This window comes from Nocardia canadensis, from assembly GCF_032656385.1.
Taxonomy (GTDB): domain Bacteria; phylum Actinomycetota; class Actinomycetes; order Mycobacteriales; family Mycobacteriaceae; genus Nocardia; species Nocardia canadensis.
Window position 1 is genome coordinate 1 of sequence record NZ_JAVCWB010000009.1, and the last position, 90,819, is coordinate 90,819.

Consider the following 90,819-nt stretch of genomic DNA (forward strand, 5'->3'; position numbering starts at 1 on the left):
CATCGAGCCGGGGTGGGCATGTTCGTAGCGGCGCAGCGGTTCACCGGTGACACGGTCGATGCGCGACAAACGGTTGATTCGGCAGCGAACCAGTACTGCGTGCACGGTCGAGGCCGGCATCGCGAGTCGGCCCGCGATCTAGATCGGACCCAACCGGTGCCGCCAACGCAATGCCACGATGCGTCGCACCAGGTGTGGTGGTGTTTTGTTCGGTTGTGTGGTTGGTCGTGAGCTGCGGTCGACCATCCCGGTCGGGCCTTCGACGCGGTAGCGGTCGGCCCATTTCCCGGCCGTCCGCGCAGACACCATGAACAGCTTGCCTGCTGCTGTGTATGTCCAGCCGCGGTCGACGATCAGTTGGGCCAGGCGTAGTCGTGCTCGTGGAGTCAGGGCTGCGTTAGCGTGGGACACGAAGGCCTCCGGGTTGTGGTGAAGCGGTTCCTAGACAGCTCCACTTCACTACCGGGGGCCTTCGCCTGTCACATCGACTTACCCGCGGGGAGCGGGACAACCTCCCTGGACATCACACCTAGTCCGAGGAAGATCCCAGCGGCCAAGCCGTACTTCGACAACCCTGCGCGACGGATGAGATCGGCGACCATCACCAACCCGATCACCACCGCGAAGAACCCGAACGCGTGGAATAATCCGTCTGAGACCAGCCCTATCGAGGTGGTCGATTTGTCGTAGAAGTGGTGCCAATGCAGCAGCTGGTGGAACACGGTTTCGTCGATGAAGGACGCGGTGCCGATACCGACCAGCACACCCGACCACACCGAGCGTGCAACCAAAGGGGTACTCACCTGCAGACCGTGCGGCGGGGTCGGGGCATCTCTGGGCATCATCGGCACCTCTCCTGATTGCGGCTCAATGCGTGTATACCCCCGGCACCGGGTTGTCCGACGAACTCATCAACGTGTCCTTCCATCCCGCCACTGACGAGCCCGAACCGCCCGTACACCCGCCTTACCCTGCGAGATACCGGCAATCACCGCGGGCGCGTAGTAACCCGCCCCCGGCGTCGCCGCCACGACTGCCGTCGAACCCGGCACACGGCGTCCGTCACCCGCTCAACCAGGGCAGGAACAGCGACCCCGGCGGCGGCGCGCGGCCGGGTCGCTGTCGGCCTGGAACCGACGCAGCCCTTCATCGAAGACCCGCGCGTACTTGCAGGCTGCGCACCAATGTGTGCCCGGACAGCTTCATCAACACCGGCGTTAAGGCCCGCCCTCCGCGGCGTGGGTCGTATCCGTCTGTCCCGCGATCAGCTCACGCGCAATCCTTTGCGGATCACCACCGCGACGGATCACCACCGCGCACCGATTCGCGGCATCGAGATCCGGCACGTCCAGATTCAGCACCTCCTCAGCACGCGCCGAGGACTCATAGAGCATGGCCACAGCGCCCGTTCGCGCAGCGCACATCCGATCCCACGATGAACGCCGCTCGCTCGCGGCTCAATGCTTGCTCGTGTCCGGCGGCGCACGTCGGGCCCGCAGCCGGATAAGCGATCACCGGCCAGCCAGCCCTGCTCACGCCAATACTCCGACGCCGAGCCCAGCGCGGTCAGCCGGATGTTGAAGGTCTTGGCCGACTTGGCACCCCGCACATAGGTGAACCAGCCGCTGACCCGGTCCGGTTCCGGATCCAGCAGCGCCACAGCGGTATCGGGCCCGAAATCGGCGACGAGGCGATCCAGCGCCACCGCGTACGTCGCACGGGTATTCGCGAGCGTGATCGTGTCCAGATGGCGGTAACTGCTTTGCGTGGCTTTATCTCGTGAGTGTTCCCGGACCCCTGCTCGGAAACACCGGCGGCGCCGAGCCTACACCAGATTTCCGGTAAAGGCGCGCACGATCGTTTGAGCGCTCATCGAGCGGGTATCGCCGTTGGGGTTCGGCCGGTGACGGGTGAGGAGTGGAAATGGTGCAGGTCCCAGCTCAACAGGCTCCATCGTCGAGGCCTCGCGCCCGTTCCCTGCCCGCGGCGGACCCAAGGGCTCAGCGGTGTGGAGCATCGTCACCACCACCGACCCCAAGCTGCTGGGGATCATGTACCTGGTCACCACCACCGCGTTCTTCCTCATCGGCGGGCTGATGGCGCTGTTGATGCGCGGCGAACTCGCCCGCCCGGGCATGCAGTTCCTGTCTCCCGAGCAGTACAACCAGCTGTTCACCATGCACGGCACGATCATGCTGCTGTTCTATGCGACCCCGACGGTGTTCGGGTTCGCCAACGCGATCCTGCCCTTGCAGATCGGCGCCCCCGACGTGGCCTTCCCCCGCCTGAACGCCTTGAGCTACTGGCTGTTCCTATTCGGCGCGACGATGGCGGTCTCGGGATTCCTCACCCCCGGCGGCGCCGCCGATTTCGGATGGACCGCCTATCAGCCCCTGTCCGACATCGTACACTCCCCGGGCCTGGCCGGCATCGCCTTCGACCGCCGCCTGGGCGGGCACATCTTCGACCCCGCCACGGGCGGGACGGTCCTGTGGCAGCATTTGTTCTGGTTCTTCGGCCACCCCGAGGTCTACATCGTCGCGTTGCCGTTCTTCGGGGTCATCAGCGAAATCCTGCCGGTGTTCAGCCGCAAACCCATCTTCGGCTACACCGCGCTGGTCTATGCCACCCTCGGGATCGCCGGGCTGTCGATGGCAGTATGGGCCCACCACATGTACGCCACCGGCGCGGTGTTGCTGCCGTTCTTCTCGCTGATGTCGTTTCTGATCGCGGTCCCGACCGGGGTCAAGTTCTTCAACTGGATCGGCACCATGTGGAAAGGCCAGCTCACCTTCGAAACCCCGATGGTGTGGGCGCTGGGCTTCATTGTCACCTTCCTGTTCGGCGGCCTGTCCGGGGTGATCCTGGCCAGCCCACCGCTGGACTTCCATGTCCACGACACCTACTTCGTGGTCGCCCACTTCCACTACGTGCTCTTCGGCACCATCGTGTTCGCCACCTTCGCCGGCATCTACTTCTGGTTCCCGAAAATGACCGGCCGTCTACTCGACTAGCGCCTCGGCAAACTGCACTTCTGGACCACCTTCATCGGCTTCCACGCCACCTTCCTGGTCCAGCACTGGCTCGGCAACGAAGGCATGCCCCGCCGCTACGCCGACTACCTGCCCACCGACGGCTTCACCACGCTGAACACCATCTCCACCCTCGGATCGTTCCTGCTCGGGGCGTCGATGACGACATTCGTGTGGAACGTGTTAAAAACTACCGATACGGCCAAGTCGTGGCCGTGGACGACCCATGGGGCACGGCAACTCCCTGGAATGGGCCACCACCTGCTCACCCCCGCGACACAACTTCTATGAACTCCCCATAATCCGCTCCGAACGACCCGCCTTCGAACTGCACTACCCACACATGATCGAACGCATGCGCAGCGAATCCCACATCGGCTGGGGCACCAAAACCGTCCACGCCGACACCGACGACACCACCAAATCAGTCGACGCTGCACCCTGAAACCACTCCCGACGCCACCCAGCTCGTACGTCGATCTGCTACGGAAAGCCTGCTATCACGGGCCGGGCCTCCGCATTCGGCCCAGAAGGCCAGCCATAGTGGTTCTATCGATGATCTCTGACGTCACCGATAGGTAGATCCTGACGTCGCCCCAGATCCGAAGATGTTTGTATCGGCGAAAACTGACGTCGCGATCTTGGTTGCGAGTGATCAGTCCGCATTGCCTGGGTTCTCAGCACGTCGACCTTGCAGCCTGGCGAGGCCGGATCGAAACCGTGCTCAACCACCCAGCGGGCCCCAGGAGGCTAGGCAACGACCACCAGGCGCGGATCACCTTGAGGTCGATGTCGGCACCGTAACCGGCGACGACGTCACTGAGGTGTTCCGGGTGTTCGAGCGTCAGGATGGCGAGGTCATACAGGGGATCGCCCTGGGCCGCCTCGGACCGGTTAACGCCAGTGACCTCATCGCCTTCGACGAACACGTGGGAGATCCGGAGGTCGCCGTGGGTGAATGCCGGCGTTCACGGCCGAAGCGCGATCTCGGCTATCCGGCGGTTGTGTGCGACTACGTTGGTGGGGCCACCCCGCTCCTGGTAAGCGCTGCACATTTGCGGTTGCGCTCCGATGCGTGCGCGTCGAGGCCCCGGCCGGGCCATGGCGGTAGCGGCGCGTCGTGCAGCTTCCGTATGGTGGCGCCCGCTGCGGCCCACGCCGCTGGCGATGCGGTCGACTGCTCACCGAGGCGCCGAGTGCCAATCCTGGCAGAGCGGCGAGCGCGAGCACTGGTGGCTTACGCCACAGAACATCCGGAGTCGGGAACGGTGCCGGCCATCGCCTCGACCTTGGTGTCGGTGTTCGACTGTTCAGCGTCGATCTTCAGGAACACCCCGCCGACGTGCAGAGTCGCGCGCTCGTACTGGACGACGACCTCGACTTCTTTCACGTCGGAGATTATGGCTGGGGTGACCATCGACGTCGCCGGGATTATCGCTGGCCAGTGGCCCGTCGCTGGCTTAGCTGAGCGTTGTCTCAACGGATCTTCGCCCGGAACTCTGCTGGTCGCCGCCGTCACTGTTGCGTGCTGCGAACTGGCGACAATCCCGCCCTGCCACACCCGGCGACGTCAGAATTCACCAATCGGATCGGTGAGATCCGACACTGAGCAACGCTACAGCCGATGTCCGTTGCCAGTGAAAATAGGCTATTGCCAACCCACCTGAGCCATCGACGCAGCCTTGCCACTGAACCTGGACCATCGAGAGCCCGACCAGCCAGTTCGCCGTGGCCGATGGAGAGAGTTGGCTCACTTTGAATGGCAAATCGGGTCGGGGAGCCTGCCACTCAAAATGGGCCACCGCAGGTCAGCGAGGTTGGCGTGGCTCATCTTCACTGTCACCGGACAGCCGATGCGATCCCTCAGCACAGATGCTGGCTGAACTCGACACTACCCACGACACGGAGATGATCCATCATCGGCATCTCCCGCAGCGGCATGCAGTCTCATGACTTGCCTGTAATGGGGCCGGCGGTGGCTTCATCCCCGCTCGGGCGGGGAGCACTATAGGCCGGACAGCTGCACCTCCCCCACCCTGGCTTCATTCCGCGCGCCCGGGGAGCACGCATACGCAAAGGTGCCGCAGCTCGCTCGGGAGCCTTCATCCTCGCTCGCGAGGCGGCCGTCGACGCGCACACCGAGCAGTCGTCGGCGCGGTGACAGGTCTGGCAGTCGTGGTCGCTCTCGCCGAGATGGACTTACTCGACGCCGCCGAATCAGGGGTTCAGGGCCCGGTGCGCTAGTGAGGGCCAGGTAGACGGTCATGGCGCCTCTCGCGCGACATAGCAATCCTCCACACGGTCAACCGCCGCCGACGCCGTGATGGTCGGAGCAGCCGCTAGAGCTGCGCATTCAGTGAAGTCGCCTTCCCGGGCATCGGTCAAGTGGACCGACGCCGCGTGGTCGACGCGCACTGCGCGAGGTTGAACCCCGAACTCCACCCGCAGACGACGCCGGCCTCCCCCAACTCACCGAGCGGAAAGGGATTTCGTTGCCACACCACACTAAGACAGCCGCCACCCACAACCGACTCGATCGGTGTACCCATGACCCGCGGTAGACCACCCCGGCCCCTCGGGGTCCCCGGCAAACCGATGCTCACCGAACTCGCTCCCGGGTACTGGAAAGCGCGTGTCCGGGTCCGTGACTCCTCCGGAAAACGACGCGACCTCATCCGTGTCTCCCCTACCAAACTCGACTCCCGCAACCGCCCGATCCCCGACCGCACCGGCCAACGAGCACTCGACGCCGTCATGGCCGCTGCTGCCGTCATCACCGTCGGCCTCAGCGGCGAACTGTCCACATCCATGACCGTGCGCGACCTGTGGGTCCGGTACCGGGCAAGCCTCATCGCACAAGACCGCACCGAATCCACCATCGCCCGCTACGACGAAGTCGCCAAAATGTTCAACACCGCCTTCGGTGACCGGCGCCTGTTCGAAGTCACCACTTCCGCGGTCGAAACCTTCCTCACCGACGTCGGAAAAGCCAGGGGGCCTTCGAACATGCGCACCGGGCGCATCGTGCTCTCGGGCATGTTCCGCTACGCAGTCCGCACCAGCCCCCTCGAGATCAACCCCGTCCGCGAAGTCCAGATGCCGAAAAACATCGAAGCCAAGGGCCGCACCGGCGGCGCCGGCGACCTCACCACCGACGAACTGCGCTACATCCTCTCCGCCGTCCGGACCTCCCAGATCCTGTGCCCGCGACAACTCGCCAAAGCCGAACGAGAACGCGGCACACCCGTCAAGGCATACACCCCACCCACCGTCGCCGCCTACTGCGAAAGCGCCGACCTCGCCGACATAATCACCCTCTACGCCGCCACCGGCCTGCGCCGCTCCCAGATGCTCGCACTGTTGTGGACCGACATCGACCTCGACGCAGCGACCCTGCGTCCCACCGGAAAACTCGTCCGCGTCGCGGGCAAAGGACTGGTCCGTGTGACCAGGAAAGATGACCCGAAGAACCGGACCGGCACCATCGCACTGCCCGAGTTCGCGGTGGAAATGCTCAAACGCCGCAAAGCCGCGGTGGCGAACCGGCGACCGGCTTCTCCTCCGGACCCCGGAATCGAGGTCCTGGATCTGGTGTTCCCCTCGGCCGTGGGGACATTGCGTGACCCGCAAAACGTCGGACACGGCTGGCAGCGTGTCCGTGAAGCCCTGGGGTTCGCCGAGGACATCACCCCACACAGTTTCCGCCACGCCGTGGCCACCATCCTCGACGACGCCGGCCTGTCGGCCCGTGTCACTGCCGATGTCCTCGGCCACGTCGACCCCGCGATGACCCAACGCCACTACATGGCACGCGGACGCCCACACAAGGCCGCCGCCGATGTACTCAACCGAGCGGTGACCGGATAGCGGAATCAGACCGCTCGCGAATCCATTCGAAATACGCTGCCCAACTCGAACCCCGCCGGACACTCGCCATTTGAATTAGTGGGGACTTACTGGTGACCACATAGCCCGCAAATCAGACGAAAAATATGGTCTGACCTGCACATATGTGGAGCTAAGGGGAATCGATCCCCTGACCTTCTCGGTGCAGATGGAACGGACTACCACAGACAACGGCAAACAACAAATCGGACATCGGATCATCGTTCTGACCTGGTGAAACAGGATCGTGACGACAATCCTGGACAACTATCGACAACGGTGGACAACGGCGTGTTCGGCCGAATTAGTGGGGACAAAGTGGGGAGTGCCCTGCGGCCCTCCCGACAGGAACCCATCACGCGGAGCACTCCGTCATCGGTCGAGAATCCTCCCGTGCCCGCCGCGGCCATCCCCTGTATTGGTTTCCAGTTCCAGCCCGAGTGACCTCAGCAGCGACGCGGCCGCACCCGATCTCCACCCTCGCAATTCACCACAGACTGCGGCGATCCACTGCGGGGCGAGCCGGCACCTCGACGCACGGGCACGACCCGAGGCGACCGGGTATCGGTCCGTCTCGGCTCGTCACCGTGGTCGGCGTGGCGGCGGCTTCGCCAGCGTGACCGTCTCGATCGGCGGTGCCGCGACGGCTTCGTGTACTGCCGGGGTGCGGCCGTTGGCGACGCACAACAGAACCTGCTCCACCGTTCGATACACCGTCGCCGGTTCCTCACGCCTCGTCATGGAGGTTCCAGCCTCACCGTGCTCGGCCACGATTTCGGCCTTGATCGACGCCGAGGTTCGCCGATAGGCGGTGCCGATGTTGAACCTCACGGCCTCGACGGTCTCGGCTCGTCGGACCTCCGCGGGTGAAGCAATGCCTCTGACCGCGACTTCTGACCACCAATGCCCCCAAGCAAGGGGATCAGCCTATGCAACCGACATCGCCATCATCCGCCTGTAACCAGCCCCCGACGACCGACGACGTGCGCACCGAACGTGCGCACGTCTTCTTCTGGACCGAGCTCTGTATCGCCGCCGGAGTCAGCGTGATCGGCAACGCGACCCAAGCCGTCCTGCACACCACGGCCCTGCCCTTGCTCGCGGCCACTGTCGCGGTCATTCCGCCCCTGGCGTTGCTGGCAGCCGTTCATGGTGTTGCGCTGCTCGCACGCGCCGACACCGTATCCCTCACTGCGCGTCGCGCTGCGACCGCCCTGACCGTGGTGATCGCCGGCGGGGCGTTCTGGCTGTCGTTCACCGCGCTACGCGCCCTCGCGATCACCGCGGGCGTGCCCGCTGGCGAAGCGTGGCTGTGGCCGCTCATCGTCGAGGGAAGCATGACGCAAAGTTCGCTGGCCCTGCTAATTCTGGCGCACGCACACCACCCCAACACCGACATCGACGCGACATCCCAGACGCCAGCACGGATACCCGCCCTCGAACCACTCCCGACCGAGACTGTCCGAGCAGCACTGCCTGCCTCGCCACCGGAACCTTGCGAACCCGTCGAGGAACCACTCGACGATCGGATCAGCTCAGACATCGACCTGGAGGCGCTGGCGATGTCGATCTGCGACCAAGACCCCGGCGGGCGTCGCGATCGTGCGACCGTCTTTGCGGTGTTGTCACATCGCTACCTCGATGGTTGGAGCGCCGCACACATTGCACGTGAACTCGGACGCAGCCGGTCCGCCGTCAGCCGGATCCTGCGAGATGCCGAACGACTGCATGCAAGTGCTGCCACCGACCGTGCGCACGCCGACAACGCCCCACCCGCCGACCGTGCGCACACCGGTCCAACCGTGCGCACGTAGGGCGCGACCACCCGGCAGGGTGTGCGCACGCTGCGTTCGACCGTGCGCACGCCCACTACCTATGACTGGGTGGGGCAGACACTGTTTCGACCCGTGCGCACGGGGGCTGAACATTTGCCGGATGTGGTTCACACCACATCGACAGTGGCTGCGGTCCAAGGTTTGATCGATGCACGGTTCGTTGCCAGGTACCACTCTTCTCGTGCTCTTCTCCAGCGAAACCATGTCCTTGGGGGACCTGTGAACTTCGATATGTCCTGTCCGCAGTGCGATCGTGTCGACTGGGTTCAGAACGTGCCCGCGGTCATGTCCGACGGCACCCACAGCGGCTACAGCACCGGCGTGCATGCCGGGTTCGGTGTCGCACCGGGCGGAGTTGTCCCGGTCATTGGGACCTCCACCAGCGAGTTCAGCCACAGCTCTGCGTTGGCGAGAAGTCTGGCGTGGCAGCCGATTCTCCCGTCGGCCGGTCCTCTGTCGGTCCTCGGCTCGGTGTTGATGTTCTTCCCGCTGATCGCGTTCGGCCTGAGCACTGTCGGATTGACGATGGAGCCGTTGCCCTCGCATCCGATTCGGATGATGGTGTCGGTGCTGGGCCTCTACTTGTTTCCGATCTTGCTGTCCATTCCAGTTGTCGCGATCTTCACTACCGCGTTCAAGCGTGCACGCCGCAACAGCAAGGTCGACGCCGGGCGGCACCGAGCACGCGGTGTTTGGAGCCACGGCTACTACTGCCACCGATGCGGCGTGGCCTACTGGCCGTACCCGACAGAACCCGGTATCCCTTACCGAGTCGCCCTCGCTCCCAGCCAGTTTCGTTGGCACGTCTGGAACACCGGCGGTTACGCCAAACTCTGACCGGCCTGTTCTTCGGCACTCAGCCCGGCCCTCGATTCCCTCTGTATGCCTGGCCGCTCAGGTTCGTGGTGGTCGGGACGTGTTCGTCCCTGCGAATCGGGATCGTTCTGTGCAGCCACGGATACTCGCGCCACAGCGATCAGTTGTCGCACCTGTCTGTTGGTCAACTCGAGGAGTTCACTGATGTCGTCATCGGACTCCCCTAAGTCGCGCATCGTCGACACTGCGCCCGCTTGCTGAGCTCGCCAACGCGTGACTTCCGTCTCGTGCTCGCCTTCCAACTGCTCGATCCTCTTGCGCAACTCGCTGACGCGCTGGTCGCGTATCGCGGTGCACTGTCGGATCGATCCTGCCGCACGTAGATAGATCTGGACTGCGTCCATCATCTCGGACTCGCGGCGCGTGGCTGCCTCACGCCGAGCTTTCATCAATTTCTGGACTTCGTCCAAACGGCGACTCGATTCGGGGTCGCGCTTGGATCGTCGTTGTCTGCCAGCAGGCATCTCGATCTCCTGAGAGTGGCCCGACCAGCGGCTCTTCCGCCTGCCAGCCTACGCCGCCAACTCGGGCCCTCGCCAGCATCGCGACGGCAACACCCTGGCGCTACAGGTTCTTTCACCAGCCCTTACGTATCCGCTTGCCGCTCGCTGTGCCCCGCGACGCGTCCTGCCCTGCGGTCCGGCTCGGTGACCGGGTGAGCCACTTCGCGTTCCCCCCGGCCCCTCTCACCCGCACAGTTTCTCGAAGTAGGGAGACCGATGACCACCTCGCACACCATGTTCGAACCGATCCTCCGCGAGCTAGCCGGATCGGAGTTCACCAAGACCCTCCTTGCAACGTTCAGGCAGCTGGAGTGGGCCGAGGAGGAGATCCAGCGAGCCCAAACCCGCCACCCTGATGTCGCTGACGTGTTGCACCACAGCTTTTCGCTGTTGAGCGCGACCGAAGATCGGATGTCCACCGAGTTCGTCTACCGGGCGCATGCCCGGGAGCTGCTCGAGCGGGTCGCGACCGGTGTGTCGACAAAGCCGGGGACCTCGGTCGAGGTCGTGTTGTCGCTGATGCGCGCGAGCTTGGTGACTCCGTTGAACACCACCGCGTTCGGCCTGTACGTGCGGATGTGGCGTCAGGCCGGACTGCCCACCGTCGATGGTCTGGGCGGGGATCTGGGCGAGCACCACGAAGCCATCAACGCTAGCCGGATCGATGAGTTCGAGGCGATCGCCCGGCGCCAGCTCGCCCAGCCCTCCCGTGTGCTGACGCTGGTTTCCTGCGAGGGCCGCCATCTCGGCGAACCGGTCGACTGCCGCCTGGCAACTGCGCGCGCCGCCTGACCTGTCCCTGTCCTGGGTCACGTTTTTCGTCCTGTCTTTCACGCCGCATCCGGTTTTCGGGTGCGGCGTTCGTCGTCTTTCGGAAGGGGTTTGCTGTGCCCGATCTCGATCTGCCCGATCCGTGCGGGGTCTGCCGATCCCGCGAACCCGGTGTACGTGTCCCGGTCGACGCCGGGATCGTCTGCCACGCATGCGCCCGAACCTGCGCCCAGTGTTACCGCTGCGGCGTGCGTTCGCTCGCCCTCACCGACACCGCCGCCGGGCGGCGCCTGTGTTCGGACTGTGCGACCGGATTGAACGCGTGCGTGTCGTGTGCGGAGGTGACCTTCACCGGTCTGCGCACCGACACCGGCGGTTTCGTCTGCGGGATCTGCGCGCACCAGTTGTTCGATCAGTGCTTCCGGTGCGAACGGTTCACCCGCCACAGCCGCTACGTCGTCGGCAACCACCGCACCTGCCCTACGTGCGCTCAGGAGCTGTGCGCGTGTCCGGACTGCGGCACGTTGCTGGCGGGGCGGCGCGGGTGTGATCGGTGCGCTGACCGGCACACGTTGTGGAACTACACCTACCGTCCCGACCCGATCTTCCACGGCACCGGCCCGTTGTTCCTCGGGCTGGAACTGGAAGTCGTTGTACCCGAAGACTGTTTCGACGATGCGATCGCGACCGCCACCGACACACTCGGATCGCTCGGCTATCTCAAACGTGATTCCTCGATCCGCCCCATGGGTTTCGAGATCGTGTGCCACCCGATGACCTACCAGTACGCCCTCACCGAATTCCCGTGGCAGGTCCTGCACCAGCTCGCCCGGTTGGGCTGTGAGACCGGTGCCGGTGTTGGTTTGCACGTGCACGCCTCTAGGGCAGGGTTCACCGGGCCCGCACACATTTTCCGGTGGATGAAGCTGGTCTACCGCAACTCCGACCAGGTCTCGCGGTTGGCGCGACGCACCAGCCGCTACGCCCCGTTCGAGCCCGACACTCGCTCGCGTGCCAAAGACCTGGCCAAAGGCGCCCGCCACGCGGTCGGGTTGCCCCGGTACCAGGCGATCAACCCCCACCCCCGCGACACCCTCGAGCTGCGGGTCTTCGCCAGCGCGCTCGACCCCGGCCAGGTGCAGGCGGCGTTGGCGTTCACCGAGGCCTCCATCGCCTACACCGCCGACCTCACCGTCGCCCAGATCCACGCAGGCGGCTGGGACTGGGACCAGTTCACCGACTGGCTGTCGCGCCGCCTCGAATACGCGCCCTTGGTGGTCGAACTGGCCCACCTTGCCGACCTGATCGATGAACAGGAGGGCGTGCTGTGTGCCTCTTGACCTTCATCCCCGCCTCCGTCGCACCGGACCCGACCGCGTTGCGGCATGGCGCCGAGGCGAATCCGCACGGGCATGGGTTCGCTGTTATCGCCGGCCCCGTGATTGTGACCGGGCACGGCATGAACGCCGAGGAAGTGATCGACCTGTTCGCCCGGGTTCGTGCCCAGCATCCGCGGGGTCCGGCGTTGTTTCATTCCCGCTACGCAACCCACGGCATCCGCACCGTCGACAACTGTCACCCCTTCCGCCTCGGTGGTGACAAACGAACCGTGTTGGCGCACAACGGTGTCCTGCCCAAACGTGTGCATCCGGGCCCGTATGACTGGCGATCGGACACCCGCATCGCCGCCGAGGACTACCTCCCACGCCAGCCGTTCGGGTCGATCGACACCCACAAGGGGTTTCGGGGACTCGAGTCCTGGCTGGGGTCATCCAAGTTGCTGATCCTCACTGTCGACCCCGCCTTCGACCAGCAGGTGTATCTGCTCAACGAGTCGAAAGGCTTGTGGGACAGCGGGATCTGGTACTCCAACCGCAGCTACCTGCCCTGGTCGCAGCGGTACGCCACGCAACGCCGATTGGCATGCCGTAGCTGTGAGACCGTCGACGAGAACCGGGTCAGCCGCTACTGCACCACGTGCGGGTGGTGCTTCGCCTGCGAGAACCGGTTCCCGCACTGCGAATGCCGCCGACCGCGCACCCGCAGCCCGCGCCACCGCGCTCTCAACCGACCCCTGCCGTTGTCGGCGGTGAAACCACCGACCGCCCCGAGTCCCTGACGCGTCGGTCGCACCGCAAGTCACCAACGCTTTTCCCCTGAGCCTGCACCCGTCGTGCGGGCTTTCGTCGTTTCCAGGGAAGGAATTCCATGCCCACCGCTGTCCTGGTCGTCCTCGCCGAATGCGATGCCTGTTCAGCCCGACACCCTGCCGCGGACTTGGTCGAGACGGCCGAGAACCAACAACTCTGCTCGGACTGTGTCGCTGGCCTCGACCTGTGTGAGAGGTGTGATTTCCCCGCCCGCGATACCGCACTGACCACTGCGGACGACTACTGGTGTGCTGGTTGCCGAGCCCCCTGCACCGTGTGTGAGGACTGCGAGCGCTACGCGCCCTACGTCGTGGCGGTCCTCTCCGGCGGTGACGTGTGCGAATCGTGTGCCGAGTCCTACACCGCCTGCGACGACTGCGATCTGCGCACCGCCGACTCCTACACCGTCGACGGTGATCGGGCGGTGTGCGAGGACTGCCGCGACGACTACACCCGATGCCACAGGTGCCGCACCCTCGTCCGGGGACGTGAGTACTACTGCGACGACTGCGCCCGGCCCGACGATTCCCGTGTCCACGACTCCGACTACAGCCCGCGCCCGGTCTTTCACGGGCACGGGCCGCTGTTTCTGGGCATGGAACTCGAACTCCGCACCACCGTGCACGGCTATGAGGACTCGGTCGCGACCGCGAACAACCACCTCGACGGGGTCGGCTACCTCAAATACGACGGGTCGATCAGTTGCGGGTTCGAACTGGTCACCCACCCGATGAGTTTCGACTACGCGATGAGCGAGTTCCCCTGGGCGCTGTTGACGCGGCTGCGGTTGCTGGGTTGTCACACCGATGACGAGGTCGGCATCCACGTGCATGTGTCGCGGGCCGGGTTCGACTCCCCTGCCCATATCTACCGGTGGCTCAAACTCGTCTACCGCAACGAAACCCACGTCACCGCGCTGGCGCGGCGCCGCGACTCGCAATGGGCCAGCTTCGACCCCGACACCCGCGACATGGCCAAACACCTCGCCCACGGCGGACACGGGTGGGGCCGCTATCACGCCATCAACGCCCGACCCGCCCACACCTTCGAGCTGCGGGTCTTCGCCAGCTCGCTCGATCGCCGCGAGGTGCAAGCCGCGCTCGGTTTCGCCCATGCCTCCGTCGAATACACCCGCGCCCTGCGCGCCCACGACGTCGTCGCCGGCCAGGGCTGGGACTGGGCCACCTTCACCAGCTGGGTGGCAGCGCGACCGGAATACGCCGCTTTGACCGCTGAACTCGCCGCGCTGGCACCGGCCTCAATCGGTGTGCCCAGCCGGAACCTGGAGGACTTCGCATGTGCATCTTGACCGTCATCAAACCCGGCATCGCCCCCGATTTCCATGCTCTCGCCGCCGGTGCGGTCGCGAACCCGCACGGGCACGGGTGGGCTGTGCACGCCGGGGACCGGCTCATCGTCGGCCACGGCATGGACCCAGAGACCACCATCACCGAATTCGCCCACGCCCGAGCATCATTCCCGGACGGGCCGGCGTTGTTTCATTCCCGCTTCGCCACCCACGGTGACCACACCACCGCCAACTGTCACCCCTTCGCCATCGGCGGGGACAAGCGAAGCGTGCTGGCCCACAACGGGATCCTGCCCGAGCACGTCCACCCCCTCACCGGTGACGACCGTTCCGATACCCGGATCGCGGCCGAGGACTTCTTGCCGCAGAACCCGTTCGGGTCATTGGATTCCTGGGCCGGACGGGAACGGTTCGAACTCTGGTTGGGTACCGACAAGGCCGCCATCCTCACCGTCGACCCCGCCTACAAACATCCCGCCTACATCTTCAACGAACACCGCGGGCACTGGCGCGACGGGTCGTGGTACTCAAATCACAACTACGAGCTGGGCCGATACCCGGCCGGTGCCTTCGTCGACTACGAGTTCTGTGACAACTGCGGGGCAGAGTACGACAACCCCGACGGCCCGCACTGCCCGTACTGCGGCTTCTGCGAAGCGTGCCTGAATCCCTACCCGCGCTGCCGCTGCACCTGCCCCGATGAGGCCGACCGCTACTCCGACCTCCTGGCACTCGAAACCGCCTGACACCCATGTCTTTCGTGCTCCGTCTGGAGCCCTCTTGGAGAGGACACCCTCGATGACCTATCCGCTGACCGTACCGCCCTTGCGCCACAGGGTGCGCGCCGCCCTGAACCAGTTGCGTGGCGTCAGCCCTGTCGCTGACCCGGTGACCGGTTCGACCGAATCGACGATGGTGGTGGCCGCACTCCACGAGGCCCGCCACAACAACCTGACCGTCACCGTCCGCACCCGCGGCGGGCACTTGCATTTTCGGATGACCGTGGACACTGTCGGCGCCCGCCACGCCAACCTGACCACTGATGCCGGTGAGCAGGTGATCGTGCCGTTGCGGTTCATCGAGACTGTGCAGTACCTGGCACCCAGCAACGGTGACCAGGGGCTGCTGTGAACACCACCGTGGTCGGGGCGGCTGAGCCGTCGCGCTGGACCGCCCGCCTGCACCCCATCCCCCGGCCCGCGCGTGAGGTGTTGGTCATCGGCTGGCACGCCGCATTCGCCGACACCCCCGCTGCGGGAACCCCGATCGCGGTGTTCCCCCACACCGAGATCATCGCCGATCACTTGCCGGTGATGGCGTTGGTGCGCATCGAACACGCCACCGCGATCGACACCATCACAGCTGACGGCACACGCGAAACCCGCTGGGGTGCCGACCCGTTCGGTATCGCGAAGACCGGGATCAGTTGGCGGCTGGTGCCCGCACACCTCGCCGAGGACCGGTGGGTGATCGCGCCCGGGTGGTGGGCCGCCGGCGGCGAGGAAGCCGTGCTGCCGACCTCGATCACCTCACACGCCCTCGGCGCACCCACCGTGGTGCCCGTCTACGACCACGACCCACACACCGGGAAACGCTGGACATCGTGATCACCCACGTCGGAGAACTCACCGCCTGGCTGCAAGCCCAGATCCCCGACCCCGACGACAACCTCTACGAGCCGTGGAACACCGGCACCCCGACCACCACCAGCCTGGTGTCGCTGATCCACCTCCGAGTCCAGACACCCTTCGCCCCCGACCGGACCGTCACTGTCGTCCTCGTCGCCTACCGCTGTCCCGCCGAGGACACCGCACCCGACACCGAACCACCAGATTCGAGGCACCCATGCCCGCAACCCCCGGATCCCGACCGCCGGCGGCCGAGCGTGTTCCGATCCCCGCGCGCCTGGCGACGGCACCGCTCTCGTCAGGACTCGTAGTCCCCTACATCACCCTCGCCCACCGCGACCGCACCCGCCCGGTGTGGGGAAACATCGACCCACACCGGCTCGCAGAAGTCCTGCACCACAAGCGATGTCAGGTGTGCGGGGAAGGACTCGACGACACCCTGGTGTTGATGATCCGACCGTCGGACTACCTACGCGGCGTCGCCGTCGAACCCGGCTTGCACCCCGAGTGCGCCTGGTACAGCCGCCGTGCTTGCGTGATGTTGGCCGGGCATGTCGATCGCTACAACCCCGTCGGCAATGCCCCGATCAACCGATGCGGTGACCCGTTGTGCCGCTGCCGGTACTGGGCGCCCCCGGAGGACACCACCCCGGGTCGGGAGGGCAAGCCGGCCGAAGCCTGGTACGAGGCCTGGATCCGGCGCGACGACTACGACGTTTTCACCGTCCCGGCCGACGAATCCGGGCCAGCGGCCACCGGGATCGCGCTACGCGGCGTGCCGTTGCGGCGGTTGCGCAAGGTCCGCGACCCGGCACCGAATTCCGACGATTCCCAGCCGATGGACTTGCTCGCAGCAGTCATCGCCGCCCGCAAACTGTGGGAAACCCTCGGCCTCACCGAAGGACCTGAGAACGGCGACTAGCCGATGGCCCGGCGTGCTCGTCGAGCGCCGGACCCTCGGGCCGACCGCTCGCCGGTCCGGGAGGTGACCAGCCCTCACGATATCCACATGTTGTGGATACCTCTGTGGACAACCACAACAGGAGCCGTCCATCGACCCGGACCCGCATTGCGTTGCAGCGCCGTCCAGACCTTCGAAAGGCTTCCTCGACCATGGAGTCCACCCTTTCCGCCGAATACGCCCAGCAGTTGGCATGGGCAATCCTGGCCCGCGCCGCCCTCACCCGACGCGGCGCGGTCGCGGTCCTGCTCGCCGCTCACGGCGCCGACGGCGCTGCCGACATCCTCGCTCGCGCCACTCCCGGCCTGTCGGTGCGCGCTGAAGCCGACCTCGCCGACGCCCACCGCATCGGTGCCAGGCTGATCACCGGCGAGGACTCCGAGTGGCCGCGCCAGCTCACCGATCTCGACGACCCCGACACCAACCGGCACGGGCCTGTCGCGCTGTGGGCACGCGGCGCCGGACGCCTCAACGCCCTCGCAGAACACGGTGTGGCGGTCATCGGCGCGCGGGCCTGCACCGAGCACGGCGACACCGCCACACGAGACTTCACCACCGCGGCCGCCGGGAAGGGGTGGACGATCGTGACCGGCGGCGCCTACGGCATCGACACCGCCGCCCTCGACGCCACGCTCGCCGCCGACGGATCCGCAGTCGTGGTCACCGCCGGCGGACTGCGCCGCGCCTATCCCGCCGCCAACCACGGCCTGTTCGAGCAGGTCACCCGTCGCGGGCTGCTGGTCTCGGAATACCCGCCGTCCGAACGACCCGCGCGGGAGCGGTTCCTGCACCGCAACCGGATCATCGCCGCACTCGCCAGCACCGGGATGGTGGTGCCCGAGGCCGGGATCCGCAGCGGCACACTCAACGCCGTCGGCTGGGCCAACCGTCTCGACCGGCCCGTGTTCGCGCTGCCCGCCCCGACACCGACCGCGCCTGCGTGGGCCGGGTGCGCGGCCATGCTCGGCGACGGCCGCGCCCGCCTGGCCACCGACACCGCACAACTGCTGGCCGCACTCGCTACCACGCACTGACCCTTTCTCCAGCAGAAACGGAGTACGACGCCGCCACCGAACTCGATGGTCGCAAGCGGCTAGGTCCGCTGTCGCCGTGGACTGACCCTGGATCGATTCCTGGCCGCCACCAGCGCAGCCGATCGTCCAGCATCGCGCCTTCTGATTCCTCACCGGCCACTGAGCCCGCACCCACCGCGGTGCGGGCTCAGTGCATTTCACGGAAGGAAACCTCCCATGCCCACCCCGGTTCTCGCAGAACCTGCCTGCGGCCAGTTCCGCACGCCGACCCCGGCAGCCGACCTCGTCGACCTCCCAGACACCGACGGACTCTGCGGTGATTGCCGGGCCGACTGGCCCGAGTGCCCGCAGTGCCGAAGTTCGGTCCGCGACCTCGTCGAGGTCATCAGCGGCCACGACCTCTGCCCGAGCTGTGCCCAGGACTACCTGCGATGCGGTGATTGCCTGGCGCGCACCGCGCGTCCCTACCCCACCGATGACGGCATCGACGTGTGCGAGATGTGTGCCAGCGAATACCGCGAATGCGACACCTGCGTCACCCTGGTCCCGTTCGGCACCGACCAGTGCTCGGACTGCCGATCAGACCACCCCGCGATCTTCGACTACTTCTACAAGCCCACCCCCGTCTTCCACGGCGACGGACCCCTCTACCTGGGTCTGGAACTCGAAATCCGCGCCACCAGAGAAGGTTTCACCGACGCCGTCGACACCGCCGTGGCCGCCGTCGGCGATCTGGCCTACCTCAAACACGACGGATCGATCAGCTGCGGGTTCGAACTGGTCACCCACCCCATGACCTACCACTACGCGATCAGCGAGTTCCCCTGGTCACTACTGAACCGGCTGCGGCTACTCGGCTGCCACACCGACGACGAGGTCGGCATCCACATCCACCTGTCCCGCGACGGGTTCGACTCCCCCGCCCACATCTACCGGTGGATGAAATTCATCCACCGCAACCAACCCGAAGTCACCACCTTGGCCCGCCGCGACTCCACCTGGGCCCAGTTCACTCCCGCCGCCCGGCAACGGTGCCGAGAATTCGCCCGCGGCAGCCATCGCGGGTTAGGCCGACAACAAGCGATCAACGTCTACCCCGAAGACACCTTCGAACTGCGCGTGTTCGCCAGCTCGCTGAAACCCCAACAGGTCCAAGCGGCCCTCGGCTTCGCCCACGCCTCGGTCGAATACACCCGCAACCTCAGATCCCGCGACATCGCCCGCTACCACGGCTGGGAATGGTCGAGCTTCGCCACCTGGGTCAGCGCCCGCCCCGACTACGCCCCGCTCACCCTCGAACTCACCCAGCTCGGCATCGACGGGCACCAGGCCTGCGCGTCCTGACCACCCAGCCACTTCCCACCTAAAAGCTTGCGGACGGATCCTCAGGCGCCGAGTCGGCACCCAGCCGCGCCCGCGTGGGCCGGGTGCGCGCGGCCGTGGTCGAGAACCGCCGAGCCCACCTTGGCGCCGATGCCGGGCAACGGGTGGCCGCGCTCACCGCCGAGGACTGAACTATTCGCCAACAGAGAGGAATTCATCGATGCCGGTCCGGATGGGCACGTTCGAACTGTGGTTCCCGCTGCGTCAGGTCGCCGTGATCGCCGAGCACGCGATGGCCGCCACAGAGCACTCGTGGCCCGACTACGACAGCGACAAACCCGAACCGGTCCCACCGGCGTTGGTGTGGGCCAAGGACCAGGGCACCTACCTGCTGTCCAACGGCGTACCCCGCCTGCTGGCCGACCCCGCCAAACCCGAGGGCTCCTCGAAGGTCGTGTACGCGGTCGGCTACGAGCAGTACTTCGACTTCTCCTACACCGCGGTCGGGGGCGACGACTTCTCCGAATACATCTCCCTCACCGAGCAACAGGACGGAATCTCGTTGATCGAGATGATTCGCCACCACGCCGCCCGTGGCGGGATCATGATCTTCACTGTGCATCCCGGCGGCCGCTTCGACATCGAGTTCAGTACGGCCGCCGCATCATTGGATCGCTAGCGGCTCGGTACAGATGCCGAATCGACCTCGAATATCGGCGCTTGTCGGGTAGCCGGTCAGTGGCGAGATTCGGCATCAGGTGCGGCGCAGGTCTCTGGGGGGATACGTGCGCACACCCGTCGACACCCGGTGGTGAAAGTGCAGCGCGCTTCCCGAGACCGCGGTGAAGCCGAGCGCTTCGAAGAACTGTCGCCGCCCCCACCGCCCATGCGGGTCGGTATCAAGGACCACCGTCACCTCATCGGCGCCCGCCACGCAGGCTCGCTGGGTGAACGCGCGCACCAACGCAGACCCGACACCGCACCGCGGTCGCACGACACCGACCAGCGCCAGGTGGCCCGTCTGCGGGTTGCCGGCGAGAAACCCTTCGGCCGCGCCGTCGCGGCGAGCGAGGAGCCGAACCGCACCCGGGTCACCGACCCCGGTCAACCGTGATGGTGCGGCGAAGACGCTGTCGCGCAGGTGGTGGAGTTCGTCGAGGCGGACCAGCAGCGGCGCGAGCATCGCGTGCTCACCGTCGATCTGCTCGACCTCGATCCTGTTCACGCCGTCCACGCTGCCATACCGGTACGGCCGTGCAGAAATCTCCGGCGAGCACAGACGCCGTCCGCAGCACCTGCCGTCTCGCCTACTGCTCGACCGGGCTCAGTGCGTGCGCGGGACACCATTGGTGGAGTTGGAGTTGACCGTGCCCGTTGCCGGTGACCAGGGTGAAGGTGACCAGGCCCATCCAGGTTCCGTCGGCGAGCAGCACCCAGGCATGGAGCCAGCCGGGGACGTTGTCGGCCAGACGCAGGCCGCCGAGTTTCACCCGCATGGCCAGCTGGTCCTGGCGGAAGTACTTCGGTTTGGTGGCGATGGCCAGGTGGGCGGCGACGAGCACCTTCTGCGGCGGGTCGACGACTCGCCACGGTTCTGGCGTGAACTGCACCGGCCACTTCTCGAACACGCCGCCGAACTTACAGGTCTCGAATGTATGTTCGATAACGGGTAGAGTTCGGGTCATGCCCGAGACGCCTCGCCCCGCACGGAAGGCTGTAGCGCTCGCCACCGTCCGTCGCCAGCTCGAGGCCTGTGCCGCGTTCGGCATCGCGGTGGACCCGGATCACCTCGATGCGGTCGCGGTGCGGTTGACCCAGGTACTGCGTGATTACGCCGAATCCGATACCCGCAGGTATCCACGCCTGCGACGTCCACTGCGGCCGCGATCCGCTTCGACCGTGCACCCCTGGCGAGTCGACCGCGCTCACCGCGACCCCGAACACCCGTCCTCGTCATGACCGACCTGCGGCCATCGGCCGGACGACTGCAGCCCTGGCCCTGCTCGACTTACAACCGGGGGTCGTGCACGAGCCGGAAGTCGTGCAACGGCTCGTCTTGCCCGCCCGCTGCAGTGAACTCGCGGTCGATGACCTCTCCCGCCGGGATGTCGCAGTCACGGCCCATCACCGCAGCCGACAGGACCAGCGGAGCCGTGGCCGTGTGCCACGGCGTGACGCAGTGCGCGTCGTCGCCGACGGTGAGCATCACCCACAACGGAACCCGACCATCGGGCAGTACCTGGTAGTCCTCGCCGATCGAGGGCGCGTCGAAGTAGATCGGATAGTCGTCGTCACTCATCGGTTCCACTCCCGCCGGATCGTCATGGTGCACGCACCATAGTCGGAAAGCCGTCGCCCAACGGCTGAACGGATACCGGCGGTCGGACTGACGCGGTGGTGGGCTGCTGCATGATGACGATAGTGCGCGGAGCCGACAACACGTATCGGCAACGCCACCTGATCACAACCCCGGCTGCGGCGTCCAGGCCGGTCGGCGCGGAATCCGCAGCCGGCAGCCGTGTAGGGCGATAGGTCAACCCGCAGGCGCCCGGCACCGGCAACCGGATGTCGGCGCTCCTCGATCCTGGAGGGGTGATTTCGATGCCGAGACCTGGACCAGGGTGAAGTCGTCCGATTTGCCGGGAACCTGCAACGAAGCAGCGCCGTCCAAACTGGCATGACACCCGAAGACCGGGCCGCGCTGATCGAAGCGGGCTACGACCCGAACGACCCCGGCGTTCAGGCCCGCATGATCGCGGTCGAGCGCGGACTCGCACTACTGCGGGCACGCTGGCACGACAACTCCGGACCGGCCCACCAGCACTGGACGCACGCGACGACGCCGATGCGTCCGACACGACGGCCGCCGTGCGCTCCACGCTGATCCTGCTCCGCCACGCCGAGCCCGTCATCGGCCCCGACGACACCCGCCCGCTCACCACCCGAGGACGCCGGCAGGCCTGCGCCGTGGTCGACGAACTCGTTGCGCTGGCGCCACATGCGTTCGAGCGCGAACTCGGTCTCCCCCGCTCCAGAACCACCTACACCCTAGCTGTAGCACTCGCCCTCGACGGCGCCTTGCCCGATGAGGCGTATGACCAGTTCCTCGAGCGGGCCTTCCCACCGGACTCCGATTGATCCCACCGGACCATCGCACACGCCACAGCCGATCGTGTCGGAGCCTACTGCTCTAATCCTGTGTCAGGCTTGATCAATCGGATTGCCTTGCCGGAGAGGTTTTTCGGCGCGTCGACAAAGAGGGGTGCCCCATGTGGGAGATCGACAGACTGAACCGCGATGAGCTGCAGAAGGTGTTCGGTGCCGAGCGGCGCTGGTTGCGCGCACCGGGGTTCCCCGCAGGCGAGGCCGACGCCACCGGCGTTACGCGTTGGCCGGCCGATCAGGTGTGGGAGTGGCTCGCAACCCAGAACCCGCAGGCAGCTGCCACTGTGCCGCTGCGGTATTGGCCGCGCGGGGAAGCGATCCTGTCCCGCACACAGGCGATCGAGGGCGGGGTGATCCAGGACTGGACCGTGCACGGGATCATCCTGCGGTTGCTGTGGCCGACCGCGCCTGCCTACGAATCCGGGTGGGCCGGAGGCGAAGCGGCGAAAGTCACGCCCCCGGTGCCGCGGGTGGTCAAGGTTCGTCACGACTTCGGGCTGCGCGGGCCGTCGCTGTGGGTCCTGGACCAGCGCGGTGAACACCTCGACGCCGACGGGCCGGTCTGGCCCGAACTCGCACTGGTCCTGGGCGGTCGGGCACCGTACTGGCCCTACGGACTGCGCGACGCCGCGGCTATGAGCCGCTGGCGCCCAGGCGACGAACCGGTCGAGATCGCCAGTTCCCTGGTCACACCCGACCCGACGCCCCTACTACAGCTGGCGGCCACCCTGCCCGCCGATACCACCGCCCACGCCGTCCTAACACACCTCGCCGCCGACGCCCGCTACCGCGCCGGGCGCGATGTCGCGCAGACGATCAAGATCATCACCACCGAACTAGATATGGCGCACTGGACCGAACTCGCCGCGACCAGCCCGGCCGTCACCGAACCCGCCGACCTCGACGAGGTCGTACTGCGCGACGGGTGGCTCAATATCGCCGCGCGCACCGACACCCTCGCCCGCAACGCGATGCGCGCGGTCCTGGCCTCCGGACACAACGACGGATTCCCCTACACCGCCGCCGAACGCATCGACCCCAGCCAGGGACTCGGCGCCGAATGGGCCGCCCGCCTGCAACCCTGCACTGTCTCAGCAGGTTTCGAGATCCTCTTCGGGCACCTCACCCACAGCGACGACACGGTCACCGACTACCTAACCGATCCCGCCACCGACGCGCCCGCAGTACGCCTGTCCTCCGGACAGATCGTCGCCGCGGTCCCGCATCGGCTACCCACAACCAGCGCTCTGGCCGCACTCACACTCGACAAGCCGATCTGGATCCGACTCGCCGACGGAACCATCCACCTGGCCCCACGCCGCGACGCCCCCGGAATCAACTGGGGCTACCCAGGCAGCGGCACCAACTCCCTGGCCCGGCTCACCGCCTCCCTGCTCGACGACGTCACCGCACCAGCCACCACCCGCTACGACAGCGACAGCCCTGGCCTCCTGGAGCTGCTCACCACAGACTGGCCCCACGGCACTACCTTCGCCCGCGACCAACTCGAAACCGCCCGCCACCGCAGATAAACCGACCAGCCCCGGGCCCGGAGATTTCGCCGCCGGGCCCCGGGCAGCCAACGGAAGGCGCTGTGGTTCTTCGCCTTCGGGTCCACGGTGCCCGGGGTGCCCGCGCGGCTACTCGATCGGGTCCAGATCGGTACGGCGGTCTAGGCGCCGTGGCCGCAGGCGTTTCGGAACCGACATCACCGCGTCCCGCGCTGCGCCGGCGGGCCCGCAGACTGCCAGCAGCGATGCGCGGTCGGGGATCGGGAAGCTTCGGAACAGCGGGTCGTCGCGGCGGCCGACGATCACATCCAGGGAGTAGCGGGTGATGTTGTCGTTGACCCACGCGGCCAAGCGATCAGCGTCTTCGCCCTGCAACCGGTCCCGGTCCACCGCCCCGCGCCAGTCCTGCGTCGCCGGTCCGAACAACAGGATGGTGCGAGGGCTGATCGGCATCACGATTTCCAGCGCGGCCTCGATGTCGCGGGGCTGGGTCGTGTAGATGTGCAGCAGCCTGCGTACTTCGCGTCCGCGCTGACGACGTTTCTTGCCCCGCGCGCGCTCGAGCTTTCGCTGGAACTCCTCGTCGGTCATCGCGCAGTCCGGCTGGTGGTGAACGGGGTCACCGGCAGTGTTGAGGATGACCATTTCGTCTCCGGCCCAGAACAGCGGGCGGTCGATGCTCACCAGTGCGACGGGGCGCGTCATCAGCACCTCCGTCAGCGCGTCAGCCTTCACCCCGAGTTGTTCGAGGTGCTCGTTCTGATGTGGCAGGAACTCGAGGGTGCGCAGATCGTCCTCGGAGATCCTGCCCGGCATCGACCCAGCGGCGTAGGTCTTGGCATACCAGTCGACCATCAGCTCGTACTCACGTCGGCGCCGAGGGCTGCGCACGATCTGGAACGCGACGAACTGCGCCAGGTGCGCGTACTCCTGAGGGCTCAGGACGATGTCGGCGACGAACGGGCTGTTGATCCGTGTCAGCACCGTCGCGGCGCGGTCTTCGACCACGGTCAGGACTTCCTCGAAGGTGGCGTCGAGCTGTCCATCGGTCGCGAGGAAGGTGTAGAAGTCCTTGATCGCGAGATCGCGAATGCCGCGGATGCCCTCCTGGCGGTCGTGCTTGGACTTCACCCAAACCTGGTCGTTCGAGTCGGCCCACCGCTTCAACACCAACCTCGGGATCACGTGGTGCCGGGATCCGACCTTGCCGAAGCGATCCACCGTCTTGAGCCACGCGTCGTCGAGCTTTGCCATGGCGACCATTGCACCACCAGGCTCCGACGGAATTCGACTGATTTCCCCCTACCCCCGCGGCATCCCCCGGCCTTCCATCGCGCGGTCAGCTTGCCAAGTTCAGTGAAGGATCCCGCCGTGCTTGAGCTTGAAGGCCCATCGCCCGTCGTCCACCGGCAGAGCACCCGCCGCGGTCAGCATCGGCGCGTACCGCGGCAACCCACTCACCGGCTCCTCGCCATCACCACGCCCCTTCCACACCACGGCACCAGCAAACATCCAGCGTAACCCTCAACCGGGTGGTCGTCGGCCACCGCACCGCGCACACGACCCGATCACCCCCCGACCGACAGGAGCCCCGAATGAGCACAACACCCGCGATCGATGCCACCGCCGTGGAGTCGATCTCACGGACCGAGTTCGCCGGACGCGAGCACCTCGGCACCGCCGGACCCGTCACCGCACTCGCCGACAACCCGGTGACCGAGGCCTGGCGCGAGCAGTTCCGAGGTTGGCGAGGCCGGTACTGGACCTACCGCCCCGACGAGACCGGGGCGCTGCAGCTGTACTCGCTCAACGTCGCCCGCCGCTCCCGCACCACCAGCTGACCCCGTTCATTTCACGCGCACCCCCGGCTCCAGCTGGTGGTCGCGCCGTTGTCGTCTTCTACCGCAAGGAGTTTCCGTGTCCACGACCACCATCGAGCCCGACGCTTCGGCTGACCTGGAACAGGATCCCACGCCCGGCACCGACCAACCCATCGCCGTGCTCGCGCCGCTGCCTGCGGCCGCCGAGGCCGTCAGCATGGACCCGGCTGATCTGGTGATAGGCCACAACGTGCGTCCCGAAGACCAGATCGATCTCGACGCCCACCCGAAAGAGGTCGAGTCGATCCGCCGGTTCGGGGTGCGCGATCCGATCCTGGCCCAGCGCGGCCCCGACGGACACGTCGTGGTCATCGACGGCCAGGTCCGCGCCTTGATCGCCCGCACCCTCGGTCTTGCGAAGGTCCCCGTCTACATCGAGGCCACCGACCGGTCGATCGATGATCCGGAACGGTTGATCGAGCGGGCGTTGGATCAGATCAACCTCAACGACCGGCGCATCGAGTTGACCGATTCCGCGCGCGCGGCCGGGGTCGCCTACATGCTCGACCTCGGTGCCACCGCCACCCGCATTGCCGAGGGCTTGCAAACCGACACCGCGCGGGTTCGCAAGGCCGGAAAGATCGGTCGATCGAGCACCGCGCGGAACCTGTTGGACACCAGTCAGTTCAGTCTCGACCAGCTCACCGTGATCGCCGGATACGAACAGCTCGGCGATCACGCCGCGGTGGAGAAGCTGTCGTCGGTGCGGTGGAACTTCGACTACGAAGCCGAGCTGATCGCCGCCGACCGCGCCCGACGCCGCGACCGTCTCACGGCGGCCCTGCCCTTCGCGGCGGCCGGGCATCCGATCCTCGAGGTGGACTCCGTCGATGTCGACCACGACACCTATGTCCCCGTCGACGACCTCGTCGATGCCGCCGCCGGACCGGTCAGTGTCGAGATGATCGATGCCGACCCGCGGCGGTGGGCGGTGGCGATGGATCTGGTCGAGGACGCCGAACTCGTCGACCCCGACACCGGGGAGGTCATCGACCCCGACACCGTCGATTTCGACGCCGACCACCCGGGCATCGAACCCGCTGACGGGCTGCGCAGCGTCACCGGTCTGGTGTACCGGGACATGTGGATGCCCAGCTACTACCTGCCCGTCGACCAGCTCGACACCGCAAAGCTGCACCGGCGAGACCTCGAAACCAGCGATGACCGCCCCGATGACGACGACGGCGGCGGCGATCGTGCCCGGGTCGCGGCCGAACACGCGGCAGCCGAGAGCGCCCGTAAACGTGAGGAGCGGCGCCGGGTGATCGAGCTGAACAAACGCGGCGCCGCCGCGAAGACGCGGCGGCTGGAGTTCCTGACCCGGGTACTGGCGTTGCGGACTCCACCGCCGGGCAGCGCCGAGCTCGTCGCGACCTCACTGGCGCGCGACACCACCCTGCTCGGCGGAACCCGCGCCCGAACACTGGCCTTGACGCTGTTCAACGCCGACACCAGCACCGGTCTCACCGACACCGCAGCATCAGCCGTGGCAGGCAGGGCGTGGGTCATCACCCTCGGGCTCGTACTCGCCGCCCACGAATCAACCCTCGACAAGGACTGCTGGCGCACCCACGCCTGGCAGGGCAACACCGTCGCCGCCTACCTGCATTTCCTCGCCGCGGTCGGTGAACACCTGGCCGGTCGTGGGCGCGGCAGCGATCAGACTGAGCAGTTCCGGCTCGTCGACGTCGAGCTCGCTGCCGCTGGCGATCTCGACTACCGCACCATCCCTCTCGATCAGGATCGGACTGAGGTCGTGACCGGTGAGGAGGGCACCGTCGGCGAGCACGACGTCTCGGTGGACGAGCAGCTCGCGCCGGCGGCGTGATCGGTGGGGCGGTCCGGATCGAAGGGGACGACTCGGACCGCCCCGCTCACGATAGCGCCGCTGCTGTCGCGCCGTTGGGCTGTCGCGTGCCCGAACCCCGGCTCATCTCATCTGCCGTCCGGGTCGCTGTTGCGGGCCGGGTCGCGCCGGACACACGGATCCGGTGACTGCTCCTCGAGTTCACAGCACTTCATGGACGGGAGCACATGTTGGTGTCTTGTCGAGACGCCCGCGCATCCGAGCCATCCGGCCTGGCGCCGTCAGAGCGCGAATCCACCTCCGGACCAATCCGATCCGACATCGCTGAGGAACGCTCGCGTACCCGCGCCAGCGCTTGTCGATCAGTCCTACCCACCCCTCTACTTGTACGAAGGAGTTCGTCATGGCTGGTGACACAGTCATCACTGTCATCGGGAATCTGACCTCCGATGTCGAGCTGACTTTCATACCCGCTGGTGATGCAGTAGCGCACTTCACGGTCGCGTCGACCCCGCGGGTGTTCGACCGCAACACCAATCAGTGGCGTGACGGAGAGGCGATGTTCTTGCGCTGCAACATCTGGCGCGAGGCCGCGGAGAACGTCGCCGAGTCGCTGACCAAGGGCGCACGCGTCATCGTCGCCGGCCGGCTCAAGCAACGCAGCTACCAAACCCGAGACGGGGACAAACGCACCGTGTTCGAGCTCGAGGTCGACGAAGTCGGCCCGAGCTTGCGGTTCGCCCAGGCCCAAGTAACCCGCACCGGACGCAGACCGAACAACGGCAACGGCTTCGGCGCCGACACCACGACGACCCGCGCGACCCGCACCGCCGACTCCACCGCAGCTGCGCCCCGCGCGGATGCTTCTGATCCGTGGGTCTCCTCCGCCCCGGCGGCCAGGGGCAGTCAGGCGTGGGCCGAGCCGGCGCTGGCCGGTGTCGGTGTGAGTGCTTTCGGACAACCACCGTTGTGACTGACCCGTTGTGACCTGACCCGGTTCTGCCATACCGCTGCGGCGGCGAGCGGGGAGGTAGGTGGTGGGTCGGGGCACCGTGCTGGGATGGGCCCAGCCGCTCGAGGGCTACCAGGCCATCGTGCGCCACGCCGTCGGGCCCGCGCCCGGCGGAAACGAACCCCCCGCGCCCGACCCAGCGATGGCCGCGGTCCGGTGGTGTGCGCGGGGAATTCGCCCCCGCACGCAAATTGGCGCGTTCCCGCCGTCGTGTCGCCCGCTGTCCTGGTGAACAGCCCTCGGCTGGGCCCACCCCAGCCCGGCACCCCTATTTCGCGAAAAGCGTGACAGTTCCAGCGCGCCTGGGTGCCGCACTATCCTCGCCATCCACAGTCAGGAGAACAGCTGTGTCCGTTCACGCATCCACCGTCTCCCCCACGACCACGCTCGCCACATACAGTGTCGAGCCCGGGTTCGACTGGCACGATCTCACTCTGTCTGCCTCCGATGTCACCGGCGCCAAGCCGCCATCTGACGAGCCCGCCACCAAATCGGTGACGGCGGTGCCGGATACGAGGTCGTTCCTGGATGCGATCGAAGCGATCGAACTCACCTTCGACACCGACCGCAAAGCCGCGATCACCATGTTCCGGCCCGCGTTGGACTTGGCGACCGACGCCGACTGGGACCTGTTGGACTTCATGGTCGAGTGCTTCACCCTCTACCCACGTGAGTCCGCGCTGCTACGTCTGCGCGCCCGCTGGTCCGCCGGTGACGAAACCGAACGCGAACGGTTGGTGCGGTTGGTGCCCGACACCGACCCCGGCTTGCACTCCCACGACAACCACGCCCTGGCCCAGCTCATCGAAACCCGCGCCCGAACCAACAAAACCAGCGTGGCCGAGGAGTTCGCGAAGTTTCAGGTCCAGCTCGCCGCCGCCGAGATGCCCCGCCAATCCATCCGGACCTGGCGCAACCCGCTGCCGCGCCTGACCATGCCCGCTTCCCGCCGCATCGACGCCGCCCGCCTGGACCCCGAGCAGATCCGGGCCCGCGTCCTTGCACGGGGCAAGCGTCGCCCTGCCGAGCCGGAACCGGCCGAGGTCACCGCGTATATGCGGGAGAGCTTGTTCGTCGACACCGATGTAGTCGAGCAAGCCCGCCTGCGCCAACGATGGGCTGAGCTGATCGCGCGCGGAGTCACCTTCACCGCCGGTGCGCCGCGGGGGTGGACTCCGCGACGCCCCGGTGACCGTGCGCCGCTGCCCGCGGAGTTGTCCGAGGCGATGTGGGATCACCAATACTGCGTGCACGTCGCCGACCAACGCGACCACGACCGCGCCCTGGCCGGTGAAACGGTGAAGTCCCCCGAACACTCCCACGCCTGGGCCGCCGAACGCACTGGGCTGCGCTCACGCGCCGACCGACGCGAGGGGTTCGTGTTCCAGGGCAACGGTCTCGACGACTTCGCCACCGCGATGACCCCGGTCGCCGGATGGCGGTGCGTGTCGTGCTTCATCGAACGCCCCACCACCGACCAACGCCCCATCCACGTCCGCGACGGGGTGATGCGTAGCGACGACGGGCTCTGCGACTACTGCCGCAGCGACAACCGCACCGGCCTGCCCGCACTCCCCGACGGGTTCACCGTCACCAATCTCGCCGTCGCCTACTGCACCTACTTCGTCGAGCACTACCACGACGCCGCCTACAGGTTGATCACCGAGGTGTGCCGTCGGGCACCGGAATGGTTGATCGCAGTGATCGACAAGTTCCTGGCCGCCCACCCCGACCTGCCCGGCGCCCCGCCACAGGTCGAAGACGATGCTGATCCTGAGTACATCTCGGCACCCACCGCGTCGAAGCGTCGCCGCGGACCGGTGGTGCCGCCCGGCCAGCGGCCCGGCCGGTGTGAGGGCTGCACCCGCTACACCCCCGTTCACGACGACGGGTTCTGCACACAGTGCCGGGTCCACCTCGGCCTGCACATCCCCACACCGCGCGAGCGTCGACTCGTCGCCGCCTGACCCACCCCCCAGCACGTAGTCGGCTGGGGCACCGCCAGATCCGCGGTGCTCCAGCCACTGCGCTTCACCTCGAGGAGGCCCGCCCGTGTTTCACCGCGCCCGTCACACCCGCGCTCGCCGCCGGTTCCTCCGTCAACGTCGGCGCCGCCTCACTCAGGTGATGATCACCGTCCACCTGGCGGCCGATCCTCGCTCGATGATTTACGGTCACCGACCCGGTGACCCCTACCTGTTGGCTGATCGGTTCCTGCTCGACAATCCCAGCGACGCCGACGACTTCGCGGTCCTCGACCGCATCTTCGCCGCACTCAACGACCACCCCCACCCCGCCGACGTCGAGCACACGCGCCGCTGGTACCAACACCGCCACCGATCCCTCTCGGTCGGCGACATCGTCACCATCGACCACCGCCGCTACGCCTGCACACCCTGGTCATGGGACGCGCTCCCAGCCGACTGAACGAACGCGCCCTGCGGCTGCGGCCGCGCCCGGTCCCGTGGGCGGGCCCGCCGCGACGGTCGCGGGCCCGCCCTCGGCAATATGGCCGGTCACCTCCCCTCCGCTTCCATGTCCCGCGACCACCTATCGCTTACGCCACCCCACCTACGCACCCGCAACCTCACGCTCCGCGCACCGCACACTGACGATCGCCCCCCCGCTTTCACCCCCATCACCCCCACACATCCTCTTCTCCGCACCTTTTCAAAGGGCAGACATCTGGCATCTCGGATAACGATCCGATAACGCCCGTGTCGATAGTTGTCCATCGTTGCCCAGAGTTGTCGAACCGAATTAATTGTCGCTTGCGGCAACATAATTCATTGATGCTTCATGGAGGTATGGTCGCGACTATTCATCGAGTCGCCGCGGGAAACGGCTATCAATATTATCTGCGTCAAACCGCCGCCAACGACCGAACCGCTCGCGGGCGGTCATCGCTGTCGCAGTACTACTCCGATCATGGTGAAGCACCCGGACGCTGGCACGGCACCGGACTGGGCGCACTCGACCTCACGGCCGGGTCGGAAGTGACCGAGTCCCAGATGAAATCGCTGTTCGGGGAAGGTCTTCACCCGAACAGCGAGCAGATCAGGACCGAGGTCTACGCACGCCAGATCGCGCTCGGCGCAAGCGACCGTGACGCCACCCGAGCGGCCGAGAAGGCAACGAAACTGGGCAACAAGTTCGCCGCCTATGAGGTTCGTTCGGAGTATCGGAAGCGTTGTTCTCAGGCCTATCGTGCACATAATTCAGCACGGAATATGGAACCCACTGCCGCCATTTCCGACGACGAACGCGCACGCATTCGCACACACGTGGCGACCGAAATGTTCACCGACGAGTACGGTCGCGCACCCCTGAACGCGAGAGAGTTGTCGGGTTGGGTCGCCAAGAACTCGCGCGTCAACCAGACCGCGCTAGCCGGTCTCGAGATCACTTTCTCCCCCGTGAAGAGTGTGTCTGTGCTGTGGGCGTTGGGACCACCGGATATGGCGCGGCGGTTGGAGGCTGCCCACCAGCGCGCGATCAGTGATGCGTTGGCGTGGTTGGAGCGCAACGCCGTGATCACCCGGCTGGGCCGCAACGGCGTCCGCCACGCCGAAGTCGATGGCATCGTCGCGGCCTGTTTCACCCATCGCGACAGCCGCGCAGGCGATCCCGACCTGCACACCCACGTCCTAGTCGCCAACAAAGTCCGCACCCTGGACGGTAAATGGCGCACGATCGACTCACGTCTGTTCCATGAAGCGGCCGTCACGGTCTCGGAGATCTATGACTCCCGCCTCGAGCACTACCTCGAACTCGCCCTCGGTCTGCAGTTCGAAACCCGTGCCGACCGCGACGTCCACCAGGTCCCGATCCGCGAAGTCATCGGTGTCCCTCTAGAACTGATCCACGCCTGGTCGCAACGCGGTACCGCGATCAACGCGCGCCTGGACCAGCTCACCGCCGATTTCCAGGCAACCTTCGGCCGCGAACCCACCCCCGAAGAGGTCTACGGCCTGGCCGATCGGGCGACGCTGGAAACCCGCCCGGCCAAACACCTCCCGCAATCACACACCCAGCAACGGCAAACCTGGCGGGAACAAGCCACCACGGTGCTCGGTGGCCGTGAGCCAGTTGACGCGGTGATAGTGGCCGCGGTGTCGGTGCCACCGATACCGCGTCCGGATCCGGACGCCGCGTTCATCGCCGCCACCGCCGAACGTGCGCTGGCCGCCGTGTCGGAGAGGCGCTCGACGTGGCGTCCGTTCAACCTGCGGGCCGAGGTCGAACGCCAGCTCCGCGGCCGGATCAGCCCCGCCGACTGGGCCTGGGTTCCCGACAAAGTCGTCGCCGCCGCCCTCTCACCGCGGTCTACAGTCGCGCGCGGTGATCCCGACCTCACCGAAGAACCCGAGCTGCGAGCGGTGCCAGCCTGGTTGCACCACCGCGACGGCACCCCGGTACACGTTCGTCCGAACTCCCAGATCTACACCACCCAAACCACTCTCGACGTCGAAGCCGCACTCATCGAACTGTCCATCGAACCCGGCGCCCGCACCCTGGCCCCCGGACTGCTGGCCGACGCGGTCACCGAATACAACACCGCGCATCCTGATCGGCCGCTAAACGCCGGCCAGGTCGGTGTCATCTCGTCCTTCGCCACGTCGGGGTTGCGGGTGCATACCGCCAACGCTCCGGCCGGCACCGGTAAGACCACCGCGATGCAAGTTCTCACCAGCGCATGGCATTCCAGCGGCGGCACCGTCCTCGGGATGGCACCCACGGCCGCGGCGGCCGCTGTTCTGGGGGAGTCGATCGGTACTCGTGCCGAGACCGTCGACAAGCTGCTCGACGTCCTCAACCGCCACTCCCCCCGCCCGGATTCGCCCACGATGATGCGGGATCATCCGCCGTCGTTGCCGCAATGGGTCCTCGATATCGACAACACGACGCTGGTGATCGTCGACGAGCACGTCAAACTCGGCAACACCAAACGCCTGCAACTGCTGCGGTTCCTGTCCCGACGCGGGGCCACGGTGCGCTGCATCGGCGACGACAAGCAACTGCCCGCGATCGACGCCGGTGGCGCCGACGCCGACATGAACGCCGCCTCCCCCGAACACACCCTGACGCTGTCCCACGTCGTCCGGTTCGCCTCCACCGGCGAAGCAACCGCGTCGATCGGGCTGCGCGAGGGCGACCCAGCCGCATTGGCCTGGTATCTGGACAACGACCGCATCCACGCCGGGCACACCGGATCGGTCTACGACGACACCTACACAGCTTGGGCCGCCGACCATAACGCTGGTCGGTATGCGGTCATGTTGGCGCCCACCCACGAGGTCGTGACCGCGCTCAACGCCCGCGCCCGCGCCGACAGACTCACCCGAACCGGTACGAAACCAGAGACCGAAGTGGTCCTCGCGGACGGGCTTTGCGGCTCTGTCGGTGACACCGTGCGTACCCGACGCAACAACCCGAAGCTGCGTTTCGGCCAGACGGATTGGGTTCGCAACGGCTACTCCTGGACCATCACCGCCGTCCACGAAGACGGTTCACTGACGGTGGCGCATCGACGCGGCGGCACCGACAGCGACAACACCGTACGGCTCCCGGCCGAGTACGTGCGCGCCCAAGTGCACCTCGGATACGCCGCGACCATCGATTCCGCGCAGGGAATCACCGCCGAAACCTGCCATGTCGCGTTGTCCGGGCGCGAATCCCGCCAACAGTTCTACGTCGCGATGACCCGCGGAATCCACGCCAACCACGCGCACGTCGCGACCGCCCTCGACGGCGCCGAAGGCTCGATCTACACCGAACCCGCCGTCTACCCACGCACCGCGGTAGAAGTTCTACAGCGCGTTCTGGCGCGCGACGGGGCCCAGAAATCCGCACACACCGAACTTCGTGACGCCCTGGATCCGGCACTGCGCATCGGGCGGGCGGTCGATATCTACCTCGATACCCTCGGCCTGGCTGCCGAACAGGCCCTCGGCAGCGACCGTCTCACCGAACTCGACCATGCTGCCGACACCATCCACCCCGACCTCACCGACAGCCCCGCCTACCCGGTCCTGCGTCAGCACCTGGCCCTGATCGCACTCACCGGCGCCGACCCCATCGCCGCACTCCGAACCGCCGCAAGCAAACGGGAACTCGACACCGCCGATGATCCCGCTGCGGTGCTGGACTGGCGACTCGACCCGACAGGCGCCCATTCCGCCGGCACAGGACCACTGCCCTGGACACCGGGACTACCCCACGGCGTCACCGATGACTCTCTCACCGAACCTGTTCGGGCCCGCGAACGGATTGTGGCCGCTCTTGCCGAACAAATCCGTGACTCCGCGCGACGGTGGACGCCGGGCAATGTACCCGCGTGGACGCGGCCACTGCTCGGGACCGATCCCGCGTTGCTGGGTGAGCTCGCGGTGTGGCGGGCCGGACTCGGTGTCCCCGACACCGACACCCGACCCGCCGGACCCGACCGCTACACCGACCTCGAACGCCTGCACCAGAAACGCCTGCAACAACGCGTCATCGACACCTACGGCGACCCGACCCTGCCCCGCAATCGGTGGGCCGAGGTCGTCGACGACATCGATCCGCGAATCAGCACCGACACCTTGTGGCCGATCGTGGCCGACAAAATCGACCTCGCCGACCGCGCCGGACTCGACATCACCACCCTGCTCACCGAAGCCGCCGCACAACGACCACTACCTGACGAGATGCCCGCCGCGGCCTTGTGGGCGCGCCTGGAACTGGAACCATCCGCCCTCGACACCACCGGCACCGACCCCCTCCGACCCGACTGGCTACCCGACCTCGAAGCCGTCCTCGGCACCGACACCGCCGAACACCTCACCACCGAACCGGCCTGGCCTCGGGTCGTCGCCGCCGTCGAACGCGCCACCAACACCTGGTCCCCCCGCGACCTGCTCTTCACCGCCTACGAACTACTCCAAGGCGCCCAACCCGACGACGCCGCACCGCTGCGTCCTGATCAACTCGCTGCCGCTCTGGCCTGGCGGATCGACGCGCTGCACCACCACACGCCGACACCAACATCACCTGCCCAGCGCCCAGAACCGGCAACGCCTGAACCGATCGCACCGGACGTCGATAGCGCACCCACGCCCACCGTCGCTACAGCGGAGCCGACCCAGCCCGAAGCCGAAGATGCTCGTGTCGCCGCCGTTATCAGCGAACCCACCGATAGCGACCAGCCCACCGGCATCGACCGCATCGCCGAATTGTTCGCGACCGGGCGAGTCGCCGACGCTGTCGCTGAGTTCCGCAGTTTCAACACCGGACTGTCCGACGATGAACAGGCGATTCTCACCGCCGTCTCGGAAACTCTCTATCAGTACAGCTTCCCCGTCGCGCAAGCCCGACTCCGCTGGGCCGCCCAACAATTCCCGCAACACCAGGCGCTGATCCAGGCCTGCACACCCTCGACAGATCCGCGCACCTTCCGCCGTGACACCGAACCCGACCACGACCGCACCCGGCCCGTCTACGACCACCGCGAACGCGTCGACCCCACGATCACACCGGCTGTTCTCGACCCGATCCGGGCCGCGGGCAACGACGTGGTCGACACCTACCTTGCCGACCCCGACACGCACGACAACCGCAATCTGGCGGCGACGAACGGCGACCGAGCGGCAGCGGTTGGTTATCCGATCGACTACGACCTGGCCGCGATACCCGCCATCGTCGGTCTTCCGTGTGTCGATTGCAGCATCGAGCGTCCCGGCAGTGCGAGCTCTCCCGTGCCGCCCAGGATCTCTGACGACGGCCTATGCCACGACTGCCGCGACAACGAACGACCAGGCATCCCCGAACACAACCCCGCAGTGCACCTCACCGCACGCTGCGCACACATCGCCGAAACCCACCCTGCGCCGACGGCATTAGCGATGCTGCGCCGCGACTGGCGCTCACTCGATCAGGTCGGTCGCAGACTCATCGAGCAATGGCTGACCGACAACCCGATCCGCGAACAACCACTCCCAGTCCTGGATCCCCTGCAACGTCTCTCGGATCGCGAGCTCGCCGAGGCGATCGATGGGCTTACTCAGCGGCTGAGCAATATCGCTGCCGAAGCCGAGATCTTCGCCCCGATTCGCCGTGACGACGTGGCCACTATGCCTGATCCGGTCGTGGCCGAACTTCGGCGAACCGCCGAGGACGCACAACTGTCCGCGCACCGGCACGCCCATGAACTCGACACCGCTGTCCGAGCGCTTCACACCACCGCGAACGCGCTCGACACCGCACGAGAGGACCTCGACGCCCTGCCAGTGACGCGGCGCCGCCAGCGGAAGACCCTGCAGGCCCACATCAACACCCTGGTCCGCGAACACCGCGAGCGCAGCGAAACGCACGAGCGGATCCGAAACGCCGCACGGGCAGCGAACCGTCACGCCAACGACCTACTCGCCCGCGCCGAACACGCCGCCACCGAGGACGAACACCGCCGTCTCGCAGAACAAGCACGCGCAGCCAGCAGCGCTGCCACCGAACGCGAGCAAGCAGCCGTGGCGCTACACGACGGCCTCGGCTCCGCACTCGCTGACCACCGCGCAGAACTACAGAGACGACGAACCCTCTCACCACCGCAACGACAACGCGAGGACTACGCACGAGCTGGACTCAGCTCAACAGCCGAGGATTTCAGCCCAGACCGAAACACCGACCCCGACGGAAACAAGCCGAGACCGGGAACCGACCTCGGCCGGTGACCTACAACATACGACACGAGGTGTCGGATGTAGGTGACGGTGCCGGCGCAGCGCTGCGGACCGAGGTGGGCGGTGCGCCCTGCGGTGACGACGTCGTGCCAGGGCGGTGCGGTGGCGGTGGCTGGGGTCCGCCGTTGGCCAGCACGACCGCACTGGCCGGGGTGAGGCGCTGGTCGAGTTCGTCCAGCAGGGTGGTTCGGTCGGTCCAGTGGAAGCTGGCGCCCATGGTGACCAGATCGAGAGCCGGCAGGTCGAGGGTGTCGAGGTGGTAGGAGTCGCCCTCGCGCCAGCTAATGTTGTCGATCTCGGCGGTGGCGGCGAGCGCGGCTCCTTCGTCGAGCATGTGGGGATCGGGTCGACCGCGTACCGGTGGGCGACCAGCGGTGCCAGGCGCAGCGCGATCTGGCCGGTGCCGCACCCGAGGTCGAGCACGGACTGGGTGCCGTCGAGACAGATGCGCTCGCTCACGGTGGTGAACAGCGCGGTCGGGTAGCCGGGCCGGTAGCGGGGTGGGGGGCGGCGGTGAACAGGCCACGCAGGTCGTAGGCCAGGTGTAGCGGGGATCTGCGTGCGTGTCTCGGCCAGCACGCGGGTGGTTCCGTCTCGGTCTGCTCATCGCCGCCGGCAGCGTTGTTGTCTGGTTGTGCCAGTGAATTCCGGCGTCTTTTCGGCGGGTGCCGGCGTCACAGATCGCGGCCCCAGGTAGATCACGGGATGCCGGGACTGCACGAAGCATTTCGGGGCCTATTGACACAGCACAGACGACGCCGCGCCACCCCTGTGAGGTAGGAGCGGCGCGGCGTCGTCTGTGCTGTGGATCAGAGCAGGGTGTAGACGGTTATGAAGGCGAGGAACAAAGTGAGGCTAGCTCCGAAGCCGATCGCGGCTTCACGCATGCTCGCGAGCGCGGTGGCACCGTTGGCGTAGGCCAGTACCCCGGCGGCGAACCCGGCGATGACCGCGAGTAGAGCGATGCCTACCAGCAGCAGCACCTTGGTGGGGATGGTCATCGGAATGCTCCCGTTCGATCTCGTAGTGATTTCCCGGGTTCCAGTGCATCCGATCCGATGCCCCGCAACGCTTCCCGAGGAAGGGCTAAAGTGCCTCTATGCAGGCACGAACGAATTCGCGAGTCGCTGCGACTCGCCACCGTGGCGGTGAGCGCGGGCCGCAAGGAACCCGCTGTCGGTGACGGGGAAGAGAGACGACGCCGACCATCGCTTCTTCGCCGCGCTAGACCGGTTGCACGCCCGGGCGGGCAAACCGAGCGCTGAGCATTTGTCTGCGGTGACCACGCGAATCATCGGCCGGACGGTTCCAGCGAAGACGATCCAGGGGTGGCTGGGCGAGAAGGACACCGATCGCGTTGTCCCGCGCAAGGGGCGCGGCTACACCTGCGTGATCGGGTATCTGCTCGAAAGTTCAGACACACCGGACCGCGAGATGGTTCAGGCCAAGAACGAATGGGAGCGGCGCCGCGAGGCCGCTGCACGGGCCACAGCGGCCAACCGAAAGGCCGCCGCCATCGAAGTCCCGGCCACGAGCGAATCGGTCGGTGTGCCGATTGCTCAAGTAGAAGACCCATTCGCTCTCGAAGTGCACGCGCTGATCACCGCCGATCACGCGGGCAAGTTGCCGCCACTGCCGCCGTACGTGACTCGCCCACATGACGAGCGGCTGGCTGCGGTCGTGCAGCGCGCGATCGGCGGCGAGAGCGCGATCGCGGTGATGCTGGGCGGATCGTCGACGGGTAAGACGCGCGCACTGTGGGAGGCGCTGGCCATGCTGCCGCAGAGCGAGTGGAGGCTGTGGCACCCGCGCTATCCGACCCGCCGTCAGGAATTGGTTGCCTCGCTGAAGAACGTCGGCCCGCACACCGTGGTCTGGCTCAACGAAACCCAGCGATTCTTCTCGGTTAGCGCCGAGGAGCAGGAGGCCACCGCCAATATCCTCGACGCAACGCTCTCCGACCCACGTCGGGCACCGATCCTGGTCTTGGGCAGTCTCTGGCGCGAGCACTACGCCGCGCTGTGCGCCGATCCTGGCTCACCTGCCCGCCGCCTATTCAACCATGAGACGATCATCGAGGTGCCAGCGGCGTTTACAGGGGACGATCTGGCAGCGATGCGCCTAGCGGCCGAACAGGATCCCCGGCTGGCGCAGGCCTGTGACCGCGCCGTGAACGGAGAGGTAGCACAGTACCTCGCCGGCGGTCCGGAGCTTATCGACCGCTACAGGTATCAGGTTACGGATGCTTCGCGGGCGCTGATCGAAGTCGCAATGGACGCGGTACGGCTAGGACGGCTAGGGCACATCAACGCTATCCCGGCTGCGTTGCTGAGCGATGCCGCACGTGACTACCTCAGCGACGCCCAATGGGCCGAAAGGGCCGAGAACTGGTTCGAAGTTTCCGTGGCCGAGACCAGTCGTTCCTGCAAAGGCACACGAGGGCCACTCACCTCCGCCTACGACCGCCTACGAGATAGCCGAAAGACCTACGGCGGGGGTACGGCGGAGCCTGCGTATCAGCTAGCTGAATACCTCGATCAGTACGGTCGCCGTCGTCGCTCGCGCCTGATACCACCGCTCAGTTTCTGGGCCGCCGCCGCAGCGCACGCCTACCCCGACCAGCAATACGATCTCGGTGACGCAGCATGTGATCTCGGCCTGTATCGCGAGGCCGCGCAACTGTGGAAGAACGCCGCAGGCCGTGGTCACTCAGGTGCTGCTCACCACCTCGTCACCGAACTGCACGCGATTTTCCCTCGCGATCGGCGCCCCGCGAGTTGGGTGGTCACTCGTATGGGCTTCGACGACTTGGGGTGGGTGGCCAGGCTACTCGAGCACTTGCGCAGGACAGACGCGCGCGACCAGGCGAGGACCTTAGCTGAGCGAGCTACCGCTCACGCTCTACCTCCCTACATTCCGTCCGAAGACCTGGCTTCGCTGCTGCGAGTGTTGCGGAAACTAGGCGCCGGGTCAGTGTGGGCGCTCGCCGAGCGAGCCGCCAGACAGCCCGTGCTCGACAATGCACGGGGGGTCTGCTGGCTGCTGGAACAGCTACCGCAGGTCGGAGCCTACGAGGAGCAATTTGCCCTGGCTCGGCGTGCTGGCGCCGATGTCCTTCTCTACGACATTGACGCCAATGCTCATTGGGTTAGCGGCCTGGTGTTCCAGCTGCAGATGTTGGGTGCCCACGAACAAGCGGATGTACTGGCCAAGCGAGCTGCCCGCCAGGTCGACATCAACAACCTGTCGGCAGTGACCCTATTGTTGAAATGGATGCGGCGTTCACTAACCCCGTCTGACCATGTGTCGCCACTGTCCGAACGAATTGCCGAAGAATTCGTCCTCAACGACCCGGGGCAGGCATCGGCTCTACTGGAGGAACTGCTGTTCCGTACTGACAGGCACGTCGAGACTGACAGGCACGTCGAGGCGTTCGCGCAGCGGATCGCCGCCAAATTCGGACTCAGCAATTCGCACCGAGCTGCCGAGGTGTTGGCTCAGCTACGAGCCAAGACCAGCGAAGGGCCTGATCCGCAGATGGCGGAACCATCACCAATCAAGAAGGTGGAAGCCGCCACCGAGCGAGCTCCTCAGCTCGAATCATTCCGCCCGCGCCCTTCATATCTGAAAGTCTCGCCAGGCCAGGGAGATCGGTTCCGATTCGGCCGCAAACCCGAAGATGGAAGCCCTTGCCCTGCCGAGCCGTGGTCGTGGAGCGATCTGGCCTGATTCGAGATCCATCTCGGCTACGACAGCGAACGGGAGGCGTCAAACGTGCCAGGAGGCCCGCACGTTATCGCAGTGTCGGCCACGATTGCCATGACTCTCTAACGTCCGATACTCACGATTCGTGGCCAAGGGTGCGCGGAACCGGTGGAAACCGTCGTTGGAACAGCGGCGATTCGACGTGGCGCTCCCCGTGCGGTTCTGCGGTCGTGACACCGGGTGTCTTAGGGGCGGCCCGGTCTCCACATCGGGCCGCCCGAGGAGTTCGACACCGTGTCCAGTCGCGGATGGGCACCGGGGCTGAGTCGGTGCTCCCGACCGGTTTCCTGACGGATGGGGACGTGACATCAGTGCTGGTCGTAGGGGTGTGGTCACTATTTTGAGAAAGGCCTACGGCGCCGGGATACAGGTGGCAGTGAAATAGCATCCGCACATCTCGCTGGGCTGCGGCCGCCGCACTGTCGAGACAGATCCCTGGTCGGCCGATAGGCCCCCGATCATCGAGCCGGTGAACAACGTCCTGATCGACACGCAGCGCACAAGTCGAACTGGGAGGCCATCGGGTCGCGTGAGGTCGAGCAGAATCAGCGGCCTCCGCGGTCATACCAGAACTGTCCGCCGACACCCCTGGCCATGGTCGTTTACGCAGGTCACACCAGCCGGTAGCGTGAGCGGTGCCCCAAAGTGGGTTGGGGACCAGCGCAATCGAGGAAGGTTGGTCCCGGCCGGAGTTTCGGCCGGGACCGGCTTTGCCTGCCGCTGGTCAGCTGGGAACTGGTGATGGTGTAGTCGCGGCCGGACACCAGTCGTACTTCCTCTCTACGAGATGGCACCGACCTTTGGTGGTGCCCGGCTCAACGAGCTGCGGCTGCTCCAGGCTCGCGTCAGGCTTTGCCGACGCCGGGAGTCGGAGCGCGAGTCTATGACCGCGCGGCCGACGACAACCCAGTCATGCCCATCCGGCTGCCCGAGCGCCCGTCGCACGCCGGTGATGCCCGGAGCCGCCACCACATCGGAGGTACGCGATGAGTAAAGGATCGATGAGCCACGACGACGCCGACCGGATCTCGGCGGCAGCCGCAGCCGACCCGAGCAGTCCTACCGCCACGTCGGGCTTCGACGATCGGGCCCAGGCCGCCGCCGATCGCAACGACGACGGCTACGACGATGACGACTACGAGGATGAGGAGTAACCGACCCTGACGTTCTGCCGCCCCGCCGATTCGCGCCGGGGCGGCAGAACTTGCCGGTCAGGGCTGCCCAGTCAGCCGCGTCCACTCCGCGGCCACCTTCGCGCTGCGGGCCAGGCTGTACGCCATGGCTCGGCGCCCGACCGGTGTGGCCTCGGGGCCGGTGAACCATCGCGCGATCGGTTGGCAGTTCTTGTCCAGGTTGCAGTCCGCGCAGCAGGGTTCCAGGTTTTCCGGTGAGCTGTCGCCGCCGTAGGCGATCGGTCGAACATGGTCGATACACATCGCCTTGGCACCGCAGTACACGCACCGGGCACCGCGGGCGACCAGGGCGCTGCGCAGCGGCTTGGGGATGTAGCGTAGCCGCTCTCGACAGTCCTGGCACCGCCCACTGAACCCCTGGTCAAAGTTGATTTCACCGCCACACTGCACGCAGACCGCAGGTTCACCGGCAGCTCGCCTCTCCTCGCGGCGCGCCGACCGCTCGGCTTCACGTCGCCGACACGAAACGTGGAAATCCACGCCGGTCTTGCTGCGAACCGGTTGCCCGCAGTACACACATACGCGCTTGACGTACCCACCGTCGGCGGGACCGGGCGGTGCCGAACTGGTCAACGGCCGGGTCGCGGTCGATCAGGCCGACGTGGTGGTGCCGCTGGGCACGGCGCCGTAGACCGTCGGGTCCGGGCCGGTGCGAATGCCGGTGTCCAGGGTCGCGAGCAGGTCGTGGTCGTCGAGGGCCAGCTCGAAGTCGAAGACCTCCATGTTCGACCGGATTCGTTGCGGCGTAACCGATTTCGAGATCACGATGTTGCCGAGCTCAAGATTCCATCGCAGCAGGATCTGCGCCGCGGTCTTGCCGTGCCGTGCCGCGATCGCGTTGACCGTCGGGTCGTCGAGGAGCTGCCCGTGTCCGAGCGGGCTCCATGCCTGGGTGGCGATCCCGTGGCGGGCGTTGAAGTCGCGCAGTTCGGTCTGGGCGAAGCGGGGGTGCAGTTCGATCTGGTTGACCGCGGGCACGGTGTCGGTCTCGACAAGAAGCCGTTCGATCTGGGCCGGCGGGAAGTTCGAGACGCCGATCGAGCGGGCCAGGCCGTCGCTCTTGATCTTCTCCAGCGCGCGCCAGGTGTCGACGTAGAGCTCCCGCGACGGCACCGGCCAGTGGATCAGATACAGGTCGAGGTAGTCCAGGCCGAGGTTGGCCAGGCTCTTGTCCACCGCGGCGAGGGTGGTGTCGTAGCCGAGGTCGGTGTGCCAGACCTTGGTGGTGACGTGGAGTTGGTCGCGAGGGATCCCGGACGCGGCGATGCCCGCGCCGGTTCCGGGCTCGTTCTTGTAGTAGGCGGCGGTGTCGATCGCCCGGTACCCGGCTTCGAGCGCGGCCGCGACCGCTGGAGGTGCCTCGTCGTCGGGGACGCGGAAGACGCCGAAGCCGAGTTGTGGGATGGTGGTTCCGTCGTTGAGCACGACGTCGGGAATCTCGGATGCCGACATTTCTGGTCTCCTACCTGGGCGGTTCTCAGTCGGGGATCGGGAAGCGATAGCTCATACGGACGGTGTCGGCGGCGATCACGGCGAGCATGACCTCCACCGCGCGGCCTGTCGTGTCATAGACGACGCGGGTCAAATCCAGGACCGGGGTGCCGCCGGGCAGCTGCAACGCGACCGACTCCGGAGAGCTGGGCATGCGCGCGCTCCACTCCTCGCTGATCTCATCGAGCGGGTCACCGGCCTCGTCGAGGCGGGCGAAACCGCCGCCGGGGCCGGACTTCTCCTCGGTCAGCAGGGTGCCCAGCGCGAGATCGAGCGGGTAGTAGGAGTCGGCGAGCTGGTGCGGGCGGCCATCGACCACCGTGGTGCGTTTACGCACCCACACCGGGTCGCCTTCGGCGATGCCGAACGCGGCCGCCACGGTCGCGGGTGCGGGGGTTTCGCCGAGTTCGCGGTAGAGCTGTTTGACCGACAGCCCCTGCCCGCCGGCCTCGGCGTCGTGGATGGCGGTCCCGCCGGACTTCCATCGCGAGCGGGCATAGCGTTCGATGCCGTGGCGTTTGGGCTGGGCGCGCTCGCGCACGAACACGCCCTTGCCCTGGCGCGAGATGACCAGGCCCTGTTGGCGCAGCAAGTCAATGGCCTTGCGGGCCACGCCGGTGCTGCACAGGTAGGTGGTGCGCAGGTCCTCATAGGTCGGCAGCTGGTCGCCCGCGGCGTATTCGCCCAGTTCGATGCGTGCTCGGATGTCGTCGGCGATCCGGGTTTGGATTGTCCGCTCGTCGGTGATTTCGCTAGCCACGCAAGTCACGGTAGCAGGAGCACACCGCACAATCGGCACAGCACTTTGCTAGCAAAGTGGTTGACTGTTTGTGTGGCAGAGCTTACATTCGGTTGATCGTCATTCGCGGGCCCACCGCAACGCACGGTCGCCCCGCTCAATGCCGACTCGCACCCCGGACCGGGGGCGACCGCACGCGCATTTCAGGGGGCACGATGACTCGACTTCCCACCTCCCTACAGACCTCGCCGTATTTGACGCGCGTCGATCCCGGCGCCCCGCCACCGGTTCGGTATTTCTCAGACACGTCCGGGCCGACCGACCCGCACAGCGACCCGCCCGGCGAAGGGGCCGTGTTCGGGATCGTCGGGCTCGAACGGCGCGTCGACTGGCACACCGATGCCCGCATGCTCGACCTGCTCATCGCCTGCGCGCGCCGTCCCCGCGACCGCGCCGAGCTCGCGCACCGGTTCGGCGCCACCCTGGTGGACGAAGCCGTCACGCGGAGGTGGATCCAGGACCCGACCGAGTTGTGCCGGGACTACCACCTGGTCTCCGGCGAGATCGAGGTCACCGCCCACTGCAACTGGGGATGCCGAAGCTGCCCGGTCGCGGTCGACCCCAAGCCGCGCCAGACGATGTCGATGGCGGTGTTCGGCGAGATCATGGCCAAGCTGGTCGCCCACGGCGGCATCGACTACGTGACGTTCCAGTTCTTCAACGAACCCACCCTGGACCGGCACTTCGCCGAGCGCGTCGAGGTACTGGCCCGGTACGGGATGCCGTTGGCGCTCTACACCAACGCCTCCGCGCTCACCGCACCGAAGATCGAACTGCTGGCCCGGACCGGGGTGGTGCGCACGCTGGTGGTCAACCTCCCCAGTGACGACCCGGTCGAGTTCGCCGACCTGACCGGTTCCCGCAGCTATGCCGCGAGCACCCGCAATGTCGAGGCCGCGCTCGCGGCCGGCCTGCCGGTGCAGATCGGGGTCAACGGTGTCGGCGAGCGCGGCGCGGCCAACCTCGACGGGGTACGGCGCCGCTACGCCCCGCTCGGCGCGACGGTCACCGCGAACCTGATGTGCGATCGGGCCGGGGACGTCGGTGGGGAGTTCGCGCAGAACCTGCACATCACCGGCCCACTGACCGGGTGCGGGTACCCGGTCCATCACGCCAGCTTCAGCGTCGGCGGCGACCTGTTCTTGTGCTGCAACGACTACTACCAGCGCGAACGGTTCGGCAACATCGCCGACGGGTCGATCCGCGACCTGATGACCAGCGACGCCGCGGTCTTCGCACGCCGCAAGGTCTTCGGCGTCGATACCGCCGCCGACGACTTCGTGTGCCGGCGCTGCCACAACCAAACCCGCGACTTTCCCGCGCGCGACTTCGCGCCGATCGCCATCTTCGGATGAGGCACCAGATGATGAACATGCAACGGCCCGTGCGGATTTGGTACGTCGCCGCCCAGCGGCTGTGCAATTTCTCCTGTGACTACTGTGTCTCCACCGGCGAGTGGGCCAAAAGCAACCGCCAGGACTGGCGCACCGAGCAAGACCGCGACGACTTCGCCGCCATCGTCGACTGGATCGGCACCCGACCCTTCCCGGTCGATGTCCGGCTCGGCACGCTCGGCGAACCGTTCGCCTCCCCGGTGTTCCTCGACCGCGCCGCGTGGCTCACCCGCCAACCCGGCGTCCGGTTCGTCGAACTGCTATCGAACGCCTCCCTGCTGCAACGGCGTCTGCCAAAACTGGAGGCCACGGCCAATCTCGGCAAGTTGTCGCTGTGGCTGACCTGGCACGACGGACAGATGCCACTCGATAAGTTCATCGCCGCCGCCCGGTTCGCCCAAGACACCTACGGCTGCTTCGTCGTGGTCAACACCCTGCTGTTCGCCGACCACGACACCACCACCATCACCGCAGTCAAGGCCGCCGCCGACGCCGCGGGCCTGCGGTTCAACGTCGACCTCGGCTACGACCCCTCAGTGCCCTCCGACACAGAGACCGGCACCGACACCACGGCCGCGGTGCCGGTGCTGCGCACCGGTGGTGACGTGCTCGCCGCGGTCGCGGCCTGCGGTGGCGACCCCGAACTCACCCAGGCCGCGTTGGTCGGGTTGACCTCACCGCAGGATCGCGCGTGCCGCGCCGGCTCGGACTATGTGTTCATCGACATCCACGGCGACCTCTACCGGTGCTCGCGCTACGCCGCCCTCGGCCGCCACCGCTACGGCAACGTCCTCGACCCCAACTTCGACCTCCAACTGCGTGAAAACACCTGGGCACCGTGTGAAGCCGCTTCCGGCTGCGCCAACAAGGAGGACTTCCTCAACCTGCGCCTGGCCGAGCACCTGCGCCCCACCGTCGTGCCCAGCCTCGGCTGGGCCGACGCCTGAACCTACCGCCCACAACACCTGCCCGCATCATGAGGAGATCGACGATGCTGCTCACCGAGATGACCTGGCACGACTTCGATACCCGCAGACAGCGGGGCCTGGTGGTCCTGCCGATCGGGGCCGTCGAGCCCCACGGCCCGCACCTGCCCCTGGGCGCGGACACGATGATCAGCGACTACTTCGCCCAACGCTTGGCCGCCGACCTCGACGCAACGATCGCGCCGAGCATCGGCTACGGGGTGGCCACCCCGCCTCAACGCCTCGGCGGGGTCTTCCCCGGCGTCCTCGCCGTCACCGGATCGACCTTCACCCTACTGGTCACCGAGATCCTGACCGCCCTGGCCGAACACGGCGCGCGGCAGGTGGTGATCGTCAACTCCGCGATCGACAACCTCAGCTTCCTGTGCGAGGCCGCCCGGATCGTCACCACCGCGTTCGGCGATGCCCGGATCATGATCGTGGCTTGGTGGGACGTCGTAGGTGAGCCGTTCCGCAACGCCCTGGCGGCAGAAACCGGCGTCGCCCGCACCGACGACCACCACGCGGGCATGGTCGAATCCAGCCTCACCATGCATATTGCCCCGGCCGCGACCCGCGCCGGTCTCGCCGCCACCGATCCGGTGGTGTCGACGGCGCGCCGGTTCAGCTACGACGTGTTCCCCCTGCCCCCGGATGCCGCGACCGGCTCGGGGATCGTCTACACCGCGCACAAGGCCAGCGCCGAGATCGGTGCCCGCGTGGCCGATCAGGTCGCCCGCGAGATGGCGGCCGCGGTGCGGCTCGAGTCCGGCCTCGAGGCGATGGGGCGCTGATGGACACCGAGACAACGCATTTCCTGTTCTCGCCGTCGGCGACGTACCCGCGACCGGTCGCGTGCCTGATCGACCGCGACGCGCGCATCGTCCATGCCTGGAGCAGCGACCTCGACCAACCCGCGCCGCAGACCCGACCGCCGGGGTATCTGCGCGGCTGGAACCACGTCGAGCTCGGCGCCGACGGCGCCCTGTATGCGACCGTGCCGCTGCATTCTCTGCTGAAACTGGCACCGGACTCCACCCCGATCTGGCGCGTCGAGCTGCCCGTCCACCACGACCTGCACGTCACCGACACCGGCACCGTGTATGTCCTGACCGAGCAACCCAGACTCGTTGAGGGATCGGGCCGGGCGTTCGTTCTGCTCGACAACGCGATCACCGTCATCGACGACACCGGCGCACCCAAGGCGACCTTTTCGCTGTTCGACCTACTGACGAGCGACCGGGTGCTGTCCGCGCTGATCAGCAGCCACATCGAGCGCCGCCGCCGATCCCCCCACCACCCTGCCGCGCTGGCGACCTATCACGACCTGGCCGCCGCTGGCGCGTTGCGGGCGGGGCGCGCCGCGTCGCGGCTACTGCGGGACCTGCCTGATTCGCCAACGGATCTGTTGCACGCCAACACCATCGAGGTCCTTGGGGCCCACCCAGCCGGGCTTTGGGGTGCCGGGGACGTGCTGGTGTCGATGCGCGAGCTCGACACCATTGCCGTGCTCGACCTGGCCGCCGGTGCGGTGCGCTGGTGGTGGGGGCCGGGCGAGCTGTCCGGCCAGCACCAACCGACCCTGCTCCCGAACGCGAACCTCCTGGTGTTCGACAACGGTCAACGCCACGGCTACTCCCGTGTCCTCGAACTCGACCCCGTCGACCACACGATCGTGTGGCAGCACCGCGCTGACCCGCCGCAAAACCTGTTCTGCCCGTTGGCCGGCGGCGCCGAGCCACTACCGGGCGGCAACATCGTCATCAGTGACGCCCAGAACGGGCGGGCCCTCGAGGTGACTCGCGACGGTGACACGGTCTGGCAGGTAGTGACCCTCACCACCACCGGTGAGCGCGCCCAGTTCTACCGGATGGCGGCCGTCACCGGGCAGCGCGCCGCTGCTATGACCGGCCCGGCCGAGCACCCGGCCACCGCGGCGGCCCGAGATCTGCTCCGGTGCGAACTGCTCGACCCGGTTAGGACGAGCCGATGATCAGCATCATCATCCCGACCTTCAACCGGCCCGGACCCCTGCACCGGGCCCTGCGCAGCCTCACCCGCCAAGAACTCACCGACTTCGAGGTCATCGTGGTCGACGACGGCGGGCACCTGCCCGCCCGCCCTGTCGTCGACAGCTGGCGCACCGCACTGCCGATCCGGCTGATCGAGAGCGACCACTACGGGGTCTCGGCCGCCCGCAACACCGGATTGGCCGCGGCGACCGGTGAATTCGTTGCCTTCCTCGACGATGACGATGTCGTGTTCGCCCGGCACCTGCGCGCCGCGCACACCGTGCTCAACCGCGGCAGCGCCGACGCCGTCTACGGCGGGGCGCTGGTCAGCGACCGGTGGATCGAAGCGCCGCCGCGCGAGGTCCGCTGGCTGCCGCGCAAGGACTACGAGTTCGACGCCCGGTTCCTGCTGTGCGCCAACTACATCCACACCGGCTCGCTCGTGTGCCGCAACTTCACCGACACCGGCGCCCGGTTCACCGAGTCGATGGCCCACTGCGAGGACTGGGACCTGTGGCTGACCCTGCACCGGCGCCTGGGCTACCGCTTCGCCTACCTCGGGGAAACCACCAGCGTCTACCACCAGGTGCCCTCCTGCCGAGGCGCGGTCTCGACCGCCTACACCGCGAGTCCGACCCCGTTCACGCTGGCTCGCCGCCACCTGTTCGCCACCTGGCCCAGCACCGACGCCCAGATCGACGACTACCGCGCCTGGTTCACCGAGTTCGACGCCCGCCTCGACCAGCTCATCGGCTCCGGCCGCCGCGCCCCGGTCCACGTCTACGAGGCCGCGGTTCGGTCCCTGTACCCCGGCTTCGTTCGCGGCGAGCTCGCCGACTACGACGTGCTGGATGCGCTACTGCCCGAAAACCACTCCGTCCACCGTCAACCCGCGAAGGTCAGGTAGCCCATGCTCACCGCCGACACCGTCACCGCCTCCTACGACCAGCACGCGGCCGCGTTCGCCGCCGAAGCCGCAACCAGCGCCTACAACACCTACTACGACCGGCCCGCCGTGCTCGACCTGCTCGGTGATCTCACCGACCGCGTCGTCCTCGACGCCGGATGCGGACCCGGCCTCTACATCACCGAACTCCTCGCCCGCGGCGCGCACGTCATCGCCATCGACGCGGCCGCGAACATGATCGGCCTCGCCCGCCAGCACGCCGCCGGCCAGATCACCGTGCGCCAACACGACCTCACCCAACCCCTGTACTGGCTGGCCAACGGCTCCGTCGACGTGTGCCTGCTCGCCCTGGTCATCCACTACATCGACGACCGGATCGCGCTGCTGCGCGAACTGCGCCGCGTCCTGCGCCCCGGCGGGCACCTGATCATCTCGACCAGTCATCCCACCGCCGACTGGCTCACCACCGGCGGCGGCTACTTCGACACCGGCTGGGTCGAACAGAGATGGTCGTGCGGCATCACCCACCGCTTCTGGCACCAACCACTGCAAGCCTGGTGCGCGGAGTTCACCACGACCGGATTCACGATCGACGCGATCACCGAACACCGACCCAGCGCCGAGATGGCCCGCACCCACCCCGCCGAATACGACACCCTGACCCGGCAGCCGGGCTTCATCGCATTCCGCCTCACCTCGTCCATCGGGGTCACCGGGACCGGCGAGGGGGTCTGACATGCCAGAATGCGGCATGGCCACCATCGAACGCAATTCCCCGGAATTGCCCGTCCTCGCCGTCGTAAGCGGCCCGCCAGGGTCCGGCAAGTCCACATTGGCCCACGCGCTCGCCGCCGACATCGGCGTGCCCGCGATCATCCGCGACGAGATCAAACAGGGCATGGTCATGGCCACCGCCAACCCCGACGAGACCGGCTACGACGATCTCAACATCCCCGTCCTGCACGCCTTCTTCGAGGTCTTGACCTTGCTCGCCCGCGCCCGAGTCACCGTCATCGCCGAAGCGGCATTTCAAGATCGGCTCTGGCGGCCGAACTTGATGCCGCTCGGCACCATCGCCCAGATCCGCATCATCCACTGCACCGCACCACACCAGGTACTGCGCAAGCGGATCGCGCACCGTGCCGAGACCAACCCGCACCGCCGCGCACACAACGACGCCGGGCACCTGGCCACCATCACCACCGGCGACGACGCGGCTCCCACCTTCGTGCCGGTGAGTATGGACGTACCGGAACTGCGAGTCGACACCACCGACGGCTACGACCCCGGCCTCGAAACGATCGCGCGATTCATCACCCAACCCGATTAGCGTCGGGCCACGAACTCGGCCAGGAACCACGACCTGTGTCTAGCCGAGGGCACACCGTCGTACCCCATTCCACTGGCGCCACAATCCACGCGCCCGCCGCACCGCTCTCGTGGCGTCCGAGCCTGAGGTGAGGCCGCACGAGGAAGACGTTCAGCGATCTCGCGTTCCAGGCCTCCCGTTTTCGGCGATGGTGTAAGCCAAGTCGGTCAGCTCGTGCGGCCCCCGATCGCCTGCGCACTCGTCGCAGATATTGATCATCCGGCCGGCCAACGGGGCTGCGAAAGCCGGTAGGCCGGTGTCTTGCTCAAGCTCTTCATCCCACTCAACGGTGGTCTCCAATTGACATACGTCGCATGCCCAGGCTTGTTCATCCGTGTTGTTCGTCAATCCACAACGCTACGCCGTGCGATTGGGCAAATCGACCCGAAAGCTGCAGTGACGCACAGCAATCGAAATCCCGATCGGTTTCATTTTCTCGCGAGCAATACCTCCCACAGTGCCGCTGGACCAGACAAGGGCCGACTGCAGCCGACCAACGGGCCGATACTCTGAATCCACCGAACAGCACCGGGTGGGTGAATCTACCTCTGCCGCAGACATTCCCAACGATAGCGGCTGCGCAGTACGGCGGCTAAGAGCTGAATAATACTGGCGCAAACGATTCGGCAGCCAGCGCTGGTTCCGTCAACAGACGCTGGACCGTCGGCAACCAGCACCCAGGCCCGAAAGCAGTGATGTATCACCTCAGTATCCTGGCATGGCGGACGGCTGCTAGTTTACACCGCGCCAGGCTCTATGCACTGGAGACGTCGTCTACCATTTCCAGGTCAGAATCTCGGCGAGATCCGCGAGGCAGTGTCCCTGGGGCAACGCTCACCGAAGGCCTGGCAGGCGAGCCTCGATCGCGCGAACGCCGTTGTCGTGATGGACCTTCGCCGGGTCCATCACCCAGATGTCATTCCTGTACGGCCTGAATCCAATGGACGCCCACACTCTTCGCACCCGCTCAAGTTCCTCGCCGAAGCGAGGATGCTGTTCCAAGTCAAGACGAGCGCTTTCGTCGAAGAGGACGATCGGATAGGGAATCGTGGCCACCACGCCTGTGTCGGTGGAGGTGAACAGTCCCAAAATGCGGCTGATCAGCACCCGACCGACACCCCCCGCGCCTCGCCAGGCCGGAGCGAGGTTCACGCGGTCGATCAGCACCACGCGGTTGCCGAATCCCTCGACCATCTCGAGCAGATCCGGATGCAGTTCATTGCCCGCGAAGACCGGACTGAAGGCCTCATAGTCCGCGGAAATGCTGTCGAGCTGTTCGACCACGTCGCCGACTAGCGTCCCCAAATCGACCAGGACACCAGACATCTGCAACACCGACCAACACGCGTAGTCCTGCTGCTGTTCATGCAGGGACAACGCTCGCCCCTTCGCGATGGCCGTGTCCCACCTGGGGGCATCCTCCCCCTCGGGGAAGTCTTGCTCGTCATAGTCTTCAGCGCCGACCGTGTAGCGGGCCGAACCAGACCATTGGATGACCCCGGGATCGGAGTCAGCCCGAACGATAGAACCGTTCAGTTCGACATCGACAGAGAACAACGCCCAGGACACCTGGTCCAGATCGACTCGTTCCATCGCACACCTCAGCTCGGTTCGGACGCGACGCTGACAGCGCAACGTCTCTAGATTCACATCGTAGTTCCAGCACCGAACCACGCGGGGCCGGTTTCGCTGGCCCTCGATACCAGCCACGCCGTACTGTCGCCGTCACCGAAGCATTCGATATCCCTTTTACTGCAGGCAGATTCGTCCGTAGGCTCGGCGACCAGGGGCTGGCCCTTTGCGCCTCGTCCCTTGGATGGACGGCGCCTTCCGAGGAGAAGAAGCAGTGATGGAGATCGGTCCGTACCGAGTGTTTGGCATCCATTCCGACAAGGTGGTGACCCCAAAGCGGGTCATTCTGGACACCAATGTCGCAATCGACATCGAGAAGTTCTTTTTCGGCACCGGCAAAGTCGATCGCGACGCCCTGCGACAACTGCTCCACCAGTTCCCTCTCGCAGTGCACCGCTCTCAAACGGTCGATGTTGTCTACGGATTTGCAGTCAATGAATCCTCCTGGACACGCACCGGGAAGCACGATCCCCGTCGCGCTCAATCGCTCGCGGTCGCGTGCGATCGGATGTTCTCCTGGACCGCCGCTGAGATCGACCGCGCCTTCGCCAATCGCCACCCACCGGTGAACCGAGACAAAGCTTGGCCGCGGCAATCCAGCGTCGTCGGTAAACCTCTGCTGACAGATCACCCTCTGCGCGCTGTGCTCGTGAGCTACGCGACGGTGCTACACATCTGCCACCTCGATCGAACTCGCGCTAAGTGGAAGCACCGAGGCATGCCGTGGGCGATCGAGCGATTGACGAGCTGGGCCGAGAATGAATTCGGCGCGCTCGGGTCCTATGAGATTGCCGCCGCCGTCCGATTGTTCTGCGGCAACTCCGACGAGATAAGAGCCTGTCGTCGCGTACTCAAGATCGGTGGAAACGAGACCCCAGACGCCATCGCCGATAAGGCGTGGAACGCAGCATGGGACTTCGTCCATGTCCGGCTCACAGACGGCCTCGGCCTAGGATTGGCAGATCGTCAGACGCCACCCCTGCCGACCTGCCTGGTCACCAGAGACATCGATCCAGCCAACATCCGGCTGTCGACCCGGACCGGGATCATCATCGACGGCGGGGGCTCTGATCAGATGGTGGGAGTATTGGCGGACTACGTTCCTTCCAAGAGCTCGGAGAAGCAGCGGGTAGCCAGCAGTTTGAAGATGGATCCAATGACGGCCTATCGACGAGCTCAACGCGACCCGATGGCAGTGTTCGACCAAGCAATCACCGAACTGGAACGCCTCGAGTCGGAGATGGGAGTGACATGTTCGACCGTCGCAGGGTTCCGCGCTTCGCAACGCCGCTAAATCTGCCTGTCGGACAACCGGCTCCCCAACGAGCACAGGGCCGTGGACCGAACTGCTGCAGCCCGATCAACGGGAGCCACTGTTGATTCGGGCTGCGTGCAATGCGGCGGTAGTCGTCGCTTCTCCCCCGGCTACCACGCCGGCCGGGAGGCGGTGAGCGGCTCTCCATACTTCTCAGAACCGGGACATTCATCGCTGACCGCTGCCCGGGCCGGCATGGCGCGCTCGCGCGATCCGTGGCCCAACGAGGCGCTCGGCCTCGGCGAAGGGGTACCAAGCGGCATCGGTCACCTCGGACTCTTGAATCTGTCCGATATCAGCGTGGACTGCGACGAAGCAGTACCCGAAGTCCAAATGATAATGGACTGGTTCACGTTTGAGTGGCCGAGCCGGAACCCGGCCGTACTCGACGTAGACGGGGTTCGGTGACGCTGGGACAACCCCCTCGGGGTCGATCCCGGTTTCCTCCGCCAGCTCGCGCACAGCCGCATCGAGCAGTGTGACGTCCGTTTGCTCGAGGTGGCCTCCTGGTTGCAACAGAATTCCTCCGTACGCCTTGTGGCGCACCAAAAGGACCTCGGCATGCTGCCGGGCCAGCAGTGCGCCGACAGTCACATGCATGGGGAAGGTTCGTCGCGAGGCGAAGTCTTGTCCGTTGCGCAGCAACCCTATTGGCTCGGATAGGTGTTCGACCTCGGCCTGATGGTTCTCCAAATAGGCGGCGAGCGTGCCCGAGATGTCGGAGTCAGTGATCGCCATTGGAACCCTTCGCCGAGGTGCCTGGGGTACGCGAACGGCCACACTCTACCGACCCGACCGCATCGGTACGCGGCCGCAGCAAGCCGGATCGCCAACGGCGCCAACGCTGATGAGTGGAAGCGCATCGGCACGGTCGCTGGGAAATTAGTCGCGGCGCCCAACGCACTGCTGGGTGCCAAGACCGCCCGTCAGGTCGCCCAAGGCAGGGCACTGGGGCGGTCACCGTCACCCTGCGCTGGCTGATCACCAGTGGGCTACGCCACCGCAACAGACACAGACTTCCACACCCAACCCTCGTGTACCACTGACCGACCAGTGACACGCCACCCTCCGACGAATACGGGCCTCCTAGGCTGCCTGACCACAGTTGACAGCACACCCGGCCAGCACCTCGGCGAGTGAACTGATGCGGCGCCTTCTAGGTGTACGGCGACCAGCGCGCACCATCATTTCGCTGGAAGCTGGTGAAGCGGTGGCGCCATTGCTCATACAGCGAAGGATTGGCGGACAGCACTGGCAGAACGCTCGTGACCAGTTGAAACTCTCGTAGGCGCCGCAGAATCGGGAACCCGCTCCACGCGGTCACGTCAACACCGTAAGTGTCGACGACCTGCCGGTGGAAGTTGGTGGCGTAGTCCATCCGAAGATGCCCGACGGCGACGGGGGCAAGGTCCCATTCACGAGGACCATATGCTGCGCCGTCGAAGTCGCAGATGACTGCGCCCGCACCGCTTTTGATCAGGTTGCCGGTGAACGCGTCGCCATGAATCGGTCCCAGGGGGAGCGTCGGCTCGATGGATGCGAGGCCCTCGGAAAGCTCCTCGATAGTGTCGAGCAGGAACTGATGGTCGGCTGGGCTGAGGACTTGCTCCTCCCGGACGCGCTGGACTATCGCCTGCAGAGGGTCCCACAAGGGCAGCGGGTCGGCGGGTGGCGGCAGCGCGTGAACGCGACGCAGGATCTTGCCCAGGTCGACGCCGTTGGGAGGAGATGTGGATGCCGCGGCGGGGATGACGGTGTGCCAGAAGGTGATGGTGTGCTCGTCCAGGTGAAGAGGTTGTGGGAGGTCGTCGACGAGCCGAACCGCCGGGACGTCATGTCGGGCCAGCCAGCGAGCGACGCTGATGACCTTGTCCACTCGTTGCCGGATGGCGGTCGAGCCGGATATCCGGACGGTGATCGGGCTCGTGGCGAGGTTGTACACCGCGTTGTTGGTGAATTTCGCCAGCGCCGCGCCGCTGGCGTCGAGGCCGACTTTCGCGCACGCCGACTCCAAGACGGTGCGGGTCCAGTCCGCTGTTTCGCCAGCCTGTCGCGAGGAAGGAACAGTCATACCGACTCCTGCAACGTGCGGATGGACCGTGCCAGATCTTGCAGGCCCGGTTCCGGAGCGGCCTCGAGGGCGAGGTCGTGTAGTGGTTTGAGTCGGTGGATGGTGCGCACGGACCGCACTGTAGATGCCGCGGCGACGGCTTGTCGTCCTGCCTGTAGTCCGAGTTCGGTTGCCCCCACGCGCAGATACGCGCATCCCAGGGCGGTGGATTCGAAGCATCGGCTGCGGGTCATCTCGGGCCCTCGCATGCTGATGGCGCGCGTGAGGTGGGCGATGCCTGCCTGTATGTCCGCGCTTGTCGGCGAGGGTTGAGCGGTCAGGGCGACGCCGAACGAGGCGTTGAGGTCGGCCTCGCCGAAGAACTGGATCCAGGCTTGGACGTTGTCGGGGGTCGAGCGGGTGAATTCGTCCTCGGCGCGGCCGAGGGAGCGTTGCATCTGCGCGCGGTCGTCGAGCAGTGCGTAGGCCCAGGCCTCGTTGGCGCACAGCATCGCCACGGTGAGTGGGCAACCGGCGTTCTGCGCCTCCAGCTGGCCGAGCTGGAAGAACTTCAGCGCCACTCGATACATCTCGGGATCGGGCCTGTTGTGGTGGCTCGCCTCTCCTCCGCGGTGCAGGTGCAGGCGGCCGGCGCGGTAGAGCACGTTGGCCGCCAGGGAGTGGTCGCCGACCTTGTGCGCGATCGTGTGGGCGCGTTGGAAGTGTTTGCGGGCCGATCGGTAGAGCCCGAGGTCGAAGCTGGTCCACGCGGCGAGGTTGTGCATGTCGGCGAGGGCCGAACGCAACTGCTGGTGGGTGCGTTCGCTGCCGTCGGAGTTGAGTAGTTGCTGGGACCAACGCACCTGGGCTGCGATGGCGTCGCGACAAGCGCCGCCGCCGAACTGATAGTCCAGGGTGCGCATGGCCGCGGTGAGCGAGGTCATGCGGTCGATATCGGTTTGCCCGATGCTGTTGGGCGCGGGCGCAGGTTCGGCGTCGGCGTCGAGGGGTTGCCACCAGATGGCGGCGGTGCCCTCGTCGGTGCCCATCGTGACGTTGGCCGCGTGGGACAGCAGTTGTTTGATCTGTTCGCGCTCGGTGGGATCGGCGGTGCAGGCCGCGGCCGCCTGGTCGAGCCTGTGGGCGAGTGGATCGTCGAACGCCAGCCCCATGTAGCCGCGCGAGATGCCCATCCCGTCGGCGATGCGCACCAGGACGTCCCAAGCTTGGATGCGGCGACCCTTGCGAATCACCTCGTAGACCTCGGACTGGTGTAGGCCGGTCATCCGCGCGATCTGGCGTTGGCCGATTCCGGCGCGCTGCAGCAGGTCGAAAACGACCTTGAGATCGCGAGCAGCCAGCGCCCGCCGCATCTGCGGTGACTCCCAGATCTCCGGCGCGATTTCACTTCGCTGCGGACTCACGCAACAGCTCCATCCCATTCAGTGGCCATCTGTTGTCGACCACGTTCCCAGGTCCTCGGTCAGATCACTGGGAAACGGTCGGTGCCAACGAAATTGACTAGCGCTACCTGTCATCGAAGTGACGAGTCGAGCCGACCGGCTCCGCCGCTTACCTGCGTCGGGCCAGCAGGTGAATCCTCGATGAACTAGCGAAAGCCACGGCTGGTCCGGATCGCTTCGCAGAGCACACGGTTCGAGCCAGTGCCTGCGGAGACGACACGGCCACCCGCGTCCGGAAGGCGGCATCCATGGTTCAGATCGTCTCGTGCACCCCACCAGTCACCCACGAAGTCGAGCCCGATCACGGAAGTCCCACCGCGGCAGACCAGGACCTGATCGGCAGTCGAGAAGCATCCTCACGAGTCGGTGTGCGTCCCATGCGCGTCGCGGTGGTAGGGCAGGGCTACGTCGGGCTTCCGCTGGCCCTGCATGCGGCAGCGACCGGTCACCATGTCATCGGATTCGACACCGACCGCACCAAGGTCGAGGACCTGAAATCAGGCCGCTCGCCGATCGAGGATGTCGCCGACAACGCACTGCAGTCGGCCCTGAGCGGCGGCAGGTACAGGCCGTCGTCGCGGCCGCGCGACCTGGTCGGGTTCGACATCGCGGTGATCGCCGTGCCCACGCCGCTGGCCGACGGAGCACCTGATCTGGCGTTCATCCGGGCAGCCGGGCGGTTGGTGGGTGTCCACCTGCGCGCGGGCGCGCTGGTGGTGCTCGAGTCCACGAGCTACCCAGGCACCACCCAGATCCTGGGCGACGTGCTCGAATCTGCATCAGGGTTGAAGCGCGGCGCCGACTTCGGGCTCGGTTTCAGCCCAGAGCGCATCGACCCGGGCAACCAGCAGTGGACCGTCGCGACGACACCCAAGGTCGTCTCCGGGATCGATGCGGTGTCCCTGGCCCGGGTCGCGGAGTTCTACACCGGCCTGGTCGATCGAGTCGTCCTGGTGGACCGGTGCGAAGAAGCCGAGCTGGCCAAACTTCTCGAGAACACCTTCCGGGCGGTCAACATCGCCGTGGTCAACGAGCTGGCCGAGATCGCGCGCCGCGCCGGCGTCGACTTCCGTCAGGCGCTGGCCGCGGCGGCGACCAAACCGTTCGGGTTCATGGCCTTCGACCCCGGGCCCGGCATCGGCGGGCACTGTCTGCCGGTCGACCCGATCTACCTGTCCTGGTGGGCCGAACAGCACACCGGCGGGCGATCCGCGCTGATCGACCTGGCCGCCCAGATCAACAACAACCGACCGGCCCAGGTCGTCGAACGGCTCGCCCTCGCCCTACGCGCCCGCGACCGTGACCTCGCCGGCGCGCAGATCCTGCTGCTGGGATTGGCATACAAACCGGGCAGCGGCGATGTCCGCGAGTCCCCCGCCGTCGAGGTCGCCCAACTACTCACCGCGCGCGGCGCCCGCGTCGTGGCCTGCGACCCGTTCGTGCTCGCGTCCGCGGCCGCCGGGATCACCCTGGTCGACGACCTGGCTCTCGAGCTGGCCGCCGCCGACGCGGCCGTGGTGCTGACCGATCACGACTGCTTCGACTACGACCGGATCGCCGCCGAGGCCGCGTTCGTCTTCGACTGCCGCGGCCGCGTCGCCGCGAGCTCGACCGTGGAGCAGCTGTGAAGGCGGGCCTGCGTATCACGGTGACCGGCGGCGCCGGATTCATCGGCTCGAATCTGGTTCACCAGCTCTTGCGGAACCCTGCGATCGGCGCGGTCACCGTCATCGACGACTGCTCTACCGGCACCGTCGAGCGCTTGGCTGCTGACCGAGCCGCGATCGACTTCCGTCTTGCCAGCATCCTGGACCCTGACGCGGTCACCGATGCGGTCGCCGGTGCCGACGCGGTCGTCCACCTCGCCGCGCTCGGATCGGTGCCACGCTCGATTCAGCACCCGCTGGCCAGCCACCACGCCAACGCCACTGGCACCCTGCAGGTCCTGGAGGCCTGCCGCCACGCCAACGGCCCGCTGCTGATCGCAGCGTCCTCGTCGTCGGTGTATGGAGCGAACCCTCGGCTGCCACGTGTGGAGGACTCCGCGACGATGCCGGTGAGTCCGTACGCGGTGACCAAGCTGGCGACCGAGGCCTACCTGGGCGCCTACCACGCCAGCTTCGGGCTCCCGGTCCTGCCGCTGCGGTTGTTCAACGTCTTCGGGCCCGGCCAGCGCGCCGGACATCCCTACGCAGCGGTCATTCCCCGGTTCATCGCCGCCATGCTGGCCGGAGAACCGATCGTGGTTCACGGTGACGGCACCCAGACCCGGGACTGGACCTTCGTCGACACGGTGTGCCAGGTGATCGGCGCCGCGATCGTCAACCGGGTGAGCAGTCCGTGGCCGGTGAATCTGGCCTTCGGCACCCAGCACTCGGTCCTCGAGGTCGCCACCGAGATCGCCGATCTCCTGGGCCGCGAACTCACCATCGAGCACACCGCGCCGCGCCCCGGCGACGTCGCCCACTCCCACGCCGATCCGGCGCGACTGCGCGCGCTGTTTCCCGCCGTTACCACCTGCGGGTTGCGCGAAGGCCTGGCGCGCACCATCGCCTGGCATCACGACCTGAGCGAGGAGAGTCGATGCACATCCTGATGTATCACCTGGTCGACGACGCGGTCACCGACTCGATGTCGGTGCCCCTCAACCGGTTCCGCGCCCAGATGCAACTGCTCGCCGAGCACTACACGGTACTGACCGAGACCGACCTGCACCGGATGCTCGCCGCCGGCGCGCGCCCACCATCCCGGTCGGTTCTGCTCACCTTCGACGACGGCTACACCAACACGATCACCACAGTCCTGCCGATCCTCGAGCAGCATGGGCTGCCCGCAGTCATGGCCGTGTGCGGCGGCTACCTCACCCCCGACCGGCCGCGATTCACACCCCATGTCGTCGATCTGATGGCGGACTTGGCCGGTGTGCGCCGATGGGTCGCGAGCGGGCGCAGCGTCGCCGCACACGGCTACACCCACCAACGCCTCACCACCGCAACGGACCTCGGGCTCGCCTGGCAAGTCCTGGGGGAACGGGAAACGCTCGCCGATCTGCTCGGCGCTCCACCGGCGATGTTCGTCTACCCCTACGGCGCCTACGACCTGCGCGTGCAGCGTGCCGTGGCGCGCGTCTACCCGCTGGCGATGGCGACCGACGAGCACCACCGTGTCGACATCGGCCACCCCTACAGCCTGCCGCGCATCCAGGTCGACCCGAGCTGGAGCCTGTCCGCGTTCCAGGCCGCGCTCGATGCCGACACCGACCCGGCGACCGCCCAGTACAACGCCCGACGAGTCGACATCGCCGCCGGCCGATCCTCAGGAGTATCGCGATGACCCTCCACCCGCGCACTGTCGCGCTGTACTGGCACAACGGCAGGTCTCTCGGCCATACCTCCGGAGCGGCGAAAGTCGCACAGCACCTGCTGCGCTCGCCGCAGATGTACTCGATCGCCGGGATCACCGGCGCCTACCGCGGCCTGGACCTGCTGCCAGACCAGGTCGACCTGGTCAAGATCCCCTCGTTCGCCAACTTCGACGACCCGAGCGGATGGAACCTGCGCCCGCGCCTGGCCATCAGCGAAACGACCCTGCACCAGGCTCGCGCCGACCTGATCACCACGTTCCTGCGGCACTACCGGCCCGATGTCTTGATCAGCGACCACATCCCGCGCGGAACCGATGACGAGCTGGTGCCCGCACTCGAAGCGCGCTACCCCACCCATGCCGTGCTGAGCCTGCGCGGGGTGCTGTTCGACCGAGACAAGACCATGCGCAAGTACTTCGGCCCTCAGCACCGGGGCCCGTGGGTGCTCGATCACTACTGCCAGTTCAACGTCCACATCCACCCCGAGGTCTTCGACCTCGCCGAGTACTACCGGCTCACCGGCGAAGCCGCACAACGGCTGCATTACACCGGCTACCTGGCCGAACCGGTCCCCTACACCCGCGACCAGGCCCGCACCCGACTCGGCATCGACGCCGAGGAGCGGTTGGTGGTCGCGGCCATGGGCGGCGGCCAGGGCGCAGGCGAGCTGTGGCAAGCGCTCTCGCGGGCACTGACCACCCGCCGTCACGCGTTCGATCGGGCACTGCTGGTCACCGGCCCCTACCTGGAACCGGCGGATCTACGTGCACTGCAACAGTATTGGGCTGACGACGACACGGTCGAGGTCCGCGCCTACGAGCCGGATCTGAAGCCGTGGATGCGGGCCGCGGACCTGTTCATCGGCGCCGCGGGCGCGAACATGCTCGGCGAAGTCCTTGCCACGGCCGCGAACACGATCGCGATCCCGCGCCAGATCCGGGAGGTCGAACAGCAGGTCCACTCCCAGCGGCTGCACCAGCTCGGCATCCTGCGCAAAATCGGTCTCGCCGAGGCGCTGGCCGGGGCGCTCGACACCGAAGTCGCCCGCGCCCTGGCCGATCCGCTCATCGCCGACGGCACCCGTTACCTGTGGGACGGCGGCTCCTATGACCGTCACCTACCCGGCACCGAGACCGGGACGCGATGCGCCTGCGTGAGCGCGCCTCGGCACGCGCCGATGGTGCAGGCATGAAGCCGCCCGGCTGCCTGATCGTGCGGTCGACCAACCTGCTGCTGGCCGACCCCACACACGCCGCCCACGGACAGATCGCGATCTGCGAAGGGACCATCGCGGCCGACCCGACCGGGTGCGGCCACCGCCCGCGCGTGCTCGACACCGCCAGCGACCTGGTCGGGCCCGGCCTGGTCGACCTGCACCTGCACGGTGCCCGCGGGCACGACTTCACCGAATCCGACCCGGCCGCCTGGCACCACATCCTCGCCGCTCATCTGCGCGCCGGAACGACCACCGCGCTAGCGACTTTGGCCAGCACGTCTGCCGCGGCCACTGCCGCGGCGCTGGCCACAGCGACCGATCTGCTCACCGCTGAGCGAGCGCCGACCCTGGCCGGTGTGCACCTGGAAGGCCCCTGCCTGGCCGCCGACCAGCGCGGAGCCCACGATCCGGCTCACCTGCGGACTCCTGGCCAGCTACTCGCCGAGCTGACGCCGCTACCGCCGTTCCTGCAGATGGTGACCCTCGCACCCGAGCTACCCGGCGCCGACATGCTGATCTCCTACCTCGTCGACCACGGTGTGCGGGTCTCGGTCGGTCACAGCCAGGCCACCCCGGCTCAGCTGCAGACCGCCCGGAACCGGGGCGCGACGCACCTCGCGCACCTGTGGAGCGGGCAATCCGCGCTCACCAGGCCCGGCGTGCACCGGATCCCCGGCCTGCTCGAGGCCTCGCTGGCCTCCGACGAGTTCACCGCCGAACTCATCGCCGACGGCCACCACCTACCCGCCGAGCTGCTGACCATCGCCCTGCGCTGCCTCGGCCCGGACCGGCTGTGCCTGGTCTCGGACGCGACCGCCGGAATGGGGCTGCGGTCAGGACATACCTTCCACACCGGCGCCGCGACCGGACGCGTACACGACGGCTACGCCACCACAACCACGGCGAACAGCCTGTGCGGCAGCGTCGTCGCACTGTCGAGCACACTGCCGCGGATGCGGGCGCTGACCGGCGCCTCAGTCGGTGATGTCCTCACAATGGCCACCGCGACACCAGCCAAGGTCTTGGGCCGCTACCCACGGATCGGGACACTGCTGCCGGGTGCCCGCGCGAACCTCACCGTCTGGAATGCCGAGCTGACCTTGGCCTCGGTGGTGCTCGACGGCCGGCTCGTCCGCAACGATGCGGACTGCCCGCACGGAGAACACTGATGCGAGTCGTATTGATCGGCGCCGGAGCTCGCGCCCGAAAGCTGTACTTGCCGTGGCTCAACGGTGACCTCGGCCCGCAGGTCGCCGAAGCGGAACTGGTCGCCGTGATCGACCGGGACCGGCATGCCCTCCACCATGCCGCTCATCGATTCGCGGGCAGTATCGCCGCACCCGACGACCTCGACCGGGTCCTCGGCAACACCGACCCCGACCTGGTGGTCATCGCGACACCGGATGCCGAGCACCGCCACGTCGCCGAGCGAGCCCTCGCCGCACGGTGCGCGGTGCTGGTGGAGAAGCCGCTGGCGACCACCGCCGCCGACGCCTTCGCCCTCGTAAAGGCCGCCCAGCAGACCCGGACGACTCTGCTCGTCGCGCACAATCTGCGCTTCACCAACGTCCACACCCAGGTCCACCAGATGCTCGCCGACGGTCTGATCGGCACGGTCGCCGACGCCGAATTCCACTACCGGCTCAACGCTTCTCATTCGGCCAGCTACTTCCAGCGCTGGCACCGCCGCCGCGCCGCGTCGGGTGGCCTCGAGGTCACCAAGGCCTGCCACCACCTCGACCTGATCGCCTGGTGGCTGCACGCATACCCGTGCACCGTTACTGCGACCCTGCAACACCGCCACTACCAGCCAGGCAGCTCACAGTGGCTGCCCGGCACCGATATCCACGACACGATCGCCGCCGAGATCGCCTACGACACCGGCGTGCACGCGCGCTACACGCTCACCACCAACGCTGACGACGAGGGCTACACCTGCCACCTGTTCGGCACGACAGGCACCCTCACGATCCACTACGACGCCCACACCGGCCCCCACCTGGTCTACCTGCACCCTCGCACCGGCCCCAGCACCCGCTACGAGATCGCGCGCGAACCAGGCACCCACGCTGGCGCCGACACCGCGATGCTGGCCGCCCTGCCCGTCGCCCTGGCCGATCAGCACCGCACACCCTTCGCCACCGCGGCCGCCGCAGCGTGCGCAGTCGCCACCGGCGCCACCATCCACCCCGCCAGCCTCTCCCACCAGGCCCTGCCCATTCCAGATCCCACGACGTTCGGAGCATCGAGATGACCACCACGCTGGCTCGCACACCCAACGGCCTGACTCTGACACGACATCTGCTCACCGAGGCCGAGCAGCTCACCATCGAGGCCCGCCCCGACCAGGAGACCGCGCTGATCCTGATCGCCGGCCACCTCACCACCCGAAGCGGGGACGACACCCACACCGCCGAGCGCGCCGACCCCTTCACCGCGCCCGCCACCGGCTGGTACTTGCCCGCCGATACCGCGGCAACGATCACTGCCGGACCAGAGGGCGCCGACCTGGTCCAGGTCCAAGCCCCGCTCCGTGACAACCGCACCACCGGACCGGCCGCCTCCCGCGTCACCGCCGTGGCACCGGAGACGCGCGGACACGGCAGCTGGGAACGTGAGGTCACCACGCTGCTGGCGCCGCCCCGAACCTCCGGATTGCTGCTCGGCGAGACCATCGCCCGCGACGGCCGCTGGTCGACCTACCCGCCGCATCGCCACTCGATTAGCGACCCTCCCCGCGAAACCGCGCTGCAGGAGGCCTTCGCGTTCCGGGTCCGCCCCGCCACCGGCTTCGGTGTGGTGCTCACATACGACGACACCGTCGCCGACGCCCGCTGCACCGTCGTCACCGGCACCAGCCTCACCACGGTCACCCACGGCTACCACGCCATCGCCGCGGCCGGCGGTCACGACCTCTACTACCTGTGGGCCGCCCACGGCGAGATCGACGACCACTTCGCCCTTCACACCGACCCCGCCCACGCCTGGCTGCTCGACACCTGAACGCGATCGCGCGCGAGGCCACCCATGAACTCCGATCCGACCCCATCCGATACCTGAGGAAGGCACACCATGTCCACCACCGAATCGCGCGGCCTGGCCGTCGTCACCGGCGCGAGCGTCGGCATCGGCGCGGCCACCGCACACGCCCTCCACACCGCCGGCTACACCGTGCTGGCGGCATCACGCCGCCTGAGCACCGAGGCTCCCACTGCCACCGGCATCGCCCACCATCACCTCGATGTCACCGACGCCGAATCCGTCGCCGACCTCGCCCGCACCGTCGCCGAGCACCCGCTGCCGTTGACCTTGCTGGTCAACAACGCCGGGATCCCCACGCCCGCAGCCACCATCGCCGACAGCGACGTCGCAGACTGGCACGCCACCTACGACACCAACGTCGTCGGCAGCCTGCGAACCACCCAGGCCCTGCTCCCGCAGCTCATCGACAACCACGGCCACATCGTGTTCCTCGGCTCCACGGTCGGCCGCGTCGCCTACGAACGCGGCGCCGCCTACGCCGCCAGCAAGCACGCCCTCACCGCGATGGTGGGAACCCTGCGCTTGGAACTCAACGGCGAACCCGTCCGGATCACCGAAGTCGCCCCCGGCATGATGCGCGGCGACGAACGTGGCGGCGAGTTCATGCGCGCCCGATTCGACAACGACCAAGCCGCCATCGACGCCGTCTACCACGGCGTCGAGAACCCGCTGGTTCCCGCCGACATCGCCGAGATCATCGTCTGGTGCGCCACCCGGCCCCCGCACGTCGACATCGACCTGCTCGAGGTCCGCCCCCTGGCCCAGGCCGCCCAGCACAAGGTCCACCGCACCGCCTGATCACCCTGGCTGGGCCTGCCCGCGGCGGCGGGCCCAGCCCCTCATCAAGGAGAATCGCGATGTCCACCAACCGGATCGTCCTGATCCTGCGCCACTTCACCGTCGGCGGCCTGGAACGGGTCCTGCTCTCACACGCCCGCGTCCTGCTCGATGCCGGATATGAGGTCACCGTTTGCGTGCTCGACCCCGGCCGCGACAACGCCCTCGTCGCTGAACTCCCCGTCGCTGCCGAGCTGGTCGTCGCACCACGAAACCGGCTGCGCCGCAATCTGTTCCTTGCCGCGCTGGTCCGCGACAAGGTCGTGGTGCTCGAATTCGGCGACGGTCGGCTCTATCCGGCGATCCGGCCCGCCCTGCGCCGGGCGCGCACCGTCGTCCGGTTCTGCCACTCCGACTACTCCCACCTGCGCAGCCGCGGCAAGAACCTGCTCGACCGTGTCCTTTCCCTCGGCGAAGACCACATCGTCGCCGTCGGCGGCCGCTCGACCCGGTTCCTCCTCGACGACGTCGGCATCCCGGCCGCCAAGGTCACCACCTTGACCAACGCGACCGAGCCCCGCACCGGCGCTGTCACGCCGCCGAGCGCGGCCTGGGCGCAGGACCGCTATGTCGTTGCCGTGCAGAGCCTCTACCCACACAAGGGCCACGACAGCCTCCTGCGCGCCTTCGCCCGCGCGCTCGCCGACACCACGACCTCTGCCCGCCTGGTCATCATCGGCGACGGCGATCAGACCATCGCGCTACGCCAGCTCGCCGCGAAACTCGACATCGCCGATCGCGTCGTCTGGCTCGGTGCGGTCTGGCAGCGCGACCTCGTCGACAGCGTGCTCGCCGGCGCGGCTGGGTTCGTCTCGATGAGCCGCTTCGAAGGCGTGCCCATCTCAGTTCTCGAAGCCCGCCAGCACAGCCTGCCGCTCATCCTGACCGACATCCCCGGCCACCGTGACGGCGCGGGCGGCCGCGGGCCAGCCCAGTTCGTCCCCGTCGACGATATCGTCGCGTGCGCCTCCCACATCCGCGAACTGCTCACCGCCACCGACTCCGACGCGGCGGCCCATCGCCCGGATCGCGACGCGCTCGCTCTCGAATGGGACACCTACCGCGACCAGTTTCTGGGCCTCATCGAACAGGCCGCCGGAACGAAAATGCCTGTTCAAGTGCTGCAAGGTTCCGTATCCTTGTGACTCTGCCGCTACGCGCGCCCGCGCCATCGAAACCCCGAATCGATCCGCGCCCCAAGCTGTAATCTGCCCCCGCCCGGCCTGACCATGCCGGAACCCAACCCGTGAGGAAGCCGTGCCACCAACCACGTTCTCCGACCTCAGCCACAGCGACCAGCTCGGTGTTCTCGACGGTCTGACCCGCGCCGCCCTGCCGATCCACTACGGCATCCCGGCCACCGCCGAGCTCGAGCTCCAGCAGTACGAGGACAACGCCGTCTGGCGGGTCACCCCAATCAGGAGCGAGACCTCCTACGTCGCGCGCCTGTCCATCCGCGACGGTCGACCCGCCGACCAGCAACGCAGCGAAATGGCCTGGCTCGAAAGCCTCGCCGCATCCGGCGGCGTCGCAGTCCCCGGACCAGTGACCACGTCCAGCGGCGATCACGTCGTGCCAGTCACCGTTCCCGGCCACGACCAGCCCGCCACCCTCGCGCTGCTGCACTGGGTACCTGGCACCGCCGAACCGCCGTATCAGCAGCCCGGGGTCGCCGCGCAGATGGGCGCGGCCACCGCGCACCTGCACCGCAACGCCGCCACCGTCGACATCCCCGCCTTCGACCGGCCGACATGGGATTACGAAACCATCCTGCTCAAAGGCGCGGCGCTGACCGACCCCGACGCCACCGTGAACCTCGGAGACCACGGCCGCGAGACCCTGCGCGCCGTCGCTGACCGGGTAACCCAGGCGCTCGCGACCGACCCGTCAGAGCACACACGGATCCACGGTGACCTGCACCGCGAGAACATGATCGCGCTGCCGAACGGCGGCGTCGGGGTCATCGACTTCGACGACTGCGGATGGGGAAGCCCGATCCTCGACATCGCGACCGTGCTCTCCTCGATCCACCGGATCGCCCACACCACTCCCGGCGCCTACGAGAAGTTCACTCGGGACTTCCTCGACGGCTATGCCGGGATCTTCCCACTGCCCGACGAGCTCGACGACCTGCTTGAGCCCTACCTGGTCCTGCGGGACTGCTTCGTGCTGAACTTTGTCAGTGGCGCTCTGTCCAACGCGTCCGTCGCAGAGTGGGGACACGACCGGATCGCCGGAATCATCGCCAACATGGACGCCTATCTCGGTGGCCAGTCCTATCCCGGCACAACCAGCTGAAGGCTCAGAGATGACGACTGGCCGATCTTGGGACTCTAAGGAGTTGGCCCGGTATATCGAAACTCCCCCGCCGCGGCGGCCATGGTGGGGTGGTGGCTGGTCTCGGCGAGTTCGTCGCGTCGAGCAATCCAGTCGGTCATGGTAAGCACAGACCGCAACACCTCGGGTACATGCTCGATTTCGGCTGGAGCGCAGGTGGATTCACCGCTGAGTCGGCTCTCGAGCCGACTCAGCGGGATGTTGTGACGCTGGGCCTGTCTGGCCAGGGAACTCCAGGACGTACCGATCTCTTCGGCTAACTCGGACAGTGTGCGGCCTTGCGTGATGTATTGCTGGTGGAGCCAGGCACGGGACAACGTTGATAGATGGTCGCCGTCCAGGCGCGCGGAGGGGAACTCGTAGTCGCGGGCTAGTTGGGTCAGTGCGCCAGCATTGACACCGTCTCGCGCGGCGATGTCAGTGGTGCTGAAGAACTATCGGAGGTAGAGGTCGGCTCGCACTCGCGCGTCCACATCGTCGGATTCGATAGTCTGTGGAACCGGAACCGGGTGCGTCCAACAGGGTAAAGGGTAAGAGGACGGTTCGTCGGCGCTGGCTGGAGCACGAGGGGGAATCTTTGGTGTCGGGTGAGGGTGAGCTGCATGTCGACGTCGGCGCGCTGCGCAGCACCGCGGCGTTCGTTGCCGGCCAAGCAACTGCAATCCGGGACCGGGTGAAGAAGCTCGACGACACCATCGGCAAGGAACTCCTCGCCGATGGCTGGCAGGGCAAGGCCGCCTCCGCCTACGAGGAGAGCTGGCTGGAATGGAAAGCCGGCGCCGAAACCGTCGCCGCCGCGTTGACAGAGTCTGCCGACAAGCTCCTCGAGGCCGCCAACGCCTACGAAACCCAAGACCAGGCCAACGCCGCGGCCACCGAGCGCCTCCACGGACAGCTGCCGTGACCGGCGATGACCGGTTCCGGGTCGACCTCGAACAGCTCGACGCCGCGATCACGACCATGCAAGCGTTCGGGGCCGAGGTCGCGGGCTGGTTGACCGATGTCGAACGCCGCATCGCCGAGCTGCATTTGAGCTGGGCCAGCGAGGCCGCGACCGCCCAGCGCGCCGCCCACGACAAATGGGTCGCCGGCGTCGATGAGATGCAGGAAAACCTCGACGAACTACGTGAGGTCGCCCGCATCGCGCACACCAACTACACCCGAGCCATCACCCACAACACCCGGATGTGGCCGTAGATGGCGCCGGTGATCGTCACTCCCACCGAAATCCGCACCGCGGCAACCGTCTTCAAAAACGCCCACGGCCTGGCGTCGGCCAAGATCCGTGCCATGGCCGCCAACCTGCAGCAATACGGTGGCTGCGCGGGCAGTGACAAGCCCGGCCGGGACTGGTCGGCCAGCTTCGACCCCGCCGCCAAGGACGCGATGACCGCGGCCGCGGCCTGGGTGAGCGGGCTCGCCCAGATGCACGACCTGCTCGAGGTCACCGCGACCAACCACGCCAACGCCAACCAACTCTCGGTCATCGGTGGCGCCGACACCGACCTGGCCTTCGGCGCGGGCTCGCTGGCGTGGATGCAACCGATCACTTTGCCTGCCCTGTTCGGTGGCAGCTCGGAGGCGCCGTCGTGGTGGGACAAGATCGCCGAGTACACCCAGGGCGAGGTGTGGCCCAGCGGCAACCCCGAGAATCTGCGCAACGTCGCCACCCAGTGGAGCTTCTACGGCGACGAACTGCTGCCCTACCACAGCTTCCAAGCCGCCCGAGACGCGATCAGCGGACAGCAAACCCCCGAAGTCCAGCAGATCCTCGACCAGATCACCATCCTCGAGAACCAGGGCAAAACCCTCACCGCCCAGTTCAAGATCCTCGCGAAATCCTGCGCCGACTACGCCCTCGCGATCGAGAACACCCGCAAGGAGATCCTGACCCTCCTCGGCGAGTTTGCCGCGGTCTTCGTCATCGGCGAAGTCGTGTCCTGGGGCCTGGCCAGCTACAGCTTCGGCCTCACCGCCGCAGGCGGAACCGCGGCCTTGGCCGCGCGAGCGGCGGTCGTGGGCAGCAGAATCGCCACCCTGTGCCGCAACCTCGCGACCACCGCGCAGATGACCGGCTTGCCGGTCGTCGCGGCCTCAGGCGCGTTCGCCCGCTCGGTCGCCGAACTGTCCCCGCTGCTGGCCGCCCAAGCCGGGCTCGCCACCGCCGAGGCGACCGGCGCGATCAACCCCCTGACACTGGACGACCTGCGACTGTTGTCGCGGACCCGGCCGTACCTGCGAGTGACCACGACCAGACCGGTGCAGGAGGCGGCACCGAAAGTGACCGTCAACGGTCAAGAGTTCTACCTCAGCGCCACCGACCCCACCGTGCTCATCCCAGTGAGCGGCAAGTACGCCGACCCAGCGATCCGTCAACTCCCGATGGACGCACGCAATGAGTACTATCTCGGCGCCAACGGCATGAAGTACCCTGTCAACTCGACACCGGTCATGGGACACGAAGCAGGTCACGAATTCTGGCGCCTACGCGAAGAAGCGCTGCGACAGAACATGACGTGGGCCGAATTCCGGGACTACGTCAACAATCCGAGCTTCTATCGAATCGAAGACGCGCCCGGAAACTCCCGACACATCTACGAAGCGCCGAGATAAAAGGGGTCGACTGTGTGGAAAAAACCGAAGAAGCCACAAATCCAACGCGACCGCGCGGGACGCACCGAACTGCACTACGCCGCCGCCGACACCAACGGTGCCCGCGCCGCGGAGATCCAGCAGCTGCTCGCCGAGGGCTATGACCCCAACGACCGCGACGAAGCCGGGCTCGCTCCCTTGCACTTCGCCGCCCAATACGGCGGGATCGACACCGTGGCAACACTATTGGACGCAGGCGCTGACCCCAACGCCCAAGACGACAAGGGCGACACCCCCCTGTTCTACGCGTTCCGCAGCCCCTGGAGCACACCCGAGGTCGTCCGGCTGCTGCGGGACCGGGGTGCTGACGCCCGCATCGAGAACCACCGCGGACAGTCCCCTCTGTGGTTGATCGAGATGATCTCGAACAAGCCCGAGATTCGTTCCCTATTCGTCGACGATGAAGGCGACGGTCAACCGTGAGCTCGACCGAAGACTGGGACAGGGAACTCGAAGAGCACCTCCGCGTCCTCCGGCGCAGCGCCAACGAATTCTCCACCGCCCTGTCGCGGCTACGGGGCCGCGGCACCGCGAGAGGCGTATCGATCGAAGTCGACGCCAACGGCGACATCACCTCACTGCAGATCGCACCCAGCGCAATGTCCTGGAGCTCCTCGCAGCTAAGCCACGCACTCGTAGAAATCCACCGCAGTGCACGGTCAGATATCCAAACCCAGACCGCGAAGCTTCTCCAGACCGCAGACCCACAGCTACGACTGGGTATCGAGGGGCTGAACGGAGAGCCCTCGCAGACATCGAGCACTGAACGTGCTCGCTTGACCGAAGCGGAGATCCAAGCAGCGGACGACGCGTACTTCGCGCGCCTCAACGGCGAGGAATGGTAGTCCGTGGTCAGTAATAGTCGCGGAGCATTTCGATGGACCATGGCGCCTGCTCGATCCGGCCTCGGGGTCCGAATTCGGCGAACCATGGCTTGATATCGAGCACTGGTGTCCCGTCGACGGCATCGAGCTCCTTAACGTGCAGGTCCAAGCCATCGACCCGCAGCAGCCGGGTACGGGACACTCCCAACCAGTTTACCCGGCGCATGTTTCGGTGGCCGAATATGCCGACCTGGGGCCAGTCGGGGTTGTCGCGGGCGCTGCGTGCACCGAAGTGCAGGTCGTTCTGGTCGGTCAGATGGAATCGGAACACGATCTCAAGGTGACTGAACTGTTCGAGGCCTTTCACCGAGTCCTCGGTGAAACGTGGGTCATCAATTCGGATGATCGCCTCAGTGCCGGCCCAATGGTCGTCGGTCGGTTCTGCGCGCCCTCCGACGACATGGGCAATCGGCACGACTTCGAATGTCTCGTCACTCATGACTTCCCCTAGATTTGTTGTGCTGCAAGATACTCAGCGGCTTGTTGATGGACCTCCGCCACGCCCGCAACGGCCGCGCCGAGGTGTGGCGCGACTGTGGCGCGGATGTCGCGGGCGACGCGGCGGGTACGTCCCGATTGGACCGTACCCATCGCTGATAGCGCCGACGACCACGTCGCGCAGGCCTGTTCCAGATCGCCCTGGCGGGCCTGGATTGATCCGAGGTAGCCGAGAGTAACCGCGTGCGTGCGTGCGAAGGCCGATGCCTTGCGCTTGCGGACACTCACCTCGAACTGCGCCGCGGCGCCGCGTAGGTCGCCGGAGTCGCGCAGCGCGCAGCCGGTCTCGTGGGCCAGGCTGGCCTCAGAGAAGAAGTAGACGCGAGCTGGCTCTGTGACAGTGTCCGAGGCCGAGGCGAGATCTTCTTCGGCGGCCAGTAGCGCGGTCGCCGCCGCGCGGCTATTGTTGGCCGCGCTGAGCGCTTTGGCGTATACGACCATCAGCAGTGACCGCTCCTTCGGTGTCGCGGTGCGGTAGCGACCACCGCTCACCGAGGCTTCTGCGAGAGCGAGCCCATCGCTGTGGTGGCCGAGGTCTATCGCTTGATGTGCCATCGCGCGCAGGATATGTCCCGCCAGCGGTTCGTCATCTGCCTCTGCGGCAAGTTTGGTGGCGGTACCGAAGTAGCGTTGAGCGGTGTAGTGCTCGTCGTTGTCGAACGCCATCCAGCCGGCTAGGTACGCCATCTCTGCCGCAGCGGAGAACATGTCGCGACGCACACGATCATCGGGGTAGGACCCGTGCAAGTAGGCCACAACTTCCTCACTCAGGTACTGGACCACCGCGCTGCGCCCGTGTCCTCCGCCCCGGCGCTGATCGATCTGGGAGAAGAACACCATGATCTGGCGGACCTCTTCGACATCGGAAGCACCTACCCGGCGAAGCGACGGCACTGACCTGACCACCGGTCCCGACCGCTCCAGCGACCCAGGCAAGACCATCGAAGCACTCAACGCGGTGGAATAGCCACTACGCAGGAATGCACGTCGTTCCACGTCAGCCTTTCCGAGGTCGGCGAGGGAAGCCACAGGATCTGCTAACCCGCCGAACCGCTTCTCGTACCACGCTATGACATCCGGTGGCGCAGCGCGCTTACCGGTCTCGTAGTAGGCCACCGCGGACTTTCCCCGGTGTAGTTCCCCAGCCACCACTGACAAGGAGACGCCTGCCGCTTCCCGAGCGGCTCGGAGTTGTGCACCAACAATAACGGCGTGACCGTCCATACCGGCGAATCATTCCAGCCTGTGGACACTCTGTGGAAGCCCGGGACTCTCGTCCGTTCCCAGCTTGGCGACCTGCAAGTGCATTTGCACGTCCGAGTGCATTTCAGCCCGGCACAAGGCCCGCCGATCAGGCCACGCATCCTTTGCGATCAACTCCTCTACCCGTACCGAGGCCTGCGCCACGCCAACGTCCACATCGGCTATCTGGCACACCCATTTCTTGTACACCGGCCAGAAATCGCGCCGTGCGATCGCGGATGTGGACGCGGTGTGGACGCCGAACCCATAGGCGTGGACGCACACCGCTGGTTGTCTAGACAAACAGAGGCAAGCCGGCCAACCCGTTCAAGGTCAGCCCCGCGCACCTCGACATCGCCAGTACCGGAATCGCACTGTTAGGAGAACCGGACCCATGAGCCAAGCCCTTGCGCCCCTACCCGCATCGACACTCGGCAGTAACGGGTCTCTCGGCGCACCACCACGATCAGCGAGAGTCTGTGCGGCCGAATACCGCCAAGCTGGCCTTCCCGCCTCGGTGCGTGACCGGGTGTTCGTCCTGACCTCCAACGCGGTCATCGAGCTGCCGAGCCCACTCAAGCACGCGGCGACGCGTCGGGAGTGGATCGTCGCCCCGCGCTACAACCTGCGCCCGACCACGTCGATGGTCATCGCCGCTGTCAGCGAGAACTTTTCGAAGGGCGGTCCGCGGTGACCCGATTCCCGACCTTGAAGCCACGCGCCGCGCTTCCCGCCGCTGCGGTGGGGCAGGTGAACTACTACAACACCGTCTGCGGGCTCCCTGCATTCCTGCGCGCAGGGAGCGGATTAATCTTCGTCGCGGCCGGAAGCATCGGCGCGATCGTCGTACCGGTTCCGCTTGCCCCGAAGCTGACTAGACGGCTGGAGCTCCCTGTTCCAACGATCATCAACCTCGCTGCCGGTCACCGCACGACCTGGACGTTCCTCACCGCGCCGATTCCGACGCATGTGCGTCACAGTGTGCCGACGACCACGGTCCTGGATCGGTGCGGGGCCACGATGGTCGCCGAAGGTGCCGAGATCTTGCTGCCCTCACCCGATGATCCCGCTCGGCGTTGGCACGCGGCTGCCCCGACCGATAGGTACCGACCGTCCCCGGTGTCGATCCTGGCAGCCCTAGCCGCACGGTGAACGGTCCTTCCCCCGGGGGGTGTACCCACCCAACAAGCCCGGCCCCGCGCGCGGGCGTCACTCAACGAAAGAAGTTACACATGTCAATCACCGGGACTGTCAAGTGGTTCAGCGCCGAGAAGGGTTTCGGGTTCATCGCGCGCGATGCCGGCCCCGATGTGTTCGTCCACTACTCCGGGATCATCGGACAGGGCTTTCGCGCGCTCTCCGAGAACGATCATGTCCAGTTCGAGATCACCGACAGCGACCGTGGACCGCAGGCTGTCCAAGTACGACGGGTCGACTCCCACCGCCAGAAATAGACGTGCGGGGCTGCCTCGCACCCGATCCGAAATACCCACCCGCCACGACCGTGGAGGACCCGATGACGGCCTACCTCACGAGCTCTACAACCCTATGTCACCCAGATGATGCCGCCCAGCGTTCGACCGCAGGTCCGTGCGCGCACGCCCTGCAGCTGGAAGGCGTCACCGTGGCTGCGCGATGCGCCTACTACGAGCAGGTGTGCCAGTTGCCGGCCGTGCCTGATCCAGTCTCCGGCCAGATCGTTGTCGTGGCTGGGCGGGTTCAGGCGGTCATGGTTCCCAGCGCTCTCGGCCGACGGGTTCGAAGTGAGCTCGGGCGTGTGGAGGTGAGTTGTGGTCCGATCGTGTCGCATCCCAAGTCCGGGACGTGGACGTTCCTCACCGATTCGGACCGCAGGATCGAGGCACTCCCTGACGCTACGCGGTTGTGGGTCAACGGCGTCGTGGTGCTGGCTTCCGGTGCCCGGATCGGTCTCCCGACGCCCGCTGCGGGCAACGCTGGCTCGTGTCGAGCATGGGAGTCACCCCCGACCAGTCGGCAACGACCGACGACCACCTCGGTCCTCGACGCGGTCCGTCGTTTCCTACAGCAGGGCGGTGCGCGATGACCAGCACGCGTTTCCTGGCGGTGGACAAGGTGATTCACCGTGCCAGCTCTTACCGCAACTCCTGCGGGTTCGATGTGTTCGTTCGGGAATCCACGAGCCAGATCGTGTTGCGGGTCGGGACCGTCGGCGCCATCGAGTTGGCCTCCGCGTTCGGCCAGCGAGTAGTCGCGGCTTTGCCGTGGCCCGGCCCGGTGATCGTACGCAGTGACACCACCCAGCCACGGCTGACCATCCTTACCGGTCCCGTACCCGCTCACCTACGCGGCGGTGCCAGCTTCGCGGCTCTGTCCAGTACCGGGGCGGTGCTCGCTGCCGAGGGCGACGAGGTGTTGCTGCCCTCGCCCCGTGACCCGGCGCGACGTTGGCTACCGCACGAACCCTTGGATCCCTATCGGCCGAGCGCTGAGGTCGTGGTCTCCACGATCCTGGCCTGCCGATAAGCGGCGCCGGAGCTTGCCATGCCGCGGTCTGGATCACCCCGCCCCGATGAGCCCGACACTCACCTGCGAGTGATCAGTGGCGGGCTGGTCGCCGACTTCAGCGGGTGTGTCTCGGCTGTGCGGAACTTCTTGCGCGAGTGCCGGATCCATCCTCGTACCTCCATCACTGCCCTCGAAGTCAGCGATGGATATCTACCGAAACATCGAATGCCTTGTGAGGTCCTGTGGCTACATCCGTGACCGAGACGCCCGCGCACCGCTGCGCCGCCTACCGGCAATTCGGCTGGCGGGTCGTGCTCGACAGCCACGACAACATCGTGCTGCCCGCCGACCAGATCCACGGCATCCAGGTCTGCGACCGGCTCGCCGACAAGGTTGCAGACCAGTTGCAGCACAGCAGGATTCAGACACCAATCGTGCACAACACCGCGACAGGGCAGCGCATGTTCTTGACGACCGCGATCCGAGCCGAGGACCCGCGCCTGATCAACATCTTCCCGCGCGGCTCGAAGGTGCAAGCCATCCGCACCGCGCCGGGTTCCCCGATCCCGCTGCCGACCCCGGGCGACCCGACACGGGTATGGCTGAGCCCGCCTCGCCCCGGCGCCCTGGCCGACTTCGAGCTCGTCTACACGATCACCCGCGACGCCGCTCGCGGCCTACTCGACGCCGCCTGACCACAGCACACCGCGACTGACCGGTCGCTCCACACCGAATAGCAAGGAAGAACATCATGTCCTACACCAGCATCTACGACCACACCGTCGACGGGCTGGCGCCGTTGCAGCGCAGCCTGATCGCGATCGAGGAACGCGTCACCCAGCAGCGAGCCTGGAACCCCGACATCGTGATCGGGCTCGTCCAGACCGAGGACTACGCGCGGGCGATCCTGTCCGAGTGCTTCGGGGTGCTCGAAGTTCCCGACGACCTCGACGAGACGGTCGCCGCACGGATGAAGCGCCAACAGATCCTGGACCGAGATGAGCGTGACTTCCATTTCCTGATCGGGGAATCGGCGCTCCATCACGTCGTCGGCAGCAGCGAGATCATGGCCGAGCAGATCCTCGCGTTGCGTGACCAGCTCGATGCGCGCCCGCACGTGCGGATCGGGATCGTGCCGCTCAACGCGCGTTTCGTGGGTCCGGCACCCGAGTTCGTCCTGCACGACACCGCCCGCGTGGAGTCCGAAACCGCGACCGGGGAGGTGGTCGCCACCTCCCCGCGCGACGTCGCCTTGGCCGCGCGGCTGTTCGACCGCCTGCACGGCCAAGCCGTCTACGGCCAGGACGCAACGGTCGTGCTCACCCGTGTGCTGGCCCTGCACGCCGGCCACTGACCCCACCGTGTGTCCGGTCGGCCAGGCCCCGGCCGACCGGACACCGACATCGCTGTGCCCGCAGCCTCTCTCGACCGATCGATGCCATTTTCAGGAGCCGCCGTCATGACTTCCACTGCATTCGAACAGGATTCGCCGCTGCCGACCGGCATGAAAATTCTCGGTGCGGTCCTGGGCTGGAGCGAGGGTGAGGACTTGGCCGACCCGATCCTGGCCGGCGCTGTCGAGCTGGTGGAGATCGCCCGCGCCGAGGGGCTGGCTGGTGAACGGCTTAGCGCGGCACGGGCCGAGCAGATGCGCCGAATCGATACCGCTGTCGCCGAAGCGTTGCCTGTACCGTCGATCGCGACTCCCCCACACACCGAGACTGTCGCGATGAGTCTCGCACGGATGGCCGGATACGCCGCGCGGCTCGATGACTCCCATACAGCGACCAGCCTGATCATGGTGTGGGGCCCGTTGTTCGAGCTCGCCGTGGCGCTCGACGGACTCCTCACCGACCTCGCCGCCGGCCGACGACGCGTCCCGTTGAGCATCTGGTGGGCCGGTCTCGGCGCAACGGCACACACGCCGGAGCATCCCTGATGCCCGCCCGCCTGGTCACCGCCGTCCTCGGCGTGGCCGTAATGGTCACGGCAGCCACGCCAGCGGCTGGGGCACCGTCCTCGCCCCCGGCCGCGGCGCCCTCAACCGTCCTCGCGCTGGGCGCGTGCCCTGCGCTGTATGTCTTCGCCGTGCAGGGTACCGGCGAGTCGTCACCGGATGCCGCGCCGAGCACTGACACCGGGATGCTGTCGCTGGCGGTGCGTCCGATGATGGCCGCGGCCAGCGATCCCGGTTTGGTCGACCGCGCGTATGTGCCGTATCCGGCCGGGTTCGGCGGCGCGGTCGGCGCCTCAACCGTGCCGTATGCGGAATCGGTCGCTACCGGTGTCGTACGCACGGAATCAATGATGCGGCAGGTGCATTCGGCGTGCCCGCAGACCCGTGTCGCGCTGCTGGGTTATTCCCAAGGCGCGCACGTGGTTTCGCTGGTGGCTCAGCAGGTCGGCGCGGGACAGGGGGTCGTGCCTGCCGAGGCGGTCGCGGCCGTGGTGTTGATGGCCGACCCGACCCGCAGCCCCGGCGCCCCAGTCTTCCCGGGAACCGATGCCCTCGCCCCGGCCCCGGCACCGGGCACCAGTGGTCGACATCTGGCGCTGCTGCCCGCCGCGCCGTTTCCGTCGGTGGCCTCCGGTGGCGGCATCGGCCCGCAACGTGACATCGTCGCAGACTACGGCGCCCTGACCGGTCGGGTGGCGAATCTGTGTGTCGCAGGCGATCTGGCCTGCGACACACCGACCGGGTCGGCGATCTTGCGGGCGGCCGCCGGGGTGGCGTCGCAGTCGCTGCTGTCGGCCGGTGATCCGATCGCCTCGCTGGTCTCGATCGGGCAAGCCCTGGCCTACACCTCACTCGAGGCCGTCTCGACCGCCGTCGAGGACGACGTTTCCGGGGCCTCGTTGACCGAATGGGAAGTGTCGCCGTCGAAGTCGATCTCCCAGCGGCTGGCCGAGGCCTCCGATCCCCGCACCCCGCTCGAGGTGAACGCGGCGTTGGCGGCGGTGATGCGGGTCGGCGTGATCGGGCTGAACGCGGTCCACGTGCTGGCGGCCTCGGTCCTGAATCCGGCTACCCTCGCCCAGTTGGGCACTGTCGGGTTGTCTCACCCCGCGGCCGCAGTGGCGATGCTGGGTGAGAAGTTCACCACCGCGATCACCGAGCTGATCCCTCCAACCACCTCGGATCGACTCGTCGCGGCGGCCTTCGACGTCGTGCGCCGTGAGATCGCCGACAACCACGCCCTGCTCGACCTCACGACCTGGGTGCGGCTCTGGCAAACGGGCATGCGTCATGACGCCTACTCACGGCCGATCGGCGACGGTCCTTCCCCCGCCGCATGGGCCGGCGCGTGGTTGGCCGCCGCCGCCCACGACGCCGCCGGAACACCCCTGCACGCGAGCCACTCGACCTCGAATACCACCACAGCGCCGACCACGACGCCGGCCGCGGGGCTTTCCTCGACTACGTCCACGTTCCGTCACGTGGACCTGCCCGCTCCCACCACCTCCCCAGGCCCCTCGCTGGGTGAGGTGGTGGGAGCCCCCCAACACATCGCCTCCCCACCGACTGCTCTCCCCGACCCTCCAGATCCTTCCGTGCCCGCCACGGTCGCAGCGCCGCAACAACCCGGCATCCACCGCAACACCTCCGCGCCGTCGACCTCATCGATCCCACGCCAGCCCGGCGTCAGCGGCCCCACCCGCTGACCGTGTCGCATCCCATTCTCGAAAGGCCGACCACCTGATGAACGTTGTGCTCGCCGCCGGTCACGACCTGCTCGCACAGCTGAGCAACCCCACCCCCGAGGCGCCGCCGATGTCGAACAAGATCCTGCAGCTGGTGCAGTACCTCACCTGGTTCGTCCTGCTGTCGGGGGTCGTGGCCATCACCTACGCGGGCGGAAAGTTCGCGTGGGAGAAATGGACCGGCGGCGGCCTGGAATCGCCGAAGATGATCGCCGGAGCCATGATCGGCGGCGCCATCGCCACCAGCGCCGGAACCATCATGAACGCCATGATCGGCAACTGATGACGACCCGCAATCCCCGCCCGGATCGGCAGGTCTGTGTCCTGCGCGGCCAGTCGAAACCGCGCCTGCCCGACACGATCGCCCACACGACCATCGCCGGACTGGCCTTGTCGTCCACCGCGACTGCCCTGGCCTACCTCAGCTTCCCAGCCACCGACGCCACCCTGGCCCGCGAGGCCCGGATACATACGGCCGTGTTGGCCTGGCAGTTGTTCATCCATCACGGATTCCATGACCGCGTCCACCGCGAGTTCGTGACCGGGTTGAACCAGGCACGGCGACGCGCTCGCGCGATGGCGGCCTTCGATCCGCTGCCCCACCTACGCCGATTCGAGCCGACCAGAGCAGTCGCGGCGTTGAACCGCCGCTGGGAACGCCGCCACACCAGCCGCTCCACGGCGCTGGCGCTGCTCGACCTGAGCAACGACGTCGACGGAGCCCGCACAGACCTCATCGCCCTGCTGGCCCACTACGGTCTGCGACCGCACCAGCACAGCGGGTTCGGCGTCCATCGGCCCGTGCTGGTCGAAGCGATCGCCGCCGCCGCACTCGGCGCCCGCCACCTCAACCTCGCGACGTGGCAGGTCTTGGACATCGACGCACTGCTGGCCCCGACGGACCCGAGCACGAGCCCATATTCCCAACCGGTTCGGCGCTGGCCGCCATCGGCAGGCGGGCCTGCGCGTGCACATCCTTCGTCACTGTGACATCTCGACCGGACTCGTCCATCTCCACACCACTATTCGAAGGGGGCATCATGTCGCTCGATTTCGACCCGACCACCGCGCAGGAGTTCGTGACGGTGACACGAACCCAGGTTGTCGGTGACCTCACCGCTGCCACCCACGCCACGACCGCCGCCGCCGCCGCAGTTCCGGGTCTGGGGTTGATCGGCGCCGAGTTCCGCACCCAGCTCATCGCAGCGCTGGTCGAGCACGCCACCCACCTCGAGGGTTGCGCGAACGCGGTCACTGACCAGGCCGGGCACGTCGAGACCTGCCGAACACGCTTTGTCAGTCACGACCAGCAGCTCGCCGCGAACCTGTCCACCATCTCCGAAGGACAGTGATGGTCACCCGCACCAAACCCGCCACCAGCACCGCGGCACCGGATCCGGACGCGATCATCACCTACCTGTCGAAACCGATCACCGAACTGCGGGCAGCGTTCGACGGCACCGGGGATTCCACCGACGCGATCGCCCTGCTGAACACCGCGATCACCCAACTCGACGCGACCGAAGCCCCGCACCGGGTCAGAGCCACGGACCTCGAGTCGACCTGGACCTCAGCGGCGGCCGACACCGCAATCCCCGCGATCCGCGGCACACGCACCCAGATCGTCGACAGCAGTGCCGATTCCGGTGACTTCGCCACGCTGATCGACGCCGCGGTCGGCACCAACACCGCCGCCTCCGCCGCGCTCGATGCCGAACTCGACGACTTCGCCACCCAAGCCCGCCAGATCCTGAAAGTCTCCCCCAACGACCGAGGCGTAACGCAGGTGATCGACCTGGCCCGCGAGATGTACAGCAGCGCCCTGTCCACTGTGCAGGGCGCCCAAGCCGACTACGACAGCTACAGCAGCAAGCTCGGCGAGAAGTCCTATACAACCCCGAAGTCGAGCCTGGGCACCGGCGGCGGCCCCTCGACCGGCGACCCTTCCCTGCCCACCGACGACACCACCGCAGGCGATGACGCCTCCGCCACAGCGCCCGACACCAACGCAACCTCGACCGACCCTGTTATCGCGATGCAACAAGCCCTCGGGACCGCGGCGATCGAAGCCGCCACCACCGTGGGCACCCAGCTGATCACCTCCGGCGCCGAAGTCCTGACCACCCTGATCACCGAAGGAGCAGGCGTCGCCACGCACGCCATCGACACCCTCGGCGCCGAAGCCGGTGACACCATCACCGCCGCGCTCACCGGCACAGGCGACAACGCGACCATCCCACCAGCGGCAACCAACAGCGGCACCGCCGCCACGAACCTCACCACCACGCCAGCCGCACCGGTCATCAACTTCGGCGGTTCCGACAAACCCGCAGGCGGTGCCGCAGCCGGTACTGGCACCGGAACGAATGCCGGGGGTTCCCCGGCCGCCGCGCCGAAACCTGAGCCCTCCGCAGGCCCGAACACGGCCGACCCGAAGCCAGCCGCACCGACCGGGCCCGGCGGCACCGGACAACCAGGGGTTGTGCCGAACACCGCGGGCGCGCCCACGACCGCAGTGGTCCCGCCCGCGGGAGCCCAGTCGGCAGCCGGGGACGAGGGGGAGCACAAGCCGCGTACCCAAGCAGGGGTCACGGCCCCGGCCTCGATCGCCGGGGACCCGGCAGGTGTCGTCGTCCCGGTCATCGGGGCGGTGCCGTCGTGAGCGAGAGCCCGTTGGATCTGCGCCGATACACTCCGCCCGCCGACAGCGACGACGACCAACCCGACGACGAACTCCAGCATCCCGACGACCGATCCGATACCGAGGACGGGTGGGTCGGTGACTGGTCGGACTGGAGCCAGCCCACCGACCACCGCGACACCGATCACGGGACCCCGGCAGCGCCGCCGGGGTTCCGGCAGGTCGGCCGCAGCTTCGCGCCCGCGCGCGCTGACCGAGGCCCGGGCCGGGTCATCGCTGGGCTCGCCGCCGCATTCGGCATCGCCTTGCTGGTCCTGGTCGTGATCACGCTGGTACTGCCCGACACCGAGTCACCCGCCACCGAGGCGCCGCTGACACCGCTGCCCGACCCGTTGCCCATACCTTCGGTCGTCGCGCCGAGCTCACCCACCTACGCGATCGCGGACTGCCCGCACACCCGCACGCCTGCGCTGGCCTCGGGCACCGACCCTGGTGATACGACCAACGCCGTCTCGGTGATCTTCGCCTTCCAACACGCCTACTACGTCGAAAGATCCGGCACCACGGCCCGCGAATTCGTCACCGCCGACGCGAAAGTGCCCTCCGCCGAGGTGATCCAGGCCGGAATCGACACCGTCCCAGCCGGGACGAAGTACTGCGTGTCCATCGTGCCGACCGCACCGGCACGATGGCAGGTCCATGTCCGCGAACAACGCCCCGACGCCGCACCAGAGCTGTTGGCCACCCTGATCTTCCACACCGCCACCGACCCCGACGGCGTCAACAAGATCACCGAGATCAGCGAGGAACCGTAGTGGCCGACACCTGCACACCCGGCACCGGCTCCGCCACGAGTACCCACCGTGACGGCATACTCGACGCGAGGGAGCCCAACCCAGCCAGGGTCTTCGATGCGATCCACGGTGGCAAAGACGCCTACCTCATCGACCGCCACATCGCCGACAAACTCAGTGCCAACACCACCTTCCGCGTCGCGGTCACCCAGGCCCGCGCGTTCATGCTGCGCGCGATGGAGCACCTCGTCGGCGACCACGGGATAACCCAGATCGTCGAACTCGGCTGCGGATACCCGAACGCACCCCAGATCCACGACGTCGCCGCCAACCAGAACCCGAGCGCTCGCACCCTCTACCTCGACCACGACCCCTACGTCGCCGCCCACGCCCTCGCCCTGATGACCGGGCCCAACTCCACGTTCGCAACCGCCGACCTGACAAACTTCGCCAGCATCACCGAACTCCTCACGACAAGACTCGATATCTCGACACCGATCGCGGTATGCCTGTCCGGGACCGCCGAATTCCTCTCCGACGCACCCGCACTGGTGGCGTCACTACTCCAGCATCTACCCGACAGATCCTGGCTGGTGTTCACCCACACCGCCGCCGACCTGCACGACAGCGACATCGACACCGCCGTCGAAACACTGGCCTCGGCAGGCATCCGGTATCGGCCACGCGATCGCGACGAGGTCGAACAGATGCTCGCACCGTTGCTGCTACTCGATCCCGGCCTGGTCACCGCAGACCTGTGGCGGCCCGACCACGGCAACGACGACGAGTGCCTGGCCGGGTTCGGTGTGTGGCCGCGGTCGACGGTGTGTAGCTACGCCGCCGTGGGGAAGCTACATCGCCGATGAAACCGGACAGACCGGCTCGGGTCGAACCCTGACTCGCCGCACGATTGCAGAACGCCGCGCACGAGCATCACATCAACGGTTGATGTGGTGCTCACTACATCGGATCCCGTCGCGGCGGAAGGTCCGCTCGCGCAGGCGGCCCAGCGGCCGATCATGCGGCCGGAGCCGAAGCTGGCTGCTCCGCGGCGGGAGAAACAGCGACACTTTCGGTGGATGCCCGGTTCACCCCGGAAGCGTGCTCGTACCAGCGGATGAACGCGGAGCGCCATCTCCACGGCCGTATCGCCAGCCTCCATCCGGTCATTTGAGTCGTTGGTGTCTGGGCCGTGGACGGGGCCGTCAGCTGCTTTATGCGGGACAGGATCGCAGTACGAACGAGTCGACGCGCCACACCTCCGGGGAAAACGCCGATCTGCTGTGGACTCTTGGCCAAGGCTCGCCACGTGATCAACACTGGAGACCAAAGCATCCATAGCGCACACGCGACGGCGATCCAGCGATTCACCGATGCGGTTGTTCCGAGGAGTAGCCCGACCAGGAGTACGGAAAATTGCGTCGGAATGGCGATGACGTGCAACGCGTACGCGGCCGCCATGACGTGATGTCGGTAGACGAGTGCGGCCGTCGTCGCGATCATCATCGTGACACTCAGAGCGCCGAGGATGACGAACAGAAGTACGAGCCGGGGGTACCGTCCCGGCGATCTGGCTCCAAGAGTATCCGTCGCGGCGGCTGGCGTAGGTCAGCCCGATTGTGGGAACGACAAGCATGACGGCGGCGATACCTACAACCTCGCTGAGCCACCACAGCCTTGCAGCGCTGCCGGACCATCGCGCGGCTGTTCTCGCGTCCGACCATCGTGCGAGCGGGTTGTCGAGGGTGGGCGAGCCCTCTTGGGCCTGGCCTACGAGCTGGCGTAGCCGCTCAAGGTCGGCATCGCGGCGATCTCGGCGGACCTTGTCCTCGAGGTCCTTGCCCTCGAGGAGACCGGCCTGTGCGTCGAGACTGAACACCGCGATGACCATCGCGACCAGAAGTATGGCGAGACCGGTCAGGAGTTCACCTTTCACCACCACGGCGTGGACGAAGGATGCCTCACCCACGGCGATAGCGCCGAATCCGCTTAGCAGCGCCGCTTGCGACAGGGTGAGGTAACGCGCATATAGTGCCGCTTGCGTCTCGTGCTCATCCCGGTCCGGGACGGCATCGGCAGGCCGAGGTTGGGTATTGACCGAGCGTGGCCACCACGCGGCCACGTTCAATGCGATCACCATTGTGGCGAACACTGCCAGCAGGTCGGCACCGTCGTTGTGGTCAATCATGAGCTGAAAGTCGAGCTTGACCCACGACGACTTCGTTAGCCGCCAGAGCGCGACCACGCAGGCTAGAAGCGCGTAGATCAGGCTCGCGTTGACCGCGAAGGTCGCCACACGCGCTGCCGACTCACCTAGATGCGACCGCACCCGAGGCGCCAGTGCCTGCCGCGCCTGAGCATCAGCCGCACCACCCGTATTTGGTACCGTCGTACCACCACTGGTTACGTTCACATCCCCCCACCTGGTCCGGGCGCAGGCTCAGGTTCCCCGAGTGCGCATCGATGAACGACACTGATTGTGCCCTGGTTCTCCGCGCTCGTAGCTGGGGTTCCCCTCAATGGCCCGGCATAGCATATTGGTGACGCACCGCGATCAGCGGGCACCGTGACCAACCACCGTCGCCCCCGTTTCAGCAGGAACCGATGCGCGAGAACGAGACTGCGATATCGCTGCTACTCGATCAGACAGCTCCCACACTGGCCCTCATCCACTACACCATCGTCGGTTCCCACGCCGAGCCTCCCCGCTTCGGTATGGAAGACCTGGTCTACCCGACGAGAAGCCGCCGCTCACATCGGAACCGGCTGGGCCGCCTCGTAGAGAATGTGCTTCCACTCGGCGGGGGTGGCCGGCCTGGGCTGTTCGGAAGCGACGTCACCCGAGACAGCGAAACCATTCAGGTAAAAGAGTTTCTTGACTTCTGGACTGCCAGCCGCACGCGCTTCGAAGAAGCGGATCACGTTCTCACCGCGGTGCGGATTGAGAAAACCCACAGTTATGTCGCATTCATCGGTTGCAACCACACCGAGCCGATGGAGGCGGTGTCGATAGCGCAGGTAATCCCGCAATTCGCGGACTGACGCCATCGCGGAAAGTACGATCACCCACGAGTGGAGCTCCGCCACAGCTGTCCGGTCACTCATCACCTCAGCGTCGATATACTGCAGCATGTCAGGAAAGGTCAACGATCCGCAGTAGTTGTGCAGAACTATCCCGATCCCGACAGTATCCTTACCACCAATGAATTCTCGACCATCGGCATCGGTGACCGGAGTCCCGGCATCGAGAGCATCCAGGCGGACCTGGAGCTGCGTAGCGAGCTTTGTCACGTGCTTCTCGAAGTTGCTTGAGGAGGTCGTGATCGCATCAGAGACTTCCATCGCCTTGACCTCACCGATTATCCGAATCCGCCGGTCGCTGATCATGCAGTCGATGTCGGGGTCTTTCTTTCCTGCCAGTTTGATGACCGCTGGACGATTCGGCTCTCGGGTACGCAGCCATGGAAGTGAATGGCGCACGCACTCTTGACTCACTCGCTCATAGAGCTCCCCTTTGCTCAGGTCATGTGCATTATGGTTCCGGTGGCGCAGGAACCTGTCGTCGATTGCCTTCAGCATGGCCCGGTCTTGTTCCAATCGCACTGCACCGAGAGCGATCGGCGCGACGCCGGACGGGAACTCGATCCAAGGACTTCCATTGATGTCCGGCGAAACAGCAAGTTTCTCGAATTTTGCGTGAGATCGAGAGCCCGCCTGCACTGAGAGGTTGTCAGCAATGAATCTTGTAGCCGAGTCGGTCACTGGTGTGGGATACAGTCCGCTACCACCATCTACGTTTCGCATCCCAAATCTGTCGGCGATATCGAGTGATCGCGTGACGTTTTCGACAGTGAAATCCGGCAGTATTTCAGCAAATGCCGGATCAGCCTCGATCTGACGTCCGATTTCTGTGCAGATCATTCTGTTCACCCACGCGAACCTGATGTTCTGGGAGCTTGTTCGGGACAAAAATTCGCGTCCCGGCGTCTGCTGCAGACCGACCGAAAGCTCCTCATCGTGGGAACTGAAGGTGTCAGCAAAGTTCGATGCGATCCACCACCGTCCCGCATGCAGGAAGTACTGGTTGATAACTGCCGAGTCCTCCGAAGCACCGGAAGCACCGACAGCCAACACCCACAGGAACCTGTTGAGGAGGGTGTGATGCCCCAGCGCGGCAGCGTATTTCGATCGCGACTCCCACCATGTCGATATCGCAACCTCAGGCGACAGTATTTTTAGAAGCCGCCCGCATTTCTCGGCGGACGCCCCCGCCATCAGAAGAAACGGTTCAGGGTCCGGTTTCGGTACAGGTTCAGCCAGCTCGCCACGCTGACGGGCCGCCGCCCACTCGAGTGTCCTCACCTGGTGCTCCCGGACTAGCCGTCGTTCACTCCCGGGCAGAAAAACCGTCGGATCGAACTCTGCGTGCATGACATCCTTCTGAATACGTGGACCGGCTGACATGACAACACCTGCGACAGTGCAGGCTACCGGCCGAAATTACTTGCCGCAAAGCATTTTCCAGTTCCGTCACCGGAACTCACGCGCCCTGACGCTGGAACAAGTGCGAGCTAGCCAAGTCATCGACCTTGATGAATGATGCGACTGGATCGCTGGCATGGATCGCACGCTCGAACCCGCTGATGGATCCAGGCCATACGTTGGTGATCGTGCCGTCGGCGCGTTTCCACCAGGGCGTCGCCACGCCACCGGACCAGACGCTCTGGGCGAGCCCCTGATCCAGGTGTTCGAGGTAGTTCGCCATTGCCCATTCGGTCACCTCGACCGGTGCATCCCAGCGAGTGCTGAGCGCCAGGCAGCGCATGATGTAGCGGGCTTGGTGTTGCTTGATCGAGGGGTTGCTGTTGGACGGGGTGAACGAGTGTGGGCCCGCGATCATGAATAGGTTCGGAAAGCCGCGTACCGCAAGGCCGTAGAAGGCGGTCGGTCGTCCTTCGCGCCGCCACTGCTCGTGCAAGTCTGCGCCGCCGCGTCCCCGGATCTGTACTCCGGCAAGGAATTCCGGGGCTCGGAATCCGGTGGCCCAGACGATGACGTCGGCGTGGCGTTCGGTGCCGTCGATCGTGCGGATTCCGTTCGGGCTGAGCCGGTCGATCGGGTCGGTGACGAGTTCGACGTGTGGCTGGGTCAGCGCTGGGAAGTAGCCGTTGTCGAGCAGTATTCGCTTCTCCCCGATCCGGTAGTGCGGGGTGAGTTTGGCGCGTAGCGCGCGGTCGTGCACGTGTCGTCGGAGGTGGGCTCGTGCGAGGAGTTCGACGGGTCGTGCCGACCATCCTGCGCGCATGATCGGTGCGAGAACCAGATCGGCGGCGTGATAGATCCCTGACCGGTACAGCTCGTGTGCACCGGACACATGCGTCAGCGCCCACCGCGATACCGGCCCGAACGTGGCGGCCGGCTTGGGCAAGACCCAGGGCGGGGTCCGTTGGTACACCGTGACGCCCGCCGCGATCCGAGCCAGTTCGGGAATCATCTGTGCCGCTGAGGAACCGGTGCCGACGACCGCAATCTTTCCGCTCAGGTCGGCGGTGTGGTCCCACCGTGCGGAATGGAACGCAGGCCCGGTGAAGGTCTCCGCCCCTGGCATGCGAGGAATCGCGGGTCGATGCAATTGACCGAGCGCCCACACGACCGCGCGGGTGCGGATCAGCTCACCGCTGCTCGTGGTCAGGGTCCAGGTCCGGTCGGTGTCGCTGTAGTCGGCGGCCACCACGGTGGTGTTGCAGCGTAGGTGTGGTCGCAGGTCGTTGCGGTCGGTGACCTCGCGCATGTAGGTCAAGATCGACTGCTGGTCCGGGTAGCGGACCCGGGTGTCGCGGTAGGGGTCGAACGCGAAGGAGTACAGGTGCGCGGGGACGTCGCAGGAACAGCCCGGATAGGTGTTCTCTCGCCATACCCCGCCGACCTCGGGTCCTTCTTCGAGGACCAGGAACTCGCCTATGCCGGCGTGTTTCAGCTCGGCCGCCATGGTGAGTCCGCCGAACCCGGCCCCGACGACGACCACCTTGTGCGTGGTCATGGCCGCACCTGGCCGCTGACCGGCCGGGTGGCGGTGTCGGTTGGTGGGCTCGACCAACCGGTCCAGCGTTGCCACCAGTTCAGGTAGTCGGGGGCGGCCATCGGTGCATCGAAGGCGTCGAGGTTGATGCCGAATCCGTCGACCAACTCACTCAGGTGCGCTCCCAGGTACCGGCGGTGATGGTGGAGTTCGCGGTGGACGCGTTGGGCGCGCCGGGGTGTCATCTGCCGGTGCGCGGCGAACCAGGTTCCGCGGGCCACGATTCGTTCCAGCGTGTAGACCGCGGTGGCGGATTCGAGCAGGCCTCGGGCGGTGTCGTCGTTGGCGGAGGACGCGGCGGTCCACAGCGCGGTCGCCGCGAGTCGTTCGCTGGTGGCGGCAGAGAGTTCGATCGCGGCGGTGTCGCGATCGAGTGCGGTCCCGGCCGGGGTGATGTCGTCGCGTCGGAGTCCGGCCGCGATGGTGGCCGCTCGGTCGGTGAGCATCCGGATGTGCCAGGGCAGATGCGAGGCGGTGGCGGGCAGTGCCAAGGTGGTGATGTCGAAGGTGAGTTGTCCGGCTTGTTTCCACAGCACCTGTGATTCGCCTTCGGCGGTGATCATGGCCTCGGTGTTGCCGATCCAGTCCTGGATCCAATTGATGCGCAACGATCCTTGGGCGCCGCTGCGTTGCCGACAGGTCAGCAAGACCTCGTGAGCGGTATAGGCCAGCAATGGTTTGACCAGCATCGACCACACACCGATGAGCGGGTCTCCTACCGGTGCGGCCACGGCCATGTCCTGCACGTGGCGCCCCAGCACGCTGGTGGCGTAGGTCGCTGCCAGTGCGGAGACCAGGTCGCGGCGGACCGTGCCCCGCTCCACCATCAGAGTCCGGCCGCCGGGTCGGCGCTGCCGAGCGTAGTTGACCGTGACCGCCAGCCCCGCCCGCGCACCGGCGGCGGCCGCACCCGCCAGGTCGAGTCGTCCCTGTCCTAGGGTTGTGATCGCTCGGTGAAACCGTGCCCGCACCGGCACCCTCGACTCGAAACCGTCCGGGCCCATCACTGCCCATGTCCCGCCGAGCAAACCCTCAACGGGGACGAAGACCTTCTCGAAGCCAATCAACGCGTGATCCATGGGGGCCCAGCCCTTATCCGGGAGCACGGCGACGTGCAGTCCCGGTGCGAGTCCTTGGTCGGTGCGCAACCTCACAAGCAAGGGCAGGACGCCTTCATCGCGGCCTCCGATGATCAGGCGGGCGGTGACCACTCCGGTCTTCGGTGTTGTCGGGTCGGCGATGTTGGGCATGAATTTCCAGCTGGCCGGGTCCGGCGAAGTGAGCCAGAAC

General features: G+C 66.7%; 91 protein-coding genes and 2 pseudogenes. 65 read left to right on the forward strand and 28 right to left on the reverse strand.

From position 1 onward, the window contains the following. The 3 genes and pseudogenes from Q7X29_RS23220 to Q7X29_RS23230 all read right to left on the reverse strand — a co-directional run. Window positions 1-411, reverse strand: a pseudogene (locus Q7X29_RS23220) (leucine zipper domain-containing protein); the annotation flags it as partial. Window positions 412-479: 68 nt separating this feature from the next. Next, window positions 480-803, reverse strand: a complete 324-nt coding sequence (locus Q7X29_RS23225; RefSeq protein ID WP_197724355.1) for a DUF2243 domain-containing protein — start codon at window positions 801-803, stop codon at window positions 480-482. Between the two features lie 551 nt (window positions 804-1,354). Next, window positions 1,355-1,705, reverse strand: a complete 351-nt coding sequence (locus Q7X29_RS23230) for a hypothetical protein (RefSeq protein ID WP_022565734.1) — start codon at window positions 1,703-1,705, stop codon at window positions 1,355-1,357. Window positions 1,706-1,952: 247 nt separating this feature from the next. On the opposite strand from Q7X29_RS23230, the pseudogene Q7X29_RS23235 reads away from it, so the two are divergent. Beyond that, window positions 1,953-3,477 (forward strand): annotated as a pseudogene (locus tag Q7X29_RS23235) (cytochrome c oxidase subunit I). Window positions 3,478-3,709: 232 nt separating this feature from the next. On the opposite strand, the gene Q7X29_RS23240 reads toward Q7X29_RS23235, so the two are convergent. Together Q7X29_RS23240 and Q7X29_RS23245 are read right to left on the reverse strand one after the other, a co-directional pair. Next, the gene (locus tag Q7X29_RS23240) at window positions 3,710-3,961 is read right to left on the reverse strand and encodes a hypothetical protein (protein WP_022565736.1); all 252 of its coding nucleotides are present in this window, start codon (window positions 3,959-3,961) and stop codon (window positions 3,710-3,712) included. 308 nt (window positions 3,962-4,269) lie between these two features. Continuing rightward, a complete protein-coding gene (locus Q7X29_RS23245; protein ID WP_174562648.1) occupies window positions 4,270-4,422 on the reverse strand; it encodes a hypothetical protein in 153 nt (50 codons plus the stop codon). Between the two features lie 1,205 nt (window positions 4,423-5,627). On the opposite strand from Q7X29_RS23245, the gene Q7X29_RS23250 reads away from it, so the two are divergent. Continuing rightward, a complete protein-coding gene (locus Q7X29_RS23250) occupies window positions 5,628-6,899 on the forward strand; it encodes a site-specific integrase (protein ID WP_232017344.1) in 1,272 nt (423 codons plus the stop codon). 600 nt (window positions 6,900-7,499) lie between these two features. On the opposite strand, the gene Q7X29_RS23255 is transcribed toward Q7X29_RS23250, so the two are convergent. After that, on the reverse strand, window positions 7,500-7,748 hold the full coding sequence (locus Q7X29_RS23255; RefSeq protein WP_019050219.1) for a hypothetical protein: 249 nt from the start codon (window positions 7,746-7,748) through the stop codon (window positions 7,500-7,502). A gap of 98 nt (window positions 7,749-7,846) precedes the next feature. Between Q7X29_RS23255 and Q7X29_RS23260 the strand changes: the two genes are divergently transcribed. Both Q7X29_RS23260 and Q7X29_RS23265 read left to right on the forward strand, forming a co-directional pair. Further along, window positions 7,847-8,731, forward strand: coding sequence for a DUF2637 domain-containing protein (locus tag Q7X29_RS23260; protein WP_022566100.1), 885 nt, complete (start codon window positions 7,847-7,849; stop codon window positions 8,729-8,731). Between the two features lie 21 nt (window positions 8,732-8,752). After that, window positions 8,753-9,589, forward strand: a complete 837-nt coding sequence (locus tag Q7X29_RS23265; RefSeq protein ID WP_022566099.1) for a hypothetical protein — start codon at window positions 8,753-8,755, stop codon at window positions 9,587-9,589. Here Q7X29_RS23265 and Q7X29_RS23270 read toward each other — a convergent pair. Next, window positions 9,574-10,038: a hypothetical protein gene (locus Q7X29_RS23270; protein ID WP_126405862.1), complete on the reverse strand. Its 465-nt coding sequence runs from the start codon at window positions 10,036-10,038 to the stop codon at window positions 9,574-9,576. The genes Q7X29_RS23265 and Q7X29_RS23270 overlap by 16 nt on opposite strands. A gap of 309 nt (window positions 10,039-10,347) precedes the next feature. On the opposite strand from Q7X29_RS23270, the gene Q7X29_RS23275 reads away from it, so the two are divergent. From Q7X29_RS23275 to Q7X29_RS23325, 11 genes are all read left to right on the forward strand, one after another. Beyond that, window positions 10,348-10,923 (forward strand): hypothetical protein, encoded by a 576-nt coding sequence (locus Q7X29_RS23275; RefSeq protein ID WP_019050223.1) that lies wholly within the window; start codon window positions 10,348-10,350, stop codon window positions 10,921-10,923. A 320-nt stretch (window positions 10,924-11,243) separates the two neighbouring features. Continuing rightward, window positions 11,244-12,242 (forward strand): hypothetical protein, encoded by a 999-nt coding sequence (locus Q7X29_RS23280; RefSeq protein WP_019050226.1) that lies wholly within the window; start codon window positions 11,244-11,246, stop codon window positions 12,240-12,242. Between the two features lie 98 nt (window positions 12,243-12,340). After that, entirely contained in the window at window positions 12,341-13,021 is a 681-nt protein-coding gene (locus tag Q7X29_RS23285) for a class II glutamine amidotransferase domain-containing protein (RefSeq protein WP_198041201.1), read from the forward strand. 305 nt (window positions 13,022-13,326) lie between these two features. Beyond that, a complete protein-coding gene (locus tag Q7X29_RS23290; RefSeq protein ID WP_019050228.1) occupies window positions 13,327-14,361 on the forward strand; it encodes an amidoligase family protein in 1,035 nt (344 codons plus the stop codon). Next, window positions 14,349-15,107 (forward strand): class II glutamine amidotransferase, encoded by a 759-nt coding sequence (locus Q7X29_RS23295; protein ID WP_019050229.1) that lies wholly within the window; start codon window positions 14,349-14,351, stop codon window positions 15,105-15,107. Before Q7X29_RS23290 ends, Q7X29_RS23295 begins: the two co-directional genes overlap by 13 nt. Before the next feature lie 52 nt (window positions 15,108-15,159). Beyond that, the gene (locus tag Q7X29_RS23300) at window positions 15,160-15,492 is read left to right on the forward strand and encodes a hypothetical protein (protein WP_019050230.1); all 333 of its coding nucleotides are present in this window, start codon (window positions 15,160-15,162) and stop codon (window positions 15,490-15,492) included. Continuing rightward, on the forward strand, window positions 15,489-15,968 hold the full coding sequence (locus tag Q7X29_RS23305; RefSeq protein WP_019050231.1) for a hypothetical protein: 480 nt from the start codon (window positions 15,489-15,491) through the stop codon (window positions 15,966-15,968). The genes Q7X29_RS23300 and Q7X29_RS23305 overlap by 4 nt, the downstream gene beginning before the upstream one ends. Continuing rightward, window positions 15,965-16,300 (forward strand): hypothetical protein, encoded by a 336-nt coding sequence (locus tag Q7X29_RS23310; protein WP_019050232.1) that lies wholly within the window; start codon window positions 15,965-15,967, stop codon window positions 16,298-16,300. Before Q7X29_RS23305 ends, Q7X29_RS23310 begins: the two co-directional genes overlap by 4 nt. Before the next feature lie 137 nt (window positions 16,301-16,437). Further along, window positions 16,438-16,911, forward strand: a complete 474-nt coding sequence (locus tag Q7X29_RS23315) for a hypothetical protein (RefSeq protein WP_280303859.1) — start codon at window positions 16,438-16,440, stop codon at window positions 16,909-16,911. Between the two features lie 191 nt (window positions 16,912-17,102). Further along, complete coding sequence (locus Q7X29_RS23320; RefSeq protein ID WP_280303856.1) at window positions 17,103-17,984, forward strand: DNA-processing protein DprA; 882 nt, start codon at window positions 17,103-17,105, stop codon at window positions 17,982-17,984. A gap of 216 nt (window positions 17,985-18,200) precedes the next feature. Beyond that, window positions 18,201-19,328, forward strand: a complete 1,128-nt coding sequence (locus tag Q7X29_RS23325) for a hypothetical protein (RefSeq protein WP_280303852.1) — start codon at window positions 18,201-18,203, stop codon at window positions 19,326-19,328. A 41-nt stretch (window positions 19,329-19,369) separates the two neighbouring features. Here the strand turns inward: Q7X29_RS23325 and Q7X29_RS23330 are convergent, their stop codons facing one another. Beyond that, window positions 19,370-19,525, reverse strand: a complete 156-nt coding sequence (locus tag Q7X29_RS23330) for a hypothetical protein (RefSeq protein ID WP_316575412.1) — start codon at window positions 19,523-19,525, stop codon at window positions 19,370-19,372. Between the two features lie 2 nt (window positions 19,526-19,527). Between Q7X29_RS23330 and Q7X29_RS23335 the strand changes: the two genes are divergently transcribed. Then, window positions 19,528-19,986 carry a DUF3085 domain-containing protein gene (locus Q7X29_RS23335; protein WP_280303848.1) on the forward strand — a complete coding sequence of 153 codons (459 nt, stop codon included), beginning with the start codon at window positions 19,528-19,530 and terminating at the stop codon, window positions 19,984-19,986. Between the two features lie 75 nt (window positions 19,987-20,061). On the opposite strand, the gene Q7X29_RS23340 is transcribed toward Q7X29_RS23335, so the two are convergent. Further along, the gene (locus Q7X29_RS23340) at window positions 20,062-20,532 is read right to left on the reverse strand and encodes a GNAT family N-acetyltransferase (protein WP_280303847.1); all 471 of its coding nucleotides are present in this window, start codon (window positions 20,530-20,532) and stop codon (window positions 20,062-20,064) included. An 82-nt stretch (window positions 20,533-20,614) separates the two neighbouring features. Continuing rightward, on the reverse strand, window positions 20,615-20,917 hold the full coding sequence (locus tag Q7X29_RS23345) for a hypothetical protein (protein ID WP_316575413.1): 303 nt from the start codon (window positions 20,915-20,917) through the stop codon (window positions 20,615-20,617). A gap of 73 nt (window positions 20,918-20,990) precedes the next feature. Here Q7X29_RS23345 and Q7X29_RS23350 point away from each other — a divergent pair, with 73 nt between their 5' ends. After that, window positions 20,991-21,266, forward strand: coding sequence for a DUF6374 family protein (locus Q7X29_RS23350; RefSeq protein ID WP_195142395.1), 276 nt, complete (start codon window positions 20,991-20,993; stop codon window positions 21,264-21,266). Between the two features lie 49 nt (window positions 21,267-21,315). Here the strand turns inward: Q7X29_RS23350 and Q7X29_RS23355 are convergent, their stop codons facing one another. Further along, window positions 21,316-21,606 (reverse strand): hypothetical protein, encoded by a 291-nt coding sequence (locus Q7X29_RS23355; RefSeq protein ID WP_195142396.1) that lies wholly within the window; start codon window positions 21,604-21,606, stop codon window positions 21,316-21,318. A gap of 378 nt (window positions 21,607-21,984) precedes the next feature. Here Q7X29_RS23355 and Q7X29_RS23360 point away from each other — a divergent pair, with 378 nt between their 5' ends. From Q7X29_RS23360 to Q7X29_RS23370, 3 genes are all read left to right on the forward strand, one after another. Further along, window positions 21,985-22,191, forward strand: coding sequence for a hypothetical protein (locus Q7X29_RS23360; protein WP_280303838.1), 207 nt, complete (start codon window positions 21,985-21,987; stop codon window positions 22,189-22,191). After that, a complete protein-coding gene (locus tag Q7X29_RS23365) occupies window positions 22,176-22,445 on the forward strand; it encodes a hypothetical protein (RefSeq protein WP_280303835.1) in 270 nt (89 codons plus the stop codon). The genes Q7X29_RS23360 and Q7X29_RS23365 overlap by 16 nt, the downstream gene beginning before the upstream one ends. Before the next feature lie 131 nt (window positions 22,446-22,576). Further along, the gene (locus tag Q7X29_RS23370; RefSeq protein WP_280303831.1) at window positions 22,577-24,004 is read left to right on the forward strand and encodes a hypothetical protein; all 1,428 of its coding nucleotides are present in this window, start codon (window positions 22,577-22,579) and stop codon (window positions 24,002-24,004) included. 108 nt (window positions 24,005-24,112) lie between these two features. On the opposite strand, the gene Q7X29_RS23375 is transcribed toward Q7X29_RS23370, so the two are convergent. Beyond that, window positions 24,113-25,237, reverse strand: a complete 1,125-nt coding sequence (locus Q7X29_RS23375; RefSeq protein ID WP_280303828.1) for a DUF4238 domain-containing protein — start codon at window positions 25,235-25,237, stop codon at window positions 24,113-24,115. A gap of 341 nt (window positions 25,238-25,578) precedes the next feature. Here Q7X29_RS23375 and Q7X29_RS23380 point away from each other — a divergent pair, with 341 nt between their 5' ends. From Q7X29_RS23380 to mobF, 6 genes are all read left to right on the forward strand, one after another. Next, complete coding sequence (locus Q7X29_RS23380) at window positions 25,579-25,824, forward strand: hypothetical protein (RefSeq protein ID WP_280303825.1); 246 nt, start codon at window positions 25,579-25,581, stop codon at window positions 25,822-25,824. A gap of 76 nt (window positions 25,825-25,900) precedes the next feature. Then, window positions 25,901-27,691: a ParB/RepB/Spo0J family partition protein gene (locus Q7X29_RS23385; protein ID WP_280303822.1), complete on the forward strand. Its 1,791-nt coding sequence runs from the start codon at window positions 25,901-25,903 to the stop codon at window positions 27,689-27,691. A 382-nt stretch (window positions 27,692-28,073) separates the two neighbouring features. Beyond that, a complete protein-coding gene (locus Q7X29_RS23390; RefSeq protein WP_280303819.1) occupies window positions 28,074-28,643 on the forward strand; it encodes a single-stranded DNA-binding protein in 570 nt (189 codons plus the stop codon). A gap of 386 nt (window positions 28,644-29,029) precedes the next feature. Continuing rightward, window positions 29,030-30,649, forward strand: a complete 1,620-nt coding sequence (locus Q7X29_RS23395; RefSeq protein ID WP_280303816.1) for a hypothetical protein — start codon at window positions 29,030-29,032, stop codon at window positions 30,647-30,649. 196 nt (window positions 30,650-30,845) lie between these two features. Further along, window positions 30,846-31,109: a hypothetical protein gene (locus Q7X29_RS23400; RefSeq protein WP_280303814.1), complete on the forward strand. Its 264-nt coding sequence runs from the start codon at window positions 30,846-30,848 to the stop codon at window positions 31,107-31,109. A 344-nt stretch (window positions 31,110-31,453) separates the two neighbouring features. After that, window positions 31,454-37,390: a MobF family relaxase gene (mobF, locus tag Q7X29_RS23405; protein ID WP_316575414.1), complete on the forward strand. Its 5,937-nt coding sequence runs from the start codon at window positions 31,454-31,456 to the stop codon at window positions 37,388-37,390. A 1-nt stretch (window position 37,391) separates the two neighbouring features. On the opposite strand, the gene Q7X29_RS23410 is transcribed toward mobF, so the two are convergent. Beyond that, window positions 37,392-37,733: a hypothetical protein gene (locus Q7X29_RS23410; RefSeq protein ID WP_280306928.1), complete on the reverse strand. Its 342-nt coding sequence runs from the start codon at window positions 37,731-37,733 to the stop codon at window positions 37,392-37,394. 475 nt (window positions 37,734-38,208) lie between these two features. Further along, window positions 38,209-38,400, reverse strand: coding sequence for a hypothetical protein (locus Q7X29_RS23415; protein ID WP_280306927.1), 192 nt, complete (start codon window positions 38,398-38,400; stop codon window positions 38,209-38,211). Between the two features lie 178 nt (window positions 38,401-38,578). Here Q7X29_RS23415 and Q7X29_RS23420 point away from each other — a divergent pair, with 178 nt between their 5' ends. Both Q7X29_RS23420 and Q7X29_RS23425 read left to right on the forward strand, forming a co-directional pair. Continuing rightward, the gene (locus Q7X29_RS23420; protein WP_280306925.1) at window positions 38,579-41,128 is read left to right on the forward strand and encodes a hypothetical protein; all 2,550 of its coding nucleotides are present in this window, start codon (window positions 38,579-38,581) and stop codon (window positions 41,126-41,128) included. 1,037 nt (window positions 41,129-42,165) lie between these two features. Beyond that, window positions 42,166-42,318, forward strand: coding sequence for a hypothetical protein (locus tag Q7X29_RS23425; protein ID WP_316575415.1), 153 nt, complete (start codon window positions 42,166-42,168; stop codon window positions 42,316-42,318). A gap of 57 nt (window positions 42,319-42,375) precedes the next feature. Here the strand turns inward: Q7X29_RS23425 and Q7X29_RS23430 are convergent, their stop codons facing one another. From Q7X29_RS23430 to Q7X29_RS23440, 3 genes are all read right to left on the reverse strand, one after another. Beyond that, window positions 42,376-42,837, reverse strand: coding sequence for an HNH endonuclease (locus tag Q7X29_RS23430; RefSeq protein WP_316575416.1), 462 nt, complete (start codon window positions 42,835-42,837; stop codon window positions 42,376-42,378). A 111-nt stretch (window positions 42,838-42,948) separates the two neighbouring features. Continuing rightward, on the reverse strand, window positions 42,949-43,809 hold the full coding sequence (locus Q7X29_RS23435) for an aldo/keto reductase (RefSeq protein ID WP_280306923.1): 861 nt from the start codon (window positions 43,807-43,809) through the stop codon (window positions 42,949-42,951). 25 nt (window positions 43,810-43,834) lie between these two features. Beyond that, complete coding sequence (locus Q7X29_RS23440) at window positions 43,835-44,608, reverse strand: GntR family transcriptional regulator (protein ID WP_280306922.1); 774 nt, start codon at window positions 44,606-44,608, stop codon at window positions 43,835-43,837. A gap of 332 nt (window positions 44,609-44,940) precedes the next feature. Between Q7X29_RS23440 and Q7X29_RS23445 the strand changes: the two genes are divergently transcribed. The 7 genes from Q7X29_RS23445 to Q7X29_RS23475 are packed head-to-tail and all read left to right on the forward strand — an operon-like array spanning window position 44,941 to window position 51,255. After that, complete coding sequence (locus Q7X29_RS23445; protein ID WP_280306920.1) at window positions 44,941-46,002, forward strand: radical SAM/SPASM domain-containing protein; 1,062 nt, start codon at window positions 44,941-44,943, stop codon at window positions 46,000-46,002. Between the two features lie 8 nt (window positions 46,003-46,010). Further along, window positions 46,011-46,988: a hypothetical protein gene (locus Q7X29_RS23450; protein ID WP_316575417.1), complete on the forward strand. Its 978-nt coding sequence runs from the start codon at window positions 46,011-46,013 to the stop codon at window positions 46,986-46,988. A 44-nt stretch (window positions 46,989-47,032) separates the two neighbouring features. Continuing rightward, window positions 47,033-47,800 (forward strand): creatininase family protein, encoded by a 768-nt coding sequence (locus Q7X29_RS23455; RefSeq protein ID WP_280302078.1) that lies wholly within the window; start codon window positions 47,033-47,035, stop codon window positions 47,798-47,800. Beyond that, window positions 47,800-48,999 carry an arylsulfotransferase family protein gene (locus Q7X29_RS23460; protein ID WP_280302080.1) on the forward strand — a complete coding sequence of 400 codons (1,200 nt, stop codon included), beginning with the start codon at window positions 47,800-47,802 and terminating at the stop codon, window positions 48,997-48,999. The genes Q7X29_RS23455 and Q7X29_RS23460 overlap by 1 nt, the downstream gene beginning before the upstream one ends. After that, window positions 48,996-49,925 (forward strand): glycosyltransferase family 2 protein, encoded by a 930-nt coding sequence (locus tag Q7X29_RS23465; protein ID WP_280302082.1) that lies wholly within the window; start codon window positions 48,996-48,998, stop codon window positions 49,923-49,925. The genes Q7X29_RS23460 and Q7X29_RS23465 overlap by 4 nt, the downstream gene beginning before the upstream one ends. A gap of 3 nt (window positions 49,926-49,928) precedes the next feature. Further along, window positions 49,929-50,660: a class I SAM-dependent methyltransferase gene (locus Q7X29_RS23470; protein ID WP_316575418.1), complete on the forward strand. Its 732-nt coding sequence runs from the start codon at window positions 49,929-49,931 to the stop codon at window positions 50,658-50,660. A gap of 16 nt (window positions 50,661-50,676) precedes the next feature. Further along, window positions 50,677-51,255 (forward strand): AAA family ATPase, encoded by a 579-nt coding sequence (locus tag Q7X29_RS23475; protein WP_280302086.1) that lies wholly within the window; start codon window positions 50,677-50,679, stop codon window positions 51,253-51,255. Window positions 51,256-51,405: 150 nt separating this feature from the next. Here the strand turns inward: Q7X29_RS23475 and Q7X29_RS23480 are convergent, their stop codons facing one another. Both Q7X29_RS23480 and Q7X29_RS23485 read right to left on the reverse strand, forming a co-directional pair. After that, window positions 51,406-51,642 (reverse strand): hypothetical protein, encoded by a 237-nt coding sequence (locus Q7X29_RS23480; RefSeq protein ID WP_280302088.1) that lies wholly within the window; start codon window positions 51,640-51,642, stop codon window positions 51,406-51,408. A 486-nt stretch (window positions 51,643-52,128) separates the two neighbouring features. Further along, a complete protein-coding gene (locus Q7X29_RS23485) occupies window positions 52,129-52,887 on the reverse strand; it encodes a hypothetical protein (protein ID WP_280302090.1) in 759 nt (252 codons plus the stop codon). 253 nt (window positions 52,888-53,140) lie between these two features. On the opposite strand from Q7X29_RS23485, the gene Q7X29_RS23490 reads away from it, so the two are divergent. Continuing rightward, complete coding sequence (locus tag Q7X29_RS23490; protein WP_316575419.1) at window positions 53,141-54,220, forward strand: hypothetical protein; 1,080 nt, start codon at window positions 53,141-53,143, stop codon at window positions 54,218-54,220. A 189-nt stretch (window positions 54,221-54,409) separates the two neighbouring features. Here Q7X29_RS23490 and Q7X29_RS23495 read toward each other — a convergent pair whose 3' ends face one another. The 3 genes from Q7X29_RS23495 to Q7X29_RS23505 all read right to left on the reverse strand — a co-directional run bounded on the left by Q7X29_RS23495 (window position 54,410) and on the right by Q7X29_RS23505 (window position 57,715). After that, a complete protein-coding gene (locus Q7X29_RS23495; RefSeq protein WP_280302093.1) occupies window positions 54,410-54,979 on the reverse strand; it encodes an NUDIX hydrolase in 570 nt (189 codons plus the stop codon). A gap of 418 nt (window positions 54,980-55,397) precedes the next feature. Beyond that, window positions 55,398-56,312 carry a phosphotransferase family protein gene (locus tag Q7X29_RS23500; RefSeq protein WP_280302095.1) on the reverse strand — a complete coding sequence of 305 codons (915 nt, stop codon included), beginning with the start codon at window positions 56,310-56,312 and terminating at the stop codon, window positions 55,398-55,400. Then, window positions 56,309-57,715 carry a helix-turn-helix domain-containing protein gene (locus Q7X29_RS23505; protein WP_280302097.1) on the reverse strand — a complete coding sequence of 469 codons (1,407 nt, stop codon included), beginning with the start codon at window positions 57,713-57,715 and terminating at the stop codon, window positions 56,309-56,311. Before Q7X29_RS23505 ends, Q7X29_RS23500 begins: the two co-directional genes overlap by 4 nt. A gap of 416 nt (window positions 57,716-58,131) precedes the next feature. On the opposite strand from Q7X29_RS23505, the gene Q7X29_RS23510 reads away from it, so the two are divergent. The 15 genes from Q7X29_RS23510 to Q7X29_RS23580 all read left to right on the forward strand — a co-directional run bounded on the left by Q7X29_RS23510 (window position 58,132) and on the right by Q7X29_RS23580 (window position 72,047). Beyond that, entirely contained in the window at window positions 58,132-59,382 is a 1,251-nt protein-coding gene (locus Q7X29_RS23510) for a nucleotide sugar dehydrogenase (RefSeq protein ID WP_280302139.1), read from the forward strand. Further along, the gene (locus Q7X29_RS23515) at window positions 59,379-60,350 is read left to right on the forward strand and encodes an NAD-dependent epimerase/dehydratase family protein (protein ID WP_280302099.1); all 972 of its coding nucleotides are present in this window, start codon (window positions 59,379-59,381) and stop codon (window positions 60,348-60,350) included. The genes Q7X29_RS23510 and Q7X29_RS23515 overlap by 4 nt, the downstream gene beginning before the upstream one ends. Beyond that, window positions 60,338-61,087 carry a polysaccharide deacetylase family protein gene (locus tag Q7X29_RS23520; protein ID WP_280302101.1) on the forward strand — a complete coding sequence of 250 codons (750 nt, stop codon included), beginning with the start codon at window positions 60,338-60,340 and terminating at the stop codon, window positions 61,085-61,087. Before Q7X29_RS23515 ends, Q7X29_RS23520 begins: the two co-directional genes overlap by 13 nt. After that, window positions 61,084-62,310 (forward strand): glycosyltransferase family protein, encoded by a 1,227-nt coding sequence (locus tag Q7X29_RS23525; protein ID WP_280302103.1) that lies wholly within the window; start codon window positions 61,084-61,086, stop codon window positions 62,308-62,310. The genes Q7X29_RS23520 and Q7X29_RS23525 overlap by 4 nt, the downstream gene beginning before the upstream one ends. After that, window positions 62,307-63,503, forward strand: a complete 1,197-nt coding sequence (locus Q7X29_RS23530; protein WP_280302105.1) for an N-acetylglucosamine-6-phosphate deacetylase — start codon at window positions 62,307-62,309, stop codon at window positions 63,501-63,503. The genes Q7X29_RS23525 and Q7X29_RS23530 overlap by 4 nt, the downstream gene beginning before the upstream one ends. Continuing rightward, complete coding sequence (locus Q7X29_RS23535; protein WP_280302107.1) at window positions 63,503-64,588, forward strand: Gfo/Idh/MocA family protein; 1,086 nt, start codon at window positions 63,503-63,505, stop codon at window positions 64,586-64,588. Before Q7X29_RS23530 ends, Q7X29_RS23535 begins: the two co-directional genes overlap by 1 nt. Beyond that, window positions 64,585-65,337, forward strand: a complete 753-nt coding sequence (locus tag Q7X29_RS23540) for a 5-deoxy-glucuronate isomerase (RefSeq protein ID WP_280302109.1) — start codon at window positions 64,585-64,587, stop codon at window positions 65,335-65,337. Before Q7X29_RS23535 ends, Q7X29_RS23540 begins: the two co-directional genes overlap by 4 nt. Before the next feature lie 69 nt (window positions 65,338-65,406). Continuing rightward, a complete protein-coding gene (locus Q7X29_RS23545) occupies window positions 65,407-66,174 on the forward strand; it encodes an SDR family oxidoreductase (RefSeq protein ID WP_280302111.1) in 768 nt (255 codons plus the stop codon). A 59-nt stretch (window positions 66,175-66,233) separates the two neighbouring features. Beyond that, the gene (locus Q7X29_RS23550) at window positions 66,234-67,358 is read left to right on the forward strand and encodes a glycosyltransferase (RefSeq protein ID WP_280302113.1); all 1,125 of its coding nucleotides are present in this window, start codon (window positions 66,234-66,236) and stop codon (window positions 67,356-67,358) included. Window positions 67,359-67,470: 112 nt separating this feature from the next. Further along, window positions 67,471-68,511: a phosphotransferase enzyme family protein gene (locus Q7X29_RS23555; protein ID WP_280302115.1), complete on the forward strand. Its 1,041-nt coding sequence runs from the start codon at window positions 67,471-67,473 to the stop codon at window positions 68,509-68,511. Between the two features lie 619 nt (window positions 68,512-69,130). Beyond that, window positions 69,131-69,454: a WXG100 family type VII secretion target gene (locus tag Q7X29_RS23560; RefSeq protein WP_280302142.1), complete on the forward strand. Its 324-nt coding sequence runs from the start codon at window positions 69,131-69,133 to the stop codon at window positions 69,452-69,454. Further along, window positions 69,451-69,747: a WXG100 family type VII secretion target gene (locus Q7X29_RS23565; RefSeq protein WP_280302116.1), complete on the forward strand. Its 297-nt coding sequence runs from the start codon at window positions 69,451-69,453 to the stop codon at window positions 69,745-69,747. Before Q7X29_RS23560 ends, Q7X29_RS23565 begins: the two co-directional genes overlap by 4 nt. Window positions 69,748-69,756: 9 nt before the next feature. Continuing rightward, window positions 69,757-71,163: an HNH/ENDO VII family nuclease gene (locus tag Q7X29_RS23570; RefSeq protein ID WP_316575420.1), complete on the forward strand. Its 1,407-nt coding sequence runs from the start codon at window positions 69,757-69,759 to the stop codon at window positions 71,161-71,163. A gap of 12 nt (window positions 71,164-71,175) precedes the next feature. After that, the gene (locus tag Q7X29_RS23575) at window positions 71,176-71,625 is read left to right on the forward strand and encodes an ankyrin repeat domain-containing protein (RefSeq protein WP_280302119.1); all 450 of its coding nucleotides are present in this window, start codon (window positions 71,176-71,178) and stop codon (window positions 71,623-71,625) included. Next, complete coding sequence (locus Q7X29_RS23580) at window positions 71,622-72,047, forward strand: YbaB/EbfC family nucleoid-associated protein (protein WP_280302121.1); 426 nt, start codon at window positions 71,622-71,624, stop codon at window positions 72,045-72,047. Before Q7X29_RS23575 ends, Q7X29_RS23580 begins: the two co-directional genes overlap by 4 nt. 7 nt (window positions 72,048-72,054) lie before the next feature. On the opposite strand, the gene Q7X29_RS23585 is transcribed toward Q7X29_RS23580, so the two are convergent. Continuing rightward, window positions 72,055-72,525, reverse strand: a complete 471-nt coding sequence (locus Q7X29_RS23585) for an SAM-dependent methyltransferase (protein WP_280302123.1) — start codon at window positions 72,523-72,525, stop codon at window positions 72,055-72,057. Between the two features lie 8 nt (window positions 72,526-72,533). Then, window positions 72,534-73,808: a helix-turn-helix domain-containing protein gene (locus Q7X29_RS23590; RefSeq protein ID WP_280302126.1), complete on the reverse strand. Its 1,275-nt coding sequence runs from the start codon at window positions 73,806-73,808 to the stop codon at window positions 72,534-72,536. Between the two features lie 535 nt (window positions 73,809-74,343). Here Q7X29_RS23590 and Q7X29_RS23595 point away from each other — a divergent pair. The 14 genes from Q7X29_RS23595 (at window position 74,344) to Q7X29_RS23660 (ending at window position 84,316) form a co-directional block, all read left to right on the forward strand. Beyond that, entirely contained in the window at window positions 74,344-74,520 is a 177-nt protein-coding gene (locus Q7X29_RS23595; RefSeq protein ID WP_280302128.1) for a hypothetical protein, read from the forward strand. Between the two features lie 56 nt (window positions 74,521-74,576). Next, window positions 74,577-74,978, forward strand: coding sequence for a hypothetical protein (locus Q7X29_RS23600; RefSeq protein WP_280302130.1), 402 nt, complete (start codon window positions 74,577-74,579; stop codon window positions 74,976-74,978). Between the two features lie 80 nt (window positions 74,979-75,058). Beyond that, a complete protein-coding gene (locus tag Q7X29_RS23605; protein WP_110038869.1) occupies window positions 75,059-75,280 on the forward strand; it encodes a cold-shock protein in 222 nt (73 codons plus the stop codon). A 607-nt stretch (window positions 75,281-75,887) separates the two neighbouring features. Further along, entirely contained in the window at window positions 75,888-76,331 is a 444-nt protein-coding gene (locus Q7X29_RS23610; protein ID WP_280302133.1) for a hypothetical protein, read from the forward strand. Window positions 76,332-76,567: 236 nt separating this feature from the next. After that, complete coding sequence (locus tag Q7X29_RS23615; protein WP_316575421.1) at window positions 76,568-77,008, forward strand: hypothetical protein; 441 nt, start codon at window positions 76,568-76,570, stop codon at window positions 77,006-77,008. 56 nt (window positions 77,009-77,064) lie between these two features. Then, window positions 77,065-77,667 carry a DUF5753 domain-containing protein gene (locus Q7X29_RS23620; RefSeq protein WP_316575422.1) on the forward strand — a complete coding sequence of 201 codons (603 nt, stop codon included), beginning with the start codon at window positions 77,065-77,067 and terminating at the stop codon, window positions 77,665-77,667. 105 nt (window positions 77,668-77,772) lie between these two features. Next, window positions 77,773-78,252, forward strand: a complete 480-nt coding sequence (locus Q7X29_RS23625) for a hypothetical protein (RefSeq protein ID WP_280298549.1) — start codon at window positions 77,773-77,775, stop codon at window positions 78,250-78,252. Then, the gene (locus tag Q7X29_RS23630) at window positions 78,252-79,976 is read left to right on the forward strand and encodes a cutinase family protein (protein ID WP_316575423.1); all 1,725 of its coding nucleotides are present in this window, start codon (window positions 78,252-78,254) and stop codon (window positions 79,974-79,976) included. The genes Q7X29_RS23625 and Q7X29_RS23630 overlap by 1 nt, the downstream gene beginning before the upstream one ends. A 37-nt stretch (window positions 79,977-80,013) precedes the next feature. Continuing rightward, window positions 80,014-80,298 (forward strand): hypothetical protein, encoded by a 285-nt coding sequence (locus tag Q7X29_RS23635; RefSeq protein ID WP_067641699.1) that lies wholly within the window; start codon window positions 80,014-80,016, stop codon window positions 80,296-80,298. Beyond that, a complete protein-coding gene (locus tag Q7X29_RS23640; protein ID WP_280298548.1) occupies window positions 80,298-81,005 on the forward strand; it encodes a hypothetical protein in 708 nt (235 codons plus the stop codon). The genes Q7X29_RS23635 and Q7X29_RS23640 overlap by 1 nt, the downstream gene beginning before the upstream one ends. Before the next feature lie 50 nt (window positions 81,006-81,055). Continuing rightward, window positions 81,056-81,367, forward strand: a complete 312-nt coding sequence (locus Q7X29_RS23645) for a type VII secretion target (RefSeq protein WP_280298547.1) — start codon at window positions 81,056-81,058, stop codon at window positions 81,365-81,367. Then, window positions 81,367-82,677: a hypothetical protein gene (locus Q7X29_RS23650; protein WP_280298545.1), complete on the forward strand. Its 1,311-nt coding sequence runs from the start codon at window positions 81,367-81,369 to the stop codon at window positions 82,675-82,677. The genes Q7X29_RS23645 and Q7X29_RS23650 overlap by 1 nt, the downstream gene beginning before the upstream one ends. Continuing rightward, on the forward strand, window positions 82,674-83,471 hold the full coding sequence (locus tag Q7X29_RS23655; RefSeq protein WP_280298543.1) for a hypothetical protein: 798 nt from the start codon (window positions 82,674-82,676) through the stop codon (window positions 83,469-83,471). Before Q7X29_RS23650 ends, Q7X29_RS23655 begins: the two co-directional genes overlap by 4 nt. Continuing rightward, window positions 83,471-84,316, forward strand: coding sequence for an SAM-dependent methyltransferase (locus tag Q7X29_RS23660; protein ID WP_280298541.1), 846 nt, complete (start codon window positions 83,471-83,473; stop codon window positions 84,314-84,316). The genes Q7X29_RS23655 and Q7X29_RS23660 overlap by 1 nt, the downstream gene beginning before the upstream one ends. Here Q7X29_RS23660 and Q7X29_RS23665 read toward each other — a convergent pair. From Q7X29_RS23665 to Q7X29_RS23680, 4 genes are all read right to left on the reverse strand, one after another. Continuing rightward, window positions 84,283-85,746: a hypothetical protein gene (locus tag Q7X29_RS23665; protein WP_280298540.1), complete on the reverse strand. Its 1,464-nt coding sequence runs from the start codon at window positions 85,744-85,746 to the stop codon at window positions 84,283-84,285. The genes Q7X29_RS23660 and Q7X29_RS23665 overlap by 34 nt on opposite strands. A gap of 455 nt (window positions 85,747-86,201) precedes the next feature. Then, window positions 86,202-87,812 carry a hypothetical protein gene (locus Q7X29_RS23670; protein ID WP_280298538.1) on the reverse strand — a complete coding sequence of 537 codons (1,611 nt, stop codon included), beginning with the start codon at window positions 87,810-87,812 and terminating at the stop codon, window positions 86,202-86,204. Window positions 87,813-87,990: 178 nt separating this feature from the next. Next, window positions 87,991-89,490 (reverse strand): flavin-containing monooxygenase, encoded by a 1,500-nt coding sequence (locus Q7X29_RS23675; protein ID WP_280298537.1) that lies wholly within the window; start codon window positions 89,488-89,490, stop codon window positions 87,991-87,993. Continuing rightward, the coding region (locus Q7X29_RS23680) for an acyl-CoA dehydrogenase family protein (protein WP_316575424.1) at window positions 89,487-90,819 on the reverse strand (1,333 nt) is incomplete at its 5' end. The genes Q7X29_RS23675 and Q7X29_RS23680, both read right to left, overlap by 4 nt.

Excerpts from the sequence above, each read along its gene's own strand:
- Q7X29_RS23495 (WP_280302093.1), bottom strand. The coding sequence starts at position 54,979 with ATGGCGATCACTGACTCCGACATCTCGGGCACGCTCGCCGCCTATTTG.
- Q7X29_RS23500 (WP_280302095.1), bottom strand. The coding sequence starts at position 56,312 with ATGACTGTTCCTTCCTCGCGACAGGCTGGCGAAACAGCGGACTGGACC.
- Q7X29_RS23380 (WP_280303825.1), top strand. The coding sequence starts at position 25,579 with ATGAGCACAACACCCGCGATCGATGCCACCGCCGTGGAGTCGATCTCA.
- Q7X29_RS23350 (WP_195142395.1), top strand. The coding sequence starts at position 20,991 with ATGCCCGAGACGCCTCGCCCCGCACGGAAGGCTGTAGCGCTCGCCACC.
- Q7X29_RS23540 (WP_280302109.1), top strand. The coding sequence starts at position 64,585 with ATGACCACCACGCTGGCTCGCACACCCAACGGCCTGACTCTGACACGA.
- Q7X29_RS23460 (WP_280302080.1), top strand. The coding sequence starts at position 47,800 with ATGGACACCGAGACAACGCATTTCCTGTTCTCGCCGTCGGCGACGTAC.
- Q7X29_RS23455 (WP_280302078.1), top strand. The coding sequence starts at position 47,033 with ATGCTGCTCACCGAGATGACCTGGCACGACTTCGATACCCGCAGACAG.
- Q7X29_RS23605 (WP_110038869.1), top strand. The coding sequence starts at position 75,059 with ATGTCAATCACCGGGACTGTCAAGTGGTTCAGCGCCGAGAAGGGTTTC.
- Q7X29_RS23425 (WP_316575415.1), top strand. The coding sequence starts at position 42,166 with ATGAGCCACGACGACGCCGACCGGATCTCGGCGGCAGCCGCAGCCGAC.
- Q7X29_RS23610 (WP_280302133.1), top strand. The coding sequence starts at position 75,888 with ATGACCAGCACGCGTTTCCTGGCGGTGGACAAGGTGATTCACCGTGCC.
- Q7X29_RS23410 (WP_280306928.1), bottom strand. The coding sequence starts at position 37,733 with ATGCTCGACGAAGGAGCCGCGCTCGCCGCCACCGCCGAGATCGACAAC.
- Q7X29_RS23275 (WP_019050223.1), top strand. The coding sequence starts at position 10,348 with ATGACCACCTCGCACACCATGTTCGAACCGATCCTCCGCGAGCTAGCC.
- Q7X29_RS23650 (WP_280298545.1), top strand. The coding sequence starts at position 81,367 with ATGGTCACCCGCACCAAACCCGCCACCAGCACCGCGGCACCGGATCCG.
- Q7X29_RS23510 (WP_280302139.1), top strand. The coding sequence starts at position 58,132 with ATGCGCGTCGCGGTGGTAGGGCAGGGCTACGTCGGGCTTCCGCTGGCC.
- Q7X29_RS23320 (WP_280303856.1), top strand. The coding sequence starts at position 17,103 with ATGGAGTCCACCCTTTCCGCCGAATACGCCCAGCAGTTGGCATGGGCA.
- Q7X29_RS23400 (WP_280303814.1), top strand. The coding sequence starts at position 30,846 with ATGATTTACGGTCACCGACCCGGTGACCCCTACCTGTTGGCTGATCGG.
- Q7X29_RS23355 (WP_195142396.1), bottom strand. The coding sequence starts at position 21,606 with ATGAGTGACGACGACTATCCGATCTACTTCGACGCGCCCTCGATCGGC.
- Q7X29_RS23360 (WP_280303838.1), top strand. The coding sequence starts at position 21,985 with ATGACACCCGAAGACCGGGCCGCGCTGATCGAAGCGGGCTACGACCCG.
- Q7X29_RS23435 (WP_280306923.1), bottom strand. The coding sequence starts at position 43,809 with ATGTCGGCATCCGAGATTCCCGACGTCGTGCTCAACGACGGAACCACC.
- Q7X29_RS23465 (WP_280302082.1), top strand. The coding sequence starts at position 48,996 with ATGATCAGCATCATCATCCCGACCTTCAACCGGCCCGGACCCCTGCAC.
- Q7X29_RS23295 (WP_019050229.1), top strand. The coding sequence starts at position 14,349 with ATGTGCATCTTGACCGTCATCAAACCCGGCATCGCCCCCGATTTCCAT.
- Q7X29_RS23390 (WP_280303819.1), top strand. The coding sequence starts at position 28,074 with ATGGCTGGTGACACAGTCATCACTGTCATCGGGAATCTGACCTCCGAT.
- Q7X29_RS23415 (WP_280306927.1), bottom strand. The coding sequence starts at position 38,400 with ATGACCATCCCCACCAAGGTGCTGCTGCTGGTAGGCATCGCTCTACTC.
- Q7X29_RS23675 (WP_280298537.1), bottom strand. The coding sequence starts at position 89,490 with ATGACCACGCACAAGGTGGTCGTCGTCGGGGCCGGGTTCGGCGGACTC.
- Q7X29_RS23330 (WP_316575412.1), bottom strand. The coding sequence starts at position 19,525 with ATGAATTCCTCTCTGTTGGCGAATAGTTCAGTCCTCGGCGGTGAGCGC.
- Q7X29_RS23475 (WP_280302086.1), top strand. The coding sequence starts at position 50,677 with ATGGCCACCATCGAACGCAATTCCCCGGAATTGCCCGTCCTCGCCGTC.
- Q7X29_RS23545 (WP_280302111.1), top strand. The coding sequence starts at position 65,407 with ATGTCCACCACCGAATCGCGCGGCCTGGCCGTCGTCACCGGCGCGAGC.
- Q7X29_RS23640 (WP_280298548.1), top strand. The coding sequence starts at position 80,298 with ATGACGACCCGCAATCCCCGCCCGGATCGGCAGGTCTGTGTCCTGCGC.
- Q7X29_RS23525 (WP_280302103.1), top strand. The coding sequence starts at position 61,084 with ATGACCCTCCACCCGCGCACTGTCGCGCTGTACTGGCACAACGGCAGG.
- Q7X29_RS23485 (WP_280302090.1), bottom strand. The coding sequence starts at position 52,887 with ATGGAACGAGTCGATCTGGACCAGGTGTCCTGGGCGTTGTTCTCTGTC.
- Q7X29_RS23590 (WP_280302126.1), bottom strand. The coding sequence starts at position 73,808 with ATGGACGGTCACGCCGTTATTGTTGGTGCACAACTCCGAGCCGCTCGG.
- Q7X29_RS23620 (WP_316575422.1), top strand. The coding sequence starts at position 77,065 with ATGTCCTACACCAGCATCTACGACCACACCGTCGACGGGCTGGCGCCG.
- Q7X29_RS23325 (WP_280303852.1), top strand. The coding sequence starts at position 18,201 with ATGCCCACCCCGGTTCTCGCAGAACCTGCCTGCGGCCAGTTCCGCACG.
- Q7X29_RS23315 (WP_280303859.1), top strand. The coding sequence starts at position 16,438 with ATGATCCGACCGTCGGACTACCTACGCGGCGTCGCCGTCGAACCCGGC.
- Q7X29_RS23630 (WP_316575423.1), top strand. The coding sequence starts at position 78,252 with ATGCCCGCCCGCCTGGTCACCGCCGTCCTCGGCGTGGCCGTAATGGTC.
- Q7X29_RS23635 (WP_067641699.1), top strand. The coding sequence starts at position 80,014 with ATGAACGTTGTGCTCGCCGCCGGTCACGACCTGCTCGCACAGCTGAGC.
- Q7X29_RS23370 (WP_280303831.1), top strand. The coding sequence starts at position 22,577 with ATGTGGGAGATCGACAGACTGAACCGCGATGAGCTGCAGAAGGTGTTC.
- Q7X29_RS23585 (WP_280302123.1), bottom strand. The coding sequence starts at position 72,525 with ATGAGTGACGAGACATTCGAAGTCGTGCCGATTGCCCATGTCGTCGGA.
- Q7X29_RS23335 (WP_280303848.1), top strand. The coding sequence starts at position 19,528 with ATGCCGGTCCGGATGGGCACGTTCGAACTGTGGTTCCCGCTGCGTCAG.
- Q7X29_RS23645 (WP_280298547.1), top strand. The coding sequence starts at position 81,056 with ATGTCGCTCGATTTCGACCCGACCACCGCGCAGGAGTTCGTGACGGTG.
- Q7X29_RS23250 (WP_232017344.1), top strand. The coding sequence starts at position 5,628 with ATGCTCACCGAACTCGCTCCCGGGTACTGGAAAGCGCGTGTCCGGGTC.
- Q7X29_RS23550 (WP_280302113.1), top strand. The coding sequence starts at position 66,234 with ATGTCCACCAACCGGATCGTCCTGATCCTGCGCCACTTCACCGTCGGC.
- Q7X29_RS23300 (WP_019050230.1), top strand. The coding sequence starts at position 15,160 with ATGACCTATCCGCTGACCGTACCGCCCTTGCGCCACAGGGTGCGCGCC.
- Q7X29_RS23450 (WP_316575417.1), top strand. The coding sequence starts at position 46,011 with ATGATGAACATGCAACGGCCCGTGCGGATTTGGTACGTCGCCGCCCAG.
- Q7X29_RS23470 (WP_316575418.1), top strand. The coding sequence starts at position 49,929 with ATGCTCACCGCCGACACCGTCACCGCCTCCTACGACCAGCACGCGGCC.
- Q7X29_RS23520 (WP_280302101.1), top strand. The coding sequence starts at position 60,338 with ATGCACATCCTGATGTATCACCTGGTCGACGACGCGGTCACCGACTCG.
- Q7X29_RS23260 (WP_022566100.1), top strand. The coding sequence starts at position 7,847 with ATGCAACCGACATCGCCATCATCCGCCTGTAACCAGCCCCCGACGACC.
- Q7X29_RS23535 (WP_280302107.1), top strand. The coding sequence starts at position 63,503 with ATGCGAGTCGTATTGATCGGCGCCGGAGCTCGCGCCCGAAAGCTGTAC.
- Q7X29_RS23625 (WP_280298549.1), top strand. The coding sequence starts at position 77,773 with ATGACTTCCACTGCATTCGAACAGGATTCGCCGCTGCCGACCGGCATG.
- Q7X29_RS23530 (WP_280302105.1), top strand. The coding sequence starts at position 62,307 with ATGAAGCCGCCCGGCTGCCTGATCGTGCGGTCGACCAACCTGCTGCTG.
- Q7X29_RS23375 (WP_280303828.1), bottom strand. The coding sequence starts at position 25,237 with ATGGCAAAGCTCGACGACGCGTGGCTCAAGACGGTGGATCGCTTCGGC.